The organism is Streptomyces sp. NPDC006711 (assembly GCF_042869775.1).
Lineage (GTDB): Bacteria > Actinomycetota > Actinomycetes > Streptomycetales > Streptomycetaceae > Streptomyces.
The window spans coordinates 1-111479 of the sequence record NZ_JBIAGO010000007.1 but is presented as its reverse complement, the minus strand read 5'-3'; the positions used below and the strand labels follow the sequence as shown (position 1 = coordinate 111479).

The 111479-nt window shown below is 72.4% G+C and carries 103 protein-coding genes and 1 riboswitch (1 of these 104 running past the window's edge); of the genes, 51 read left to right on the top strand and 52 right to left on the bottom strand.

The window, feature by feature from the left end:
* Positions 1-4122: the 5' portion of an SDR family NAD(P)-dependent oxidoreductase gene (locus tag ACFYM2_RS16820; RefSeq protein ID WP_388836885.1), read on the bottom strand. The gene continues 2103 nt to the left of window position 1, outside the view; only the first 4122 of its 6225 coding nucleotides appear in the window; the start codon lies at positions 4120-4122; its stop codon lies off the left edge, out of view.
* Between the two features lie 149 nt (positions 4123-4271).
* Positions 4272-4679 carry a hypothetical protein gene (locus ACFYM2_RS16815; RefSeq protein WP_388457358.1) on the bottom strand — a complete coding sequence of 136 codons (408 nt, stop codon included), beginning with the start codon at positions 4677-4679 and terminating at the stop codon, positions 4272-4274.
* A 652-nt stretch (positions 4680-5331) separates the two neighbouring features.
* Here ACFYM2_RS16815 and ACFYM2_RS16810 point away from each other — a divergent pair.
* Positions 5332-5655, top strand: a complete 324-nt coding sequence (locus ACFYM2_RS16810; RefSeq protein WP_388457360.1) for a DMT family transporter — start codon at positions 5332-5334, stop codon at positions 5653-5655.
* 166 nt (positions 5656-5821) lie between these two features.
* Positions 5822-6817, top strand: coding sequence for a 2,3,4,5-tetrahydropyridine-2,6-dicarboxylate N-succinyltransferase (gene dapD, locus ACFYM2_RS16805; RefSeq protein WP_388836882.1), 996 nt, complete (start codon positions 5822-5824; stop codon positions 6815-6817).
* 507 nt (positions 6818-7324) lie between these two features.
* On the opposite strand, the gene dapA is transcribed toward dapD, so the two are convergent.
* The 3 genes from dapA to ACFYM2_RS16790 form a co-directional block, all read right to left on the bottom strand.
* A complete protein-coding gene (gene dapA / locus ACFYM2_RS16800) occupies positions 7325-8281 on the bottom strand; it encodes a 4-hydroxy-tetrahydrodipicolinate synthase (protein WP_388836879.1) in 957 nt (318 codons plus the stop codon).
* 100 nt (positions 8282-8381) lie between these two features.
* Positions 8382-8795 (bottom strand): PPOX class F420-dependent oxidoreductase, encoded by a 414-nt coding sequence (locus ACFYM2_RS16795; protein ID WP_388836876.1) that lies wholly within the window; start codon positions 8793-8795, stop codon positions 8382-8384.
* Between the two features lie 94 nt (positions 8796-8889).
* Positions 8890-10725 (bottom strand): endonuclease/exonuclease/phosphatase family protein, encoded by a 1836-nt coding sequence (locus tag ACFYM2_RS16790; RefSeq protein WP_388836873.1) that lies wholly within the window; start codon positions 10723-10725, stop codon positions 8890-8892.
* A 352-nt stretch (positions 10726-11077) separates the two neighbouring features.
* On the opposite strand from ACFYM2_RS16790, the gene ACFYM2_RS16785 reads away from it, so the two are divergent.
* A complete protein-coding gene (locus ACFYM2_RS16785) occupies positions 11078-12544 on the top strand; it encodes a hypothetical protein (protein ID WP_359003191.1) in 1467 nt (488 codons plus the stop codon).
* Positions 12545-12973: 429 nt separating this feature from the next.
* Here the strand turns inward: ACFYM2_RS16785 and ACFYM2_RS16780 are convergent, their stop codons facing one another.
* The 3 genes from ACFYM2_RS16780 to ACFYM2_RS16770 all read right to left on the bottom strand — a co-directional run bounded on the left by ACFYM2_RS16780 (position 12974) and on the right by ACFYM2_RS16770 (position 16421).
* Complete coding sequence (locus tag ACFYM2_RS16780; RefSeq protein WP_388836870.1) at positions 12974-14197, bottom strand: beta-ketoacyl-[acyl-carrier-protein] synthase family protein; 1224 nt, start codon at positions 14195-14197, stop codon at positions 12974-12976.
* A gap of 105 nt (positions 14198-14302) precedes the next feature.
* Positions 14303-15523 (bottom strand): TerD family protein, encoded by a 1221-nt coding sequence (locus ACFYM2_RS16775; RefSeq protein ID WP_388836867.1) that lies wholly within the window; start codon positions 15521-15523, stop codon positions 14303-14305.
* A gap of 88 nt (positions 15524-15611) precedes the next feature.
* Positions 15612-16421 carry an NAD(P)-dependent oxidoreductase gene (locus tag ACFYM2_RS16770; protein WP_359003197.1) on the bottom strand — a complete coding sequence of 270 codons (810 nt, stop codon included), beginning with the start codon at positions 16419-16421 and terminating at the stop codon, positions 15612-15614.
* A 530-nt stretch (positions 16422-16951) separates the two neighbouring features.
* Here ACFYM2_RS16770 and ACFYM2_RS16765 point away from each other — a divergent pair.
* Complete coding sequence (locus ACFYM2_RS16765) at positions 16952-17740, top strand: HAD family acid phosphatase (RefSeq protein ID WP_359003199.1); 789 nt, start codon at positions 16952-16954, stop codon at positions 17738-17740.
* 58 nt (positions 17741-17798) lie between these two features.
* Here ACFYM2_RS16765 and ACFYM2_RS16760 read toward each other — a convergent pair whose 3' ends face one another.
* The 5 genes from ACFYM2_RS16760 to ACFYM2_RS16740 form a co-directional block, all read right to left on the bottom strand.
* On the bottom strand, positions 17799-19259 hold the full coding sequence (locus tag ACFYM2_RS16760; RefSeq protein ID WP_359003201.1) for a penicillin-binding protein 2: 1461 nt from the start codon (positions 19257-19259) through the stop codon (positions 17799-17801).
* Between the two features lie 64 nt (positions 19260-19323).
* Positions 19324-19980, bottom strand: a complete 657-nt coding sequence (locus tag ACFYM2_RS16755) for a response regulator (RefSeq protein ID WP_388457380.1) — start codon at positions 19978-19980, stop codon at positions 19324-19326.
* Complete coding sequence (locus tag ACFYM2_RS16750; RefSeq protein ID WP_388836862.1) at positions 19977-21200, bottom strand: sensor histidine kinase; 1224 nt, start codon at positions 21198-21200, stop codon at positions 19977-19979. Before ACFYM2_RS16750 ends, ACFYM2_RS16755 begins: the two co-directional genes overlap by 4 nt.
* Positions 21197-22237, bottom strand: coding sequence for a hypothetical protein (locus ACFYM2_RS16745; protein WP_388836859.1), 1041 nt, complete (start codon positions 22235-22237; stop codon positions 21197-21199). Before ACFYM2_RS16745 ends, ACFYM2_RS16750 begins: the two co-directional genes overlap by 4 nt.
* A 164-nt stretch (positions 22238-22401) precedes the next feature.
* Positions 22402-23172, bottom strand: coding sequence for an IclR family transcriptional regulator (locus ACFYM2_RS16740; RefSeq protein ID WP_388457386.1), 771 nt, complete (start codon positions 23170-23172; stop codon positions 22402-22404).
* Between the two features lie 163 nt (positions 23173-23335).
* Here ACFYM2_RS16740 and ACFYM2_RS16735 point away from each other — a divergent pair, with 163 nt between their 5' ends.
* A complete protein-coding gene (locus ACFYM2_RS16735) occupies positions 23336-24865 on the top strand; it encodes an aldehyde dehydrogenase (NADP(+)) (RefSeq protein ID WP_359003210.1) in 1530 nt (509 codons plus the stop codon).
* Positions 24866-25023: 158 nt separating this feature from the next.
* On the opposite strand, the gene ACFYM2_RS16730 is transcribed toward ACFYM2_RS16735, so the two are convergent.
* Positions 25024-26406: an MFS transporter gene (locus ACFYM2_RS16730; RefSeq protein WP_388836856.1), complete on the bottom strand. Its 1383-nt coding sequence runs from the start codon at positions 26404-26406 to the stop codon at positions 25024-25026.
* A 70-nt stretch (positions 26407-26476) separates the two neighbouring features.
* Between ACFYM2_RS16730 and ACFYM2_RS16725 the strand changes: the two genes are divergently transcribed.
* The 4 genes from ACFYM2_RS16725 to ACFYM2_RS16710 all read left to right on the top strand — a co-directional run bounded on the left by ACFYM2_RS16725 (position 26477) and on the right by ACFYM2_RS16710 (position 30178).
* Positions 26477-27439, top strand: coding sequence for a helix-turn-helix domain-containing protein (locus tag ACFYM2_RS16725; protein WP_359003214.1), 963 nt, complete (start codon positions 26477-26479; stop codon positions 27437-27439).
* Positions 27440-27519: 80 nt separating this feature from the next.
* A complete protein-coding gene (locus tag ACFYM2_RS16720; RefSeq protein ID WP_388457392.1) occupies positions 27520-28230 on the top strand; it encodes a DsbA family oxidoreductase in 711 nt (236 codons plus the stop codon).
* Between the two features lie 90 nt (positions 28231-28320).
* Positions 28321-29370, top strand: a complete 1050-nt coding sequence (locus ACFYM2_RS16715; RefSeq protein WP_388457394.1) for an aminotransferase class V-fold PLP-dependent enzyme — start codon at positions 28321-28323, stop codon at positions 29368-29370.
* A 106-nt stretch (positions 29371-29476) separates the two neighbouring features.
* Entirely contained in the window at positions 29477-30178 is a 702-nt protein-coding gene (locus tag ACFYM2_RS16710) for a hypothetical protein (protein WP_359003317.1), read from the top strand.
* Here the strand turns inward: ACFYM2_RS16710 and ACFYM2_RS16705 are convergent.
* The 6 genes from ACFYM2_RS16705 to ACFYM2_RS16680 form a co-directional block, all read right to left on the bottom strand.
* Positions 30153-30821, bottom strand: coding sequence for a hypothetical protein (locus tag ACFYM2_RS16705; protein ID WP_388457396.1), 669 nt, complete (start codon positions 30819-30821; stop codon positions 30153-30155). The two genes, ACFYM2_RS16710 and ACFYM2_RS16705, sit on opposite strands and share 26 nt — an antisense overlap.
* Positions 30822-30917: 96 nt before the next feature.
* Positions 30918-31778: an ectoine hydroxylase gene (thpD, locus tag ACFYM2_RS16700; protein ID WP_350229655.1), complete on the bottom strand. Its 861-nt coding sequence runs from the start codon at positions 31776-31778 to the stop codon at positions 30918-30920.
* A 2-nt stretch (positions 31779-31780) separates the two neighbouring features.
* Positions 31781-32185: an ectoine synthase gene (locus ACFYM2_RS16695; RefSeq protein ID WP_350229654.1), complete on the bottom strand. Its 405-nt coding sequence runs from the start codon at positions 32183-32185 to the stop codon at positions 31781-31783.
* A gap of 114 nt (positions 32186-32299) precedes the next feature.
* The gene (gene ectB, locus ACFYM2_RS16690) at positions 32300-33568 is read right to left on the bottom strand and encodes a diaminobutyrate--2-oxoglutarate transaminase (RefSeq protein WP_388836853.1); all 1269 of its coding nucleotides are present in this window, start codon (positions 33566-33568) and stop codon (positions 32300-32302) included.
* Positions 33565-34086 carry a diaminobutyrate acetyltransferase gene (gene ectA / locus ACFYM2_RS16685; protein ID WP_350229652.1) on the bottom strand — a complete coding sequence of 174 codons (522 nt, stop codon included), beginning with the start codon at positions 34084-34086 and terminating at the stop codon, positions 33565-33567. The genes ectB and ectA overlap by 4 nt, the downstream gene beginning before the upstream one ends.
* A gap of 342 nt (positions 34087-34428) precedes the next feature.
* Positions 34429-35526 (bottom strand): pyridoxal-phosphate-dependent aminotransferase family protein, encoded by a 1098-nt coding sequence (locus tag ACFYM2_RS16680; RefSeq protein ID WP_388836850.1) that lies wholly within the window; start codon positions 35524-35526, stop codon positions 34429-34431.
* Positions 35527-35603: 77 nt separating this feature from the next.
* Between ACFYM2_RS16680 and ACFYM2_RS16675 the strand changes: the two genes are divergently transcribed.
* A complete protein-coding gene (locus ACFYM2_RS16675) occupies positions 35604-36689 on the top strand; it encodes an amidohydrolase family protein (protein WP_388457401.1) in 1086 nt (361 codons plus the stop codon).
* Between the two features lie 388 nt (positions 36690-37077).
* On the top strand, positions 37078-38046 hold the full coding sequence (locus ACFYM2_RS16670) for an SCO1860 family LAETG-anchored protein (protein ID WP_388836847.1): 969 nt from the start codon (positions 37078-37080) through the stop codon (positions 38044-38046).
* A gap of 441 nt (positions 38047-38487) precedes the next feature.
* On the opposite strand, the gene cobC is transcribed toward ACFYM2_RS16670, so the two are convergent.
* A complete protein-coding gene (gene cobC, locus ACFYM2_RS16665; RefSeq protein WP_388837136.1) occupies positions 38488-40041 on the bottom strand; it encodes an Rv2231c family pyridoxal phosphate-dependent protein CobC in 1554 nt (517 codons plus the stop codon).
* An 88-nt stretch (positions 40042-40129) separates the two neighbouring features.
* On the opposite strand from cobC, the gene ACFYM2_RS16660 reads away from it, so the two are divergent.
* Positions 40130-40852 (top strand): ZIP family metal transporter, encoded by a 723-nt coding sequence (locus ACFYM2_RS16660; RefSeq protein WP_359003231.1) that lies wholly within the window; start codon positions 40130-40132, stop codon positions 40850-40852.
* Between the two features lie 5 nt (positions 40853-40857).
* Here the strand turns inward: ACFYM2_RS16660 and ACFYM2_RS16655 are convergent, their stop codons facing one another.
* The 8 genes from ACFYM2_RS16655 to ACFYM2_RS16620 all read right to left on the bottom strand — a co-directional run bounded on the left by ACFYM2_RS16655 (position 40858) and on the right by ACFYM2_RS16620 (position 50297).
* The gene (locus ACFYM2_RS16655; RefSeq protein ID WP_388457404.1) at positions 40858-42237 is read right to left on the bottom strand and encodes a cobyrinate a,c-diamide synthase; all 1380 of its coding nucleotides are present in this window, start codon (positions 42235-42237) and stop codon (positions 40858-40860) included.
* The gene (cobO, locus tag ACFYM2_RS16650) at positions 42231-42839 is read right to left on the bottom strand and encodes a cob(I)yrinic acid a,c-diamide adenosyltransferase (RefSeq protein WP_388836844.1); all 609 of its coding nucleotides are present in this window, start codon (positions 42837-42839) and stop codon (positions 42231-42233) included. The genes ACFYM2_RS16655 and cobO overlap by 7 nt, the downstream gene beginning before the upstream one ends.
* Positions 42839-44884, bottom strand: coding sequence for a putative cobaltochelatase (locus ACFYM2_RS16645; RefSeq protein ID WP_388457407.1), 2046 nt, complete (start codon positions 44882-44884; stop codon positions 42839-42841). The genes cobO and ACFYM2_RS16645 overlap by 1 nt, the downstream gene beginning before the upstream one ends.
* Positions 44885-44937: 53 nt before the next feature.
* The gene (locus tag ACFYM2_RS16640; RefSeq protein WP_359003239.1) at positions 44938-46479 is read right to left on the bottom strand and encodes a cobyric acid synthase; all 1542 of its coding nucleotides are present in this window, start codon (positions 46477-46479) and stop codon (positions 44938-44940) included.
* The gene (locus tag ACFYM2_RS16635; RefSeq protein ID WP_388836840.1) at positions 46461-47417 is read right to left on the bottom strand and encodes a cobalamin biosynthesis protein; all 957 of its coding nucleotides are present in this window, start codon (positions 47415-47417) and stop codon (positions 46461-46463) included. The genes ACFYM2_RS16640 and ACFYM2_RS16635 overlap by 19 nt, the downstream gene beginning before the upstream one ends.
* 94 nt (positions 47418-47511) lie before the next feature.
* Positions 47512-47653: riboswitch (cobalamin riboswitch) on the bottom strand.
* Positions 47654-47789: 136 nt separating this feature from the next.
* Positions 47790-48011 carry a hypothetical protein gene (locus ACFYM2_RS16630; protein ID WP_350229643.1) on the bottom strand — a complete coding sequence of 74 codons (222 nt, stop codon included), beginning with the start codon at positions 48009-48011 and terminating at the stop codon, positions 47790-47792.
* 33 nt (positions 48012-48044) lie between these two features.
* On the bottom strand, positions 48045-49337 hold the full coding sequence (locus tag ACFYM2_RS16625) for an anion permease (RefSeq protein ID WP_388836838.1): 1293 nt from the start codon (positions 49335-49337) through the stop codon (positions 48045-48047).
* A gap of 153 nt (positions 49338-49490) precedes the next feature.
* On the bottom strand, positions 49491-50297 hold the full coding sequence (locus ACFYM2_RS16620) for a lysozyme (protein WP_359003245.1): 807 nt from the start codon (positions 50295-50297) through the stop codon (positions 49491-49493).
* 105 nt (positions 50298-50402) lie between these two features.
* On the opposite strand from ACFYM2_RS16620, the gene ACFYM2_RS16615 reads away from it, so the two are divergent.
* From ACFYM2_RS16615 to ACFYM2_RS16605, 3 genes are all read left to right on the top strand, one after another.
* Positions 50403-51056 (top strand): class II aldolase/adducin family protein, encoded by a 654-nt coding sequence (locus ACFYM2_RS16615; RefSeq protein WP_359003247.1) that lies wholly within the window; start codon positions 50403-50405, stop codon positions 51054-51056.
* Positions 51057-51161: 105 nt separating this feature from the next.
* Positions 51162-52295 carry an alpha/beta hydrolase gene (locus ACFYM2_RS16610; RefSeq protein ID WP_388836835.1) on the top strand — a complete coding sequence of 378 codons (1134 nt, stop codon included), beginning with the start codon at positions 51162-51164 and terminating at the stop codon, positions 52293-52295.
* 261 nt (positions 52296-52556) lie between these two features.
* Complete coding sequence (locus tag ACFYM2_RS16605) at positions 52557-53930, top strand: hypothetical protein (RefSeq protein WP_359003321.1); 1374 nt, start codon at positions 52557-52559, stop codon at positions 53928-53930.
* A gap of 387 nt (positions 53931-54317) precedes the next feature.
* Here the strand turns inward: ACFYM2_RS16605 and ACFYM2_RS16600 are convergent, their stop codons facing one another.
* Both ACFYM2_RS16600 and ACFYM2_RS16595 read right to left on the bottom strand, forming a co-directional pair.
* Positions 54318-54707: a VOC family protein gene (locus ACFYM2_RS16600; RefSeq protein ID WP_350229638.1), complete on the bottom strand. Its 390-nt coding sequence runs from the start codon at positions 54705-54707 to the stop codon at positions 54318-54320.
* Between the two features lie 86 nt (positions 54708-54793).
* Complete coding sequence (locus ACFYM2_RS16595; RefSeq protein ID WP_388836832.1) at positions 54794-55687, bottom strand: neutral zinc metallopeptidase; 894 nt, start codon at positions 55685-55687, stop codon at positions 54794-54796.
* Between the two features lie 388 nt (positions 55688-56075).
* On the opposite strand from ACFYM2_RS16595, the gene ACFYM2_RS16590 reads away from it, so the two are divergent.
* The 3 genes from ACFYM2_RS16590 to ACFYM2_RS16580 all read left to right on the top strand — a co-directional run bounded on the left by ACFYM2_RS16590 (position 56076) and on the right by ACFYM2_RS16580 (position 59238).
* On the top strand, positions 56076-57674 hold the full coding sequence (locus tag ACFYM2_RS16590) for an ABC-F family ATP-binding cassette domain-containing protein (RefSeq protein ID WP_350229636.1): 1599 nt from the start codon (positions 56076-56078) through the stop codon (positions 57672-57674).
* A 395-nt stretch (positions 57675-58069) separates the two neighbouring features.
* Entirely contained in the window at positions 58070-58291 is a 222-nt protein-coding gene (locus tag ACFYM2_RS16585) for a helix-turn-helix domain-containing protein (RefSeq protein WP_005477683.1), read from the top strand.
* A gap of 146 nt (positions 58292-58437) precedes the next feature.
* Positions 58438-59238, top strand: coding sequence for an enoyl-CoA hydratase/isomerase family protein (locus ACFYM2_RS16580; protein WP_388836829.1), 801 nt, complete (start codon positions 58438-58440; stop codon positions 59236-59238).
* Positions 59239-59409: 171 nt separating this feature from the next.
* Here the strand turns inward: ACFYM2_RS16580 and ACFYM2_RS16575 are convergent, their stop codons facing one another.
* A complete protein-coding gene (locus tag ACFYM2_RS16575) occupies positions 59410-60078 on the bottom strand; it encodes a hypothetical protein (RefSeq protein WP_388836826.1) in 669 nt (222 codons plus the stop codon).
* An 88-nt stretch (positions 60079-60166) separates the two neighbouring features.
* Between ACFYM2_RS16575 and ACFYM2_RS16570 the strand changes: the two genes are divergently transcribed.
* The 5 genes from ACFYM2_RS16570 to amaP all read left to right on the top strand — a co-directional run bounded on the left by ACFYM2_RS16570 (position 60167) and on the right by amaP (position 62623).
* Positions 60167-60670, top strand: a complete 504-nt coding sequence (locus tag ACFYM2_RS16570; protein ID WP_350229633.1) for an Asp23/Gls24 family envelope stress response protein — start codon at positions 60167-60169, stop codon at positions 60668-60670.
* A gap of 115 nt (positions 60671-60785) precedes the next feature.
* The gene (locus tag ACFYM2_RS16565) at positions 60786-60977 is read left to right on the top strand and encodes a hypothetical protein (protein ID WP_350229632.1); all 192 of its coding nucleotides are present in this window, start codon (positions 60786-60788) and stop codon (positions 60975-60977) included.
* 3 nt (positions 60978-60980) lie between these two features.
* Entirely contained in the window at positions 60981-61322 is a 342-nt protein-coding gene (locus ACFYM2_RS16560) for a hypothetical protein (RefSeq protein WP_388836823.1), read from the top strand.
* Positions 61319-62041, top strand: coding sequence for a DUF6286 domain-containing protein (locus ACFYM2_RS16555; RefSeq protein ID WP_388836820.1), 723 nt, complete (start codon positions 61319-61321; stop codon positions 62039-62041). The genes ACFYM2_RS16560 and ACFYM2_RS16555 overlap by 4 nt, the downstream gene beginning before the upstream one ends.
* Before the next feature lie 3 nt (positions 62042-62044).
* Positions 62045-62623, top strand: coding sequence for an alkaline shock response membrane anchor protein AmaP (gene amaP, locus ACFYM2_RS16550; protein ID WP_388457427.1), 579 nt, complete (start codon positions 62045-62047; stop codon positions 62621-62623).
* A 23-nt stretch (positions 62624-62646) separates the two neighbouring features.
* Here the strand turns inward: amaP and ACFYM2_RS16545 are convergent, their stop codons facing one another.
* The 6 genes from ACFYM2_RS16545 to ACFYM2_RS16520 all read right to left on the bottom strand — a co-directional run bounded on the left by ACFYM2_RS16545 (position 62647) and on the right by ACFYM2_RS16520 (position 68284).
* Positions 62647-63402 carry an SDR family oxidoreductase gene (locus tag ACFYM2_RS16545; protein ID WP_388836817.1) on the bottom strand — a complete coding sequence of 252 codons (756 nt, stop codon included), beginning with the start codon at positions 63400-63402 and terminating at the stop codon, positions 62647-62649.
* 5 nt (positions 63403-63407) lie between these two features.
* On the bottom strand, positions 63408-65222 hold the full coding sequence (locus ACFYM2_RS16540; protein WP_388836814.1) for a glycoside hydrolase family 15 protein: 1815 nt from the start codon (positions 65220-65222) through the stop codon (positions 63408-63410).
* A 30-nt stretch (positions 65223-65252) separates the two neighbouring features.
* On the bottom strand, positions 65253-66041 hold the full coding sequence (locus ACFYM2_RS16535; protein ID WP_359003269.1) for an SURF1 family protein: 789 nt from the start codon (positions 66039-66041) through the stop codon (positions 65253-65255).
* 58 nt (positions 66042-66099) lie between these two features.
* On the bottom strand, positions 66100-66333 hold the full coding sequence (locus ACFYM2_RS16530; RefSeq protein WP_114036065.1) for a hypothetical protein: 234 nt from the start codon (positions 66331-66333) through the stop codon (positions 66100-66102).
* A gap of 53 nt (positions 66334-66386) precedes the next feature.
* Complete coding sequence (locus ACFYM2_RS16525; protein WP_359003271.1) at positions 66387-67367, bottom strand: DEDDh family exonuclease; 981 nt, start codon at positions 67365-67367, stop codon at positions 66387-66389.
* A gap of 236 nt (positions 67368-67603) precedes the next feature.
* The gene (locus ACFYM2_RS16520; protein WP_388836812.1) at positions 67604-68284 is read right to left on the bottom strand and encodes a TetR/AcrR family transcriptional regulator; all 681 of its coding nucleotides are present in this window, start codon (positions 68282-68284) and stop codon (positions 67604-67606) included.
* A gap of 110 nt (positions 68285-68394) precedes the next feature.
* Here ACFYM2_RS16520 and ACFYM2_RS16515 point away from each other — a divergent pair, with 110 nt between their 5' ends.
* The 5 genes from ACFYM2_RS16515 to ACFYM2_RS16495 are packed head-to-tail and all read left to right on the top strand — an operon-like array spanning position 68395 to position 73350.
* Positions 68395-69192, top strand: coding sequence for an acetoacetate decarboxylase family protein (locus ACFYM2_RS16515; protein WP_359003275.1), 798 nt, complete (start codon positions 68395-68397; stop codon positions 69190-69192).
* Between the two features lie 2 nt (positions 69193-69194).
* Positions 69195-70079 carry an SDR family NAD(P)-dependent oxidoreductase gene (locus ACFYM2_RS16510; protein ID WP_359003277.1) on the top strand — a complete coding sequence of 295 codons (885 nt, stop codon included), beginning with the start codon at positions 69195-69197 and terminating at the stop codon, positions 70077-70079.
* 13 nt (positions 70080-70092) lie between these two features.
* Positions 70093-71388: an amidohydrolase family protein gene (locus ACFYM2_RS16505; protein WP_388836808.1), complete on the top strand. Its 1296-nt coding sequence runs from the start codon at positions 70093-70095 to the stop codon at positions 71386-71388.
* Positions 71385-72608, top strand: coding sequence for an amidohydrolase family protein (locus tag ACFYM2_RS16500; RefSeq protein ID WP_388836805.1), 1224 nt, complete (start codon positions 71385-71387; stop codon positions 72606-72608). The genes ACFYM2_RS16505 and ACFYM2_RS16500 overlap by 4 nt, the downstream gene beginning before the upstream one ends.
* A gap of 25 nt (positions 72609-72633) precedes the next feature.
* Entirely contained in the window at positions 72634-73350 is a 717-nt protein-coding gene (locus ACFYM2_RS16495) for a VIT family protein (protein ID WP_388457437.1), read from the top strand.
* Here ACFYM2_RS16495 and ACFYM2_RS16490 read toward each other — a convergent pair.
* Positions 73307-76411, bottom strand: coding sequence for an NACHT domain-containing protein (locus ACFYM2_RS16490; RefSeq protein ID WP_388836802.1), 3105 nt, complete (start codon positions 76409-76411; stop codon positions 73307-73309). The two genes, ACFYM2_RS16495 and ACFYM2_RS16490, sit on opposite strands and share 44 nt — an antisense overlap.
* Before the next feature lie 168 nt (positions 76412-76579).
* Here ACFYM2_RS16490 and ACFYM2_RS16485 point away from each other — a divergent pair, with 168 nt between their 5' ends.
* The 3 genes from ACFYM2_RS16485 to ACFYM2_RS16475 all read left to right on the top strand — a co-directional run bounded on the left by ACFYM2_RS16485 (position 76580) and on the right by ACFYM2_RS16475 (position 79310).
* Positions 76580-77524: a sterol desaturase family protein gene (locus tag ACFYM2_RS16485; protein ID WP_359003287.1), complete on the top strand. Its 945-nt coding sequence runs from the start codon at positions 76580-76582 to the stop codon at positions 77522-77524.
* The gene (locus ACFYM2_RS16480; RefSeq protein WP_388836799.1) at positions 77521-78198 is read left to right on the top strand and encodes a lysoplasmalogenase; all 678 of its coding nucleotides are present in this window, start codon (positions 77521-77523) and stop codon (positions 78196-78198) included. The genes ACFYM2_RS16485 and ACFYM2_RS16480 overlap by 4 nt, the downstream gene beginning before the upstream one ends.
* 68 nt (positions 78199-78266) lie before the next feature.
* Positions 78267-79310 (top strand): zinc-dependent alcohol dehydrogenase family protein, encoded by a 1044-nt coding sequence (locus tag ACFYM2_RS16475; protein WP_350229615.1) that lies wholly within the window; start codon positions 78267-78269, stop codon positions 79308-79310.
* A 51-nt stretch (positions 79311-79361) separates the two neighbouring features.
* Here the strand turns inward: ACFYM2_RS16475 and ACFYM2_RS16470 are convergent, their stop codons facing one another.
* Complete coding sequence (locus ACFYM2_RS16470; RefSeq protein ID WP_388836796.1) at positions 79362-80903, bottom strand: S8 family serine peptidase; 1542 nt, start codon at positions 80901-80903, stop codon at positions 79362-79364.
* Between the two features lie 369 nt (positions 80904-81272).
* Between ACFYM2_RS16470 and ACFYM2_RS16465 the strand changes: the two genes are divergently transcribed.
* The 3 genes from ACFYM2_RS16465 to moaA all read left to right on the top strand — a co-directional run bounded on the left by ACFYM2_RS16465 (position 81273) and on the right by moaA (position 84417).
* The gene (locus tag ACFYM2_RS16465) at positions 81273-81638 is read left to right on the top strand and encodes a DUF485 domain-containing protein (RefSeq protein ID WP_359003295.1); all 366 of its coding nucleotides are present in this window, start codon (positions 81273-81275) and stop codon (positions 81636-81638) included.
* On the top strand, positions 81635-83263 hold the full coding sequence (locus tag ACFYM2_RS16460) for a cation acetate symporter (protein WP_359003296.1): 1629 nt from the start codon (positions 81635-81637) through the stop codon (positions 83261-83263). Before ACFYM2_RS16465 ends, ACFYM2_RS16460 begins: the two co-directional genes overlap by 4 nt.
* A 164-nt stretch (positions 83264-83427) precedes the next feature.
* A complete protein-coding gene (gene moaA, locus ACFYM2_RS16455; protein ID WP_359003298.1) occupies positions 83428-84417 on the top strand; it encodes a GTP 3',8-cyclase MoaA in 990 nt (329 codons plus the stop codon).
* Here the strand turns inward: moaA and ACFYM2_RS16450 are convergent.
* Positions 84400-84642, bottom strand: coding sequence for a hypothetical protein (locus ACFYM2_RS16450; protein WP_359003300.1), 243 nt, complete (start codon positions 84640-84642; stop codon positions 84400-84402). The genes moaA and ACFYM2_RS16450 overlap by 18 nt on opposite strands.
* 204 nt (positions 84643-84846) lie before the next feature.
* On the bottom strand, positions 84847-85233 hold the full coding sequence (locus ACFYM2_RS16445; protein WP_388837133.1) for a DUF3099 domain-containing protein: 387 nt from the start codon (positions 85231-85233) through the stop codon (positions 84847-84849).
* 205 nt (positions 85234-85438) lie between these two features.
* Here ACFYM2_RS16445 and ACFYM2_RS16440 point away from each other — a divergent pair, with 205 nt between their 5' ends.
* Positions 85439-85714, top strand: coding sequence for a GlsB/YeaQ/YmgE family stress response membrane protein (locus ACFYM2_RS16440; RefSeq protein ID WP_189961347.1), 276 nt, complete (start codon positions 85439-85441; stop codon positions 85712-85714).
* 94 nt (positions 85715-85808) lie between these two features.
* On the opposite strand, the gene tyrS is transcribed toward ACFYM2_RS16440, so the two are convergent.
* The 3 genes from tyrS to ACFYM2_RS16425 all read right to left on the bottom strand — a co-directional run bounded on the left by tyrS (position 85809) and on the right by ACFYM2_RS16425 (position 90131).
* A complete protein-coding gene (gene tyrS / locus ACFYM2_RS16435; protein WP_388836791.1) occupies positions 85809-87077 on the bottom strand; it encodes a tyrosine--tRNA ligase in 1269 nt (422 codons plus the stop codon).
* A 103-nt stretch (positions 87078-87180) separates the two neighbouring features.
* Positions 87181-88590 (bottom strand): metallopeptidase TldD-related protein, encoded by a 1410-nt coding sequence (locus ACFYM2_RS16430; RefSeq protein ID WP_388836788.1) that lies wholly within the window; start codon positions 88588-88590, stop codon positions 87181-87183.
* Positions 88587-90131: a TldD/PmbA family protein gene (locus tag ACFYM2_RS16425; protein WP_388457490.1), complete on the bottom strand. Its 1545-nt coding sequence runs from the start codon at positions 90129-90131 to the stop codon at positions 88587-88589. The genes ACFYM2_RS16430 and ACFYM2_RS16425 overlap by 4 nt, the downstream gene beginning before the upstream one ends.
* Before the next feature lie 223 nt (positions 90132-90354).
* On the opposite strand from ACFYM2_RS16425, the gene fabG reads away from it, so the two are divergent.
* From fabG to ACFYM2_RS16410, 3 genes are all read left to right on the top strand, one after another.
* The gene (gene fabG, locus ACFYM2_RS16420) at positions 90355-91074 is read left to right on the top strand and encodes a 3-oxoacyl-[acyl-carrier-protein] reductase (protein WP_350229606.1); all 720 of its coding nucleotides are present in this window, start codon (positions 90355-90357) and stop codon (positions 91072-91074) included.
* A 4-nt stretch (positions 91075-91078) separates the two neighbouring features.
* Entirely contained in the window at positions 91079-91840 is a 762-nt protein-coding gene (gene fabI / locus ACFYM2_RS16415) for an enoyl-ACP reductase FabI (RefSeq protein WP_359003307.1), read from the top strand.
* Positions 91841-91974: 134 nt separating this feature from the next.
* A complete protein-coding gene (locus ACFYM2_RS16410) occupies positions 91975-92346 on the top strand; it encodes a hypothetical protein (protein ID WP_388457458.1) in 372 nt (123 codons plus the stop codon).
* A gap of 69 nt (positions 92347-92415) precedes the next feature.
* Here ACFYM2_RS16410 and ACFYM2_RS16405 read toward each other — a convergent pair whose 3' ends face one another.
* Positions 92416-93099 carry a FadR/GntR family transcriptional regulator gene (locus tag ACFYM2_RS16405; RefSeq protein WP_388836785.1) on the bottom strand — a complete coding sequence of 228 codons (684 nt, stop codon included), beginning with the start codon at positions 93097-93099 and terminating at the stop codon, positions 92416-92418.
* Between the two features lie 162 nt (positions 93100-93261).
* On the opposite strand from ACFYM2_RS16405, the gene ACFYM2_RS16400 reads away from it, so the two are divergent.
* The 4 genes from ACFYM2_RS16400 to ACFYM2_RS16385 all read left to right on the top strand — a co-directional run bounded on the left by ACFYM2_RS16400 (position 93262) and on the right by ACFYM2_RS16385 (position 95722).
* Positions 93262-94539 carry a CynX/NimT family MFS transporter gene (locus ACFYM2_RS16400; RefSeq protein WP_388836782.1) on the top strand — a complete coding sequence of 426 codons (1278 nt, stop codon included), beginning with the start codon at positions 93262-93264 and terminating at the stop codon, positions 94537-94539.
* Positions 94540-94569: 30 nt separating this feature from the next.
* Positions 94570-94686: an SGM_5486 family transporter-associated protein gene (locus ACFYM2_RS16395; RefSeq protein WP_350229602.1), complete on the top strand. Its 117-nt coding sequence runs from the start codon at positions 94570-94572 to the stop codon at positions 94684-94686.
* Between the two features lie 216 nt (positions 94687-94902).
* Positions 94903-95109 carry a hypothetical protein gene (locus tag ACFYM2_RS16390; protein ID WP_359003313.1) on the top strand — a complete coding sequence of 69 codons (207 nt, stop codon included), beginning with the start codon at positions 94903-94905 and terminating at the stop codon, positions 95107-95109.
* Between the two features lie 94 nt (positions 95110-95203).
* A complete protein-coding gene (locus ACFYM2_RS16385) occupies positions 95204-95722 on the top strand; it encodes a SixA phosphatase family protein (protein ID WP_388836779.1) in 519 nt (172 codons plus the stop codon).
* Between the two features lie 87 nt (positions 95723-95809).
* On the opposite strand, the gene serB is transcribed toward ACFYM2_RS16385, so the two are convergent.
* Positions 95810-97063 carry a phosphoserine phosphatase SerB gene (gene serB, locus ACFYM2_RS16380; protein ID WP_388836777.1) on the bottom strand — a complete coding sequence of 418 codons (1254 nt, stop codon included), beginning with the start codon at positions 97061-97063 and terminating at the stop codon, positions 95810-95812.
* A gap of 406 nt (positions 97064-97469) precedes the next feature.
* Between serB and ACFYM2_RS16375 the strand changes: the two genes are divergently transcribed.
* Complete coding sequence (locus ACFYM2_RS16375; protein ID WP_388836774.1) at positions 97470-99986, top strand: FHA domain-containing protein; 2517 nt, start codon at positions 97470-97472, stop codon at positions 99984-99986.
* Between the two features lie 95 nt (positions 99987-100081).
* Here ACFYM2_RS16375 and ACFYM2_RS16370 read toward each other — a convergent pair whose 3' ends face one another.
* Positions 100082-100753 carry a transglycosylase SLT domain-containing protein gene (locus tag ACFYM2_RS16370; protein WP_359008790.1) on the bottom strand — a complete coding sequence of 224 codons (672 nt, stop codon included), beginning with the start codon at positions 100751-100753 and terminating at the stop codon, positions 100082-100084.
* 450 nt (positions 100754-101203) lie between these two features.
* Between ACFYM2_RS16370 and ACFYM2_RS16365 the strand changes: the two genes are divergently transcribed.
* The 3 genes from ACFYM2_RS16365 (at position 101204) to ACFYM2_RS16355 (ending at position 103475) form a co-directional block, all read left to right on the top strand.
* Positions 101204-102424 carry a GAF domain-containing sensor histidine kinase gene (locus ACFYM2_RS16365; RefSeq protein ID WP_388836771.1) on the top strand — a complete coding sequence of 407 codons (1221 nt, stop codon included), beginning with the start codon at positions 101204-101206 and terminating at the stop codon, positions 102422-102424.
* On the top strand, positions 102417-103061 hold the full coding sequence (locus ACFYM2_RS16360; RefSeq protein ID WP_350229595.1) for a response regulator transcription factor: 645 nt from the start codon (positions 102417-102419) through the stop codon (positions 103059-103061). Before ACFYM2_RS16365 ends, ACFYM2_RS16360 begins: the two co-directional genes overlap by 8 nt.
* A gap of 171 nt (positions 103062-103232) precedes the next feature.
* Positions 103233-103475 carry a chaplin gene (locus ACFYM2_RS16355; RefSeq protein ID WP_388457467.1) on the top strand — a complete coding sequence of 81 codons (243 nt, stop codon included), beginning with the start codon at positions 103233-103235 and terminating at the stop codon, positions 103473-103475.
* A 457-nt stretch (positions 103476-103932) separates the two neighbouring features.
* Here ACFYM2_RS16355 and ACFYM2_RS16350 read toward each other — a convergent pair whose 3' ends face one another.
* Entirely contained in the window at positions 103933-104718 is a 786-nt protein-coding gene (locus tag ACFYM2_RS16350; protein WP_388836768.1) for a hypothetical protein, read from the bottom strand.
* 149 nt (positions 104719-104867) lie between these two features.
* Here ACFYM2_RS16350 and ACFYM2_RS16345 point away from each other — a divergent pair, with 149 nt between their 5' ends.
* From ACFYM2_RS16345 to ACFYM2_RS16330, 4 genes are all read left to right on the top strand, one after another.
* Positions 104868-105659 (top strand): ABC transporter ATP-binding protein, encoded by a 792-nt coding sequence (locus ACFYM2_RS16345; protein WP_359008782.1) that lies wholly within the window; start codon positions 104868-104870, stop codon positions 105657-105659.
* A gap of 43 nt (positions 105660-105702) precedes the next feature.
* Entirely contained in the window at positions 105703-106134 is a 432-nt protein-coding gene (locus ACFYM2_RS16340) for an NfeD family protein (protein ID WP_359008796.1), read from the top strand.
* Positions 106135-106213: 79 nt separating this feature from the next.
* Positions 106214-107164, top strand: a complete 951-nt coding sequence (locus ACFYM2_RS16335; RefSeq protein ID WP_359008780.1) for an SPFH domain-containing protein — start codon at positions 106214-106216, stop codon at positions 107162-107164.
* A gap of 109 nt (positions 107165-107273) precedes the next feature.
* The gene (locus ACFYM2_RS16330; RefSeq protein WP_388836765.1) at positions 107274-108047 is read left to right on the top strand and encodes a sulfite exporter TauE/SafE family protein; all 774 of its coding nucleotides are present in this window, start codon (positions 107274-107276) and stop codon (positions 108045-108047) included.
* A gap of 43 nt (positions 108048-108090) precedes the next feature.
* Here the strand turns inward: ACFYM2_RS16330 and ACFYM2_RS16325 are convergent, their stop codons facing one another.
* From ACFYM2_RS16325 to ACFYM2_RS16315, 3 genes are all read right to left on the bottom strand, one after another.
* On the bottom strand, positions 108091-108606 hold the full coding sequence (locus ACFYM2_RS16325) for an HNH endonuclease (RefSeq protein WP_350229589.1): 516 nt from the start codon (positions 108604-108606) through the stop codon (positions 108091-108093).
* Between the two features lie 183 nt (positions 108607-108789).
* On the bottom strand, positions 108790-109326 hold the full coding sequence (locus ACFYM2_RS16320) for a YbhB/YbcL family Raf kinase inhibitor-like protein (protein WP_359008777.1): 537 nt from the start codon (positions 109324-109326) through the stop codon (positions 108790-108792).
* A 277-nt stretch (positions 109327-109603) separates the two neighbouring features.
* Positions 109604-110386, bottom strand: a complete 783-nt coding sequence (locus ACFYM2_RS16315; protein WP_388836762.1) for a sporulation protein — start codon at positions 110384-110386, stop codon at positions 109604-109606.
* 93 nt (positions 110387-110479) lie between these two features.
* Here ACFYM2_RS16315 and ACFYM2_RS16310 point away from each other — a divergent pair, with 93 nt between their 5' ends.
* Positions 110480-111121, top strand: a complete 642-nt coding sequence (locus ACFYM2_RS16310; protein ID WP_350229586.1) for a DNA-3-methyladenine glycosylase — start codon at positions 110480-110482, stop codon at positions 111119-111121.
* The last annotated feature ends 358 nt before the right edge of the window (positions 111122-111479 follow it).

The window sequence follows — 111479 nt, the reverse complement described above, 5'->3', positions numbered from 1 at the left end:
CGTGAGCTGCCCGGCCGGCGTCACGATGTCGGTGTCGATCAGGCGGGCGCGTAGTTCCGGGTGTTCGTAGGCGAGGCTGCGCAGCAGGCCGCGCAGGCCGGCGTTCTCCAATGCCACGTCTTCACCGTCCCGGACGGGCTGCCCGTGGTGGGTCAGCACGTGCAGGCGGGGTGGGGTCGCGTCCGTTTCGGCCAGGGCTCGGGCCAGGAGGGCCAGGCGGGTGGTGCGGGCACAGGCGGCGTGCGGTGCCCATGGCCCTGGTGCGTCGCCGGTGGGTGGTGGGGTGAGCAGCAGGACGTCGGTGAACGGCTGGGGGGTGGCGTCCAGGGTGCGCCGCAGATGCTGTGGGAGGCCCGCGATGTCGTCCGTGGCGGTGGCCAGTGGTGTCGTGGTCAGGGTGAGGGCGGCGCCGTGGGCGCGCAGCGCGTCGAGCAGGGCGCTTTCCCACGAGCCGGGTCGCTGCTCGATGAGGGCCAGCCACCGCCCTGCGCCGGGCCGGACGGTCGGGGCGCAGGCTTGCTCGAACCGGTGCTGGTAGAGGAGGCCTTCGTCCGGATCGCCGGCGTGTGCCTCGTGGGCGAAGCGGATGTCGCCGGCGGTCAGCAGCGGCAGTCCGTCCTCGTCGAGCAGTTCCAGCGATCCGGTGATCCGCGTTGCCGAGACCTCGTCGGCCCGTGCGCGGCAGTACACCGCGCTTCGGGTGTCGCCGAGGAGGTGCAGCCGTCCGATGCCCACGGGGTGAGCGCGTCCGGCAGGCAGGTCGGCGTGCACGGTCCACAAGGCCAGCAGCGTTTGCAGGGCGCCGTCCAGCAGTACCGGGTGGCAGGTGAAGCAGGCTCCGTGGGGCCGGGCTTCATCGGGGATGCGCAGCCGCGCCACGGCCTGGGTGCCCGCGGTGCGGTCGAGGCGCACCCACACCAGGGACCTGAAAGCCGGCCCGTATTCCAGGCGCATGGTGCGTCGCCAGCGGTCGTACAACTCGGCCGACGGCACCAGGCGCGGGTAGCGCTCTTCGAGTCCGCTCACCTCCCTGCGCGCCGGCCTGGGCCAGTCCTTGGACCGCAAGAGCGTGGCGGTGCTGTGCGTGATCGTCCGCGCGTCGCTCGTCGGGGAACTGGCCTGCCAGCGCGCTGATGAGCCATGGGGGCTGTGGGTGGCGGCGCACAGGGTGGTGACGGGGTCGGCATCGGAATCGGTGTCGAGCGGGAAGTAGGAGTCGAAGGTGACGTCGCGCAGGTGCACGTCCCCTTCGCCGGGCGCCAGGATGTGCTCGGCGGCCGCCAGCGCCATGTCGCAGAGCCCCGCTCCGGGCATGACCGCCACGCCGGAGACGCGGTGGTCGCGCAGCCAGGCGGTCAGCGAATCGGGGAGCCGGTGTTGCCATACGCGACGGTGGCCGTCGTCCGGGTCTGTGGCCGGTGTGCCCAGCAGGGGGTGCGGTTGTGAGGAGGCGGGGGTGGTCAGGGCGCTGGGTTCGGTCAGGTACTCGTCCGTCTCCCAGCTGGTGGCCGGTGGTTCGCTGAGAGCGCCTCGTGCGTACCACCGTCGCCACGGCACCGGTTCGCCGGCGCAGTGCAGGGCCGCCAGCGCCGTGGCGAAAGCGACGCGCTCGTCCTGCTCTCGGTGGAGGGTGGGCAGCACAGCCGTCTGTCCGGGCAGGTCCCGCTCCAGCGTGGCGCTGATCGGCCCTGCGACCAGAGGGTGCGGACTGATCTCGATGAAGTGGCGGTGGCCGTCGCGCGCCGCGGCCGCGACGGCGTCGGCGAAGCGGACCGGGTGGCGGAGGTTGTCGGCCCAGTAGCCCGCGTCCAGGACCACTTCGGCACGCGGGTCCTGCCGGACCGTGGTGTAGAAGACGCAGCGCGCCGCCGGCCCCGGCCGGATGTCCGCCAGTGCGGTGCGGATGAGCGGTGTCAGCGGGTCCAAGTACGAAGAATGGGAGGCGTAGTCGACGGGCACCTTGGAGGCCGCGACATCTCGGCCGGCCCAGTGGTCGACCATGCGGTCGATCGCGGCGGTGTCTCCGGCGACCACGGTGTGCCGGTGGCTGGCCAGGACGGCGATCTCCACGTTCTCTTCCCCGGCTTCGCGCAGGTCGCGCTCGACCCGGTCGGCTGATGCGTGGACGGCCGCCATCGTGCCCTGACCGATGACCCGGGTCAGCAGCCGGGCCCGGCGGCATACCACCCGTGCCCCGTCGGACGCCGACAGAGCGCCGCAGGTGACCGCGGCGGCGATCTCACCCATCGAGTGGCCGATGACCGCCGCCGGCTCGACGCCGTGGGAGCGCCACATCGCCGTCAACGCGACCTGGAGGGCGAAGAGCACAGGCTGGACCCGCTCCGAGCCGGTGACGACCTCCTCGGCGTCCAGCACCTGCCGTACGGAGAATCCGCCCTCGGCCAGGATCACCGTCTCCAACTCCTCCATGGCACGCGTGAACGCCCGGTGACGGCCCCACAGGCGCCGCCCCATCCGGGCCCACTGCGAGCCGTGACCGGAGTAGACGAACACCGGCCCCCGCCCGGCCGGAAGGACCCGACCCGTGACTGTGCCCTGCGTGGCCCGCCCGTCCGCGCACGCCTGGAGCCGGGCTGCCAGCTCCTGCCTGCCGTCGGCGACGACCGCGGCACGGTGGCCCGCATGGGAGCGGCGCACCGCCAGCGTGTGCGCGAGATCCGCCAGCGGCACCTCCTCGCCCTCCGTCTCCAGCCAGCGCCCCACCCGCGCCGCCGACTCGCGCAGCGCCGCCGGGGAGCCGGCGCTCAGCAGGAACGTCTTGGTTCGGGGCTGTTCGCGGCCCGGGCGGGGCCGGGCCGCGGGGGCCTGCTCGACGATGGCATGGGCATTGATGCCGCTCACACCGTAGGAGGACAGGGCCGCCACCCTCGGCCCGCGCTCCACCGGCCACGGCGCCGTCTCGGTGGGGACGAACAACCGACAGCCGTCGGCCTCGATCTGCGGGTTCCACCGGCGGAAGTGGAGCGTCGCCGGCACCGTGCCATGCCGCAGGCTGAGCAGTACTTTCAGCAGACCGACGAGGCCGGACGCCGGTTCGGTGTGTCCCACGTTCGTCTTCACCGACCCCAGCGCGCACTGACCGCCGCCACCGCCGTACACCTTCTTGAGCGCCGCGAACTCAAGAGGGTCACCAACAGGCGTCCCGGTCCCGTGCGCCTCGATCATCCCCACCCTGCCGGCATCCAGCCCAGCCCGCCGCAGCGCCTGGGCGAACACCGCCGCCTGCGCTTCGGAGGAAGGAGCCGTCAACCGCACCGACCGCCCGTCCTGGTTGACTGCCGACCCGCGCACCACCCCCAGAATCCGGTCACCGTCCCGCTGCGCGTCGGACAGCAACTTGAGCACGACAACGACGCAGCCCTCCGAGCGCACGAAGCCGTCCGCGTCCGCGTCGAAGGCCCGGATGTGCCCGGTGGGCGAGAACATCTCCCAACGGGCCTCGGCCACCGTGATCTCAGGTCCCAGCCCCGCCGACACACCTCCCACCAGCGCCAGCGGGCACTCACGCGCCCGCAGCGCCTGGCAGGCCAGATGGAGAGCGACCAGCGACGAGGAACAGGCCGTGTCCACCGCCAGGCACGGCCCGTGCAGGTCCAGGAAGAACGACAGCCGACCCACCCCGACACCGTGCATCCCCCCGGTCGTCCAATACGGGGACACTTCCTCCGCCCGGCGGTGACCGCGCAGAAAGTGGTCCATGGTGTACATGCCGCTGAACACGCCCGCCGCGCTGCCCCGCACGGTCTCGACGGGGATACCGGCGTGCTCGAACGCCTCCCACGCCACCATCATCAGCAACCGGTGCTGCGGGTCCAGCCACCGTGCTTCTTCGCCGCTGATCCCGAAGAACGCGGCATCGAAGCGAAGGAATCGTTCCGGCAAATAGCCACCATGGACGATCTGCCGGCCCACTCCACCAGCCAGGCCCGCCGCCACCGCGGAGGCGTCCCATCGGTCCACAGGTACGGGCCCGACCACCTCCTGGCGCCGCTCCAGCAGCCGCCACAAGGCCGCGGGGGAATCGATGTTCCCAGGCAACCGGCATGCCGCCCCCACCACCGCCACCGGCTCGTCCGGGGTCCGACTCGTCGATGCGCCCATGTGCGGTTCCCTTTCGGCCGACGTAGACGGAGGCGGCGGTCACCGGGCGGTCCCGGCGACCGATCGGCGCCGGCGCCGGCCGGCCGGGCGAGTGGAGCGGGAGACGACTTCCGGTCCGCCCGTGGTGCCGCCCCAGCCTCTGGACGTGCTCAGCTGAACAAGTGCCAGACGTGAGTGACCGTGCCGTCGGCCTCCATCTGGGCGGTGCTCACGATGGCTTTGCCGTTCAGGCCGACGAACCGGCCCCGCGTGGCCCGGGCCACCAACAAGCCCTCGTACAGCACGCTGCCGTCGTCCCGCACAGTGCCGGCGGCCATGCCCGTGAGGACCAGCTGGTCCGGGCATCCTTCCGCGTTCAGGACAATCCGGGCCGTCGCCGTCTCCGTGCCGTCGGGATAGCGCTTGGAGACATGCGTCGCCAAGCCTTGCACCGTGTGCCCCTCGACAGTGCCTCCGGCCTTGGCGGAGAACTCCAAGGTGATCACATCATTGTCGGTACTCACCACGCGGGTTGCATTGATGGTGTTGCGCAATTCTGCGATCCGGTCTCCGGACATTCCGCTCCCCTTCGATAAAGCCTTTCCCTGTCATTGATATACAGCGCGAGAACTGAGAGCGGGGGTGCACAATCCGCCAAACCCGAACGGCGGACAATTGCACGCCTCGGCCGTTGGGAGCCCGGTTCACCAGCACATCCAGCACCCCGCCACCCCTCTTGCCACCTCAGAGAATGGAACGAGCCTTCGAAGGCGATGCGGTTGATCCAGCCGGTACCAGCGTGGTGCACGTGCACGGCCGGTTCTCACACCGAGTGTGCATTGCCCATTCGGAGCGCGAAAGCAGAAAGGCTTCTGGCGCCGGAGCGTGAAAGGTAGTGATTACGTGGGAAGTCCGGCGACCTCCAGTGTTGTTCAGGCCCCGTCCACCGGAAAAGCTCGGGCGTCGTCGTGATCAAGGCGGGGAACGACCTCTCAGCACGTGCGGGACAGGGAAGGGAGCCTGGAGAACCTGGCCGGACTGGGCCCGATCGCTTTGTCAGGCCGTCATGCCGGCCGGTAGGGCGCTCGGGGTAGCCGACGGGGGAAGCATCGCGCCTCTCCCACGCCGAGTGGAAGCAGTCCCGGGGCACGTGGTTCACGGTGAACTCCGGCTGATCAGGGCCCCACAACCCATCAGAACCCGTCCCCCGCCGCGGGTACGCTCGCCCTCATGCCCTACGTCCTGCTCGCCTGCGCCATCGGCTCGGAGATCGTCGCCACGTCCGCGCTGAAGTACAGCGAGGGCTTCACCAGGCTCTGGCCCTCGCTGATCACCGCCGTCGGCTATCTGCTCGCCTTCTACATGCTGTCGCTGACGCTCAAGTCCCTCTCGGTGGGCACCGCGTACGCGATCTGGTCGGGCGTGGGCACGGCCGTCATCGCGGCGGTCGGCATGGTCTTCATGGGGGAGGCGGTGACCGCCGCGAAGCTCGCCGGGATCGCCCTCATCATCGGCGGGGTGGTCCTGCTCAACCTCGGGGGCGCGGCGCACTGAGCGGGTCGGGACACAGTACGCCGGGTTCTGTCACCCCGGTCCGCGCCCGCCTCACCAGTGCGGGTCCTGACCTGGGGGTGTCCGACGGGCCCGGGCGTGGGGAACGTGAGGCCGTTACGTGAGACCGGTTCGCCCCGGCGGGCCGCGGCCGGTTAGGTTTTGGGGCATGACCGACACGACTGCACCTGCTTCGACCGGCGCCGCGGCCGCCGGACTCGCCACCATCGCCGCCGACGGCACCGTCCTTGACACCTGGTTCCCCGCCCCCGAGCTGGTGGCCGTCGCCGAACCCGGCCCGGCGGGCACCGAGCGGCTTTCCGCCGAGCGCGCCGCCGAACTGCTCGGCGCGGGCGCGCTCAAGGCCGTCGGCGTGGACGAGCGCCGCGGGGTCGAGGTCGTCGCCGTCCGTACGGTCATCGCCTCGCTCGACGACAAGCCGCTGGACGCGCACGACGTGTACCTGCGTCTTCACCTGCTCTCGCACCGCCTGGTCAAGCCGCACGGCCAGAACCTGGACGGCATGTTCGGCTTCCTCGCCAACGTCGCCTGGACCTCGCTCGGCCCGGTCGCCGTCGACGACCTGGAGACCGTGCGGCTCAACGCGCGCGCCGAGGGGCTGCACCTCCAGGTGACGTCCGTCGACAAGTTCCCCCGCATGACGGACTACGTCGCGCCCAAGGGCGTACGCATCGCCGACGCCGACCGGGTGCGCCTGGGCGCGCACCTCGCCGAGGGCACCACCGTCATGCACGAGGGCTTCGTGAACTTCAACGCGGGCACGCTCGGCACGTCCATGGTCGAGGGGCGCATCTCGGCGGGCGTCATCATCGGTGACGGCTCCGACATCGGCGGCGGCGCGTCCACGATGGGCACGCTGTCCGGCGGCGGCAACGTCCGCATCGTGGTCGGCGAGCGGTGCCTGATCGGGGCGGAGGCCGGGGTGGGGATCGCGCTGGGCGACGAGTGCGTCGTCGAGGCGGGCCTGTACGTCACGGCCGGTACGCGGGTGACGATGCCGGACGGGCAGATCGTCAAGGCGCGTGAGCTGTCCGGGGCGTCCAACATTCTGTTCCGGCGGAACTCGGTGACGGGGGTGGTGGAGGCGCGGCCCAACAACGCGGTGTGGGGCGGCCTGAACGAAATCCTGCACGCCCACAACTGACCACCCCGCGCACGCCGCCCCGGCCCGGCGCCGGCCTCGCGAAACACCCATGCGGGCGGGCGCCGACCCCGCCGGGGGCGCGGGGAACTGCGCGCTCAGCCACGCACGGTCCGCAGCCGGGGCCCCTGGGGCTCCGCCCCAGACCCCGTTCGCGCCTGAAAGGCGCTCGCCCTCAATCGCCGGGCAGGCTGAGGTTGCCTGTGTGGGCCAGCATGAGCCCTACCCTCGGGGTTGGCGGGTGCGGTCCAGCACGAACCCCGCCGGGGGCGCGGGGAACTGCGCGAGAAGCGACCACGGCCCGCAGTCGGGGCCCCTGGGGCTCCGCCCCAGACCCCGTTCGCGCCTGAAGGGCGCTCGCCCTCAATCGCCGGGCAGGCTAAGGGTGCGGTGCGGGCCAGCACGGATCCCGCCAGGGGCGCGGGGAACTGCGCGAGGAGTGACCACGGTCCGCAGCCGGGGTCCCTGGGGCTCCGCCCCAGCCCCCCTTCGCGCTGAACGCGCTCGTCCTCAATCGCCGGACGGGCTGACACTGCCGGTGTGGGCCGGCGCCGAGTAGTCAGGGGCGCGGGGAACTGCGCAAACGGGGTCACATGCCGGGGGCAGCGCCGCGCGGAGGCGGGCCGTTTCGGTTGGGGTTGCCGGGCGTAGGGGCCCGCGTACGGGATGGCCAAGGAGCGCCTTGGCCGTCACCGCCCCCGGCAACCCCGCGGACATCATCAACTCCGTCAGCGGGAGGAGGAGTTGGTTGAGCCGCGCCGCCTCCACCGGCGCAGGCTCCTCGAACGCGTCCAGCACGGCCCGCACCGCCCGCGGCGCCACATTGGCCACCGTACTCACATACCCCGCCCCGCCCAGCGCGGACAGCGCGAGGTTCAGCTCGTCGCAGCCGGAGTAGTACGCGAGCGACGTACGGCCCATCACCTTCGTCGAGCCCAGCAGGTCGTACGCGCAGTCCTTGACCGCCACGATCCGCTCGTGCTCCGCGAGCGCCAGCATCGTGTCCACCTCGATCCGCGTGCCCGTGCGGCCCGGGATGTCGTACAGCATCACCGGCAGCCCGGTGGCGTTGGCGACCGTACGGAAGTGGGCTTCGACCGCGTCCTGCGGCGGGCGGCTGAAGTACGGGGTGACCACCAACAGCCCGTCCGCGCCCGCCCGTTCGGCCGCTCGGGCCAGCGCGACGGTGTCCGCGGTCGAGGCGCTGCCCACCCCCGCCACGACCGTCGCGCGGTCGCCGACCTCCTCGGCCACCGCCCGTACCAGCGCCGTCTTCTCCTCGTCCGACGTGGTCGGCGACTCACCCGTCGTGCCGTTCAGGACCAGGCCGTCGCACCCGTTGTCCACCAGGTGCGCCGCGAGCTCGCGTGCCGCCGCGAGGTCGAGTTCGTACGTCTTGGTGAAGGGCGTGACCATGGCGCACAGGGCACGTCCGAAGGGGCGCGGGGGATGCGGTGTCGTCGTCATGCGGCAGTGTCGCGCCCGCCGCCTGTTCACGTCCACTTAGTGTTCTGGGCGGGTCGAGGTAGCGCTGCTTAAGGAAGGTGAGCGCGGGAGCCGCCGGGGCTCACTGTTTGGTAGTGCGCTCCGGGCGCATCACCAGCACCACCCGGTGCTCGGCGTCGTCGAGCGGGCGCTCGTACTCCAGGCCGTACCGCTGGGCGAGGAGGTCGAAGAACGCGCCCGTCGGGTCGGGCTCGATCCGTTCCACGATGCCCCGGACCTCCAGATACCGGTAGGGCTGGTCGGGGTCGTTGACCGAGAGGGAGACCTTGGGGTCGGCGACGAGTTTCTTGTACTTGCGGCGCGTGGTGGTCGTGGTGAAGCGCAGGAACTCGCCGTCCCAGATCTGCCAGACGGGGTTGACGTGCGGGACGCCGCGAGGGCCCGTGGTGGCGAGGTGCACGAAGAGGGGGCGGGTCAGCAGGTCGGCGTAGTCGGCCGGGATCACGGGGGCGAGGTCCTTCGATGCGCTGGTCATGGCGCCGAACGCTACCAACCCGCCCCGGCGCGCCCCGGGTTGGGCCCGGCGGACCGGCCGGGAGACGACGCGTCTGCCCGGCCGGCCCCCGCGCTTACGGGTGGAAGCGGATGATCTGCGGGTCGTGGTCGCTGGTCTGGTTCGCGAACTCCGCGTTGATGTGCACGCTGTCGTACTCGAAACCACGGACGGCCGGGCTGGCCAGGATCTGGTCCAGGACCTGCGTGTTGCCCTGGTACACGTAGGAGTAGCGCTCCTTCTTCGGCAGCGTGCGGTAGGCCGAGCGCAGCGCGCCGCCGTCCTCCAGGGCCTTGGTGGTGCCCGAGAAGTCGAAGTCGTTGATGTCGCCGAGCGCGAGGACGTCCGCGTGCTTGTCGACCGCGAGCAGCTGCTTCACGAAGGCGTTGACGGCCTGCGCCTGCTGGAGCCGCTTGGTCTCCGACGAGCGCGGCACCGGCTGGTGCTGGGAGACCAGGCTCTCGTCACCGCCCTTGGACGCGAAGTGGTTGGCGATCACGAAGACCGTCCTGCCCTTGAACACGAACTCGCCGGCCAGCGGCTTGCGGCTGTCCGCCCACGCCGGGTTGGCCGGGTCCACGCGGCCGGGCGAGAGGGTCAGGGCCGGGTGGCCCTTGGCGCCGGTGACGCCGACGGCGGTCTTGTAGTCGCCGCCGGGACGGTCGGTGAAGGAGACCCGTGCGGGGTTGAACAGGAAGCCCTGGCGGATGTTGCCGCCGGGCTCGCCGCCGTCCTTGTCGTTCTCCGGGTCGATGGAACGCCACTGGTAGGCCGGGCCGCCCGCGCCCACGATCGCGTCCGTGAACTTCTTCACGGTCGCCGACGCGTCCACCGTGCCGTCGTTCTTGGCGCCGTTGTTGTCCTGGATCTCCTCAAGGGCCACGATGTCGGGCGAGGCGAGGTTGGTCACCACGCCCTGCGCCAGCGCGTCGAACTTCGACTGCGGGTCGCCCGGGTCCAGGTTCTCCACGTTGTACGTGGCCACCGCCAGCTCGCCGGTGCGCTGCTTGCGGGTCACCTCGCGCTTGAGGCCGTTGTCCTTGACCGTGCCGAGCGTGCGCGCGGCGAGGGTGTAGCCGCCGAACTGGTTGAAGTCCAGGGGGCCTTCGGTGGTGCCTATCAGGGTGTCGCCCACGTTCGCGGTGGGGAAGGGCCGCTGGGCGGTGGGGATCAGGCTCTGGATCTGGAGCCGGCCGGTGTTCTGGTCGCTGTACGAGGAGTACAGCGAGCCGCCGCGCGCGGTGCGGTTCTCCTGCGGCTTCACCGTGACCCACAGCTCGGAGTACGGGTCGGTGGCGCCGACCACGCGCGAGGTGTTGATCCGGACGTTCATGCCCTCAAGGGACTCGTAGTAGTCCGTGGCGTACTTCTTCGGCTTGAGGGTCAGGCCGTTGACGCTGTTGCCGGCCGCCGGGTCGCCGTTCGGCGTGTAGCGGTCGGGCACCGAGCGGGCGGTGATGACGACCGGCGCGGGCACGGCGTTGCCCGAGGACAGGACCTTCACGACCGGCCTGGACAGCTCGGTGACCGACTGGTTGCCCGAGGAGGCGCCGCCGGGCACGTACTCGGTGACGGTGGCCGCGACCTCCACCGCGTCGCCCACGGCGACCGTCGGGTTGGAGCCGGTGAAGACGAAGACGCCCTCGCTGGTGGCGGGGTTCTTGTCGGGCGCCGTGTCCTGGAACCAGAAGCCCTTGGAGGAACCATAGGCGCGCACACCGGTGACGACGCCGGTCACGCCCGTGACCTGCTGCCCCGCCAGCGGGGATATCCGGGTGGTGCCCTGGATGTCGTGGATCTTCGCCTGCACGGGCGTGGCGGGGGCCGCCTGCGAGGAGGCGGCGCTGACCAGGCCGGCGGCCAGCGCTGCGGCGACCACGGCGGACACGGCGGCGGTTCTGGGAACGGGCATTCACGACTCCGGGAGTGATGAGGGAAAAGGTGCGTGCGGCGGTGTTGTTCAGCGGTGTTGTTCTACGCGCGTCAATCTCTTGGCTGGGGTGGGGAGTTGTCAAGAGTCGCCGGGTGTCCGAAAACTGACGGGTAGATGAACGTGTGGGGCGCGCGGTCCCGTGGCACGCCCCGGCGCCCGCGGCGCGCGACGGGCGCGGCCGCGTGGAAATGGGGGCGGGCGGGGGCGGGGGCTGGTGCGCACGGGCGGCGCAACGAAACCCGGTGAAATACGTCTACGCTGGGTGCCGCTCATCCATCGCTGCCCCAGCGCGACCCGAGCCCCAGACCGTACGGCCGAGGAGTACCCCCAGATGTCCGGAGACCGCCCCACCCTGCCGCCGGTGCGGCTGAACTCCGAGGCGGAACTGGCGCGGGACGCGCTGTCCGCCCCGCTGCTCGCCCGCGCGGTGCGGCTCGCCCGCTGGGCCGGCCCCAAGACCCGCGTCGGCGCCGGCGGCGAGCTCGTCGAGGAGCAGCTGCCCGAGGCCGCCGCCGAACTCGGCCTCGGCGACGACGAGGACGGCCCTGCGTACGCGAGCGAGGCCTGGCGGGTCGCGGTCGACACCGGCCTCGTCGACATCGAGGACGCCGGGGATGCCGGGGACGCGGACGCCGAGGACGCGGAGGACGCCGAGGGCAGCGCGACGGCGGGCGACAACCTCGCGGTGCTCACCTCGGGTTCGCCCAGCGATGTCCTGGCGATCTGGGCCGACGCCTTCGACGTGGTCTTCGCCGACGCCACCGCCCCGATGATCGACGATTTCGCGGACCTGGTCGGCGAGGACGGCGAGATCGACTTCGAGCGGCTTGAGTGGGACCCGGAGGAGGAGGCGGAGTTCCTTGAGGGCGTGCTCGGCAACCTGTATCTGCTGACCGTCAGCGAGGGCGGCACCCCCGAGGGGCCCGTGCCGCTGCCCGCGCTGGCCGCCTCGATGATCGTCCCCGACGACATGGGGGAGCCCACCGACGACATCCTGGAGCAGGTCTCCGACGCGATGATGCGCCTGGACGACCAGTTCCGGCTCCTGGAGCCGATCGGTCTGGTCGAGTACGAGCCCGTCGACGAGGCTCTGATGGCCGAGGTGGGCGACGAGCCGGCCCCGCCGGTCGACGACGAGGACGTCTCGCGTTACGGAATGGTCCGCCTGACGCCGCTCGGTCTGTACGGTGTGCGCGCCCGGATGCTGGAGGCCGGCGTGGACGCGCCGGCCGTCGGTGACCTGGCGGGCAAGGGCGCCGACGCGCTCCTGGACGGCATCGCCTACTTCCCCGAGCTCTCCGCCCGCGCCGAGACCGAGCAGTGGCTGGCCCGGCGTGAACCGGCGGCCGCCGCACGGGAGTTGCTTGCGGCTGCCCGGGGCGCCGACGCGGGTGGTCCGCTGCGCCGACTGCACTGCCAGCAGGCGCTCGCGCTGACCGGTGCCGCCTCGGAGCCCGCCGTCCGCGAGGTGCTGCCCGACCCCGAACTGGGCGGGCTTGCCCGGGTCTGGCTCGTCGAGCGCGGCGCGGCCGACGTGCCGCCGCCCACCGAGGCGATGATCTTCTGGCTGGCCATCGACACCATCGCCGCGCAACTCGCGGTCGAGGGCGACCTGGAGGAGCTGCGGGAACTCGTCGAGGGCCTGGTCGGGCAGCACAGCGGCTTCTTCGACGCGGCCTGGCGGGTGGAGCACCCGGCGACCGCCGATGTCCTGGAGGCGATGGGCCGTCTCCACCCGGACAAGGCCACGGCAAAGGAAGCCCGCAAGGCGGCCTTCAAGGCCCGCTCCCGCCCCTGACCCGCCGCCGGCCCCTCCGGCCCCGGCGCCGCGTGCCCCCGCCTGGCCCCGGCCAGACAGCCACGCCGCGCCCGACGGGCCTGACGCCACGCCGCGCGCCTGCGCGACCCGCCGGGCCGGCCGCCTGGCCGGTCTGGGGGCACGTTCGAGCGTGCTGGGGCCAGAACGACTCCGGTTTCCCGGGGGCTTCACCGGGGGTCCGGGGTCCGCGGGCGGCTCCGGCGCCGAGGAAGCGGTCCGCAAGCGCTGCCCGGGGGCACGCCCAAGTGTGCCGGGGGCCGAACAACCCTGGGTTTCCTGGGCGCTTGGCCGGGGCCCGAGGGCCGGGTTCCCGAAGAGCCCCGTTCCGTTAGGTACTTAACCGGGGCCCGGGGCGCTGAACAACCCCGGTTTTCCAGGGCACTTGGCCGGGCCCCGGGTCCCCGGGGCTCAGGCCCGCTTGAGTACCAGGCTCACATTGTGGCCGCCGAAGCCGAAGGAATTGGCGAGCGCGGCCTCCCAGGAACCCGTGCGGTTGTGGCCCGCGACCACGTCGAGGGTGATCTCGGGGTCCAGGCGGTCGAGGTTGCGGGTGGCCGGGACCGTGCCGTCCCGCAGGGCGAGCAGCGCCGCGATCGCGCCGATCGCGCCGGACGCGCCCAGCATGTGGCCGGTCATCGACTTCGTGGCCGTGACCACGGGATGCGTGCCCAGGGCTTTGGCCACCGCTTGTGCCTCGGCGAGGTCGCCCGAGGGCGTGGAGGTGGCGTGGGCGTGCACCACGCCGATGTCGCGGGGGCTCAACCGCGCGTCCGCCAGCGCCGATTCGACCGCCCGGACCTGGCCGGCCACGTCCGACGCGGTGATGTGGTCCGCACTGGAGGTCACGGCCGCCCCGGCCACCGACCCGTACACCCGCGCACCCCTGGCCCGCGCGAACTCCGCCCGCTCCAGGACGAGCAGGCCCGCGCCCTCGCCCATCACGAAACCACTGCGGTCCGCGTCGAAGGGACGGGACACCGCCCGGGGGTCGCGCTCGCCGCCCTCGGTGGACAACGCCTTCATCTGCGCGAACGCGGCGATGGTGAACGGATGCAGACAGGCCTCGGTGCCGCCGGCCACCACCACGTCGGCCCGTCCCGCCCGGATCAGGTCCAGGCCCATCGCGATCGCCTCGGCGCCGGAGGCGCACGCGCTGACCGGAGTGCGCGCCCCGGCCTGCGCGCCGAGCTCCATGGAGACCCAGGCCGCCGGCCCGTTCGGCATGAGCATCGGCACGGCGAACGGCGAGAGCCTGCGCGCCCCGCTCTTTTCGAACGTGTCGTCCTGGCCCAGGGTGGTGAGCACGCCCCCGGTGCCGGTGCCGATCACCACGGCGAGCCGTTCGGGGGCGACCTCCGGGGCGCCCGCGTCCCGCCATGCCTCGCGCGATCCGATCATCGCGAGTTGTTCACACCGATCAAGCTTGCGGGCTTCGACCCGGTCGAGCAGTGAGGCCGGGTCGACGGGGAGACCGGCGGCCACCCGGACCGGAAGGCCGGCGGCCCACTCCTCTTCGATGAGACCGGCCCCGGACCGGCCCGCCAGCATGCCTTCCCAGGTGGTGGCCGTGTCCGCGCCGAGCGGGGTGATCGCTCCGAGGCCGGTGACGAGTACTTCTGCAAGATCGCTCATGCTTCGACCCTGCCAGGCGGCAGCCGCCGGGCGGGAGGGCGGGGACGCTGTGATTTGTCCGGGCGATGTTGTGGACTTCCCACAGAGCGCCCCGGCCGCAGCGTGCTACAGCGCCTCCGCCGACGGCTTGACCATGCCACGCGCGGTGCGGGACTTCACGAAGGTGCCGACCCCGGTCATCTCCCATTCGCCGGAGAACTGCTTGATCAACTTCGCCATGATCACCCCGGTCTGCGGCTCGGCCCCCGTCAGATCGAACCGCACCAGTTCCGCGCCGCTCGCCGCGTCGATCAGCCGGCAGTACGCCTTGGCCACCTCGGTGAACTTCTGGCCCGAGAAGGAGTTCACCGTGAAGACGAGACCGGTGGCCTCGGCGGGGATGCGGCCCAGGTCGACCACGATCACCTCGTCGTCGCCCGCGCCCTCGCCCGTCAGGTTGTCGCCGGAGTGCTTGATGGCGCCGTTGAGGATGGAGAGCTTGCCGAAGTAGCAGGTGTCCAGGTGGTTGCGCTGGGGGCCGTAGGCGATCACCGACGCGTCCAGGTCGATGTCCTTGCCGCGGAAGGCGGGCTCCCAGCCGAGGCCCATCTTGACCTGCGAGAGCAGCGGACGGCCGCCCTTGACCAGGGACACCGTCTGGTTCTTCTGGAGGCTGACGCGGCCCTTGTCCAGGTTGATCTTCCCGCTGCCCGTGGGGGCGGGGGCGGGCGGCACGGCCGGGGCCCCCGGGGCGGGGGCAGCGAGCCGCGGATCGGCCGGCGGGGTGGCGGCAGGCGCGGTAGCAGGGGCGGCCGGCATCGGGGGCGCGGCGGCCGGCGCCGCGGGCTCCTCGACCGTGACCCCGAAGTCCGTGGCGATCCCGGCGAGCCCGTTGGCGTACCCCTGGCCCACCGCGCGGGCCTTCCAGGCGCCGCCCCGCAGATAGATCTCCATGACCACCAGGGCCGTCTCGGTGCCGAGCCGGGGCGGCGTGAAGGAGGCGATCACGCTGCCGTCGGCGTCGTCGCGCAGGGTGGCGGTGGGCTCGATGCCCTGGAAGGTCTGGCCCGCCGCGTCCGGGCTCGCGGTCACCACGATCTTCTCGATGCCCGCCGGGACGGCGGACGTGTCCACGATGATCGCGTCGGGCCCCGTGCCGCCGCCGGAGCGGTGGGTGACACCGGGGCCCTGCGGCTGGTTGTAGAAGATGAAATCGTCGTCCGAGCGCACCTTGCCGTCTGCGGTGAGCAGCAGGCCCGAGACGTCGAGCCGCACGGGCGCGGCGACGTCCACTGTCACGCGGGTGGTCGGGAGCGGAAGGTTCGAGCCGGGGGTCATTGCGGTCATGCCCCGGAAACGAGCGACGCCGCTTTGCGGTTCCTTGAACCTCGGCCGAATGTCGTCGGCGTCGCGCCGCGCGGGGCTCGCGGCGGTCTCAGTGCGGCCAGATCGGCGGGTCGGTGACGAAGGGGCCGCCCAGCAGCGCGTGCTCGGGCCTGTCCGGGTCGAGTTCGCCCTGTTCGGCGACGAGCCGGGCGGCGTACTGCTCGGAGTCGTCCTCGGGCTCGTACCCGAGGGCCCGGGCGGAGGAGAGGTCCCACCACAGCCGGGTGTTGGCGGACGATCCGTACACCACGCTGTGCCCGACCCCTTCGGCGCCGAGCGCGGCGTGGAAGAGGCGGGCCGCGTCGCCGGGGCTGAGCCAGATCGACAGCATCCGTACGGAGGTCGGCTCGGCGAAGCAGGAACCGATGCGGACCGAGACGGTTTCCAGGCCGTGCTTGTCCCAGTAGAACTGCGCCAGATCCTCACCGAACGCCTTGGACAGGCCGTAGAAGGTGTCGGGGCGGTGCGCGGTGGTGACCGGGATCAGCGGCGCGCCCCGCACGGGGCGGGGCGTGAAGCCGACCGCGTGGTTGGAGGAGGCGAACACGATCCGCCGCACGCCCTCCTCGCGCGCCGCCTCGTAGAGGTTGTACGTGCCTTCGATGTTGGCCCGCAGGATCTTGTCGAAGGAGGATTCGAGGGAGATCCCGGCGAGATGGAGGACCGCGTCGACCCCTCGGACGGCCGCACGCAGCGTCTCCCTGTCGGCGAGGTCGGCGGTGATGGCGTCCGGCTCGCCGGGGACCGGCGCCATGTCCAGGAGCCGCAACGCGTAGCCGTGGGCCGGGAGCAGTTCCCGCATCAGGGTGCCGAGCCCGCCGGCGGCGCCGGTGAGCAGGACGGTGCGGGGTGCGGGCATCGGGTGCTCCTCGGGGGCGACAGGCGACGGGCGGCAGGGACGACGGGCGCCGAGGACGGCGGACGGCGGGGACGGCGGACGGCGACGGCCGGGAGGTCCGGACGCGGTCCAGGAGGACGTTCTGCTGCGCGTCTGCTGCATCCGTGGACATGATTCACATGCGTGGACACGCTAAGGAGCGCGGCCGAACGGCGTCAAGAGGCGCGCGGGAGTGCCCAATTCGCCCATCCCTCCGGGTTGTTCTGCCCGGCCGTCACAGAAGGGGCCGCCCGCCGCGGCCTGCCCCAGGCGGCCGATGCCCCGACGGCGCTGGTGCGAAAGGGAGTTGAGGCCGCGCCACCCCCGGCCCCCTGGGCGCCGGGAGACGCCTCCGGGCGCGACGAGGTGGGCGACCCGTCGCACCCGTTGCCCGCGCGAGCCGCCAGCCACTCTCGCCACGCCCGGCTTGAAACCCCGCCAAGGACACAGTGCGGCAACGTTTTCGGCATTTCCCCTGGCGGGGCGCATGTGATGCGCGTAGACAAGCGGTCATGCGCATTCTCACCAAAGCCGCAGCCGCCACCGCTGCCCTCTCCCTCACCGGCGCCGCCTTCTACGGCGTCGGCGCGGCCTCGGCCGACAACGCCACGCCGAAGTCGGACCGGGAGATACCGAACATCACCAAGGTCGAAGACAAGATCAACGCTTACTACGGCGGGGCGCCCGACGCCTCCGGGAACTACCAGGCCTCGCCCAGGAGCAACTACGCCCAGCAGGTCGCGGACATCGAGGCGCGCGCCAAGCGCCAGATCAAGCACGCCGCCGAGCACCCCGGCCGCGACGGCCGCAAGCCCGCCATCGTGCTCGACGTCGACGACACGACGCTGCTGACGTACGACTACGAGAAGAAGAACGGATTCGCCTACAACGCGGCCGCGTTCGACGCATATGTGAAGAGCGCCCACTCGATCGCCGTGTTCGGCATGCCGGACCTGGTCAACTACGCGGCCAAGAACGGCGTCACGGTCTTCTTCCTCACCGGCCGCGACGCCTCCCAGCGCGACGCCAGCGCCCTCAACCTGACCCGGGCGGGCTACCAGGTGCCGGTGGACGCCGCGCACTTCTTCCTCAAGGACAAGGCCAACCCGCCGGCGTACCTGAGCTGTGCCAAGACCACCTGGACCTGCTCGACGGTCGACTACAAGGCGGGCACCCGCAAGCACATCGAGTCGCTCGGCTACACCATCGTCGCCAACCTCGGCGACCAGTACACCGACCTGTCGGGCGGCTACGCGGACAAGACGTACAAGCTCCCCAACCCGATGTACTTCCTGCCGTAACCCCCGGGGCAGCGGCACGGCCCGGGGCGCGCGCGCCGTCCACGCGCGCCCCGGTGGATCACGGGGAGGCCAGCGCGGCCTTCATCATGGCCTGGGCGACCGGACCCGCGAGCCCGTTGCCGCTGACCTCGGAGCGCTCGGCGTCGGAGTCCTGGATGACCACGGCGACCGCGACCTCCTTGCCGGTCGTGGGGTCCTTGGCGAACGAGGTGAACCAGGCGTACGGCTTCTTGGAGTTGTTCACTCCGTGCTGGGCCGTGCCCGTCTTGGCGCCGACCTCAAGGCCGGGCATCTTGGCGTTGGACGCCGTGCCGTCGGTGACCACGGAGATCATCGCGCTGTACATCGCCCGCGCCGTCTTGGACGACAGGATCCTCCTGCCGTCGGAATCCGGGTACGACTGGAGCGTGCTCCCCTTGGAGTCGGTCACCTTGGAGACCAGGTGCGGCGAGGACAGCACGCCGTCGTTGGCGATCGCGGCCGAGACCATGGCCATCTGGAGCGGGGTCGCCGTCACGTCGAACTGGCCGATGCCCGAAAGCGCCGTGGACGACGGGTTCATGTTCTTCGGGTACACGCTCGCCGAGGCGCGTACCGGAATGTCGAGTCCGGTGTCGTTGAACCCGAACTTCTCCGCCATCGCCCGCACCTTGTCCTGGCCCAGGTCGACGGCCATCTTGCCGAAGACGTTGTTGCAGGAGTATTCGAGCGCCGTGCGGATCGAGGCGTTCTCGCAGGGCGCCGACGCCGACTCGTTGCGCAGGTCCGTCGTGGTGCCCGGCATCCGGTACGGGTTGGGGCTCGCGGTGTCCTCGTCGATCGAGGAGTAAAGACCGTTCTCCAGCGCGGCCGAGGCCACCACCAGCTTGAACGTGGAACCCGGCGCCAGCGGCTGGCGCAGCGCCCGGTTGAGCATCGGCTGGCTCTTGTCCTCGGACAGCTGCTTCCAGGCGTCGGCGGCCGCCGACGAGGAACCCGCGATCCTGGCGGGATCGTAGGAAGGCGTGGAGACCAGGCCAAGGACACGGCCGGTCTTCGGGTCCATCGCGACGGCGGCGCCCTCCGTGTTCCCGAGCGCCTGGTACCCGGCCTTCTGCACACCCGGGTCGATGGTGGTCAGCACGTCGCCGCCGGGCGCGCGCTGGTGGGTGAGCGCGTCGAAGGGGTTCCGCATGCGCGGGTCGCTGCCGTCGAGGACCTTGGAGTAGATCCCCTCCAGCTGTGTCGATCCGTACACCTGCGACGCGAAGCCGGTGACCGGCGCGTACATCGGTCCGTTCTTGTACGCGCGCTGGTAGGCGAGGTCGCCGCTGCTGGTCCTTTCCGAGCCGGTGACCGGGGATCCGGCCACGATGATGTCCCCGAGCGGCTGCGCGTACTGCGCGATGGTGTTCCGCCGGTTCAGTGTGTCGTCCGCTAGGGCCTGGCCTTGGTAGAACTGCACATAGGTGGCTCGTCCGAGGAGGGCGAGCACCATCAGCAGACAGAAGACCGAGGCGCGCCTGATTGTCTTGTTCATCCCATACGTGAGACGGACGGGCCCGGACGCGGAGTTCCGGCACCGGGGGTTTCTCAGAAAACCTTCATCGGGGCCGCACGAACCCCGACTCGTACGCCGCGATCACCGCCTGTGTGCGGTCGCGAACGCCCGTCTTGGCCAGGACGGAGGCGACATGCGTCTTCACCGTGGCCGGGCCGACCCCCATCCGCCGGGCGATCTCGGCGTTGGTCAGGCCGGTCGCCATCAGACGCAGCACCTCCGCCTCCCGCTCGGTGAGCCGGGCCGCCCAGGAAGCGGCGCGGGCGCCGGCGGGGGAGTGCCGGGCGGCCAGCTCGCGCAGCTTGGCGGGGAAGAGCAGCGACTCCCCGCGCGCGACCAGCCGGACCGCCTGGACCAGCTCGTCGGCGGCGGCCCGCTTGAGCAGGAACCCGGCGGCGCCCACGCGCAGCGCGTCATAGACGTAACTGTCGTTCTCGAAGGTCGTCACCACCAGGATCTTCGGCGGGGCCGTCATGGCCGCCAGGATCTGCTCGGTGGCGCGGATGCCGTCGATCTCCGGCATCCGTACGTCCATCAGGACCACGTCGGGGCGGCTCTCGCGCACGACGGGCAGGGCCTCGGCGCCGGTGGAGGCCTCACCCACCACCTCGATGCCCGGTTCGGCGTCGAGGATCACCCGCAGCGCCGTGCGCACCATCCGCTCGTCGTCGGCGAGCACCACCCGGATCGTGCCGCTCATCGTGCGCCGCCCAGCGGCAGCCGGGCGCTGAGCCGCCACACACCGGCCTCGGGGCCCGCGACGGCGCTCCCGCCGAGCAGCGCGGCCCGTTCGGCTATCCCACGCAGTCCGCGGCCGCCGCCCGGGCGCACCACCGGCGCCGCCGCGCCCAGGGGGTTCTCCATCACCACCTCCAACTCTCCGCCACGGATGGCGACTCGCAGGGTGACGGCAGGACCGGTTCCGTGCCGCGACGCGTTGCTCAGGCCCTCCTGGACGATCCGGTACGTCTCCCGCGAGACCAGCTCCGGCACCCGGGCCGGGTCGCCGTCGAGGGAGTACGTCACCTTCATGCCGGTGCGGGACAGCAGGTCCTCCAGGGCGCCGAGATCGGGGGTGGTGAGGTCGCCGTCGTCCTGGCGCAACAGGCCCAGGACGGCGTCGAGTTCGTCCACCGTGCGCCGGGCGGTCTCCTCGATCGCGCCCAGCGCCTCCCGGACGAACCCCGGGTCCGCGTCCAGGACGCGGCGGGCGGCGCCGGCCTGGAGGGTCACCGCGCTCAGGGCGTGGCCCACCGAGTCGTGCAGCTCGCGCGCGAGCCGGTTGCGTACGGCCAGCTCCGCCGCGCGCAGTTCGGCCGCGGCCAGCTTGTCGGCGGGCGTGGGGCCGAGCAGGACGGGCGCGAGCCTGGCGAGGAGCGCCCCCGCGGCCGCCGAGCACGCCGCGAGAGCGAGCAGCATCGCGACCGCGGCGAACGGCGCGAGCGCGATGCCCCACGGGGTCGCGAGGGGGCCGGAGGCGGAGTACACGGTGTGGCGCAGCCCCGGGAAGAAGGGCAGCACGATCAAGAACGCCGTGAACGGGGGCAGCGCGAGACTCATCCCGCTCAGGATCCCGCCGACGGCGACGTGCAGGGTGTACCAGGCGGCGGCGCGCAGCCGGGCGTCCCAGGTGCGGGCGGGCCGGTCGGTGAGCGCCGCCGGATCCACCCCGCACAGCGCCCGCACGCCGAACACCAGCAGCGGCCGGGCGATCGGCACCAGCGCCGAAATCGCCGAGAAGGGCAGCGAGACGGCCAGCGTGATCAGCGCGAGCGGGAGGGAGTCGACGGAGCCGCCGTTGGACCTGCACGCGCCGACGATGACCATGCCGACCAGGAAGTACGGCATCAACAGGGCCCCGCCGATGACCAGATGGACCCAACGGTGGCGGGCCCGGACACCGAACAGCGCGCGTATCACGGCGTGCCGCCGGCGTGCCGGGAGCGCGCCGCGAGGAAGCGGGCGCCGAGGGCGAGGACGGTCAGGCCGACGATCATCTGCACAGCGTAGGTGAGGATCATCAACGCGGTGGGCCGGTCCGCGGCCGCTCCGCCGAACACGCCGGACGAGAGCCACAGCCAGCCGCCCCAGCACGCGGTGGCGCCCGAGCCGAGCCACGCGAGGGCCAGCGGGAGACGCAGCGGCAGCGATCCGCCGAGCCCGAAGGCGATCATCAGGACGCCGGCCGCCGCAGGCACGGTGAACGCCGCGAACACGGCCTCAAGGACGTACTCGTCGGCGCCGCGCCCCTCAGCCATGGCCGGGGCGAGGCCCACCACCGAGCCCGTCGCCCACAGGGTGTGCGTCGCGGCCGCGAGCAGCGACAGCGCCGCCACCGCGACGGCGGCGGCCCGCGACCCGCGCGGTACGGCGCCGGCCGGCAGGTCGCCGAGACGGCCGCGCCACAGCGGCGCCCAGCGGTCGCGGGCGTACAGCACGAACAGCGCGCCCAGGGCGATGCCTTGGACGATGAAGCCGGTGTACACGACGGCGAAGACCCACTCGTGCAGGAAGACCGCCCGGTCACTGTGGGCGGGCGGCCGGACGCCGGTGCCGCGCGCCGCCCGGACCAGCAGCTGGAGCGGATATCCGGTCATCACCGGCGCGAGCAGGCCGGTGGCGAGCCACATCGGCACCGCGAGCAGCCACGCCTTGACGCGGAGCCCCCAGGGGCGGGTCAGGAGCAGCGCGAGGACGATCACGCAGGCGTCCATGAGGACGGACGCGCCGTTGGCCGCAGCCGTGCGCAGGCGGTGGTCGAGCAGGCCGCTGCCGTCGGGGATGCCCAGGTGGCTGCCTGCGACCCAGAGCACCTTGAGGGTGAGGTAGGGCAGGCAGGCGATCACCGCCACCGCGCGCAGGGCCCGGCGGGGCGTGGAGGTCGGCGTGGTCATCCCGGCGGGGCGGCGGGTGTCGCGGGCGGTGGCGGCGGTCCCGGCGGGGGGCGTGAGGGGCATGTCCTCACACTCCCTGGCGTCCCGGGGGCGGGGCGTCGTGCTGGATGGTGAGGCGGGTCCGCCGTGTGGGGGAGGGGGTGGGGGTAGGGGGCGGTTCGGTCGGGCCGGAGCCGCGCGGTCGGGAGGTGCCGACCGGGCGCGGATTCCTCCTGAGGGGCCCGGGGTCAGAGGCGGCGGGTGGCCAGGGTCAGCCGGTCCTGGGCGTCCAACAGGGCGTCCTTCACGGTCTGTTCGTGGCCCGGGGTCAGACGAGCCACCGGGACCGAGCAGCTGATCGCGTCGCGGGCCGGGGTGCGGTAGGGGATCGCGACGCCGAAACAGCGCAGTCCCAGCGTGTTCTCCTCGCGGTCCACCGCGTATCCCTGCTCCCGCACCAGGCGCAGCTCATCGATCAGCTTCTCGCGGTCGGTGATGGTGTGCTCCGTGAGCTGCCGCAACGTTTCCGGCAGCAGCTTGCGCACCTGTTCGTCGCTGTGGGTGGCCAGGAGCGCCTTGCCGAGCGCGGTCGAGTGGGCGGGCAGCCGGCGGCCGACGCGGGTGAAGGGCCGCAGGTAGTGCTGGGACTGCCGGGTGGCGAGGTAGACCACGTTCGTCCCGTCGAGCCGGGCGAGGTGGATGGTCTCGGTGGTGTCGTCCGAGAGCCGGTCGAGCGTGGGGCGGGCCGCCGCGACCACCTCGTCGCCGTCGATGTAGGAGGTGCCGACCAGCAGGGCCCGCACCCCGATCCCGTACCGGGTGCCGGTCGCGTCGGTCTCCACCCAGCCGAGCTCCACCAGGGTGCGAAGGAGCATGTACAGACTGGACTTGGGGTAGCCGACCGCCTCCTGCACGGCGGCGAGGGAGTGCATGCCGGGCCGTCCCGCGAAATACTCGAGCAACTCCACCGTCCGCACAGCGGACTTGACCTGTGCCCCACCCGAATCGCCAGCCGACATCCCAGCACCCCGCTTCTTCTCGCCGAGGCTTCTTGCCAAGGCGGAACGCCCGTTAATAGAGTCCCAGCATATTGGCGCTATTCAGCATCGGGAACTGTGTTCAGAATACCGAACGCACCCCGGTGGGTGGCGGTGGCGGACCGGGCAGTGGAAGGACAACGCGGTGAGCACAGCAGCACCAGTCTGGAGTGTCGACCCCCGTACGGGGAAGCCGCGTGAAGAGGTCGCGGCCGAAGCGACGGCCGAGGAGGTCGACCACGCGGTCAGGGCCGCTGCGGCCACGCGCGCGGCGCTGGCCGATCTGAGCGTACGCGCGGTGTTCCTGCGCACCGCGGCGGACCTCCTGGACGCCTCGGCGGAGCACGTGGTGGAGGCGGCCGACGCCGAGACGGCGCTCGGCCCCACCCGTCTCACCGGCGAACTGGCGCGCACCACCGCCCAGTTGAGGGCGTTCGCCGAGGTCGTCGAGGAGGGCTCCTTCCTCGACATACGGATCGACCACGCCGACCCGTCCCGGACCCCGCCGTGGCCGGACCTCAGGCGGATCAAGCTCCCGCTCGGGGTCGTCGCCGTCTACTCGGCCTCCAACTTCCCGCTCGCCTTCTCCGTGCCGGGCGGCGACACCGCGAGCGCGCTCGCGGCCGGCTGCCCGGTCGTCGTCAAGGCGCACCCCGACCACCCGGCCACCTCCGAACTCTGCGTCTCGCTGCTGCGGCGCGCGGCCGCGCGGGTGGGGCTGCCGCAGGACGTCGTCTCCCTGGTGCACGGCTTCACCGCGGGCGTCGAGCTCGTACGCCATCCGCTGGTCGCGGCCGCCGGGTTCACCGGCTCGGTGCGCGGCGGGCGGGCCCTGTTCGACGCGGCGGCCGCGCGCCCCGTGCCGATCCCCTTCCACGGTGAACTCGGCTCCCTCAACCCGGTCGTGGTGACGGCGGCCGCCGCCGAGGAGCGGGGCGAGGCGATCGGGACCGGGCTCGGGGCCTCGATGACCCTGGGGGTCGGCCAGTTCTGCACCAAGCCCGGGTTCGTGCTCGCGCCCCGGGGCGCGGCGGGCGACGCCCTGATCAAGGCGCTCACCGCCGCCGTCAGCGACACCGACGCGGGGGTCATGCTCGACCACCGCATGCGCGACGCCTTCGTCGCGGGGGTCGCCGAGCGGGCCGCGCTGCCGGGCGTCGAAGCGCCCCTCACGCCTGGCGCGGGCGGCGAACACACGGTCAGCGGCGGCTTCTTGACCGTCGAGGCCGCGCGGCTCACCGAGGAGGGCGAGCACGATCTGCTCCTGGAGGAGTGCTTCGGTCCGGTCACGGTGGTGGCCCGGTACGCGGACGAGTCGGAGATCTCGGCGGTGCTCTCGCGGCTGCCGGGCAACCTCACGGCGACCCTGCAACTCTCCGCGGCCGAGGCGGCCGGCGAGGGCGCCGGGGCCCAACTCCTGGCGGAATTGACCCAGTTGGCGGGGCGTGTCCTGGTCGACGGCTGGCCCACCGGGGTCGCGGTCGCGCCCGCGCAGCACCACGGGGGGCCGTATCCGGCCGCGACCTCCACCTCCACGTCGGTGGGTGCCACCGCTGTGGAGCGGTGGCTGCGGCCGGTCGCCTACCAGAGCACGCCCCAGGCCCTGCTGCCGGCGGCCCTGCGCGACGACAACCCGCTGTCCCTGCCCCGCCGCGTCACCGGCCCGGCGGCCTGAGCCGGGCGGCTCGTACGGGGTGCGGGCCGGGGGGTGGGTCGGGGGTGCGAGTCGCTGGGTGCGGGCCGTACGTGGCTGGTCGCGCACCCCGCGACCCGCGCCCTTGGCGGGGCTGGGCCCGGCCCGGATGGTAGACCCGGCACCTCATGCGGCCCCGGTCACCGCCGTCCGCGCAGCCACCCCGTACTGAACGCCGCCCCCGCGACCAGCCCCGCCGCCACCACCAGACCCATCCGCATCCCCGGCACGAACCCCGCCTCACCGTCCACCAGGGATCCGAACACCGCGATGCTGAGCGCCCCCGCCACCTGCCGGCCGGCGTTGAGCACCCCCGCCGCGAGCCCCGCCCGCTCCTGCGGCAGAGCCTCCATCATCGCGGCGGTCAGCGCGGGCACCGAGAGGCCGCAGCCCAGCGCGAGAGGGACCAGCAAGAACGCGACCAGTGGCGCAGGCGCCTGCGCGTCGGCGATCAGGAGCAGCAACAGGCCCACCAGGGCGAGGAGTTGACCGGCCAGCATCGGCACGCGCGGCCCGAACCGCATGGACAGCCTGCCGGAAAGCATGTTCATGACCGGGATCAGCGCGGTCATCGGCAGGAACATCAGTCCCGCTGTCAGCGCGGACTCCCCCCGCACCCGCTGGAAGTAGAGACTGAAGACGAAGATCACGCCGTAGAAGGCCGCACTGGCCGCCGCGCCCGCGCCCATGGCGACGGTCACGGTCCGGTCGCGGAAGAGACCGAGCGGCACCACCGGATGGGCGACGCGCCGCTCGATCAGCCAGAACGCGGCCCCGGCCACCACCGCGAGCGCCCCCGCCCCGATCCGTACCGCACCCTGCTCGATCACCGCGACGGCGAGCGCGGCCAGCGCGACGGCGGCCGTCAGCTGCCCCGGCAGGTCGAGCGGGGCGGGTCGGCGCCCGGCGCGCGGGGCGCGGGCGGTCAGGGCGAGGGCCGCGAGACCGAGCGGCAGATTGATGAAGAAGATCCCGCGCCAGTCCCACAGCGTGGTCAGCGCGCCGCCCGCGACCGGGCCGAGCGCCACCGCGACGGAGCCGCCCGCCGCCCAGAGCGCCACCGCACGGGCCCTGCGCGCCGGGTCCGGGTGGGCCTGGCGCACCAGGGCGAGTGAGGCGGGCAGCACCACCGCGGCCGCCACGCCCTGCACCACCCGGGCGCCGATCAGTACGCCGAGCCCCGGAGCCACCCCGCAGGCGGCCGAGGCGAGGGTGAAGACGACGGTGCCGAGCGCGTACGCCCGGGCCGAACCGACCCGGTCGGCGAACGCCCCGGTGGAGAGCATCAGCGCGGCGAAGGCCAGGGTGTAGGCGTCCACCACCCATTGCAGTGCGGACATGCCGCCGCCGAGGTCGCCGCCGATCGCGGGCAGGGCGACGTTCACCACGGAGGCGTCCAGGGTGATCAGGGCGAAACCGAGCAGAGCGGCGACGAGCGTGAGGGCGGGGGAGGACCCGCGCGGCGGCCCGCCCGCCAACTGGTGGTCGGCGCGGGCGGCTTGGAGCGTGTCGTTCGTTGGCATGCCCTCAGCTTGGCCAGGCCCGTCCGCGTACAGTAGTGGCCCGATTGCCATACATCCGGAGGTTCTGGCCATGCCACCGCACCGGGTCGCCGTCGTCGCGCCCTCGCCCGTCTCGATGTTCAACCTCGCCATTCCCGAGCTGCTGTTCGCCAAGGTGGAGATCGGTGGCGCACCCGGCTACGAGGTGGTCGTGTGCACGCCCGACCCGGGCCCGATCGCCACCACCGGCGGCCTCGACCTGCACGTGGGCCGAGGTCTGGACGCGGTCGAGGGCGCCGACACGGTGCTGGTCGCCGGGACCGGACAGCGCTACGAGCCGGACCCGCGCACGGTGGCCGCCGTCGTGACCGCGGCGGCCCGTGGCGTACGCGTCGCGTCCATTTGCAGCGGCGCCTTCGTCCTGGCCGAGGCGGGACTCCTGGACGGGCGCAGCGCCACCACGTACTGGGAGCTGGCCGAGGAGCTGCGCAGGCGCTACCCGGCGCTCGACCTCAAGGGCGACGTCCTGTACGTGCAGGACGGCAACGTCATGACCTCCTCCGGGTACGCCGCGGGGATCGACCTGTGCCTGCACATGATCCGCACCGACTACGGCGCGGCCGTCGCCAACACGGTGGCCCGCCAGGCGCTGGTGGCCCCGGTGCGCCCCGGCGGACAGACCCAGTTCACCCACACCCCGCTGCCCGCCGAACGAGGGGTGGCCTGCGCGGACACCCGGGGCTGGGCCATGCGCAACCTCGACAAGCCGCTGACCTTGACGGACCTGGCCCGGCACGCCGGGGTCAGCGTGCGCACCCTGACCCGCCGCTTCCACGCCGAGAGCGGCATGAGCCCGCTCCAGTGGCTCCTGCACCAGCGCGTCGAGCGGGCCAAGGAACTCCTGGAGACCACCACGCTCACGATGGACCAGATCGCCCAGTCCAGCGGCCTGGGCAGCGCGGACTCCTTGCGGGCCCACATGACCCGCCGTACCGGCCTGCCCCCCACCGCCTACCGCTCCAGCTTCAGCCGCCTCACACCCACACCGGCCTGACCGGCCGGGCCGGGGGAATGGGGCGGGTGCCCGGCGCGTTGGGGGGACCGTACGGTTTTCAATAATCTGAGAGAAGTGACATGCTCGTCGAGATCTGGAGCGACATCGCCTGCCCGTGGTGCTACATCGGCAAGGCCCGTTTCGAGAAGGGGCTCGCCGCGTTCGCCCACCGGAGCGACGTCGAGGTCGTCCACCGTTCCTTCGAGCTCGACCCCGGCCGGTCCAAGGGGGACGTCGGGCCGGTGATCCCGATGCTGGCCGAGAAGTACGGCCGGACCATCGAGGAGGCCCGTGCGATGGAGGCGAACGTCGCCGCCAACGCGCATGCCGAGGGGCTTGGCTATCTGGCCGACGGCCGGGACCACGGCAACACCTTCGACATCCACCGGCTGCTGCACCTGGCCAAGGCGCGCGGCCGGCAGAGCGCGCTGCTCGACCTCGCCTACCGGACCAACTTCGCCGAGGAGCGTTCCGTCTTCGACGCCGAGGTCCTGGTCGACATCGCGGTGCGGGCGGGTCTTGAGGAGGGCGAGGTCAGGGCGGTCCTCGCGGACGAGAGCGCGTACGCCGACGAGGTCCGCGACGACGAGCGCGAGGCGGCCGGGTTCGGCGCCAACGCCGTGCCGTTCTTCGTGCTGGACCGCGCGTACGCGATCTCCGGCGGCCAGCCCGCCGAGGTCTTCACCCGGGCCCTCGATCAGGCCTGGCAGGCGCGCACCCCGGCCCTGAAGACGCTCGGCGGTGACGACGGGGACGCCTGTGGGCCGGACGGGTGCGAGGTGCCGCGCTGAGGCGGCCGCCCGGCGCATAAGGGTTGCTTGGGGATACCCGTCAAATTTGTCCAATTGACGTGGGGTTGCCGGGGATTCAGGCTGGAACCCATGGAACTGGACTCCCTCGCGCCCGGCGCGTTCGCCCCGCTGACCACCTACCTCAACACCGCGAGCACCGGACTGCTGCCCGCCCGGGCCGTGGCCGCCATGGGGGAGGCCGTGGCGGCGTCGGCCGCCGGGCGTCCGACCGACATGTTCGGCGACGTGGAGGCCGCGCGCGCCGCCTACGCCCGGCTGGTCAAGGTGCCCGTGCGGCGCGTCGCGGCCGGCGCGTCGGTCGCCGTCTACGCGGGCCTGGTCGCCGCCTCCCTGCCCGAGGGGGCCGAAGTCCTGGTGGCGCGGGGCGACTTCAGCTCGGTGGTGAACCCGTTCCATGTGCGCGGCGACCTCAAGGTGCGCACCGCCGCGCTGGACGACCTCGCAGAGGAGGTGCGGCCGGGCACCGCGCTGGTGGCGGTCAGCGCCGTCCAGTCCGCCGACGGCCGCGTCGCCGACCTCGCGGCGATCCGTGCCGCCGCCCTCGCGCACGGCGCGCGGACCCTCGTCGACGTGTCGCAGGGCGCGGGCTGGTACCCGGTGGACGCCGGCGCGTACGACTACACGGTCACCGTCGGCTTCAAGTGGCTGGCCGGCCCGCGCGGGGTCGCCTTCCTCACCGTCCCCGACGACCTCGGCGGGCTGACCCCGGTGTTCGCCGGCTGGGTGGCCGGCGAGCACCCCTGGGACAGCTGCTACGGCCCGGTGCGCGAACTGGCCCGCTCCGCGCGGCGGTTCGACGAGAGCCCCGCGCTGTTCTCCTACACCGGGGCCCGCCACTCCCTGGCCCTCCTGGAGGAACTGGGCGCCGAACGCGTCCACGCGCACAACACCGCGCTCGCCGACCGCTTCCGCGCCGGGCTCGCCCCACTCGGCCACGAGCCGATCGCCGCGCCCGGCTCGGCGATCGTCGCGGTGCCCGAACTGGGCCACCTCCAGGCCGAGTTGAGCGGCCGCGACATCGAACTCTCCAACCGCGCGGGCAACCTGCGCGCGGCCTTCCACTTCTACAACTCCGCGAAGGACGTGGACCGCCTCCTGGACCTCCTGCCCACCCGCTGACCCACCCCGAAGCGCCCGGCTCACTCGGTCTCCCGCCCCCGGCCCGCCCGGCACGGGAAAATCGCTGGTCACGGCCCCGCCTGACCGTCAGGATCGGGCCGTGACCATGGACCCCGAGCACAGTGAGCCCACGCGCCAAGCCGTCCGTGACAACGCCGCGTGGTGCGCCGCGCTCTGCCGCGCGCACGGCATCACGGGGCAAACCGGGCCCCGGGCCTGGACCAGCCCACGCCGTACGCCGCTCTACTATCCCGACGCGGTGACGCTCACCCCCGACGCCTCGCCCCGGGACATCGTGGGGCGCATCGACCTCACGGCGCCCGGCGCCACCGTCAAGGACAGCTTCGCGGCGCTCGACCTGACGGGCGAGGGGTTCGACGTCCTCTTCGAGGCCCGATGGATCCACCGGGCGGCGCCCGAGGCCGCCGGTGGGGGCTGGCAACTCGTCGCGGACGAAGGCGAGTTGGCGGCATGGGAACGAGCCTGGTCGGCGGGGCGGAGCGCGGGTCTCTTCCCGCCGGGACTGCTCGGCGTGCCCGGCCACGCCTTCCTGGTGGACCGTGACGAGCACGGGCGGGTGCGGGCGGGAGCCGTGGCCAGCACCGGCACGGGCGTCGTGGGCATCTCCAACCTCTATGCCGTCGACGGCGACCAGGACGCGGCCTGGGCCGGCTGCCTGGCCACGGTCGCCCGCCGCTGGCCGGGCCGAGCGGTCGTCGGCTACGAGAGCGGCGAGGACCTGGCCTCGGCGCGGCGCGTCGGCTTCGCGGGGGTGGGGGCGCTCAGGGTGTGGCTGTGCCGGGGGTGAGGGGTTCGGCGTACCAGCGCCAGGTGGTGGGGCGGGGGCGTTCGGGCAGGTCCGCGCGGCCTGTCGCCCACAGCAGCACCCGCCAGCGGTCCGGGTCGGCGGGCACGTCGCGGAAGAGGCGGGCCAGTGCCCGGTCGCACAGGCCGGCCGGTGGCGTCCAGGCGAGGCCGAGTCCCTGCGCCACGTCATGCGTGTGCAGCAGCGTCTCCACGATGCCCATCGCGCCGAAGCCCTCGGGGTCCGAGACGCCGAAGCAGTGGTGGGCGCGTACGTCGGGCGATGCGGTGCGCACCATGGCGGTGAGCAGCGCGCCGCACGCCTCCAGGGTCTGAAGGAGCCCGGCCGGGCCCGCCGCGTGGTCCGCGTGCACGGCGTTGCGGGGCCCGCCGGGGCGCCTGGCCTCCCACAGGAACGGCACGTCGCCGTCGAGTGGGGGCTGGGCGGGGCCCAGTTGCGCGGCGTAGGCGAAGAGGTCGTCCGACAGGTGCTCGACGGTCTCCCAGCAGTCCCACTCCAGCGTGCCCGCCTTCGCGCTCCAGTCCGCCTGGAGCCCGGCGCGCAGCGCGGTGACCGACAAACGTACCGCGTGCTCCACGTCGGCGGCGGTCACGGGCGTTCGGGAAGGTTCATCGACCATGGACATGGGGCGACCGTACCAACGATCTTCGCTGAGGGCAGCGGAACGGCCCCCAGGCCCGGGGTCCGGGGACAGCCCCCGGACCCCCGGCCTTGAGGTCGTTCACTTCACCGGTGTGAAGTCCCGCGCTCCGATGAACTCCGGACGCCGGATCGGCGCCGCGAACGGCTCCACCGCCGCGTTCTCCACGCTGTTGAAGACGATGAAGACGTTGCTGCGCGGATACGGGGTGATGTTGTCCCCCGAGCCGTGCATCGCGTTGCAGTCGAACCAGGTCGCCGAGCCCGCCCGGCCGGTGAACAGCTTGATGCCGTGGCGGTCGGCCATCTTGGTGAGCGCTTCGTCGGACGGCGTCCCCGCGTCCTGCATCTGAAGGGACTTCTTGTAGTTGTCCTTCGGGGTGGCGCCCGCGCAGCCGAGGAAGTCCCGGTGCGAGCCGGGCATGATCATCAGGCCGCCGTTGGTGTCGTGGTTCTCGGTCAGCGCGATCGAGACCGAGACCGTGCGCATGTTCGGCAGACCGTCCTCGGCGTGCCAGGTCTCGAAGTCGGAGTGCCAGTAGAAGCCCGACGCGCCGAAGCCCGGCTTGACGTTGATCCGCGACTGGTGGACGTACACGTCCGAGCCGAGGATGCGACGGGCCGTGCCCACCACGCGCTCGTCGGCGACCAGGCGGGCGAACAGCTCACTGAGCCGGTGCACCTCGAAGACCGAACGCACGGACTGCGACTGCGGTTCGATGATCGATCGCTCATCGGCGCGGATGGCCGGATCGGCGATCAATCGATCGAGTTCGGCGCGGTAGACCGCCACCTCGTCGTCGGTGAGCAGATCCTGGATCGACAGGAAGCCGTCCCGCTCGAAGGATTCGAGCCCGGCGGACGGTCCCCAGACCACCGGGTCCTGGCGGGGTGTGACCACCTCGGCGGCGCCACGCGTGGGGTAGAGATCCTGGGCGGTCATGGTCAGCCCTCCTCGGGTTCGGTCAGCAGCGGGTAGACGCCGTTCTCGTCGTGGTCCTCCCGTCCGGTGACGGGCGGGTTGAAGACGCAGACGCAGCGGAAGTCGGTCTTGGGGCGCAGGGTGTGGCGCTCGTGGCCGTCCAGGAGATACATCGTGCCCGGCGCGATCCAGTGGGTCTCGCCGGTCTCCTCGTTGGTGAGCTCGGCCTCGCCCTCGGTGCACAGGACCGCCTCGATGTGGTTGGCGTACCACATGGAGGTCTCGGTTCCGGCGTAGAGCACGGTCTCGTGCAGGGAGAAGCCGACCTTCTCCTTGGCGAGGACGATCCGCTTGCTCTCCCAGGTCCCTGAGGCGGCCTTGACGTGGCGGTCGGTGTTCTCGATGTCCTTGAACGAGCGGACAATCACAGTGAGTTGCTGCCTTTCTCTGTACGTCTTCGTGCGATTTCGTACGTATCTGTACGGCTGTGTGCGTGTCTGTACTGCTGGACGTGCGGCCACGGCGCGCCGGGCCGGGCCGGGTCAGACGGTCGCGGCCACCGCGCGGGCCAGCGTGCGCAGGCCCTCGTCCAGTTCGTCGGGCGTGATGGTCAGCGGCGGAAGCAGCTTGACCACCTCGCTCTTGGGGCCGGAGGTCTCCAGGAGCAGCCCCAGCTCGAAGGCGCGGGCGCAGACCTCGGAGGCACGGGCCGGGTCGGCGAACTCCAGGCCCCAGACCAGACCGCGGCCCCGGTAGGTCACGCCGAGGCGGCTGTGCTCGGTGCACAGCGCGAGCAGCGCCTGCTCGACCTGCTCGCCGCGCGCCAGGGTGTGCTTCTCCATCTGGCCGTCGGCCCAGTACGCCTCAAGGGTGGCGGTCGCTGTGACGAACGCCGGGTTGTTGCCGCGGAAGGTGCCGTTGTGCTCGCCGGGCTCCCACACGTCCAGCTCGCCCTTGAACAGGCAGAGCGAGAGCGGGAGTCCGTAGCCGCTGATCGACTTGGAGACGGTGACGATGTCCGGCACGATGCCCGCCTCCTCGAAGGAGAAGAAGGCGCCGGTGCGGCCGCAGCCCATCTGGATGTCGTCGACGATGAGCAGCATGTCGCGGCGCCGGCACAGATCGGCCAGCGCGCGCAGCCACTCGGGCCGGGCCACGTTGATGCCGCCCTCGCCCTGCACGGTCTCCACGATCACGGCGGCGGGCTTGTTGAGGCCCGAGCCCTGGTCCTCCAGCAGGCGCTCGAACCACAGGAAGTCCGGGACCTGACCGTCGAGGTAGTTGTCGAACGGCATCGGGGTGCCGTGCACCAGCGGGATGCCGGCGCCGGCCCGCTTGAAGGCGTTGCCGGTGACGGCGAGCGAGCCGAGCGACATGCCGTGGAAGGCGTTGGTGAAGGACACGATCGACTCGCGCCCCTTGACCTTGCGGGCCAGCTTCAGGGCCGCCTCGACGGCGTTGGTGCCGGTCGGGCCGGGGAACATCACCTTGTAGGGCAGGTCGCGCGGTCGCAGGATGACGTTCTGGAAGGTCTCGAGGAACGCCCGTTTCGCGGTCGTCGCCATGTCGAGGCCGTGCGTGATGCCGTCACGTTCGATGTAGTCGAGCAACGCGCGTTTCATCACGGGGTTGTTGTGCCCGTAGTTGAGTGAGCCGGCGCCGGCGAAGAAGTCCAGGTAGCTGTGGCCGTCCTCGTCGGTGAGGCGGGCGCCCTGCGCGCGGTCGAACACGGCGGGCCAGCCGCGGCAGTAGCTGCGTACCTCCGATTCGAGCGATTCGAAGACACTGAGGGCGGGCGGGGTGATGGTCACAGCGTTTCTCCCTGGGGGTGGAGGGGGCCGATGCGGTAGAGGATTTCGGGCTGGTGCCCGTCGTCGGGGAACAGCCCGGCGTCGAAAAGGACTTCACGGCTCAGCAGGGCGCCGCGGCGCGTGGCGTACGAAGTGAACAGCCGGTCGGAGGGGGTGTTGTCCGGCGACACCGTGGTCTCCACGCGGGTGATCCCGTGCGAGCCGGTGACCTTCGCGGTGAGCGCTTCGAGCAGCAGCCCGGCGAGTCCCTGGCCCCGGTGGGCGTGGTCGACGGCGACCTGCCAGACCACCAGGGTGTCCGGCCGCTCGGGCCGTACGTAGCCGGTGATGAACGCGATCGGCTCACCGGCCTCGCCACGGGCGACCACGGAGGTCCGGGCGAAGTCGCGGCACCAGAGCAGATAGCTGTACGAGGAGTTGAGGTCAAGCACCTCGGAGTCACGGGCAATACGCCAGATCGCGGCTCCGTCCTCCACTCGTGGGCTTTCGATTCGGACTGCTGTTTGCGCGGCGGTCATGCCGAGGGAATTTACCGACCGGAAATTGAAATCGCATTCCCGTGAGGGGGTGTGCATCGGCGGCATCCGTGTTATCACGCGAGCATGCGCGCGAACCGGTTTGTCCGGGTATTACCGGACAAAAGGGCGCGGTTGTGGAGTCGATCACACCCGCCGAACGAGCCGGAAACCTTGTTGAAATCCGTGCGTTTGAGGCGGAGAGGCCGGGGCAGAAGAAAACGGGAAGCTGCGGTGAATAAGCAGCTTCCCGTTCTGTGGAACGTATTGTGGAATTCAGTTGTGCTTTATGCGTCTGAGCTTTATGTGCCGGAGGGCCGCAGCGCGAGTGTCACCAGGCAAGTGTCACCAGGTTTCGAGGACGGCCTCGTCGGCGGCTTCCTGATCGACCGTGATCCCGTACGCGCCGAGCGCCGTGCCGAGCGCGGCGAGCGAGGAGCGCACCACCTCACGGGTGGCGGCCACGCCGTAGTGGTTGACCCGGATCATCGTCGAGGCCAGCGCCCCTCCGCCGGCGATCAGGGGCAGCGACGGGTCGGCGTCCAGCGCCCTTGTGACCAGCTCGGACGCGTCGACCCCCTCGGGCGCCCGCAGGGTGGTGGCCACCGGAGCCGCGTCCGGGGCCTCGTGGACGTACGGAGTGAGGCCCCCGCCCAGCGCCAGGGCGCCGGCCCGGGTCGCGGCGGCCGCCGAGGCGTGCCGGGCCATCACCGTTGCCAGGCCCTCGGTCTCGATGCGGTCGAGGCACGCGTCGAGCGCCAGCATCTCCAGCTGCGCCGGAGCGTGCGGCAGCGCCGTGCGGCCGGCGTCGATCCAGCGCTGCTTCCAGTCGAGGAGCGAGAGGTAGGAGCGGCGCGGCGCGCTGGGGTTGGCGGCCAGGCGCTCCCAGGCGCGGGGGCTGACCGAGACGGCCGAGACGCCGGCCGGGCCGCCCATCGCCTTCTGCGCGCCGATCACGCACAGGTCCACGCCCCAGGCGTCCACGAGCAGCGGCTCGGCGGCCACCGACGCCACCGCGTCCAGCATGAACAGGGCGCCGTGCCGCCGCACGACCTCACCGATCCCCGCGACCGGGTTCGTATTGCCGGTCGCCGCCTCCGCGTGCACGAGCGAAACGAAATCGATCTCCGGATGATCGATGAGCGCTCGATCGATCTCCGCCGCGGTCACCGCCGTGTGGAAGGGCACCTCCAGGTCGACGACCTCGGCCCCGCAGTCGCGCAGCCAGTCGCCGAAGGTCTGCCCGTAGGGACCCGTCACCACGTTGAGCGCGGTGGAGCCCGGGCGGGCGGCGCCCCGGATGCAGCCCTCAAGAGGGAGCAGCGCCTCGCCCTGCGTGATCACCACATCGTGCTCGGTGGCGAGCAGCGCGGCCACCCGGCGTTCGATCGCCGCGAAGCGTCCTGCGGTCAGCGGGGCGAGGTCCAGGAGGGGGTGTGTCACGGCGGTGCCTTCTTCGGTCAGCTCGGGTGTTCGATCCTCTGGGGGGAGACTACCCAGCGCCTCGTACAGTGCTGGGCATGAGTGATCGCACGGTGGTGCATGTGAAGGGACGCGTCCTGGTGGGGCCCGAGGACGTACGGGAGGAACTGTGGGCGGTCGACGGGCGGATCACCTATGAGCGGCCACCGGGCGAGGCCGTCACCGTGACCGGCTGGGCGCTGCCCGGCCTGGTCGACGCGCACTGTCACGTCGGCCTCGACCAGCACGGCCCGGTCCCCGACGACGTGAGCGAGCAGCAGGCCCTGACCGACCGCGCCGCCGGGACCCTGCTCATCCGGGACGCGGGCTCGCCCTCCGACACCCGCTGGATCGACGACCGCGAGGACCTGCCGAAGATCATCCGCGCCGGCCGGCACATCGCCCGCACCCGCCGCTACATCCGCAACTACGCGCACGAGATCGAGCCGGGCGACCTCGTGGCGTACGTGGCGCGCGAGGCGCGGCGCGGGGACGGCTGGGTCAAGCTGGTCGGCGACTGGATCGACCGGGCCGTCGGCGACCTCGCCCCCTGCTGGCCGCGCGGCGAGGTGGAGGCCGCGATCAAGGAGGCCCACCGGCTCGGCGCCCGCGTCACCGCGCACTGCTTCGCCGAGGACTCGCTGCGGGACCTGGTCGAGGCGGGGATCGACTGCGTCGAGCACGCCACGGGTCTCACCGAGGACACCATCCCGCTCTTCGCCGAGCGGGGCGTGGCGATCGTGCCGACGCTGGTCAACATCGCCACGTTCCCGCACATGGCCGACGGCGGCGAGGCCAAGTTCCCCGACTGGGCCGCCCACATGCGGCGGTTGCACGAGCGCCGCTACGACACCGTGCGCGCGGCGTACGACGCCGGGGTGCCCGTCTTCGTCGGCACGGACGCGGGCGGCTCGCTCGCCCACGGACTGGTCGCCGCCGAGGTCGCCGAGCTGGTCAAGGCGGGTATCCCGGCGCTTGACGCGCTCTCCGCGACGGCCTGGGGGGCCAGGTCCTGGCTGGGGCGCCCGGGCCTTGAGGAGGGTGCGCCGGCCGACCTCGTGGTCTACGACCAGGACCCGCGCGCGGACGTCCGGGTCCTGTCGGCGCCGAGCCGGATCGTGCTCAACGGACGCGTGGTGGGCTGAGAGCCCGGCCCGGCTCGGCCTGGTCTGGTCTGGTCCGGCCCGGTCCGTCATCCGGTTGACCGGACGTTACGCGGGGCGGGGGCGCGTCGTTGAAGGTCTTCATGGGCCCGCCGGGGTGAACGCCGGGGCGGCAGGGGGCGTACGGGGCTCCGGGCGGGGGCGGGGGTGACGCGTGGGGGCACTGGTGCCGGAGAAATCGAATATGAGGGCGGAAACCACCCTTTGGGGTGAACTGGCGCCGTGTGAGCGCCAGTTCACTCTCCGTGCGTAAAGATTCCGGTGTCCCAAGTCGCCGGCGCGCCCCTCGATTCGCGGCAGTCCCACGAATCCCACGAGTCCCCGTGGCGGGTGTCCGGCCAGCCATGTCTCCTGTGGGGGTTCCACCACTTTGAACAGCGACAACTTCCGCCTGCCCGCGAACGGTTCGGCCACCGGGCCCGCCGTGCGCCGATCCCTCGCGATCGCGTCCTGCGTGGCACTGGCCGCCGGTCCGCTGCTGCTCGCCGCGCCGGCGCACGCCACCGGCGTCCAGGGCGACGGCGGCGGCCGGGCGAGCGCCGTCGTGCTGCGCACGGGGCTCGACGTCTCCCTGCTCGACAAGTCCCTCGACGTGCCGCTGAAGGCCACGCTCAACGAGGTGCGGGCGCCGGCCAGCGCCGAGAAGACCGCGCTGAGCGTGAAGCTGGACGGAGTCGACGGCGGGCACCCCGTCGACGTCCTGAAGGCGGACGTCGCCTCGTCCAGGGCGAGCGCGGACGCGAGTAGGGCGGAGGGTTCCGCCCGGCTGGTCAACGCCCGGCTCCATCTGCCGGGGCTGCCGCTGCTCTCGCTCGTGGAGGTGGGCGAGGTGACGTCCAGCGCGGTCTGCGAGGCGGGGCGTGCGCCGGTCGCCAAGTCGAACGTGCTGGGCGCGGTGACGGTGCTGGGCCAGAAGGTCACGCTGGCGGCGGGCGGTACGACGCGGGTGCGGGTGCCGGGGGTCGGCGAGATCGGCCTCGATCTGTCCCGGGCCACGACCACCTCGCGGACGGCGGCGGCCGTCGCCCTTCAGCTCAAGGTCTCGGTCAATCCGCTCCATCTGAACGTCGCCGACGTCGAGGGCGAGGTCACGCTGGCGGAGGCGACCTGTCAGACGCCTTCGGGGGCGCCGGCGCCCGCCAAGCCCCGGCCGGGCGCTGTCGCGGCCGACCCGGACAAGGTGCCCGTGGCGGGGGCGGGGGTGAAGACGCAGAACGTCGCCGACGCCGAGTTGGCGGAGACCGGGGGGAGTTCGGCCACGTCGTACGTGGTCGGGGGTGTGGCCACGTTGCTCGTGGGGGGCGTGCTTGTCGCTGCGCGGCGGCGGGTGCGGGGCTGACGGGGCGGGCCCGTCGCGCAGCCCCGGCCGGGGGCGCGGGGGCGGGCCTTTCCGGCCCCGCCGTCCCCGGGCCCCGAGGGTTGTCGTTCAGCTGCGGGTCGTGGTCGCTTCTTGCGCAGTTCCCCGCGCCCCTGAGGGGTCGGTGCTGACCCGGGCGGGTCTTTCCGGGGCTGCTGCCCCGGGGTCCGAGGGTTGTCGTTCAGCTGCGAGTTGTGGTCGCTTCTTGCGCAGTTCCCCGCGCCCCTGAGGGGTCGGTGCTGACCCGGGTGGGCCTTTCTGGCCCCGCCGTCCCCGGGGGCCCGGAGGGTGTCGTTCGGGTGCGGGTTGTGGTCGGTGCTCGCGCAGTTCCCCGCGCCCCTGAGCATCCGGTGTCGGGCCGGGCGGGTCTCGGTGCGAGGGGGCTCGGGGTGGGCCCCTGGCATCCGTGTCGGCCCTGCGGGGTCATGGGTGGGTCAGGGTCAGAGCCTGGTCCAGGGATTGGAGGAAGTGGTTTGTCGTGGTGCGGTCGCGGACCGCGAGGCGGAGCCACTGCGGGCCCAGGCCCGGGAACGTGTCGCCGCGCCGCGCCGCGAAGCCCAGCCCCCGCAGCCGCTCCCTGACCTCGGCCGCGCCCTCGATCCGTACGAGCACGAACGGGCCGGCGGCCGGCTCGACCACCCGGACCTCGTCGAACTCCGCGAGCCCGGCCAGGAGATGGGCCCGGTCCTCGGCGACGCGTACGGCGGCCGCCTCCGCCTCCGCCAGCGCGCGCGGCTCCACGCAGGCGGCGGCCGCCACCAGCGCCGGGGTCGACACCGGCCACAGCGGCTGGGCGCGCTGGAGCGCCGCGATCGTCTCCGGCTCGCCCAGTGCGTAGCCGATCCGCAGCCCGGCGAGGCCCCACGTCTTGGTCAGGCTGCGCAGCACGAGGAGTCCGGGCAGGTCGGTGCGGCCGGCCAGCGCCTCGCGCTCACCCGGCACGGCGTCCATGAACGCCTCGTCCACCACCAACGTCCGGCCGGGGCGCGCGAGTTGGGCCAGCGTCGCGGCCGGGTGCAGGACGGACGTGGGGTTGGTCGGGTTGCCGATCACCACCAGGTCCGCCTCGTCGGGCACCGCGCCGGGGTCGAGCCGGAAGCCGTCCTCGGCCCGGAGCAGGACCCGCCGCACCTCGTGGCCCGCGTCGCGCAGCGCCGCCTCCGGCTCGGTGAACTGCGGGTGCACCACCACTGGGTGATGGAACGTCAGAGCGCGGGCGATGAGCACGAACGCCTCCGCCGCGCCCGCCGTCAGAAGCACCCGTTCCGCAGCGACGCCGTGCCGCGCCGCCACCGCCGCGCGCGCGGCCCGCCCGTCGGGGTAGGCGGCGAGCCCGGTCAGCGACTGGGCGATCCGCTCGCGCAGCCACGCCGGGGGAGTGCCGGTGCGTACGTTCACCGCGAGATCGGTCAGCGTGCCGCCGTCGTCGCGTACCTCGGCGTCGCCGTGGTGGCGCAGATCGAGGGGGACCTCGGTGGTGGGGATGGGCATGGCTTCCTCGCTCCTGGTGGGGGGTGCGTCGCGCCCGTCGGCGGACGGCCGGAGGTGGGGTCGACGTACGATCGCACACGTCGCCCCGGCGGGACCCCCCGCGCCGCTCGACTTCTGCTTGGGCACGAGCAGTTGGCCGCCGCCGGCGAGCGCGGCCGCCTCGGCCACGGACGGTGTGCCGACCGCCGCGAGCGCCGCCGCCGAGCCGTTCGGCACCGCGACCGCCGCCAGCTCGGCGGCGCTGTAGGTGAGGACGGGCACCCCGAGCCGCGCGGCGGCCGCGACGATCCCGGGCTCGCGCGCCTTGGTGTCCAGGGTCGCGAGGGACGCGACGGCACGGGGATCGAGCCCCGCCCGCGACAGGGCGGCCCCGATCAGCGCGAGCACTTCGCCGGCGGACACGCCCGTGGAGGCGCCGACACCCACGACGAGTGGCCCCCCGCCACCGCCTGCGCCCGGGCCGGGGGAGGGGTCCGACGCCGTCATGCCGGGCACCCGCTCAGAGCGCCGGCGCGGGGCGGCGCGGGAGGGAGTGGACATGCGGAGTACGGGCACCCTCGGCTAGCAAGGGCCCATGGCGGTATTCGTCGCGCTCGGCGCGTTCCTGATGACCTTGGTGGGCGGCTGGACCGCCCAGCGGGTCACCGACCGGCGCCATCTGGTGCTCGGCCTCGCGGGCGGCCTCATGCTCGGCGTGGTCGGTCTCGACCTGCTGCCGGAAGCCCTCGACGCGACGGGCGAGGACCTTTTCGGGGTGCCGCGCGCGCTGCTCCTGTTCGTGGCCGGCTTCCTCTTCGCGCACGTCGTGGAGCGGGTGCTCGCGGTGCGCCAGGCCGCGCACGGGGCGGGCGAGCACCGGGCGCCGCAGGTGGGCGTCACGGTGGCCTCCGCGATGGTCGGCCACAGCCTGATGGACGGCGTCGCGATCGGCGCCGCCTTCCAGGTGGGCGCGGGGATGGGCGTGGCGGTGGCCCTCGCCGTCATCACCCACGACTTCGCCGACGGCTTCAACACGTACACGATCACGAGCCTGTACGGGAACGAGAAGCGCAAGGCGCTCGCGATGCTGTTCGCCGACGCGCTGGCCCCGATGGCGGGGGCCGCCTCGACCCTCCTGTTCACCCTTCCGGAGCAGCTGCTCGGCGGGTATCTGGGCTTCTTCGGCGGCGTCCTGCTCTACCTGGCCGCCGCCGAGATCCTTCCCGAGGCCCACCACGAGCACCCCGCCCTGTCGACGCTGCTGTGCACCGTCGCGGGCGTGGGGTTCATCTGGCTGGTGGTGGGCGCCGCAGGATGAGTACGTCATCGCGCGCAGGCCCCCGCGAACCGGTGGGCCACCTCCGGGCGGGCCGCCCAGTGCGTGTGCAGATAGCTGGCGTGCACACCTCGGCGCACGAAGCCCTCGACGCGGCGCTCGGGGTGCACCACGCCCCACGCGGGGTCCTCGCCCGCGCCCGGCTCGATGACGGTGCGGTGGAACTCGTGGCCGCGCAGCCGCGTCCCGGCGACGGCCAGGCTGTTGTCGGCCACCGCGACCGCCTCCCGGTAGCCGAGGGTGAGGCGGCCCGACATCCGCGCGTCGGCGTCGAGCACCCCGCACATGGGCAGCCCGTCCAGGGAGCGGGCCAGGTAGAGCAGGCCCGCGCACTCGGCGGCCACCGGCGCCCCCGAGCGGGCGAGCTCGGTCACGGCCTCGCGGAGTCGTTCGTTGGCGGACAGCTCGGCCGCGTACACCTCGGGAAAGCCGCCGCCTATCACCAACCCGCTTGTCCCGTCGGGGAGTTGTTCGTCCTTGAGCGGGTCGAAGGTGACGACGTCCGCGCCGGCGGCGGCGAGCAGTTCGGGGTGCTCGGCGTAGGAGAACGTGAAGGCGGAGCCGCCGGCGACGGCGATGACGGGCCGCCGCGTCCCGGTCCCGGAGTCGGTTCCGGTTCCGGTTCCGGTTCCGGAGCTGGGGCCCGGGGCCGGTTCCCACGGCTGCGCGTCCAGCGGCGGAGCCGACCGCGCCAGCGCGAGCAGGGCCTCCAGGTCGCAGCCCGCCCGCACCTGTTCCCCCATCGCCGCCACCGCGTCCACCGCGTCCGTACGCCGCTCCGCGACCGGGACCAGGCCCAGGTGGCGGGAGGGGGTGTCGACCTGGGGGGCGCGGCGCAGGGCGCCGAGGACCGGCACGCCCACGTCCTCCATCGCCTCGCGCAGCAGCGCCTCGTGCCGGTCGGAGCCCACCTTGTTGAGGATCACGCCGCCGATGCGCACCTGGGGGTCCCAGGACGCGAAGCCGTGCACGAGCGCGGCCACCGAACGCGACTGCGAGGAGGCGTCCACCACGAGGACCACCGGGGCGCGCAGGAGCTTGGCGACCTGGGCGGTGGAGGCGAGTTCGCCCAGCCCGCTCGCCCCGTCGTACAGGCCCATCACGCCCTCGACGACGGCCAGGTCGCAGCCGCGCGAACCGTGCGCGAACAGCGGGGCCATCAGCTCGGGCCCGCACATGTACGCGTCCAGGTTGCGGCCGGGGCGTCCGGTCGCGAGCGCGTGGTAGCCGGGGTCGATGTAGTCGGGGCCCACCTTGTGCGGGGACACGGCGAGCCCGGAGCGCGCGAACGCGGCCATCAGGCCCGTCGCCACGGTGGTCTTGCCGCTGCCCGACGCGGGGGCCGCGATGACGAGACGTGCTACCACTCGATGCCCCGCTGGCCCTTCTGGCCGGCGTCCATCGGGTGCTTGACCTTGGACATGTCGGTGACCAGATCCGCGAACTCCACCAGCTGCCCGGGGGCGTTGCGGCCGGTGATGACCACGTGCTGGGTGCCGGGGCGCTCGCGCAGGACCGCGACGACCTCCTCGACGTCGACCCAGCCCCAGTGCAGCAGATAGGTGAACTCGTCGAGCACGTAGAACTTGTACGTCTCTGCGGCCAGGTCGCGCTTGACCTGCTCCCAGCCCTCGCGGGCCTTCTCCTCGTGGGTCGGCTCGCCCTCGGCGGTCTCGCGCTGGATCCACGACCAGCCCTCGCCCATCTTGTGCCAGTCCACCACGCCGCCCTCGCCGGAGGCGCCGAGGACCTTGAGCGCGTTCTCCTCGCCGACCTTCCACTTGGCCGACTTCACGAACTGGAACACCCCGACGGGCCAGCCCTGGTTCCAGGCGCGCAGCGCCATCCCGAACGCCGCCGTCGACTTCCCCTTGCCGACGCCCGTGTGCACCATGACCAGATGCCTGTTGCGGCGCTGACGGGTCGTCAGACCGTCCTCGGGTACGACACTGACCTGTCCCTGCGGCATTACGCGGCCTTCCTCGAAGTTCCCTGGACATCCTTGACGAGCCCGGCGATGGAGTCCGCCCGCAGCTCGTCCAACGTGACGGCGCTGCCGCCCAGTTCACGCGCGAGCTCGCCCGCGAGCCCGAGCCGCACCATCCCCGACTCGCAGTCCACCACCACCGACGCGGTGCCCTCGGCGGCGTGCAGCCGCGCGGCCCGTCCGGCCAGCGCCACCGGCTCGGGGCCGCCCGTCGCGCGGCCGTCGGTGACGACGACCAGCAGCGGGCGGCGCGAGGGGTCGCGAAGCCGCTCCACCCGCAGCACGTCATGAGCGCGCAGCAGCCCCGCCGCGAGCGGGGTGCGCCCGCCCGTGGGCAGCGTTTCGAGCCGGGCGGCCGCCGCGTCCACCGACGAGGTGGGCGGCAGCGCGAGCTCGGCGTCCTTGCCGCGGAAGGTGATCAGGCCGACCTTGTCACGGCGCTGGTAGGCGTCGAGGAGCAGCGAGAGCACCGCGCCCTTGACCGCGCTCATCCGCTGCCGCGCCGCCATCGAACCGGACGCGTCCACCACGAAGAGCACGAGGTTGCCCTCGCGGCCCTCGCGGGTGGCCTGGCGCAGATCGTCGCGGCGCACCACGAGGCCCCGGCCCGAGCGCCCCCTGGCCCGCTGGTGCGGGGCGGCCGCCTGCACGGTCGCCGTCAAGTGCAGCTTGGTCAGCGCCCCTTGGGGCCGGCGCGAACCGGTGGTGCGGCCGTGGTCGGTGCGCGCTCGCGAGCGCCGGCCCGCCGCGCCCTCGCCGAGCCCGGGCACGCTCAGCATCTTCGTACGGAACGGCTCGGCGGCCTTCACCGCCGCGCGCTCGCCGGGCCCTTGGGCCGGGGCGGGAGCGGCGGGCTGCCGCGCGTCGTCGGGGGAGTCCGGCGATCCGTCCCGTTCGGGGGAGTCGGCGGGGCTCTCGGGGGAGTCGCCCTGCGGCGGCACCCCGCCGCCCCCGCCCCCGCCGCCGGGGCCCTCGGGGCCCGGGTCGGGATCGTCGTCGCTCTCGGCGCCCTCGTCGCCCTGGAACTGCTCCAGGGTCTCGTCGAGTTTGTCCTCGTCCAGGCCCGGCGCGTCGAAGGGGTTGCGCCTGCGCCGGTGCGGCAGCGCGAGCAGCGCCGCTTGCCGGACGTCCTCGCTCGTCACCTCGGTGCGCCCGGCCCACGCGGCGAGCGCGGTCGCGGTGCGGGCCATCACGATGTCGGCGCGCATGCCGTCCACCTCGAACGCGGCGCAGGTCGCCGCGATCTGGAGAAGGACCGCGTCGCCGAGCACGACCGAGGGCAGCAGCTCCCGCGCCGCCACGATCCGCCCCCGCAGCGCGCCCTCCTCGTCGGCCCAGCGCGCGGCGAACGCGGCCGGGTCGTCGTCGTACGCCAGGCGGCGGCGCACCACCTCCACGCGCTGCTCGGGCTCGCGCGAGGCCGCGACCTCGACGGTCAGGCCGAACCGGTCGAGCAACTGCGGCCGCAGCTCGCCCTCTTCGGGGTTCATCGTGCCCACGAGCAGGAACCGCGCGGCGTGCCGCACCGAGACGCCCTCGCGCTCGACGTAGGAGGAGCCCATGGCGGCGGCGTCGAGCAGCAGGTCGATGAGGTGGTCGTGGAGCAGGTTGACCTCGTCGACGTACAGGATGCCGCGGTGGGCGTCCGCGAGCAGGCCCGGCTCGAAGGCCTTCACGCCCTCGCCGAGTGCCCGCTCGATGTCGAGCGCGCCCACCAGCCGGTCCTCGGAGGCGCCCACGGGCAGCTCGACCATGCGGGCCGCGCGGGCGGCGCCGGGACCGTTCTCGTGCGGCCCGTCCGGGCAGTCCGGGTCGGGCGCGGCGGGGTCGCAGCTGAAGCGGCAGCCCGGCACGACCGCGACCTCGGGCAGCAGATCCGCGAGCGCGCGCACGGCGGTGCTCTTCGCGGTGCCCTTCTCGCCCCGCACGAGGACACCGCCCACGGCGGGGCTGACGGCGTTCAGGAGCAGCGCGAGGCGCAGGTCGTCCATGCCGACGACGGCGGTGAACGGATACCGAGTGCTCATGTGCCGATCTCTCCTTGGAGTAGTGCTGTACGCGGCGGGCGCAGGGGGGGTGGTCATGGCGCTCCGGGCGGGATGAAGGGAAGGCCCTTGGGCGGGCCCTGCTCGATCAGCCGCAGCAGGGCATCGGTGTCGGCGTGTTCCTCGATCAGGTCGCCGAGCCGGTCGAGCTGTTCCTCGCGCAGCGTCCCGAAGGAAGTGTCGGGCGCGGGCACGAAGCGGCGGCCCGCGTCCCGCGCGACCCGCGCGAGGAAGCGGCGCCGGAAGCCGTCGCTCTCCAGGGAGCCGTGCCAGTGCGTGCCCCACACCGCGCCGGACCGGCAGCCGTCCAAGAAGGGCTCCCCGCCCAGGACTTGGGCGACGCCGTGGTGGATCTCGTACCCCTCGACGCGCTCGCCCAGCGCCGTGCCGACGGGCCGCGCCAGGGTCTTCTCGGCGGCGAACCGCACCCGCACCGGCAGCAGGCCGAGCCCGGGCACCGAGCCCGCCCGTGACTCGACGTCGTCCTCGATGTGCTCACCGAGCAACTGGAACCCGCCGCAGATCCCGAGCACAGGGCGGCCCTCGGCGGCCCGGCGGGCGATCTCGGCGGCCAGACCGCGCTCGCGCAGCCACTCCAGGGCGCGCACGGTGCCGCGCGTGCCCGGCACCACCACGAGGTCGGCGTCGGCCAGTTCCTCGGGCCGGTCCACGAACCGCACGACGACGCCGGGCTCGGCGGCAAGGGCGTCCACGTCGGTGAAGTTGCTCATCAGCGGCACCGCGCACACCGCGATCCGCAGCACGTCCTCGCCGACGGGCGGCGCCACCACCGACTCGCGCACGGCGCCGCGCATCGACACCCTGAGCCCGTCCTCCTCGTCGATGCCGAGGCCGTGGGCGTAGGGCAGGATCCCGTAGGTGTGGCGTCCGGTGAGGCCGCGCAGCATTTCGATGCCGGGCTCAAGCAGCGTCACATCGCCCCGGAACTTGTTGACGACGTAGCCGGCGACCAGCGCCTGGTCCTCGGGGCTCAGGAGCGCCGTCGTGCCGAAGAACGAGGCGAAGACGCCGCCCCGGTCGATGTCGCCGACCACCACGACCGGCAGCCGGGCGGCCCGCGCGATGCCCATGTTGACGATGTCGGTGCGCCGCAGGTTGATCTCGGCCGGACTGCCCGCGCCTTCGCAGATCACGGCGTCATACGTGGCCCGCAGCTCGGCCAGGCAGTCCAGTACGGTGCCGAGCAGCGCCTCGCGGCCGCCCCGGTGCGGCGCGGTGGCGGACGCGGGGCCCGGGGACCCGAAGAACCCGCGGGCGCTCAGCTCGCCGACGGGCCTGCCCATCAGGACGACCTGGCTCGAGCGGTCGCTGCCGGGCTTGAGCAGCACCGGATTCATCAGCGCGCTCGGCTCCACCCGGGCGGCCTGTGCCTGCATCGCCTGGGCCCGGCCGATCTCCGCGCCCTCACGCGTGACGAACGAGTTCAGCGACATGTTCTGGCCCTTGAACGGCGCGACCTTGACGCCCCGGCGCACCAGCCACCGGCAGATCCCGGCCGTCACGACGCTCTTGCCCGCGTCCGATGTCGTGCCCGCGATCAGCAGCCCGCCACCCATGTACGTCCCTTCCTCACAGCGGCCCTCGTCGCCACGGCGGCGGCCAGCGTCAGCCAGCTGACCCGGCGCGAGAGCCGTACGGCCCGTTCGATGTCCGCGACGGTGACGGCCCGGCCCGGCGCGTTCAGGACCGGCCGATGCTCCATGCGCCCCGCGTAGGAGAGCGTGCCGCCGAGCCGCACGCCGAGCGCGCCGGCGAACGCGGCCTCGACCGGGCCCGCGTTGGGGCTGGGGTGGCGGCCCGCGTCGGCGCGCCAGGCCCGTACCGCGCCCCGGGGGTCGGGGCCCGCGAGCGCCGCGAGGACGGCGGTGAGCCGGGCACCCGGCCAGCCCGCCACGTCGTCGAGGCGTGCCGAAGCCCAGCCATATTTGCGGTACTTATCCGACTTGTGCCCGACCATCGCGTCCAGCGTGTTGACCGCCCGGAAACCCACGAGACCGGGCACGCCCGCGAGCGCGCCCCACACCAGGGCCCCGACGACGGCGTCGGAGGTGTTCTCGGCGACCGACTCGACCACCGCCCGCGCGACGCCGTCGGCGTCCAGGGACCGCGGGTCGCGGCCGCACAGATGCGGCAGGCGCTCGCGGGCCGCCGCCAGGTCGCCGGCGGCGAGCGCACCCCCGATGGCCCGGGCCTCGCGGCCGAGCGAGGTGCCGCCGACCACGGTCCAGGTGGCGGCGGCGGTCAGGGCCAGGCTCGCGCGGGGGCGGCCGCGCAGGGCACGGGAGAGGAGGGCCGCGCCAGCGGTGGCGCCGCCCGCGCAGATCAGGGTGTGCAGCGCGCCCCGGCCCCGGTGGTCGCGCCACAGCGCGCGCTCCACGGCGGCCGAGGCCCGGCCGAACGCGGCGACCGGATGGCCCCGGCGCGGGTCGCCGAGCAGGAGGTCGGCGACGAGACCGGCGGTGACGCCGTGGGCGAAGGTGCGATCGGCCCGCATGCTCAGCGCGCCGGGGCGTCGCGGAAGGGGCCGGAAAGTCTCGGTGGGCAGGCGCGCATGGCGGTGTGTCCTCACTCAGGGTGTCCGCGCCCTGGTTCGACGTGACCGGCGGTGAGAGTTCCTGGCTCGCGGGGATCGCTCCCCGGTGACAGTGGCGGGACCGCGCCGGATTCGCACCGGCTTCCTCTCCTGCCGCCGTAGCTGGCCGGTGCAGTCCACCACGGTCCGAGAACAGCCGTCAACTTGCCGTTGACCTGCGGCGCGAGAGCGTGTCCCGGCGCACACGCGAGCGCCCTCCGGCCGGGGGCCGAAGGGCGGTTCGCGGGGTGCGCGCGGCGCCGGGAAGTGCCCCGTGGGGCCCCGGGCGCCGGGTCAGGCGACGATCAGATGGATCCCGTACGCCACGGCCGCAGCGCAGAGCGCGAAGCAGGCGTACGCGGTGGTGCGGGCCACCAGCACGTTGCCGGATCCCGAGGTCGCGGCCTCCCGCTTGGCGAGGCCGACGACGCCGAGGGTGAACAGGCCCACCAGGCCGACGGTCACCGCGAGGCTGACGCCGAAGACGGAGCCGAGGGCCGCCCAGTCGATGTGCATGAGGATTCCTTACCTGTACCTGGTCGGTGCCGGTCAGACCGCGGCCGGGGTGGGCGGGTCGGCGGGGGCCACCGGGGCCGGGGCCTGGATCGTGGCCCTGAGGTCGCCGACCGCGAGGTCGGCGGCGGAGAGCAGGACGCCGGTGGGCGGCGGGGAGACGGCGGCGATCGCGGTGGTGATGACACCGGCGGGCTCTGCGTCGGCCGGAGCGGTCTTGTCGGCGGTGACGTCGGCGGTGACGTCGTCGTGGCCGACCGGCCGGCGGCGCGAGAGCTTCCAGATGATGCCCGAGCCGGCGATCAGGAGGACGGCGACGGCGGCGATGCCCCAGGGGCCCTGCTGGGTCAGGAACTCCGCGCCCGCTCCGACGACGGCGGCGGCCGGGAGCGTCAGGATCCAGGCGACGGCCATCCGGGTCGCGGTGGACCAGCGGACCACACCGCCCTTGCGGCCGAGGCCCGCGCCCATGACCGAGCCGGAGCAGACCTGGGTGGTGGAGAGCGAGAAGCCGATGTGCGAGGAGGCCAGGATAACGGTGGCGGCGCCGGTCTGGGCGGCGAAGCCCTGCGGCGGGCGCAGCTCGGTCAGGCCCTTGCCCAGGGTGCGGATGATGCGCCAGCCGCCGAGGTAGGTGCCAAGGGCGATGGCCAGGCCCGCCGAGACGATGACCCACAGCGGGGGGTTGGCGCCCGGGTGCAGCACGCCGCCGGTGACCAGGGCGAGGGTGATGATGCCCATCGTCTTCTGGGCGTCGTTGGTGCCGTGGGCGAGCGAGACGAGACCGGCCGAGGCGATCTGGCCCACGCGGTAACCCTTGGCGGTGGCCTTCTCGTCGGTGTTCCGGTTGAGCCGGTAGGTGAGCCTGGTGGCCAGCATCGCGGCGATGCCGGCGACGACCGGGGCGGCGACGGCGGGCAGCAGCACCTTGGTGACGACGGTGGAGCCGTGGACCGAGGACCAGCCGGCCGACATGACCGCGGCGCCGATGAGGCCGCCGAACAGGGCGTGCGACGAGCTGGAGGGCAGCCCGAGCAGCCAGGTCAGCAGGTTCCACAGGATGGCGCCGACCAGGGCCGCGAAGATGACCTCGGTGCGGATTCCCTTTTCGTCGATGATCCCGCCGGAGATCGTCTTGGCGACCTCCACCGACAGGAACGCGCCGACCAGGTTGAGCGCGGCGGACATGGCGACCGCCGTCTTGGGCTTCAGGGCGCCGGTCGAGATGGTGGTGGCCATCGCGTTGGCGGTGTCGTGGAAACCGTTCGTGAAATCGAACACTAGAGCTGTCACGATCACAATCGCGAGCAGCAGCGTGATGTGTTCCATTTACCCAGGCAATCGTTCGACGTCAGTGGCGGGACGAACGTAAGTAACCTGAATGAACGGAAGGTGAACTGGGACGGGCGCAGTGGTGTCCATGGCCGGTTCCGGTGCCCGCCGGGGCCGCCGGGGCCGGTTCGTCGCCGGGCGCGAACCGCTTCAGCGCCCGGCCGCGAACCGTTTCAGCTGCTCGGGAGTCCCGTTGAAGAGATCCTGGTCACCCGGCAGGATTCCGCTCCCGTTCGCGTGCTGCCAGAACGTCCAGTACGACCAGCCCGCCGGCAGCGCGCCCGGGGTGGCGGCGTACCGGGCGAGCCACAGCGGGTGGTCCCCGGCGAAGGCCCGGCTGTGGCCGGTGCAGGCGTTCCACCACGCGGTGCTCGTGTAGATCACGGGCCGGCGGCCGGTGCGCAGCCGCACCTCGTCGCTGAACGCGGCGATCCAGGTGCTCATGGCGGCCGGGGTCAGTCCGTAACAGGCGTCGCCGCCGGAACCCTTGGCGTCGTCGCCGGCTCTGGCGTCCTTGGCGTCCTTGCCGTACGGGTTGTGCTCCAGGTCGACGGCCGGCGGCAGGGTCCGGCCGTCGTCCCGCCAGGCGCCGCCGTTGGTCACGAAGAAGGCGGCCTGCGCGCGGCCGGAGGACTGGTCGGGCACCGCGAAGTGGTAGGCCCCCCGGAGCAGCCCAGCCCGCAGCGCGCCGCCGTACTGCTGCCCGAAGGAGGGATTGCGGTACGACGTCGACTCGGTCGCCTTCACGTACACGAAAGAAGCACCCCGGCTCCGCGCGGACGCCCAGTCGACGTCCCCCTGGTGCGAGGAGACGTCGTGGCCGGCCGGTCTGCCGGCGGCCCGCGCGCCGGGCAGCGCCGTGAGCGCCGTACAGCCGAGCACCAGGGCCGCGAGCCACCCGCGCGGGGCGCCCAGCGCCCGGGCCCTGCGGGCCAGCGGACCACGCTCGCGCGCCATGAATCCCCCCGAATCGCGAGGTAGGGAACAAAACACCGCGAGGCTAGTGGAAGATCACCCACCGGCCCGTACCCCGGCCGCCCGCGCCCTGGCAGGATCAGCCGCATGAGCGACGACGAGGCGGCCATCGCCGGGGCCTGGGCCGAACTGATCGACACCGCGCGCAGGACCGCGGCCGAAGGCCTGGTCGTCGGCACCTCGGGCAATGTGTCGGTACGCGTCGGCGAACTGGTCCTCATCACCCCGACCGGCGTCCCCTACGACCGCCTCGGGCCCGCCGACACCGTCGCCGTGGACCTCGACGGCCGTCAGGTCAGGGGCACGCTCAAGCCCACCAGCGAACTCCCGATGCACCTGGCCGTCTACTGCGGCACCGACGCCCGTGCCGTCGTCCACACCCACGCCGTGCACGCCACCGCCGTCTCCACGCTGGTGCCCGAACTGCCGCTGATCCACTACATGGCGGCGGCCCTCGGCGGCCCCGTCCGGGTCGCCCCGTACGCGCTGTACGGAAGTGAGGAACTGGCCGGCCACACGCTGAAGGCACTGGAGGGCCGTACCGGGTGCCTCCTGCGCAACCACGGAACCCTCACGTACGGAGACAGCCTCGCGCAGGCCTACGACCGCACCGCCCAACTGGAGTGGATGTGCCGGGTCTGGCTCACCGCCGCGGCGGTGCCCGGGCACGCTCCGTCCCTGCTCAGCCCCGCCCAGCTCGACGAGGCCGGCCGGCGGCTCGGCGGCTACGGACAGCCCTGAGGCGGGCCCGGCGCGGGCGGGCCGGGTTGCGCTGAGCCGGTGACGGGCGGCTGCGGCGGGCCCCGCCCACTGGCACCGGGGCGCTCGGACCCGGAGACTGGTCGGGTGCGCCCCGCTACGAAGACGGCAGCGGCCGTCACCACAGCCATCGGCGTCGGCGCGGCAGCGGTCGTCGCCGGACGCTTCGCAAGCGACGCCGCCCTCAAGGCGCCGCCCGGCCGCCCGCTGCCCTCCGGCCGCCGCCTCACCGTGCACGCCACCGAACCCGGCCGCGTCACCCTGACCAGAGCGCTCGCCTCGCTGCGCCCGGGGATCTACGGCCTCGCGGGCGACGGCGACCAGGTCCATGCCGTCGTCGGCGACGTCATCGAGGGGGCCTCGGACACCGCCGACACGGTCGTGCGCCGCCTCGAACGGGTCACGCGCGGCCCCCTCGTGGCGGGGGACCGGGTCAGGTTCACCCCCCAGCTCCACCGGGGCACCCCGGGCGCGGCCCTCGGCATCGAGTACCGCGACGTCGAGATCCCCTCCGAACTCGGGCCGCTGCCCGCCTGGTTCGTGCCCGCCGCCCGCGCCACCTGGGTGATCGCCGTGCACGGCCTCGGCACCACCCGCGAACACCCCCTGAACGTCCTGGAGTTCCTGCACGGCCAGCAGCTCCCGGTGCTCTGCCTCGCCTACCGGGGCGACGAGGGCGCCCCCCGCTCCCCGGACGGCCTCGGCCACCTCGGCGACTCCGAATGGCGCGACCTGGACGCCGCGATCCGCTACGCGCTGCGCTCGGGGGCCCAGAACGTCATCCTGTACGGCTGGTCCACCGGCGCCACGATGGCCCTGCACGCCGCCGCCCGCTGCGCCCAGCGCGAACGCGTCAGCGGCGTCGTCCTCGACTCGCCCGTGCTCGACTGGGAGTTCACCCTGCGCGCCCTCGCCGCGGCCCGCCGCACCCCGGGCCCGCTGCTGCCGCTCGCCGTGCGGGCCGCCCAGGGCCGCACCGGACTGGGCGGCGACCGCCTGCGCGAGGCCGTCGACCCCCGCGCCCTGCGCGTGCCCACGCTGCTCTTCCACGGCCCCGGAGACACGCTGGCCCCCTGGGGGCCCTCCCGGCAACTGGCCGAGCGGTGCCCGGAACTGGTCACCCTGCACACCGTCGCCGACGCCCCGCACGCCTCGATGTGGAACGCCGACCCGTCCGGCTACGAGGAGATCCTGCGCCGCTTCCTCACCCCCCTCATGTGACGCCCCCTCATGGCGGCCCCGGGGGCCGGAGCGGTGCGGCCGGTTCCGTTTGAGCGTTTCGGCCGGCGCGTGATCCGTGGTGTTCGCCGCGCCGGTCCCCGGGCCCCCGGCCGCCCCTGACGCCTCCGGCGTGACGGGCACGGCCGATTCCGTTTGGGCTTTCGGGCAGTGAGCGGGAAGACTGCATGCGTGACGTCCCGGAAGCCTGAAGAGAAGTTGCCGCGCGACTCCAGACTGCGGCTTGTCCGCGCTCCGCACCCGATGCAGGCCCGGCCCCTCGCCGCCGCCCGCCGAGCCGTGTCCGACCGGCGCACCCGGCCCGCGCCGAGGCCGCCCGCGGGCACCCCCGCCGCCGGCGAACTGGCCCGCCAGGCCAGGGCGGTGCTCGCCGACGCCGTACGCGTCGCCCGCTGGACCGAGGCCCAGCGCCTGAGCGGCGCCACCTCCGGCCCCGGCCGTCCCGGGCCGCTGCCCGAGGGGGTCACCGAACGGGCCGCCGCGGCGCTCGGCCTCGCACCGGGCCGGGTGCGGGCCGCCTGGGACCGGGCCCGGCTCGCGGGCCTCGTCGAGCTGCACGGCGCCACGGTGCGCCCCGGCTGGCGGCTGCGCGCCTGGGACCGCGACGACGCGGCCGTCCTGCGCGGCTGGGTCGCCCTGTTCGACGCCTGGTCCCTGGTGCGTCCCGCCCCGGACGACATCGCCCCCACGGCGGTCGCCGAGGTCGTCGAGGCCATCCCACAAGTGCTCTCCCTCCTTCAGCTCTCCAACGGGCCCGTGCTCATGCCGGCGCTGCTCGATCTGCTCGAACAGCGCGTGGCCGAACTGCGCGAGGAACGCTGCGAGGTGCCCTACGGGTCCAAGCCGGGCCCCGTGCCGGGCCCGGTCCCCCCGCCCGATCCCGCCGCCACACCGCCGGACCTCGCCGACCTGCTCGGCTGGGCGCTGGCCGGCCTGGCCGCCGTCGGCGCGCTCGTCCTCGGCGAGGACCAGGCCACGTTGACGCCGCTCGGCAACTGGGCGGTCTGGGTCAAGCTGGAACAGATCTGCGTCGCCGCGCAGAGCCCGGCCGGCAACATCGAGCAGTCCGCCGAGGACATGCTGCGCGGCTGCGCGGGCCTGACCCCCGGCCCGGCCCGCGCCGAGTACCGCGCCTGGACCGCCGCCCGCACCGTCGCGGGCGCGGTCACCGAACTGCTCGACGTCGCCCGGGGCGACGACGCCCTGCTGCGCGGGCTCGCCTTCGAGGCGCTGCGGGTCGTGGGCGCGCCCGCGGAGGCCGCGGTGCGCGCCGCCGTGACCGAGACGTGCCTGCGGCCCTACGCCCTGCTGTGGCTCGCCGAGCACGAGGGCGGCGACCCGGAGGACGTCCTCGCCGTCCTGTCCCGGGAGGACTCCACCTGGCTCTGGGTCGACACGGCCGCCGCCGTGGCCGACCACGGCGAGAGCGAACTCCTGGTACGCCACCTCGACTCGGCGGTCCAGGGCACCGTCCCCGCGCTCCTGGAGGAGGTACGGGCCGTCGGGCATCCCCGGACCGTGCAGGTCCTGGTCGCCCTCGCGGCGGCCCACCCCGACCCGGCCCTCGCCAAGGCGGTGCGCCGCGCGGCCTTCCAGGTGCACACGGGATCCGTCTAGCGACGCGCGAGCGCCGCCCCGGCCACCGGCCGGGGCGCCCCGCTCCCTCAACTCGCGCCCGGCGCCGCCCCGTTCAGCACCCGACGCCCGTCGCACGCACCGGGCCCACCCGAGCCCGCCACCCCACCGCGCCGGCCCGCGTGAGCACCGGGCCCGCCCGCGACGGCCGCGTGAGCACCGCGCCGGCCCGAGTGAGTACCGGGCCCGCCCGCGACGGCCCCGCGCGAGCACCGGGCTCGCCCACCCGAGGCCGGGCTCGCCCACCCGAGGCCGGGCCCGCCCACCCGAGGCCGGGCTCGCCCACCCGAGGCCGGGCCCGCCCGCCCGACGCTGGGCACACCCGCCCGCGCCGCCCCGCACCCCGCCCCCCTCAGCGGCGCCCCCGCCTCACTCCCCACCTCCCGGCGCATACGTACCGAAGCTCCACACGTTGCCCTCCGCGTCCCTCGCCATGTAGTCCCGCGAGCCGTAGTCCTGATCTGTCGGTTCCATCAAGATCTCCACGCCCCGCTCGGCGGCGCGTTTGTGGTGCGCGTCCACATCGCTCACCACCACGTACACCCCCGCCGGGCCCGCGTCCGCCATCGTCCGGGCGAAGAGGCCGCCCCGGCCCTTGGAGCCGAGCATCACCACGCCCGTCCCGTAGGACAGCTCGGCATGCATCACGCTGCCGTCCTCCGCCTCGTACGCGCACACCTCCGTGAAGCCGAAGGCGTCCTTGAGCTGGCGGATCGCTGCCTTCGCGTCGTCGTACAGGATCGTCGGACACACGGTCATCCCGATCACTCCTTCCGGTCCAAGTAGCTGACTGTGACCTGGATCTCAGTCTTGCACCCGGCACTGACAACGCCCCGGCACCCGGTTCAGCGCGCGAAGGTGTCGCAGCGGGCCATGTCGCCCGCGCGGTAGCCGGTGTAGAACCACTGCTGACGCTGGCGCGCCGAGCCGTGCGTCCACGTCTCCGGGGTGACCCGGCCCTGGAACTTCTGCTGGATGCGGTCGTCGCCCACGGCGGCCGCCGCGTCGAGGCCGTCCTTGATGTCCTGGTCGGTGAGGCGCGAGAGCAGCGGGCGGCCACTCGTCTTGTCCGGGGGCGTCGTCGCCCGGCGCGCCCACACCCCGGCGTAGCAGTCGGCCTGGAGCTCCACCTTCACCGCGTTGCTGTCGGCCCCTTGGCGCCCGTCCTGCGACCGGCTCAGGGTGCCGGTCAGGTTCTGGACGTGGTGGCCGTACTCGTGCGCCACCACATACGCCTGCGCGAAGGGGCCGCCGCTCGAACCGAACTTCGTCCGCAGCTCGTCGAAGAAGCCCAGGTCGAGATAGACCTGCCGGTCGCCAGGACAGTAGAAGGGGCCGACCGCCGAAGTGGCCGCCCCGCACGCGGTGTTGACCCGGCCGGTGAAGAACACCGTCCGCGCCGAGGAGTACCGGGAGCCGTGGCGCGGAAGCTCCTGGCTCCAGTAGTCCTGCACGCTGTTGACCACCGCCACGATGCGGCAGTCGTCCTTGGTGTTGGCGTCCGAGCCCGTACGGCAGCTCTGGTTCACCTGCGCCTGCGAGGACGAGTGCGTGCCCGGGGTGGTGGTGTCGGAGGAGAGGCCCAGCTGCTCGGGGCCCACACCGAAGAACAGGCCCAGCAGCAGCGCGACGACCCCGACGATTCCGCCGCCGACGGTGGCCCGCCCGCCCGGGATCCGACTGCCCCGGGCATCGTTGACCTCGGAGGTGTCGAGATCGGCGTCGTCGTCGAACTGCATGGGCGAACCCTCCGCGTCCTGGGGCCACCGGACGGCGCGAGGGCGGTCCGCCCGGGATGACCCCGCGTGTCAAAAAGGTCACCCCGAGTATGGGGCAGTCCCGCGCGCCACGCCCGTAGTGCCACGTCGGCCACCACGCTCCGCGTGTCAGGGACCGCGCCCGGAGGCGCGCTCCGCCGGGCGACGGCCTGCCGGGCGAGGCCCCGGGGACGGTGGCGGAAACCGGGTTGCACAGCCCCGTTAGAATTGACCCCATGGCAATTCTCCTTGTGCATTAGGCGGCGTCGACCTCCACGCCCGCCGTCGCCCCCACGCCCTGTCAAGGACGCGCTTCGCGCGGCGCCTCTTGCCGTCCCCTCCGCCGTCCATACCGCCCTGGAGTCTTTCCGTGATCACCGCCACCGGCATCGAGCTGCGCGCCGGCGCCCGAGTCCTCATCGAGTCCGCGTCCTTCCGCGTCGCCAAGGGCGACCGCATCGGCCTCGTCGGCCGCAACGGAGCGGGCAAGACCACGCTCACCAAGTGCCTGGCCGGCGAGGGCATCCCGGCCGCCGGCACCATCACGCGCTCGGGCGAGGTCGGCTACCTGCCGCAGGACCCGCGCACCGGCGACCTCGACGTGCTCGCCCGTGACCGTGTCCTGTCCGCCCGGGGCCTCGACGAAGTCCTGCGCAAGATGCGCGAGAACGAGGACCGCATGGCGAACGGCAAGGGCGCCACCCGCGAGAAGGCGATGAAGAAGTACGAGCGCCTGGAGACGGAGTTCCTGACCAAGGGCGGGTACGCGGCCGAGGCGGAGGCCGCCACCATCGCCGCCGCCCTCGGCCTGCCCGACCGGGTCCTCGGCCAGCCGCTGCACACCCTCTCCGGTGGTCAGCGCCGCCGTATCGAACTCGCCAGGATCCTCTTCTCCGACGCCGACACCCTGCTCCTGGACGAGCCGACCAACCACCTCGACGCCGACTCCATCGTCTGGCTGCGGGACTACCTGAAGTCCTACCGGGGCGGCTTCATCGTGATCTCCCACGATGTCGACCTGGTCGAGACGGTCGTGAACAAGGTCTTCTACCTGGACGCCAACCGCGCCCAGATCGACGTCTACAACATGGGCTGGAAGCTCTACCAGCAGCAGCGCGAGGCCGACGAGAAGCGCCGCAAGCGCGAGCGCCAGAACGCCGAGAAGAAGGCCGCGGCCCTCAACTCGCAGGCCGACAAGATGCGCGCCAAGGCCACCAAGACCGTCGCCGCGCAGAACATGGCCAAGCGCGCCGAGCGCCTGCTCTCGGGCCTCGAGGCCGTCCGCGTCTCCGACAAGGTCGCCAAGCTGCGCTTCCCCGAGCCCGCCCCGTGCGGCAAGACGCCGCTCACGGCCGAGGGCCTGTCGAAGTCGTACGGCTCGCTGGAGATCTTCACCGACGTCGACCTGGCCATCGACAAGGGCTCGCGCGTGGTCATCCTCGGCCTCAACGGCGCCGGCAAGACGACGCTGCTGCGGCTGCTGGCGGGCGCCGAGAAGCCGGACACCGGCGAGGTCACCCCGGGCCACGGCCTCAAGATGGGCTACTACGCGCAGGAGCACGAAACGCTCGACCCCAACCGCACGGTCCTGGAGAACATGCGCTCCTCCGCGCCGGACCTGGACCTCGTCGAGGTGCGCAAGACGCTCGGCTCCTTCCTCTTCTCCGGCGACGACGTCGACAAGCCGGCCGGGGTCCTCTCCGGCGGTGAGAAGACCCGTCTGGCGCTCGCCACCCTCGTCGTCTCCTCGGCCAACGTCCTGCTGCTCGACGAGCCCACCAACAACCTCGACCCCGCGAGCCGCGAGGAGATCCTGGGCGCGCTACGCACCTACAAGGGCGCGGTCGTCCTGGTCACCCATGACGAGGGCGCCGTCGAGGCGTTGCAGCCGGAGCGGATCATCCTGCTGCCGGACGGCGTCGAGGACCTGTGGGGCCCGGACTACGCGGACCTGGTCGCCCTCGCCTGAGCGCGCGTGGCGCACGCCGACGGGCCCGTCCGGCGGGGCCCCGGGCAAGATCCATCCACTGATCCACTTCCGCTGGATCATTCGGCTTACGCGTGATCCTCAATCTGAGTGAGTGCGTCTCGTACCCCGGTGTGTCAGGCACGGGATCAAGGTCCGCCCCCCAAGGGGCGGGCCTTTTTCCGTATGTGACCCGGAACACAGCTCTGACCTGGCGCTTCATCTCGACTTTCGGGACGTGATATGTCCAAGCCCAGCCGGAATGAGGCATTCCGCGCCGCCGGATCGCCGCTCGGAAGCGGAAGCTTGTTGCGCGGACCTTGCCGAATGGGTGGCCAGGAAGCGCGGGAGGGGTGATCATGAGAAGTCCAGAGCGCACTTCCCATGAGGAGGCACGGGTGGCCGAGACTCTGAAGAAGGGCAGCCGGGTTACCGGCGCCGCGCGCGACAAGCTCGCGGCAGACCTGAAGAAGAAGTACGACTCCGGTGCGAGCATCCGGGCGCTGGCCGAGGAAACCGGCCGGTCCTACGGGTTCGTCCACCGGATGCTCAGCGAGTCCGGGGTCACTCTCCGTGGACGCGGCGGAGCGACACGGGGCAAGAAGACGGCCTCAGCCTGACCGAGGCCGTGCGGACGGTTCCCGTGGCCCCCGGGTCCGGTGGTGGCCACCCGGTCGGTCCTGCGGCCGACCGGGTGGTTACTGTGCAGTCACTTGACGACCGCGGTGCGGTTGTTCACTGACGGCCACTGACCCGGAGGCGCCCCATGGCTACGCCCGCATCCGCATCTGAAGTTTTCGACAAGGACGGTGTCCGGCTCTCCGTCGATGACGCGATCGCCACGGTGACCCTGACCAATCCGGCCAAGCGCAACGCTCAGTCTCCCGCTCTGTGGCGGGCGTTGGCCACGGCCGGACGGTCGCTTCCCGGCAGCGTGCGCGTCGTCGTGCTGCGCGGCGAGGGCAAGTCCTTCTCCGCCGGCCTCGACCGCCAGGCCTTCACTCCCGAGGGCTTCGACGGCGAGCCCTCCTTCCTCGACCTCGCGCGCGGCTCCGACGCGGAGCTCGACGCGGTCATCGCCGAGTACCAGGAGGCGTTCACCTGGTGGCGCCGCAACGACCTCGTGTCGATCGCGGCCGTCCAGGGGCACGCCATCGGTGCCGGCTTCCAGCTCGCCCTCGCCTGCGACCTGCGGGTCGTCGCGCAGGACGTGCAGTTCGCCATGCGCGAGACCAGCCTCGGCCTGGTCCCCGACCTCACCGGCACGCACCCGCTCGTCGGGCTCGTCGGCTACGCCCGCGCGCTGGAGATCTGCGCCACGGGCCGCTTCGTCGGCGCCGAGGAGGCCGAGCGCACGGGCCTGGCCAACCTCGCCGTGCCCGGCGACGAACTCGACTCGGCGGTGAAGGACTTGGCGGGCGCCCTCCTGGCCGCTCCCCGCGACGCCGTCGTCGAGACGAAGGCGCTGCTGCGGGGCGCCACCGACCGGAGCTACGAGGAGCAGCGCCTCGCCGAACGCGCCGCCCAGGCCCGCCGCCTGCGCGACCTGGCGGGACTCGCGGACTGAGCGACCTGACACGGGCATGCGGATCGAGCGACCCGGCCGGGCCCCGGATACGCCGGACTGGCCGCGGGTGCCGGCGTGGGCCGGTGCCGGTGCTGCCAGGGGCGCGGGAAACCGCGCGACCCGCCACCCATGGCGTGCAGCCGGGGTCAGGGCGCCGCCCACCGGGGCCGCTCAGCCCGCCCAGGTGACCAGGACCGCCACCGAGTCCGCGTCCGGGACCGCCCGGCCGACCGCCGTGCGCACCGCACGCCCCACCTCCAGGGGGTTGTGGGGCGGGGCGCTCGCCAGCTCCACGCGGATGTGGCCGTCGGCCCTGTGCACCGGCGGGCCCAGCTCGGCGGTCAGCCGGGCCACACCCGGCGTGGTGAGCGCGGCGGTCGCCGCCGCCGACGCCGGCTGATCGGCTGGGCCGGGCGGGGGAGGGCCGTCCGGGGGATCCGGCAGGACATCGACCAGGGCCGTCACGTCCACGTCGATGTCCGAGACAAGCAGCCCGAGCCGGTCCCGCGCCGCCGTGAGCAGGGCGTCGCGCAGCCCCGCCACCAGCTCCGGCAGCGGCCGCCCGCCCAGCGCCACGAGCTCCACCGAGACGCGGTGCGGGCCCGGCGCGAGCGCCGTCGGCGGCGCCGGGACCGCCGCTCCCGCCCCCGCCCCGGGGTCGGCCGGGGCGATCCGCAGCGAGGTCACCCCACACCCCGCAAGCGCCGCCACGGCGGCCCCGAGCACCGCCGCCGCCGCTCGCTCACTGATCCAGACACCGTCCTCGAAACCGCCCAGCGCGACCAGCCTGCCCAGGCCCAGTCGACGCCGTACCGCGGCACTCCATCCGTCAGCCGTCATTCCCCCAGCCTGCCGCATCGCGGGGGCGAGTCGGGGCAACCGCACTTAATGTGGGCATTGGAGTCCAAGGGCGAAGGGACGAACGGTCATGAGCGACAGCGAACAGCGCAACCGGCCCGGTGCACCCGCGAACGAACCGACGGGCGCACTGTCCGAGCAGGCCAGAAAGGTGTCCGCCACCAAGCGTGGTGGCGGGGACCCGGGCGGACGCGGCCGCACCACGATCGCCGACGGTGTGGTCGAGAAGATCGCCGGCCTCGCGGCCCGGGACGTCGAGGGCGTCCACGCCATGGGCAGCGGTCTGTCCCGTACGTTCGGGGCGGTCAGGGACCGGGTGCCCGGCGGCGGCAAGTCGTCCGTCACCCGGGGCGTGAAGGCCGAGGTGGGCGAGGTGCAGACCGCGCTCGACCTCGAAATCGTCGTGGAGTACGGCGTGCCGATCGCCGAGTTGGCGCGGGACGTCCGCGAGAACGTGATCTCCGCCGTCGAGCGGATGACCGGTCTGGAAGTCGTCGAGGTCAACATCGCGGTCAGTGACGTGAAGCTGCCGGACGACGACGAGGACGAGGAACCGGAGGGCCGGCTCCAGTAGCCCGCCACGATCACGGCCCGCCGCGACCGCGCGGGCCCACAGGGTCGTCATCTCGCGCGGCACGCGCGTCACTTCACACGGATGGGTCACGGCTCATGGAACCGAGGAGTTCAGCATGAGTATGGCGATGGTTGGCCTGTTGGCCGGCATGGCGCTCGGCTTCGCCGGATACTTCGGCGGGTTCGGAGCTTTCCTGCTGGTCGCGGCGCTGGGCGCGATCGGATTCGTGGCGGGCCGCTTCCTGGACGGCGACCTGGAACCGGGCGACTTCTTCCGCTCGCGCGACCGCGGCGACCGGCGGCGCTGACCCATGGCGGTGGCCGAACGGATCGAGCCCGCCGAGCGCGGCTCCACCAGGATCGCCGACCGGGTCGTCGCGAAGATCGCCGCGCAGGCCGCGCGGGAGGCACTTGAGCAGCCCCCTCAAGGGGGCGCCCCGCCGCACGCCGCGGTCACCGTGCACCAGGATTGCGCCCGGGTACGGGTCAGCGTCGAACTGGGCTACCCCAGCGATCTCGGCGGCCAGTGCCGCGCGGTGCGGCGCCAAGTCGCCGAGCGCGTACGGTCGTTGGCAGGGATGGACGTGCCCGAAGTAGCGGTGCAGATCGAGCGTCTGCACACGGACACGACGGCCCGGGGGAGTATTCGATGAGCCACCCCAGCGACGACGAGGGCGCCACCCGGCGCCTGCCGGTGATCGAGCGGGGCGCCCAGCACGGACCCGGATCCGACCGGGCCGCATCGGCCTCCGACCACGACCACGATCACGGCCAAGGCCACGACCACGGCCCCGACCACGACCCCGTGCCCGTGCTCGCCGAGGGCGGCCGGGCAACCCGCTTCTGGTCGGCGCGCCGGATCCCCGCCGGACTGCTGGCCCTGGTGATCCTGGCCGTGTCCGGGCTCTTCCTCTACGACGTCGCCGCCGTGCGCGCCCACCACTCGGCGATGCGCTGGCGGGTACGGTTCGCCGACTGGCTCGCCGCGCACCCGCTCGACGACGTCGCGGTCCTCGCCATCGCGGGCGCAGCCGCGCTGATCGGCCTCTGGCTGATCGCCCTCGCGATCACCCCGGGCCTGCGCGGCGTCCTGACGATGCGCAGCCCGTCGCCCGCCGTGCGGGCCGGGCTCGACCGGGCCGCCGCCGCGCTCGTGCTGCGCGACCGGGCCATGGAAGTGGCCGGTGTCCAGTCCGCGCGGATCCGCGTGGGTCGGCGCCGGGTGACCGTACGCGCCCTGTCGCATTTTCGTGAACTCGACGACGTACGGGCCGACTTGGACGCGGCGCTCGGCGCGGGACTGCGGGAGCTCGGCCTCGCGGGGCCGCCCGCGCTCACCGTGCGGGTCGCCCCTTCGGTACGGAAGGGCTGAGCCATGCTGCGGACGGTCAACCGGGTGGTGCTCGGGCTCGTGGGGCTCGTGCTGTTTCTCGTCGGCGGCGCGGTCCTGGCCGCCGGCTTCGGCCTCGATGTGCCCTCGTGGTGGCCCTGGGGCGGCAAGCACGACGTCCTGGTGAGCAGGTCGCGCCGCGCCCACTGGCACGACCAGGGCTGGTGGTGGCCCGTCGTGATCGCCGTCCTCGCCCTGCTCGTCCTGCTCGCCCTGTGGTGGCTGCTGGCGCAGCTGCGCCGGGCCCGCCTCGCCGAGGTCCTGGTGGACTGCGGCGACGGGCAGGGAGCGCTGCTGCGCGGCCGGGCCCTGGAGGCGGCGCTCGCGGGTGAGGCGGAGACCGTGGAGGGGGTGGCGCGGGCCCAGGCGGTCCTGATGGGCAGGCGGACCACGCCGCGTGCGCGCGTGGCGCTGCTCCTTGAGCCGCACGCCCAGCCGGCCGCCGCGCTCGTCCGCCTGGACGGCCGGGCGCTGGCCCACGCCCGGGACTCGGCGGGGCTCGCGGAGCTGCCCGCCGAGGTCCGGCTGCGGTCGGTCAAACACCGTGCCCGGCGCGTGAGTTGAGGCCAGACACCCCCTGAGCCCGCTCAGAAGCCGTGCCGTGCCCCGCCGTCCACCGGGAGCATGAGGCCCGTCAGATACGACGCGGCGGGCGAGAGCAGGAAGGCGGCCGTACGGCCGAACTCCTCGGGGGCGCCGTAGCGGCGCAGCGGAATTTTCGCCTCGTTGGCCGCGCGGGCCGCCTCCGCGTCCCCCGACAGCTCATCGAGCCGGCGCACCCGGTCGGTGTCGATGCGGGCCGGAAGCAGCCCCACGACGCGGATGCCGCGCGGTCCCAGCTCGTCGGCCAGCGACTTGGCGAACCCGGCGAGACCGGGACGCAGCCCGTTGGAGAGGGTGAGGCCCGGGATCGGCTCGTGCACGGAACCGGACAGCACGAAGCCGATCACCCCGCCCTCGTCCAGCTCGGCGGCGGCCGCGCGCGCGATGCGGACCGCGCCGAGGAACACCGAGTCGAACGCCGACTGCCACTGCTCGTCGGTGTTGTCCGCGACGAAGCCCGGCGGCGGGCCGCCCACGCTGACCAGGACGCCGTCGAAGCGCCCGAAGTGGTCGCGGGCGGCGGCGATGAGCCGGGCGGCCGACGCCGGGTCGGCGTTGTCGCAGACCACCGGGTGCGCGCCGGGGCCCAGTTCGGCGGCGCTCTCCTTCAGCGTCTTCTCGTCGCGGCCGCTGATGACGGCCTTCGCGCCGTCCGCGACGAGCGCGCGGGCGGCGGCGAGGCCGAGACCGCGCGAGGCGCCGGTGACTACGTAGACACGGTCCTTCAGTCCAAGATCCATGCCGCCTATCCTGCCTCGTCGGCGCAGTCCGGCTCCAGCGCGCAGGCGGTGGCGACCAGACCGATGTGGCTGAAGGCCTGCGGGAAGTTGCCGAGCTGGCGGCCGGCGGCCGGGTCGTACTCCTCGGCGAGCAGCCCCACGTCGTTGCGGAGGGTGAGCAGCCGCTCGAACATCTCCCGCGCCTCCTTCTCGCGGCCGATCAGCCGCAGCGCGTCCGCCATCCAGAACGAGCACACCAGGAAGGTGCCCTCGTCGCCCGGCAGTCCGTCCACGTCCGCGGCCGCCTTGTCGGTGCTGTAGCGGCGTACGAAACCGCCCTGGCCGAGCTCGGCCTGGATCGCCTCGACCGTGCCGACCACCCGGGGGTCGTCGGCCGGCAGGAAGCCGACGCGGGGGATGAGCAGGGTCGCCGCGTCCAGCTCGGCGGAGCCGTACGCCTGCGTGAACGTGTTGCGGTCCGGGTCGAAGCCCTTCTCGCAGACCTCCTTGTGCACCGCGTCCCGCATCCGCCGCCAGCGGTCGGCGTCGCCGCGCAGGCTCGGCTCCTCCTCCAGGGTGCGCACCGCGCGGTCCGCCGCCACCCAGGCCATCACCTTGGAGTGGACGAAGTGCCGGCGCGGCCCGCGCACCTCCCACAGGCCCTCGTCCGGCTCGCGCCACCGCTCCTCCAGGAAGCCGAGCAGAGCCAGCTGGATGCTCCAGGCGTGCTCCTCGCTCTTGAGGCCGGCCCGGCGCGCCAGGTACAGGGAGTCGACGACCTCGCCGTACACGTCGAGCTGCAACTGGTTGACGGCCGCGTTGCCGATGCGGACCGGCGCGGACCCGAAGTGCCCTTTGAGCCAAGGCAGTTCACTCTCCGGAAGCCTGCGCTCACCGGCGATCCCGTACATGATCTGAAGGTCGGCCGGGTCGCCCGCGACGGCGCGCAGCAGCCAGTTGCGCCAGTGCGCGGCCTCCTCCAGGTAGCCGGCCGAGAGGAGGGCTTCGAGGGTGAGGGTGGAGTCGCGCAGCCAGCAGTAGCGGTAGTCCCAGTTGCGGACACCGCCGATCTCCTCGGGCAGGGAGGTGGTGGGCGCCGCCACGATGCCGCCGGTGGGGGCGTAGGTGAGCGCCTTCAGGGTGATCAGGGAGCGCACCACGGCGTCCCGGTAGGGCCCCTCGTAGCGGCAGCGCCCGACCCACTGGTGCCAGTCGGCGAGGGACTGCTCCAGGGACTCATAGGGGTCGATGAGGTCGGGGCGCGGCTCGTGCGAGGCGTGCCAGGTCAGGACGAAAGCGACCTTTTCCCCCTCGCCGACCGTGAACGACGAGCGGGTGCTCATGTCCTGGCCCCAGGTCTTGACCTCGGGCTCGCTGCGCAGCCACGCCGAGTCGGGGCCCGCGATCGCGACCCGGTGCCCGTCGGAGCGGCGCATCCAGGGCACCACATGGCCGTGGTCGAAACGCAGCCGCAGCACGGAGCCCATCTCGACGGTGCCGCTGACGCCCTCCACGATGCGTACGACATCGGGGGCCACGTCGCGCTGCGGCATGAAGTCGATGACCTTGACCGTGCCCGTGCCGGTCTCCCAGTAGGTCTCAAGGACGAGTGAGTCGTCCGCGTAGGAGCGCCGGGAACACTGCCCGGTGGGGCCCGCCTCCACGGGGGCGATCCGCCAGTGGCCGTTGTCCTCGTCGCCGAGCAGGGCCGCGAAGCAGGCGGCGGAGTCGAAGCGGGGCAGGCAGAGCCAGTCGACGGATCCGTCGCGGCCGACGAGGGCGGCGGTCTGAAGGTCGCCGATGAGGGCGTAGTCCTCGATGCGCTGTGTACGTTGGGTCACGCCAAGGCGTGTTCCCGGCCAGGCAAATCGCTAAGCAGCCGCGTGCTCGGGCACCTCGGCGGGCGCGGCCTTCGCGGCCTCGCGGTCCTGCTTCTCACGGCGTACGAGGATGAACCAGCCGACCGGGACCGCCGCCGAGAAGAGCCACCACTGGACGGCGTACGCCATGTGGGGGCCGATCGAGCTGTCGTCGGGGGCGGGAATCAGTTCGGGGGAGTCGTTCGGCGGCTCGGGCGCGGTCTGCTCGATGTATCCGCCTAGCACCGGACGGCCCAGCGCCCTGGACTGCTGGGCGCTGCTGATCAGCATGACCTGGCGCGGCGGCAGGCCCTTGACGTCCTTGATGCCGCTGGCCGCCGTCGTCTGGTCGGCCATCAGGCGCCCGGTGATGGTGACCTTGCCGCCGGGCGGCGCGGGGATCCTGGGGAAGTCCATCTGGTTGCCGTTGTCGGCGATCCAGCCCCGGTTGACCAGGACGGTGGGGCCGTCGGTCAGGACGAAGGGGGTGAGCACGTGGTAGCCGACCCGGCCGTCGGCCGCGGTCCTGCGCCGCACGACGACCTCGTGCGCGGTGTCCCAGGTGCCGGTGGCGCTGACCTTGCGCCAGTAGTCCGAGCGCGGGACGGTGTGGCCCGGCGAGGTGAGCTCGCTCACCGGCACGGGCCTGGCCTTCAGGTTGTCGGCGATCAGCGTGTTCTGGGCGACCTTGTGCTCGTGGCGGTGGAGCTGCCAGAAGCCGAGCTCGATCATCGTGGGGATGAGAGCCAGGGCCAGGAGGGTGACGAGCACCCACTGCCGGGACAACAGGAAGCGGTACACCCCATGACCGTACAACTCGGACCATGGGGTGCGCCGGGTGGGGTCGGACGTGGGCGGGTCAGACCTTGTCGACGATGCCCGCCTTTCCCTCCGCGCGGGCGCAGTGGGCCCCGCAGTACCACGCGCCCTCGACCTCGACCCCCTGGCCGATGATCTGGACCCGGCAGTGCTCACAGATGGGCGCCATGCGGTGGATGGCGCAGGAGAAGCAGTCGAAGACGTGCACCGCGCCCTGCGCGTGCACCTCGAAGGACATCCCGTAGTCGTTTCCGCAGACCTCGCAACGTGCCATGCGCCACAGGGTGGAGGGTGACCGGCGCGCGCGGTGGGCGCCGCGCCCGGCACTCACCCGTCTGCCGGTGCCACGTCCCGGAGCAGTTGGGTGAAGGCGGCCTCGTCGATGACCGGCGTGCCGAACGACTTCGCCTTGACCGTCTTGGAGGTGGCCGACTCCGGGTCGTTGGTGACCAGCAGGCTGGTCAGGCGCGAGACGCTGCTCGCCACATGCAGCCCGGCCTCGGTCGCCCGGTCCTCCAGGAGCTCGCGGTCCACCGAGGTGTCCCCGGAGAACGCGACGCGCATGCCCTGCTTCAGCGGCCGGTCCGGCTCGTAACGCCCCGGGTTGGGGTAGGGGCAGGCGGGGCGCTTGCGGGAGGCTCGCCAGGTGCCCGATCCGCCCCGGTATGAGGCCTGGTAGCCGATGCGCGGGGTGGCCGGCGCGTCCGTCCATTCGGTCAGCGGCCGGCATTCGAGCAGCGGCAGGCGCACCCCGCCGGCCGCCGCCGCGTGCAGGCTCGGCCGGAACGCCTCGGCGAGCACCCGCGCGTCGTCCAGCGCGTGGTGGGCGCGCTGCTGCACGACGCCGTAGTGCGCGGCAAGCGACTCCAGCTTGTGGTTGGGCAGCGGGAGCGCGAGCTCCTTGGACAGGGCGATGGTGCACAGCCGCTGCTTGACCGGCGCGGTGCGCTCGGCCCGGGCGTACTCCCGCGCGATCATCTGCCAGTCGAAGATCGCGTTGTGCGCGACCAGGACCCGCCCGTCCAGGCGCGCCGCGAACTCCTCGGCGACGTCGGGGAAGAGCGGGGCGCTGTCGAGCACGTCACGGGTGAGCCCGTGGATCCACACCGGGCCCGGGTCGCGCTCGGGGTTGACCAGCGTGTACCAGTGGTCCTCGACGTTGCCGTGCGCGTCGAGCCGGTAGACGGCAGCCGAGATTATCCGGTCGTCGCGGGCGAGGCCGGTGGTCTCCACGTCGACGACCGCGTACCCCGGTGGGTAGGCGGCCGGCCACGTCGCTGCTGTCGTCAGGTCGTCGAGCATGGTCACAGAGAATACGGGTCCGCACTGACAGCGCGGGCCGGGGACGGGGGCGGACCGGGCCGTAAGGGGCCGCCTTTTTCGACTCGTGCGCCTCAACTCGGCCCACGAGCAGGAGATATGCGCCCTCGCGGATCGAGTCTGCGGATCGAGTGCGTGGCCCGAGTCTGTGGCCCGAGTTCGCGGCCGGAGTTCGCGGCCGAGTCCGTGGATCGCGCCCGCGGACCGAGTTCGGTGACCGGAGTTCAGCCGCCGTCCTTCCGGCCGGCCGCGAGCAGGCCGTCCACCAGGGCCCGTACGGAGGTGAGGAACAGCCGCTCCTCGTCCAGTGGACCCGCGAGGGCACGGGCCAGGGCTGGGTCCTGACCGTCCTGAACGGCCTGACCGTTCTTTCCGGCCCGCCCGCCCTTCGTGGCCGTCGCCGCGTGCCACAGGTCCTCCTGGGCCGGACGCTGGACCGGGGCGCGCTCGCGGTTGCGCTCGACCAGGACGTACCCCACCACCAGGAACTGCACCGCCCGCACCGCCCGGGCCGCCCGGGCCCCGCGCAGCCCCGCCGCGTGCAGCTCGCGGGCCAGGGCCTGCTGCGCGGGCAGGAACATCCGGTCGGTCAGGCCGCGTTCGTGGACCAGCGCGATCAGGTGCGGGCGCGCGCGCAGCTCACGGCGCAGAGCGCGCGCCACCGACACCACGCGCGCGGCCGGCGTGCGCCCGCGCGGGGTGATCTCGCCCAGCTCCTCGACGGTCCGCTCCACCAGCGCGTCGAGCAGCGACTCGCGGTTGCCGACGTGCCAGTAGATGGAGGTGACCGCCGTGCCGAGTTCCGCGGCGAGCCCGCGCATGGTGAGCGCGGCCGGCCCGTGCCGCCTGACCAGGGACCCCGCCGCCACCAGGATCTCCTCCCGGGTGAGCGAAGTGCGCGCCATATCTGATGCTCCCTCAATTCCCTTACCGCCAAGGCCCTTTACCCTTCATCGGCATCGGTGTAACTGTGTTACAGACCCGGCGGAGAACAGCCCGAGAAGGGTGGTACGACATGGCACGCGTACGGTACGGGGCACGCACCGAGGCCGAGATCAAGGCCGCGCGCACCGCGAGTTCCCAGCTCCCCGACATCTGGTCGACCGGCGTGGTGGCGCTCTGGGAGAGCGACCCCGACGCGGTCGCGGCGGTGCTCCCGCCGCCGCTGAAGCCCGCCGCGCGCCCGCTGGTGCGGGCCGCCATCAGCAAGGTCGACCTCCCCGGCTATCCGCTCGGCGCGGGCTCGGTGGCCGTCGCCGCCGTGCACGACGGGCTGGAGGGCTGGTATCCGCTGGTCATGCCGATGACCCACGAACGGGCCCTGACCGGCGGACGCGAGGTGTTCGGCGAGCCGAAGAAGCTCGGCGAGGTGAGCGTCGAGCGCGAGGGCCTGGTCGTACGGGCCGCGCTCGCCCGGCACGGCATCGCGTTCGTGGAGGTGCGCGGCGCGGTGGACGGCCGGCTTCCCCTGCCGGAGCCGGCCCGCAGGACCGACTTCTACTTCAAGTTCCTGCCGGCCGTCAACGGCGAGGGCTTCGACGCGGGCCCCGTCCTCGTCCACTGCGTACGCGAGGAGAAGGTGCGCGAGCTGGAGAGGATCACCGGCGATGTGGTGCTGCGCGAATCGATGTACGACCCCGTCGCCGATCTGCCGGTGCGGCGCGTCGTGGAGATCACCATCGGCGAGAAGACCACCGACCAGCGGGGCACGGTCGTCGAACAGGTAGACGCCGAGGCCCTGTTGCCTTACATCCACCAGCGCTATGACGACTCCCGGCAGATCCTGGACGGGCCGCCCGAAGGGAGCGTCTGAGCATGGAGCTGAGGCAGGGGCAGGTCGCCGTCGTCACCGGCGCCGCGAGCGGGATCGGGCTCGCGATGGCCCGGCGGTTCGCCGCCGAAGGTCTGAAGGTCGTCCTCGCCGACGTCGAGGAGGGCGCCCTGGAGAAGGCGGCGGGACAGCTGCGCGAGGAGGGGGCGCGGGTGCTCGCCCACCGCGTCGACGTCAGCGAGCGGGACGCCGTCGTGGCGCTCGCCGACGCCGCCTACGAGGCATTCGGCGCCGTGCACGTGCTGTGCAACAACGCCGGGGTCGGCTCCGGCGCCGAGGGCCGCATGTGGGAGCACGAGGTCAACGACTGGAAGTGGGCCTTCGCGGTCAACGTGTGGGGCGTCTTCCACGGCATCCAGGCCTTCGTGCCCCGCATGATCGCCGGCGGCGAGCCGGGCCGGATCGTCAACACCTCCTCCAGCGACGGCGGCATCGCCCCGCTGCCGACCGCCTCGGTGTACGCCATCACCAAGTCGGCGGTGGTCACGATGACGGAGTCCCTGTACGCCCATCTCAAGGCGGAGGGCGTCCCGATCGGCGCCTCGGTCCTCTTCCCCGGCCCGCACATGCTGCGCACCGGCCTGTGGGAGTCGCACCGCAACCGGCCCGAGCGGTACGCCAAGCAGCGCCCGCGCAAGACGCCCTACCGCAGCCTCGGCCAGTGGGAGGCCGCCATGAAGGCGGCCGGCCAGGAGATCGAGTTCACCCCGGTGGAGGCCGTGGCCGACGAGGTCGTCGAGGGGATCCGCGCCGACCGGTTCTGGATGCTCCCGGCGAGCGAGCACAGCGACCGGCAGATCAGGGCCCGTTCGCAGGCGATGCTCGACCGGGCGGACCCGGCGTACCTGGAAAGCTTCATTCTGGACTGACGAGGGACGTGCGATGACAGCACAGCACGAACAGCACGAGCCGTACCTGATCATTTCCTCCGACTGCCACGCCGGGCTCCCCACCGAGGAGTACCGGCCCTATCTGGACGCCCGCCTCCACCGGGAGTTCGACGAGTTCCTGGCCGGGCAGGCAAGGCGCCGCGAGGAGATGACCCGGCTCGGCGTCCGCAACGAGGCCTTCGCGGACCGCTGGTTCAGGGACAATGAGGAGGGCCTGCGCGGGGGCTGGGACCCGGGACGCCGGATCAAGGAACTCGACGGGGACGGCGTGGCCGCCGAAGTGGTCTTCCCCGACGCGGACGCCGTCGACAGCCGCACCGCCGCGCCCTTCGGCGTGGGCCTCGGCCTCTCCGGCGACCAGGACCCCGACCTCGGCATGGGCGGCGCCCAGGCGCACAACCGCTGGCTCGCCGAGTTCGTCGCCCACCACCCCGAACGGCACCGCGGGGTCGCCCTGCTGCCCGTCACCGGCGAGGTCGACCGGGTCGTCGCCGAGATCCACCGGGCCAAGGAGTCCGGGCTCGGCGCGCTGATGATCCCCGCCATGTGGGTGGACAAGGCGCCCTACCACGACCGGCGTTACGACCCGGTGTGGGCGGCGGCCGCCGAGACCGGCATGCCGCTGGTGACCCACTCGGGCGCGGCCCCGCGCCACGAGTACGGCGACCACCTCGGGATCTACGTCTCCGAGGTGACCTGGTGGCCCGCGCGGCCGCTGTGGTTCCTGCTCTGGTCCGGTGTCTTCGAGCGCCACCCCGGGCTCCGGTTCGGGGTGGCGGAGTCGGGCTGCTGGTGGCTGCCCAACCTGCTGTGGTTCATGGACCGCCTCTACCTCGGCGCGCACGGCGGCAAGAAGCTGTCGCCGTTCGCCGAGCTGAAGCGCCCGCCGAGCGAATACCTCGACCGGCAGATCTTCATCTGCGCCACCAACACCAAACGCCGCGAGCTGGCCCAGCGCTACGAGATCGGCGTGGACAACATCCTGTGGGGCTCCGACTTCCCGCACCCCGAGGGCACCTGGCCCCGCACCCGGGAGTGGCTGCGCACGACCTTCCACGACATCCCCGTGGCGGAGACCCGCCGGATGCTCGGGCTCGCCGCGGCGGAGGTCTTCGGCTTCGACACCGCGAAGCTGGCGCCGATCGCCCGCCGGATCGGGCCGACCCCGGCCGAACTGGGCCAGAGCGAGGACCAAGTGGCCGTCGAGGCGTCCTGGGCGCGCTCGCGCGAGGCGGGCCGCCACTGGCTGACCGGACAGGACTTTCCCGCCCTGGGGGTGGACCGATGAGCGAGCGCTACACCGTCATCTCGGCGGACTGCCACGCCGGAGCCGACCTCCTGGACTACCGGCCCTACCTGGAGACGAAGTACCACGACGCCTTCGACGCGTGGGCGGCCACCTATGTCAATCCGTACGAGGACCTGCTGGCCGACACGGCCGACCGCAACTGGAACTCGGCGCGCCGTCTGGCCGAGCTCGAAGCGGACGGCATCGTCGCGGAGGTCGTCTTCCCCAACACGATCCCGCCGTTCTTCCCCTCCGCCTCCCTCATGGCGCCCGCGCCCACCCGCGAGGAGTACGAACAGCGCTGGGCCGGGCTGCGCGCCCACAACCGCTGGCTCGCGGACTTCTGCGCCGAGGCGCCGGGGCGCAGGGCGGGCGTCGCGCAAATCCTGCTCAACGACGTGGACGAGGCGGTGCGCGAGATCAGGCGGACCAAGGAGGCGGGCCTGACCGGCGGCGTCCTGCTGCCGGGCGCCCCGCCCGGTTCGGGGGTGCCCGAGCTCTACTCGGACGCCTACGACCCGATCTGGGCCGTCTGCGCGGACCTCGGCGTGCCGGTCAACCACCACGGCGGGTCCGCGTCGCCGCCGCTGGGCCAGGAGCCGGCGGCGCGGGCCGTGTTCATGGTGGAGACCACCTGGTTCTCGCACCGGGCGCTGTGGCACCTGGTCTTCGGCGGCGCCTTCCACCGCCACCCCGGCCTCAACCTCGTGCTCACCGAGCAGGGTTCGGGCTGGATCCCCGGCGTGCTCGACATGCTGGACTACTACCACGACCGGCTCGTCGCGGTGACGAAGGCCGCCACGGCGGAGTCCAAGTTCGGGGCCGGGCTCGCCGGTTCCCTGGGCAAGGGCCCCTCCCAGGTGTGGCGCGACAACTGCTTCGTGGGCGCGAGCTTCATGCGGCCGCACGAGGTGCCGCTGCGGGACCGGATCGGCCTCGACAAGATCATGTGGGGCAGCGACTATCCGCACGACGAGGGCACCACGCCTTTCTCCCGCGAGGGCCTGCGGATCGCCTACGCGGGTCTGCCGCAGGCGGATGTCGCGGCGATGACCGGGGGCAACGTGGCCCGCGTCTACGGCTTCGACCTCCCCTTCCTCGACGAGATCGCGGCCCGGGTCGGCCCCACGGTGGCGGAGATCGCCGAGCCCCTGAAGGAGATACCGGCCGAGGCGACGAGCCCCGCGTTCGCGCTCGGTGGGTCGGTGCGCGTGTGGTGAGGGGGCGGGTGAGACCCTGCCCCGCATGAGCAGTTCACCCGCCCCGCACGACGAGGCGCACAACGGGGCGCTCGGCTCCCGGCTCAACTGGCTGCGCGCCGCGGTCCTCGGCGCCAACGACGGCATCGTCTCCACCGCCGGTCTCGTCGTCGGCGTGGCCGGCGCCACGGACGACCGCTCGGCCCTGCTGACGGCGGGCCTGGCGGGACTGCTCGCCGGTTCCATGTCCATGGCGGCCGGCGAGTACGTCTCCGTCTCCACCCAGCGCGACTCCGAGAAGGCCGCGCTGGCGATGGAGCGGCGCGAGCTGAAGGAGTCGCCCGAGGCCGAACTCGCCGAGCTGACCGGCCTGTTGGCGGAGCGGGGCCTGAGCGAGGAGGTGGCCCGCGAGGCGGCGCTCCAGCTCACCGAACGCGACGCGCTGCGCGCCCACGCCAGGGTCGAACTCGGCATCGACCCCGATGAACTCACCAACCCCTGGCACGCGGCCTTGGCCAGCTTCCTCGCCTTCACGGCGGGCGCGCTGCTCCCCCTCCTCGCGATCGTGCTGCCCCCCTCATCGGTCCGCCTGTACGTGACGGTCACCTCCGTCCTGGCCGCGCTCGCCCTCACCGGCTGGTGGAGCGCCCGCCTGGGCGCGGCCCCGGCGAACCGCGCGGTCCTGCGGAACGTGAGCGGGGGTGCGGTGGCGATGGGGGTCACCTACGCGGCGGGGGTGTTGTTGGGGGCGGTGGGGGTGTAGGAGGTCCGTCCAGGCGTCGGCGGGGAATGAATTCGGCGCCCCGCGTCTTCGTGCGCCGGCAGTGGATGGTGAGCTGGTGCAGCTGGGCGAGTGCGCTGAGATCGATCTCGCCGGTGCACTCGTAGAACGTGACGTGGCGCAGGGCCGGGAGTTCCCGCAGGGCGCCGAGGCCTGACATCAGGTGGCACGTGCTGAGGTGGAGGCTTTCCAGACCGGCGTGCCGTGCCAGGGTCCTCAGGTCGAGCGCGGGGTGGTCGACGATCTGTAGGTGGCGCAGCTCGCGGGGGACGGACACGCGTGTCAGATCCTTAGCCTGGGCCGCCCCGGTGATGGTCAGTGTGCGCAGGCCGGGCCAGCGGTCCAGGCCGTCCAGAGCGATGTCCTGGGTGGGCCAGTGCAGATGGAGATGGACCACCCCGTCCGGGACCGGCAGGTCGGCGAGGCTGCGCGCGGATTGGGGCGTGCCCAGCGTCAGGGTTTCCAGTCGACCGAGGCCGCAGAGCGGCCGCAACGAGAGTCCGGGACGCAGGCGGAAGAGCGACAGGGCCTGGAGGCCGGGCAGTTCCGCGATCGCTTCCAGGTCCCGGAGCGCTGAACAGCCTTGGAGTTCGAGCCGTTTCAGGCCGGGCAGGCGGCCCAGCGGAGCCAGGTCCTCCACGACGTCGTTCGAAACGAGACACAAGGCGGTCAGATGCGGATGGGTGAGAAGGGGTTCCGTCAGAAGGTGCCCGCCCTCAAGGAGGATGAGCTTCCTATGGTGCAGCCGCCGGAGCTGGACCAGCTGCTCCGGGGTCCGCACCGTGAGGTAGGTGGCATTCCACTCCGAAGCCGGTTGAAGTACCTCCGTCACGTACTCCGACGCGTCGAAGTTCGCCCAGGCCGTGGACAGCCGAGCCCGCACCGTCACGCGCTCATCGGCCCGGAACCGCCTGATCACCCCCAGCGCCGCATCCCCGCCCACCAGTCCGGCCGTCCGCACGACAGCGGCCGCCTCGCTCTCGGTGAGTCCGTCCGGCCCGGGCAGCAGCTCAAGGACCAGCGGCCCCACCTTGGCCAGGGCCTCCGCCTCGTCCCACGTACGCGGGGGCATCAGTTCGCGGGCCCGGGCCTCCACGTCCGCCCGCACCGCCGGGTCCAGCTCGGGCGCGTGCTCCAGAGCGGCGGCAGCAAGGAGCACGAGCCGGTGCCGCAGGCGCGGCGCGTGGTCGGCGCGGCGGAGCAACTGCCGTAGCAGACGGGCCCGTTCGTCGACCCGCGCGTGGCCCACCGCCATCCGCACCACGTCGTCCCACGTGTCGTCGTGCGCGTTGCGCACGAGCACGCCGAAGTCCCGGTCCTCCACGGCCGCCTTGGCACCCAGGTAGTCCTGGAAGGTGCGGTGCACGAACCCGACCGAGCCCGGCACCGGCTCGCGCAGCAGCCCGTTGCGGATGAGGAGGTGGGCGAAGACCTGCTCGGGATCGCCATTGACCTGCGGCATCGCGCCGAGCCAGTCCGCGAGCATCCCGGCCGCCTCGTCCCGGTCCGCCTCCGCGAGCCCGTTGCGGATCAGCCAGTACGCGAGCCGCTGGAGCAGGGCCGTCTGCTCATCGCGGGTGAGGGTGACGCCCTCGACGCCGGTGATCTCCCGCTCCGTGTCGCGGCGTACGAGCAGCATGTCGAGTGCCGCGTCGTACAACTCCTTTCGCGCGCGCGGGAGTTGCATCCGGCGGTCCCGGTTCAGGGCGCACAGGAGCGCGCACATCAACGGGTTGGTGGCGAGCCGCCCCAGGTCGCGGCGTGAGGCCACCGCCGTGAGCAGCGACGCCTCGTACGCGTCCAGGCACTCCCGCTCCTCGGGCGCCGCGCAGGCGAGCCGCGCCGAGTCGTGCCAGTGCGCCACGAACGCGCGCACGTCCTGCCGTTCCATCGGCAGCAGCGAGTGCGCCACGAAGCCCCGGCCGGCGAGCCAGTCCTCCGGAACCGCCGACGGCCGGGTCGTCACCACGTACCGGGCCCTCGGGAACCCGGTGACCAGGGACTTCAGCCAGGCCTCCGTACGGGCCCGCAGTCGCAGCGGCACCTCGTCCACGCCGTCCACGAGGACCAGCGCCCGGCCTTCGGACAGGAGGGATTCGGTCCAGCCGGGCGGGAGAGCGAACGGCACCCCGGCCGACCGCAGGAAGTCCTCCGGCATCGGCAGCGACTCGGCCGTGGTGAACGCCCGCAGGCGGAGCAGGAAGGGAACGCACCTGTTCCAGTCGGCCAGTTCGGGGCCGAAGGTCCGGCGGGCGGAGTTCAGCGCCAGCCACTGGATCAGCGTGGATTTGCCCGAGCCCGCCGCGCCGCGCAGGAGCAGCCGGTCGGTGCCGGCCAGCGCCCGCTCCACGCTCACCGTGGCGGCCCCGGTGTCGGGCAGCCCCATGGCTTGGCGGGGCTCACCGGTCACCGCGAGGCTGATGTACGCCGTGTCGAGCGGCCATTCGCTCGCGGAGCGCCCGAGGGTGAGGCCGAACAGTTCGAGTCGGCCGTGTGCCTGGGCCACGTACCGCGCGTACTTCTCCTCGAAGGACAGGGCGGCCGCCTCGGGGCGCGGGCCCACCCGGTCGCGTACGTCCTCGATCAGCTTTCGTGCCGAGTCCGCCGCCCTCGTCTGCTCGACCGCCGCCCGCGCCGGGAACGAGGGGTGCGCGGTGAGCTGTTCCATGACGTGCGCGCAGCACAGGGCAAGAAGCTCCTCGTACAAGGCCTCGCCCGGGCCGGGGTGCGGGCGGCGCAGCTCGTTGGCGAGGCGGTCAGGGGCGAGGTCCAGGGCGAAGAGGCGGTCCGGTACGAGGGGGCCCGCCGCCGCGAAGGAGTCCCGTACCGCGTCCACGGCCGCCGTCCGCTCGTGCTCGGGCAGCGAGGCATGCGCCTCCTTCAGGCGCCGCCCCAATACCCCGGCCAGGCGGTCCGGCGAGGCGGGCCTCGGCAGCGGACGCAGCGGCCGCGTCACCAGGCCCGCGCCCGGCCGGGGGGCCAGGAACGACTTCGCGACCGTCGAGACCACCGTGCTCGCGAGACGTGTGATGACAACTTCCATACCTGGCACGGCAGTTGCCTCCCCCTGAGCGCACCGGTGCCGGCGATCGTACGCCCGGACGCGGGCCGGGGTTGGTGGAAGTCGCCAAAGGCTGCTGACAACGCGTCTCGCATACTTGTGGGTAACAACATCTAGCCGGAGCCGCCGCCCGGCCCCTACGGTGCAGACATGTCGCCGAATCTGCCCGATGTCGTGCTGTGGTCGATACCCGCCTTCGTGCTGCTCACCGTCGTCGAGATGGTGAGCTACCGCCTCCATCCGGACGAGGACGCCGCCGGGTACGAGGCGAAGGACGCCGCCACCAGCGTCGGCATGGGGCTGGGCAGTCTGGTCTTCGACGCGCTGTGGAAGATTCCCATCGTCGCGATCTACACGGCGGTCTACGCGCTGACCCCGCTCAGCATCCCCGTGCTGTGGTGGACCCTGCCGCTGATGCTGCTCGGGCAGGACTTCTTCTACTACTGGTCGCACCGGGGCCACCACGTCATCCGGATCCTGTGGGCCTGCCACGTGGTGCACCACTCAAGCCGCAAGTTCAACCTGACCACCGCGCTGCGCCAGCCCTGGACCACATGGACGGTGTGGCCCTTCTACGTGCCGCTCATCGCGCTCGGCGTGCACCCGGCCGTCCTCGCGTTCTGCTCGTCGGCGAACCTGGTCTACCAGTTCTGGGTGCACACCGAGCGGGTCGGGAAGCTGCCCCGGCCCGTGGAGTTCGTCTTCAACACGCCCTCCCACCACCGGGTGCACCACGCCTCCCAGGGCGGCTACCTGGACCGCAACTTCGGCGGCATCCTGATCATCTGGGACCGGATGTTCGGCTCGTTCACCGCCGAGACCGAGCGGCCCGTGTTCGGGCTCACCAAGAACATCTTCACCTTCAACCCGCTGCGCGTCGCCACCCATGAGTACGCCGCCATCGCCCGCGACGTGCGCGCCGCACGCACCTGGCGCGAGCGGGCCGGGCGGGTCTTCGGCGGGCCCGGCTGGCAGCCACGGACCCCGGCGGAGACGGCGGGCACGGGCGCCGAACCCAGCGCGGGGCCCGCCGCCGAACCCGCCGCCACCGGGCCCGCCGCAGCGCCCGCCCCCGTGGCGGAGCGCGCCGTATGACCCCACCCGGCGCGAACGCCGTCCCGCTCGGGCCGCCCGCGTGCGCAAAACCCCGACGCGCAGCCGCGGCCGGCCCGCTCCTCGTCGCCTTCGCGCTGGCCTGCGCCCTCGACCTGACCGCACTGCTCGCCGGCTGGCACACCGGACACCTCATCGCCAAGCCGCTGCTCATGCCGCTGCTCGCCGGGCACGTGTACGCGCGCGGCGGGCGGCGGCTGCTCATCGCCGCGCTCCTGTGCGGCTGGGGCGGCGACGTGTTCCTGCTCTCGAACGCCGACGCCGCCTTCCTGCTCGGCATGGGCTGCTTCGCCGCCGGGCACGTCTGCTACCTCGTGCTGTTCGGGCGGGGCAGGACACATCCCGCGCTCGCGGTCGCGTACGCCGTCGCCCTGGCCGCCACCGTCGCCGCGCTCTGGGGGGACCTGCCCGCCGGGCTGCGCGTCCCGGTCGCCGGATACAGCCTGCTGCTCACCGCGATGGCCTGCCGCTCCGCGCGGCTCGGCCCACTGGTCGGCGTCGGCGGCGCCCTGTTCCTGCTCTCCGACTCCTTGATCGCCACCGGCGTCGCCCACTGGCCGCAGCTTCCCGACCCCGACTTCTGGATCATGCTGACGTACGCCGGAGCGCAGACCCTTCTCGCACAGGCGTACCGTGGAAAGTCCCCCGCCCCCTGAACCAGTCACACCCACCGCACCACAGCGAATTACCTCGAACCACCCTCTGACCGGCAAGGACCTGCACCATGCGCGCCACCGTCATCCACGCCCCCCACGACATCCGGGTGGAGGAGGTGGCGGACCCGAAGGTCCAGATGCCCACCGACGCGGTCGTCCGCGTCCTGCGCGCCTGCATCTGCGGCAGCGACCTGTGGGCCTACCGCGGCGAGTCCGCCCGTAAGCCCGGCCAGAGGATCGGGCACGAATTCCTCGGCGTCGTCGAGGAGGCCGGCTCCGAGGTGCGCGGCCTGCGCACGGGCGACCTGGTCGTCGCCCCGTTCGTCTGGTCCGACGGCACCTGCGACTTCTGCGCCGAGGGCCTGACCACGTCCTGCCCGCAGGGCGGCTTCTGGGGCTCGGTGGGCTCCGACGGCGGCCAGGGCGAGGCCGTCCGCGTGCCGTTCGCCGACGGCACCCTCGTCAAGCTCCCCGCCGATGCCGCGTCCGACGACCACCTGCTGACCGCGCTGCTGGCCCTGTCCGACGTCATGGGCACCGGACACCACGCGGCGCTCGGGGCGGGTGTCAGGCGCGGCTCGACGGTGGCCGTCGTCGGCGACGGCGCCGTCGGCCTGTGCGGGGTGCTCGCCGCCAAGCGCCTGGGCGCCGAGCGGATCATCGCGCTGGGCCGCCACAAGGCCCGTACCGACATCGCCGAGCTCTTCGGCGCCACCCACGTCGTGGCCGAGCGCGGCGAGGCCGCCGTGGACGCGGTGCGCGAGCTCACCCGGGGCCAGGGCGCGCACGCGGTCATCGAGGCCGTCGGCACCGAGCAGTCCATGCGCACCGCCGTCGACATCACCCGCGACGGCGGCGCCATCGGCTACGTCGGCGTGCCGCACGGCAGCGGCACAGGCCTCGACCTCGGCGTCATGTTCGACCGCAACATCGCGCTGCGCGGCGGGGTCGCGCCCGTGCGCACCTACATCCCCGAACTGCTCGCCGACGTGCTCGACGGCACCATCGACCCCTCCCCGGTCTTCGACCTCACCGTCGGCATCGAGGGCGTGCCCGACGGCTACCGCGCGATGGACGAGCGCACCGCCCTGAAGGTCCTCGTCAAGCCGTAGTACGCGCCGAAGGGGGCCGCCCGCCGGCGCGGACGGCCCCCAACTCGGTTGCTAGCGCACGGCGTTGAGGGCGTCGGTGATACCCGCCCCGTAGAAGCCGTTGTAGAACGTGCCGCCCCGGCAGACCGCGTCCGCCGTCCCGTCACCGTCGATGTCGTACGGCTTCGGGCACGGCGTCCGGTCCGCCTGGAGCGTGAGCAGCGCCTTGATCGCGGCCGCCGACGCGTGCGGGTGCGTCGACTTCAACAGGGCCGCCACCCCCACCACGTGCGGTGTCGCCATGGACGTACCGGCCATGTAGGCCCAGCTGCCGCCGGGGACGGGGCCGAGGATCAGGCCGGAGGTCGCCGGGGCCTTCGGCGGCTGGTAGGCGGTCGAGTCGCCGCCCGGGGCCGCGATGTCGATCACGCCGAGCCCGTAGTTGGAGAACGACGACTTCAGGCCCTTGGCGCCGGTGGCCGCGACGGTGACCACGCCCGGCAGCTGGGTCGGGATGTCCAGGCACTCACGCGGGTCGATCACCCGGCTGCCCGGGGTGGCGTCGTCCGGGCTCGACGGGTCGGTGATCGTGCCGGACGTGAAGTCGTAGTTCTCGTTGCCGGCCGCCGCCACGTTCACCGTGCCCCGGGACTCGGCGTACCTCGACGCCCGGGTGATCGCCTCGACCAGCGCCTTCTGGTCGGGGTCGTTCTTGCAGTTGAAGTACCAGGGGTCGGTGTAATAGCTGTTGTTGGTGACGTCGATGTGGTGCTCGGCGGCCCACATGAAGCCGCAGACCACGGACTCCGTGTAGAAGAAGCTGCCGCCCTGCGTCGACACCTTGATCGCGGCGATCCGCACGCCGGGCGCCACCCCGGTGATGCCCACGCCGTTCTTGGCGCCCGCGATCTCGCCCGCGACATGGGTGCCGTGCGGTGAGCCGCCGGTGGTGAAGGGGCGCCAGGCGCCGTCGGTGGTGTCCGGCTTGCCGCTGATGCAGCTGACCGACTTGGACCGGTCGAAGTTCGGCGCGATGTCGGGGTGCGTGTCGTCGACGCCTGTGTCGATCACACCGACGGTGACCTTGGAGCTGCCCAGGGTCTTCTCGTGCGCCCTGTCCGCCTTGATCGCCTTCAGGTCCCACTGCAACGGCTCCAGCGGGTCCTCGCCGGGCGCCGCCTTGGCGGACACCGCCTTCAGCTCGTCGGCGGTCAGCTTCTTCGGCGTGCCCACATCGGTGGTGGACTGCGCGGGCAGCGGCGCGGTCCGGCTCGCCCCGGCCGAGTCGACGCCTCTGACCTCGCGGATGGTCTTGGCGAAGTCCGCGTTGGCGGAGCGCACGACGAGGACGCCTATCCGGTCGTACGCCTCAAGGACCCGGCCGCCGGCCTCGGTGACGGCCCTTTGCACCCGGGCCGAAGTGCCCTGCCCCGGGCGGACGTTGACGATGTAGCTCAGCTCGGGCCCCGCGCTGTCGCCGGCCTTCGCGCTCGACGCGGCGGGGGCCGAGGACGCGGCGGACGCCGTGCCGGGGAGCAGCGCGAGCGCGGCGGCGGTGGCCAGACCCGCCGTCAGGGCGATGGCGCGGCGCGTACGGGAGATGTGCAACGTCATGGGGTCTCCATGGGGTTGGCGGAACTCTCGGTACGTACGGATGTGAGGGACGGCGGCCGGGGCCGCGGGCCGCCACGGGCCGATCGAGCAGTGAAGCTATCGCCGATCATCTCGAAGGATCAACGATTTGCGCCGAGTCCGCGCGGAAAGTCGCTCGCTCGCCCCGATACCCCACGCGATCGCGCCACGCGCAGGCCGGGGACCGGCCACACCCGGGCGGGCGTGCGCGGCGGAGCAAATGAGGGCCGGGGTGAACCGGGGCGGCCCGTGCCCCGTGCCCTTGTCGGGGGGACCACATCCCCGTCCCGCCGCGAGGACCCCATGCCAGACCTGCCCCTGCCCGCCGCATCCGCACCGCGAGGAGATTCTGTGGCCACCGACGCGTCACCCCCCGACACCGGGACCGTCCCCGGCCCGGCCGGGCCGAGCACCGAGGCGTTCCTCCTGGAGCAGCGGAGCGCCGAGTTCGGTGAACTCCGGCGCGCCCACCGTTCGTTCGCCTTTCCGCTGACCATCGCCTTCATCAGCTGGTACCTGCTGTACGTGCTCCTTTCCAACTACGCGGGCGGCCTGATGGCCACCAAGGTCGTCGGCCACATCAACGTGGCCTTCGTCTTCGGCCTCGCCCAGTTCCTGACCACCTTCCTCATCGCCTGGTTCTACTCGCGCCACGCCTCGGCCCAGCTCGACCCCCGGGCCGAGGCCATCAAGTCCCGCATGGAGGACGACGTATGAGCACCGCCCTCATCCCCCTCGCCGCCTCCTCGACCACCGAGCACCGGCCGCTGATCATCACGCTGTTCGCGGTGTTCGTCGCCGCCACCCTCGCCATCACCGTGTGGGCCGGCCGCCAGACCAAGAACGCCTCCGACTTCTACGCGGGCGGGCGCCGCTTCACCGCCTTCCAGAACGGCCTCGCGGTCTCCGGCGACTACATGTCCGCCGCGTCCTTCCTCGGCATCGCGGGGGCCATCGCGCTGTTCGGCTACGACGGCTTCCTCTACTCCATCGGCTTCCTGGTCGCCTGGCTGGTGGCGCTCCTGCTGGTCGCCGAGCCGCTGCGCAACTCCGGCCGCTACACGATGGGCGACGTGCTCGCCTACCGGATGCGCCAGCGCCCGGTCCGCACCGCCGCCGGCGTCTCCACCATCGTCGTCTCGATCTTCTATCTGCTCGCCCAGATGGCCGGCGCGGGCGTGCTCGTCTCGCTCCTGCTCGGCATCACCACCGACGCGGGCAAGATCCTCATCGTCGCCCTCGTCGGCGTCCTGATGATCGTGTACGTCACCATCGGCGGCATGAAGGGCACCACGTGGGTGCAGATGGTCAAGGCGGTGCTGCTGATCGCGGGCGCCATCCTTATGACCTTCCTGGTGCTGCTCAAGTTCCACTTCAACATCTCCGACCTGCTCGGCTCGGCGGCCGAGAAGAGCGGCAAGGGCTCGGCGTTCCTCGAACCCGGCCTCAAGTACGGCGCGAACGGCACCTCCAAGCTGGACTTCCTCTCGCTCGGCATCGCGCTGGTGCTGGGCACCGCCGGCCTCCCGCACATCCTGATCCGCTTCTACACCGTGCCTTCGGCCAAAGCCGCCCGTAAGTCGGTGAACTGGGCGATCGGCATCATCGGCGCCTTCTACCTGATGACGATCGCGCTCGGTTTCGGCGCGGCCGCTCTGGTGGGACCGGCCGCCATCAAGGCGCAGAACCCGGCCGGCAACACGGCCGCGCCCCAGCTCGCCGAGTACCTGGGCGGCGGCGTCGGCACCACGGGAGGCGCGACGCTGCTCGCGGTGATCTCGGCGGTCGCCTTCGCGACCATTCTCGCCGTCGTGGCGGGCCTGACCCTCGCCTCGTCGTCGTCCTTCGCGCACGACATCTACGCCAACGTCATCCGCAGGGGAAAGGCGACGGAGAAGGAGGAGATGCGGGCCGCCCGCTGGGCCACCGTCCTGATCGGCGCGGTCGCGATCCTGCTCGGCGCGTTCGCCCGCGACATGAACGTGGCAGGCCTGGTCGCGCTCGCCTTCGCCGTGGCCGCGTCGGCGAACCTGCCGACCCTCCTGTACAGCCTGTTCTGGAAGCGCTTCACCACCCAGGGCGCCCTCTGGTCGATCTACGGCGGCCTGTTCAGCTCGGTGTTCCTCGTCCTGTTCTCGCCGGTCGTCTCCGGGAACCCCAAGACGTCGATGTTCAAGGACGTCGACTTCCACTGGTTCCCGTTGGAGAACCCGGGCCTCATCTCCATCCCGCTGGGCTTCCTGCTCGGCTGGATCGGATCGCTCCTGTCCAAGGAGGAGCCCGACCCGGGCAAGTACGCCGAGCTGGAGGTGAAGTCCCTCACCGGCATCGGCGCGCACTGACGTACCTCCGCACGGAACGTGGCCGAGAGCGTGTCGTAGGGTCCTACGACACGCTCTCGCCGCACCTCGTCACAATCGGCCCCCGTCGTTGTCGTACGTCTCGCGTAGGCTCGAATGTGTACGCAAGATCCGATGGACGTCCGAGACAGGGGAGGGGGCCCACAGTGCTCATCGACACCTACGGCCGTGTGGCCACTGACCTGCGCGTTTCGCTGACAGACCGCTGCAATCTGCGCTGTACGTACTGCATGCCGGAAGAAGGCCTGCAATGGCTGGCCAAGCCCGACCTGCTGACCGACGACGAGATCGTCCGCCTCATCCGCATCGCCGTGACCGATCTCGGGGTGACCGAAGTCCGCTTCACCGGCGGTGAGCCGCTGCTGCGGCCGGGGCTGACCGGGATCGTGGAGCGCTGCGCGGCCCTGGAGCCGCGCCCCCAGATGTCGATCACCACCAATGGCATCGGGCTCAAGCGCACCGCGGCCGCCCTGAAGGCGGCGGGTCTCGACCGCGTCAACGTCTCCCTCGACACCCTGCGCCCCGAGGTGTTCAAGACGCTGACCCGCCGCGACCGGCACAGGGACGTCATCGAGGGCATGGAGGCCGCCCGGGCCGCCGGCCTGGCCCCGGTCAAGGTCAACACCGTCCTGATGCCGGGTCTCAATGACGACGAGGCGCCCGACCTGCTGGCCTGGGCCATCGAGCACGACTACCAGCTGCGTTTCATCGAGCAGATGCCGCTCGACGCCCAGCACGGCTGGAAGCGCGACGGCATGATCACCGCCGGCGACATCCTGGCCTCGTTGCGTACGCGCTTCACGCTCACCCCCGAGGGCGACGACGAGCGGGGATCGGCGCCCGCCGAGCGCTGGGTGGTCGACGGCGGCCCGCACACCGTGGGCGTCATCGCCTCGGTGACCCGGCCCTTCTGCCGCGCCTGCGACCGCACCCGCCTCACCGCCGACGGCCAGGTCCGCACCTGTCTGTTCGCCCGCGAGGAGTCCGACCTGCGCGCCGCTTTGCGCTCGGACGCGGGGGACGAGGAGATCGCCCGGCTGTGGAAGGTGGCCATGTGGGGGAAGAAGGCCGGGTCCGGTCTCGATGACCCGACCTTCCTCCAGCCCGACCGGCCGATGTCAGCGATCGGCGGCTGAGCCAGGCGTCCGCTGCCACGCGGCGAGCGTCACGACGTCCTTCAACAGGCCCCGTACGCCCAGGAATTGGGACAGGTGCTCGCGGTGCTCCTCGCACGCGAGCCACGTCTTGCGCCGCTCCGGCGTGTGGATCTTGGGGTTGTTCCAGGCCAGGACCCAGACGGCGGCGGCACGGCAGCCCTTGGCGGAACAGATGGGGGTCTCGTCGCTCGTCTCGTCACTCACAGAGACATTGTGCGGCATGGGGCCCGTACGCCCCCGTACACATGGCGACGCCGAGCAGCCACGGGGGGAGCTGCCCGGCGTCGGTCCGTCGCTCCGACGGGGGATGCGGAGCGCCTACGAAGTATGTCATGGGGGACCCGGTGTGGTGCACCGGAACTTCATGATTGATCTGAGGTTTTCTTGAGCTTGGCTGAGGGTGACCGATCAGCCCTGCTCACGGGAGGGCTGATCGTGATCACCGGCCGCCGGTGACGAGGGCGACTGCGCGCCGCCGGCCGCCGGAGCCATGCCGAGCGCCGGACGCGAGGGCGCGGGGATGAAGGTGGAGGGCAGCGAAGTCACGTTCTCCCGGCCCGCGTTGGCGAACAGGACCGCCACATACGGCAGCAGCGCGCCCAGGGCCAGCGTCACGATGGCGACGGGACGCTCGACGTTCCACAGCACCGCCGTGAGGATCACCGACACCGTGCGGACGGACATCGAGATCACGTAGCGGCGCTGGCGTCCCCGGACGTCCTCGGCGAGCCCCTGACGGGCCCCGGTGATCCGGAAGACCTGACCGCTGCTCTGCTTCCGCACCACGTTGTCCACCACCCGGCTTCCACGGCGGGCTCTCCCCGGCCCTGACTGCTCACCACCGTACGCCGGGGCTCCGGCGCGTTCGAGACCGGGGCCGTACCAAAGCGCGCGGATACCCCGGTACCCGCCCCGTACGGACGAGTCCGACATGCGCCGTACGGGGTACGGGCGGACACTGGCTGGACCCGCTCACGTCGAGCCGCACTAGGAGGCACCCATGGGCTGGTTGTGGGCCATCATCGTCGGATTCGTGCTCGGCCTCATCGCCAAGGCGATCATTCCCGGCAAGCAGCACAGTCCGCTCTGGCTGACCACCATCTTCGGCATCATCGGCGGCATCGTCGGCAACTCGATCGCCCGGGCCATCGGGATCGCCGAGACCAAGGGCATCGACTGGGGCCGGCACGGACTGCAAATCGCGGCCGCCGTCGTCATCGTCTTCCTCGGCGACATGCTGTACATGGCGCTGCGGGGCAACAAACAGCGAGCCTGAGGGCACGCCGAAGGGGGCGGTTCCGCCGGGAACCGCCCCCTTCTCGCGCGCCCGGATCCGGGCGCGTGGGCCGCTCAGGCCCGACGGCCTCGACTCAGGCCCCGACGACCTCGATGGCCGCCAGGTTCTTCTTGCCCCGGCGCAGCACCAGCCAGCGTCCGTGCAGCAGTTCCCCGGCCGTGGCCACCGCGTCCTCGGCGGTCACCTTCACGTTGTTCACGTAGGCCCCGCCCTCCTTCACGGTGCGCCGGGCCGCCGACTTGCTGGCCACCAGGCCGACCTCGGCGAACAGGTCGGTGACCGGGCCGAGCTCGGACACCTTCGCGTTCGGCAGCTCGGACAGGGCCGCGGCCAGCGTCGCCTCGTCGAGCTCCGCCAGGTCGCCCTGGCCGAACAGCGCCTTGGACGCGGCGATCACGGCCGCGCACTGGTCGGCGCCGTGCACCAGCGTCGTCAGCTCCTCGGCCAGCGCCCGCTGCGCGGTGCGCGCCTGCGGCCGCTCCCCGGTCAGCTTCTCGATCTCCTCAAGCTCCTCGCGGGACTTGAAGGAGAGGATGCGCATGTAGGTCGAGATGTCCCGGTCGTCCACGTTCAGCCAGAACTGGTAGAACGCGTACGGCGTGGTCATCTCCGGGTCGAGCCACACGGCCCCGCCCTCGGTCTTGCCGAACTTGGTGCCGTCCGCCTTGACCATCAGCGGCGTCGCCAGGCAGTGCACCTCGGCGTCCGGCTCCAGGCGGTGGATCAGGTCGAGCCCGGCGGTGAGGTTGCCCCACTGGTCGCTGCCGCCCTGCTGGAGGGTGCAGCCGTAGCGCCGGTACAGCTCAAGGAAGTCCATGCCCTGGAGCAGCTGGTAGCTGAACTCCGTGTAGCTGATGCCCTGTTCGGACTCCAGGCGGCGGGCGACCGAGTCCTTGGTGAGCATCTTGTTGACCCGGAAGTGCTTGCCGATGTCCCGCAGGAACTCGATCGCGGAAAGACCCGCGGTCCAGTCCAGGTTGTTGACCATCACGGCCGCGTTCTCGCCCTCGAAGGACAGGTACGGCTCGATCTGGCCGCGCAGCCGGTTCACCCAGTTCGCGACCGTCTCCGGGTCGTTCAGGGTGCGCTCGGCGGTGGGCCGGGGGTCACCGATCTGGCCGGTGGCGCCCCCGACCAGGGCCAGCGGCCGGTGGCCCGCCTGCTGGAGCCTGCGCACGGTCAGCACCTGCACCAGGTGGCCGACGTGCAGGCTGGCCGCGGTCGGGTCGAAGCCGCAATAGAACGTGACGGGACCGTCCGCGAGAGCCTTGCGCAAGGCCTCCTCGTCGGTGGACAGCGAGAAAAGCCCGCGCCACTTCAGCTCGTCGACGATGTCCGTCACGGTTGTGGGTCTCCTTGGGATAGTGCTGGGTCGGACTGTTTCCGGTGGCCGGGGTCCGGTGGCCGGGTCCGATGGCATGGGTCCGATGGTCAGTCTAGGCGGGTCACACTCCCTGGCTGACCGAGCTCATGTTGAAGTCGGGCACGCGCAGCGCGGGCATCGCGGCCAGGGTGAAGTAGTCGCTCCACTCCCGGGGCAGGGTCTGCTCGGTGCGCCCGGCCTCGGTGGCCCGCGACAGGAGGTCCACCGGCGACTCGTTGAAGCGGAAGTTGTTGACCTCGCCGACCACCTCGCCGTCCTCGACGAGGTAGACGCCGTCGCGGGTCAGGCCGGTCAGGAGCAGCGTGGCCGGGTCCACCTCGCGGATGTACCACAGGCAGGTGAGCAGCAGCCCCCGCTCGGTGGCGGCGGCCATCTCCTCCAGGGAGCGCTCGCCCCCGCCGTCCAGGATCAGGTTCCCGGCGGCCGGCGCCACGGGCAGACCGGTGAGGCCGGCGCTGTGCCGGGTGGTGACCAGGTGCTCAAGGCGGCCCTCGCGCATCCACTGCGTCGCGCCGACGGGCAGGCCGTTGTCGAACACCGACTGCGTGTCGCCCGAGGCGTGCGCCACCAGGAACGGCGCGTACTCAAGGCCCGGCTCGCGCGGGTCGCTGCGCAGCGAGAGCGGCAGGCGGGCCAGGGTGTCGCCGACGCGGGTGCCGCCGCCCTGGCGGGAGAAGACGGTCCTGCCCTCGGCCGCGTCCCGGGCCGCCGCCGACCAGATCTGGTAGATCAGCAGGTCGGCCACGGCGGTCGGCGGCAGCAGCGTCTCGTAGCGGCCGGCGGGCAGCTCCACGCGCCGCTCGGCCCAGCCGAGCCTGCGGGCGAGCTCGTCGTCGAGGGCGGCGGGGTCGACGTCGGCGAAGTCGGCCGTGGCCCGCCCGGCCCACGCCGAACGCTCGTGGCCGCCCGAGGCCGCCGGAGACTTGGCGTTCATCTCCAGGGTTCCGCCGGGCTGGTCGTGGCGCAGCCGCAGGCCCGTGGAGGTGCCGAGGTAGGTGGAGGTCAGCTCGTGGTGGGCGAAGCCGTACAGCTCGCGCCCGCCGGAGCGGGCCCGGGCGAAGGCCTCGCCGAGGGCGGGCGCGAAACCGGCGAACACCTCGGAGGAGGTCTCGGCCGGCGCTTCGGTGAAGTGCGCCGACACCGGGACCCCGGTGACCAGCGGCTGGGCGTCCTCGGCGGGCCCCGCGCCGCGCGCCGCCGCCTCGGCGGCCCGTACCAGCGGCTCCAGCTCGTCCGCGGTGACCGCCGAGCGCGAGACGACCCCGGAGGCGGTCCCCTCGGCGCCGTCCACCGTCGCGATCACCGTAAGGGTGCGCCCGCGGGTCACGCCGTTGGTGGTCAGCGCGTTGCGGGCCCAGCGCAGGTTGGCCGAGGAGTGCTCATCGGCGATGACGACACAGCCGTCGGCGGTGGACAGCTCAAGGGCCCGCTCGACGATCTCGTGGGGCTTGAGGGGGGAACGGGGGCTCATCGGCCGGCCTCCTGCGTGGTGTTCAAGATGGTGACGCCGCGGAACAGGGCGGATGGGCAGCCGTGGGAGACCGCCGCCACCTGGCCCGGCTGGGCCTTGCCGCAGTTGAACGCGCCGCCCAGGACATATGTCGAGGGGCCGCCGACCCGCTCAAGGGAGCCCCAGAAGTCGGTGGTCGTGGCCTGGTAGGCGACATCGCGCAGCTGGCCCGCAAGGCGCCCGTTCTCGATGCGGAAGAAGCGCTGGCCGGTGAACTGGAAGTTGTAGCGCTGCATGTCGATCGACCAGGAACGGTCCCCGACGACGTAGATCCCGCGCTCGACGCCGCCGATCAGCTCCTCGGTGGTGGGCCCCTGCGGGTCGGGCGCGAGCGAGACGTTGGCCATCCGCTGCACCGGTACGTGCGCGGGGGAGTCCGCGAAGGCGCAGCCGTTGGAGCGGCCAAGACCCGTCAACTGGGCGATGCGGCGGTCGAGTTGATAGCCGACGAGGGTGCCGTCCTTCACCAGGTCCCAGGACTGCGCCTCGACGCCCTCGTCGTCGTACCCGATGGTGGCGAGCCCGTGCTCGGCGGTGCGGTCGCCGGTCACGTTCATCGCCCGCGAGCCGTACGCCAGCTTGCCCAGCTGGTCGAAGGTGGCGAAGGAGGTGCCCGCGTACGCCGCCTCGTAGCCGAGCGCGCGGTCCAGCTCGGTGGCGTGGCCGACCGACTCGTGGATGGTCAGCCACAGATTGGAGGGGTCCACGACGAGGTCGTAACGGCCGCTCTCGACGGCGGGCGCCCGCATCTTCTCGGCCAGCAGCGAGGGGATCTCGGCGAGTTCGGCGTCCCAGTCCCAGCCGGTTCCGGTCAGATACTCCCAGCCGCGCCCGGCCGGCGGGGCGAGCGTACGCATCGAGTCGAACTCGCCGCTCGCGCGGTCGACGGCGGTCGCGGTCAGCTCCGGGTGCACCCGCACCCGCTGCTGGGTGGTCACGGTGCCCGCCGTGTCCGCGTAGAACTTGTTCTCCCGCACGCTGTACAGGGAGGCGTCCACGTGCTCCACGCCATCGGCGCGCAGCAGCCGCGCGCTCCAGTCGGCGAGCAGCGCGCTCTGCTCCTCGTCGGACACCGTGAACGGGTCGATCTCGTAGGAGGAGATCCAGGTCCGGTCCGCGTGCACGGGCTCGGGGGCGAGCTCGACCCTCCCCCACGGCCCGAAAGGCGTGGGAGGTGCCCCCACGTCGGAGCCCGCCGCCGCGATGACCCGCGCGGAGAGTTTGGCCATGGCGACCGCGCGCGAGGCCACCTTGGCCGCCGCGTCCATCGTCAGATCGACGCCCGAGGCGAACCCCCAGGCCCCGCCGTGCACCACGCGGACCGCGTAGCCGAAATCGGTGGTGTCCGACGAGCCTGCGGGCCGGGCGTCGCGCAGTCGCCGGGCCGCGCCGCGCACCCGCTCGCAGCGGAAGTCGGCGTGCTCGGCGCCGAGGGCGCGGGCCCGGGCCAGCGCCGCGTCGGCGAGCGCCCGCAGGGGCAGCGCCGTGAAGGCTTCGTCGATGGAATGGGTCCCAGAGGGCACAGCACGTCTCCTGTCGTATGAGACCGGTCGCCCCCGATCATGTCGCGCCCGGACGCGATGTGACTACGCCCTTTCGCGGCGGCCTTCTGTAGGGACCCCACAGCGCTCGTAGCGTGCCGCTGTCAGGGCTCGATTCCTCGTAACCGGGGCGGTACCGATAGTTTTGCGTGCGTACGAATCCGCCTATCGAAAGGGTGATCCGTTGAGCCGCTCGGTTCTCGTCACCGGAGGTAACCGGGGCATCGGCCTCGCCATCGCCCGCGCTTTTGCCGAGAGCGGCGACAAGGTCGCGATCACGTACCGCTCCGGAGAGCCGCCGGCCGCGCTGGCCGAGCTGGGCTGTCTGGCCGTCAAGTGCGACATCACCGACACCGAGCAGGTGGAGCAGGCCTACAAGGAGATCGAGGACAAGCACGGTCCCGTCGAGGTCCTGGTCGCCAACGCGGGCATCACCAAGGACCAGCTCCTGATGCGGATGTCCGAGGACGACTTCACCTCGGTGCTCGACACCAACCTCACCGGCACCTTCCGCGTGGTCAAGCGCGCCAACCGTGCCATGCTGCGCGCCAAGAAGGGCCGCGTGGTGCTGATCTCCTCGGTCGTGGGTCTGTACGGCTCGCCGGGCCAGGCCAACTACGCCGCCTCCAAGGCGGGTCTGGTGGGCTTCGCCCGGTCGCTCGCGCGCGAGCTCGGCTCCCGGAACATCACGTTCAACGTCGTCGCGCCCGGTTTCGTCGACACCGACATGACCAAGGTGCTCACCGACGAGCAGCGCTCCGGCATCGTCTCCCAGGTGCCGCTGGGCCGTTACGCGCAGCCCGAGGAGATCGCCGCCGCGGTGAGGTTCCTCGCCTCCGACGACGCCTCGTACATCACTGGAGCCGTCATCCCCGTTGACGGCGGATTGGGCATGGGTCACTGATCACATGAGCGGAATTCTCGACGGCAAGCGCATCCTCATCACGGGTGTGCTGATGGAGTCCTCCATCGCCTTCCACGCGGCCAAGGTCGCGCAGGAGCAGGGCGCGGAGATCATCCTCACCGCGTTCCCCAGGCCCACCCTGACCGAGCGCATCGCCAAGAAGCTCCCCAAGCCGGCCAAGGTCATCGAGCTGGACGTGACCAACCAGGAGCACCTGGACCGGCTCGCGGGTCTGGTCAAGGACGAGCTGGGCGGTCTGGACGGCATCGTCCACTCGATCGGCTTCGCCCCGCAGGGCGCCTTCAACTTCCTGGAGGCCAGCTTCGAGGACGTCTCGACCGCGATGCACGTCTCGGCGTACTCCCTGAAGTCGCTCACCATGGCCTGCCGCCCGCTGATGCCGAACGGCGGCTCCGTCGTCGGCCTCACCTTCGACGCCCAGTTCGCCTGGCCGAAGTACGACTGGATGGGCCCGGCCAAGGCCGCGCTCGAGGCGACCTCGCGTTACCTCGCCCGCGACCTCGGCAAGGAGAACTTCCGCTGCAACCTGATCTCGGCCGGGCCGATCGGCTCGATGGCCGCCAAGTCCATCCCGGGCTTCGGGGACCTGGCGGAGGTCTGGAACAGCCGCTCCCCGCTGGAGTGGGACGTGGCCGACCCGGAGCCGGCCGGCCGCGGCATCGTCGCGCTGCTCTCGGACTTCTTCCCGAAGACCACCGGCGAGATCATCCACGTCGACGGCGGCGTGCACATGATGGGCGCCTAGCACCCACCCGAACGCACCACGGCGGCCGCCCCCCGGACCCTTCCGGCGGGCGGCCGCCGTGCGTGCGCCGCCACTTCCCCGCAGACTGGGCGAAACGGACCCGCCGGATCGCCGGCCGGGGAGGAGGTGGGGACGTGCACCCGCTGCGTGTCGGACAGCGCCGGGCCCTGGCCGTGCTCTTCCTGCTGCTCGCCGCGGCGGCAGGTCTGGCCGCGCCGTCCGTGGTGCGCGCGGCCACCGCCCCCGAGGCCGCGCCGGTGGCGCCGCCCGAGCCGTTCGGCGCGGCGTGCCGGACCACCGTGCGGGGCTCGCACGCCGTGGTGTACTGCCACAACCCCTATCCGGACGCCGACCGGGTGCGTCTGCACACGGACTGCGCGCTGTGGTGGGACCTGGACGCGGACGCGGCGCCGGTGGAGGTCGGACCGGGCGGGACCGTGCGGCTCACCGACCGGTGCTGGAAGTCCGTGCGCGCGGTGTGGGTGACGCACGAGAAGGTGACCTGAGCGGGGACCGTACGGCCCGGCGCGACGGCGCGCGGGTCGCGGCCCCCTCCCTGGCGTTCAGGGCGCAGCTCAGCGGCCCGCGAGCCGTTCCGGCAGGCAGATGAAGGCGTGGGCCGCCGCCTCGGACGCGGCGGTGTCCGCGTCGCCGCGCCGGATCGCGTCGACCATGCGCCCGTGGTCCATGTGGTGATCCGGCGTCATGTCGAGCGCCACGTCGTCGCGCAGCCAGTCGCGCAGCAGATGGCCGAGATCCGCGTACAGCTCGGTCAGGACGTCGTTGTGCGAGGCGGCCACGACCGCGAGGTGGAGCGTGGCGTCCGCCGTGATGAAGGCCTCGCGGTCGCCGGCGGCCCAGGCCTGCTCGCGCCGTTCGAGCAGCGTGTCCAGCTGTCCCAGCTCGCGCTCGGTACGCCGGTCGGCGGCGAGGGCGGCCGCCGACGACTCCAGCGTGGAGCGCAGCTCGGCCACATGGCGCGGATCGGCGTCGGCGAAGCGGCGCTGCATCACCCCGGCCAGCTCGCTCGTGGCCACCACATAGGTGCCCGAGCCCTGCCGGATGTCGAGCAGGCCGTTGTGCGCCAGCGCCCGGACGCCCTCGCGGACGGTGTTGCGCGCCACCCCCAGCTGCTCGACCAGCTCCGGCTCGGTCGGGATCCGCGACCCGACCGCCCACTCGCCCGAGGTGATCTGGTTGCGCAGCTGGGCGATCACCTGGTCGACGAGGGCGGACCGCCGGGGCGAGCTGAGCGTCATGGTGCTCCTGTCCGAGTGAAGGGGTGGGTCGGTCCCGGGGCCGGGCCGGGGTGGTCCCCGGGCCGGGCCGGGGTGGAGGGACGGCGGACGGTGTGCGGCTGGGGCGAAACGGTACCGCGCGGGATTGGACAACCAATCATCCCATGATTCTATGATGGCACCATGTCCGACGAAGAGACCGCCACCCTGAGCCCCGCGCCCGCCGCCCCATCGGAGCACCCGGCCGCCCCGGGCCGGGCGCCGTCGTGGACGCGCTGGCTCGTGCCGCTCGCGCTCGTACTCGCCGCCGTCAACCTGCGCCCCGCCATCACGAGCCTGGGCTCGCTGATGAAGGAGGTCACCGGCGGCCTGCACATGAGCGGCGGCATCGCGGGCGTCCTGACGTCCGTGCCCGCGTTCTGTTTCGCCGTCTTCGGCATCATGGCGCCGCGCCTGGCCCGCCGCTTCGGACCCGGCGCCGTGGTCTTCGCCGGCATGACCGCCATCACGGCGGGGCTGCTCCTTCGCCCCTTCGCCGGCGGCACCGTCACCTTCCTGGCGGCCAGCGCGCTCGCCCTGATGGGCATAGCCGTCAGCAACGTCCTGATGCCGGTGATCGTCAAGCGGTACTTCCCCGACCGCGTCGGCTCCATGACCGGCCTCTACTCGATGGCGCTGGCCGCCGGCACCTCGCTGGCCGCCGTCACCACCGTCCCCGTGACCGACGCCCTGGGCGGCAGCTGGCGTCAGGGGCTCGGCGTCTGGGCGCTGCTGGCCGTCGTGGCCGTCGCCGCCTGGATCCCGCTGACGCGTGACCGCTCGGGACACATGGACCCGGCGCCCGGCGTCCAGGACGAGGCGGCGCCCGCGCCGCGCATCACCCGCAGCGGCACCGCCTGGGCACTGGCCTGCTTCTTCGGCCTCCAGGCCACCGGCGCGTACATCACGATGGGCTGGATGCCGACGATCTTCCGTGACGCGGGCGTCTCGGCCGGCACGGCGGGGCTGCTGCTCTCCCTCACGATGGTCATGGGCGTGCCGCTCGGCTTCGTCATCCCCTGGCTCGTCAACCGGCTGCGCAGCCAGGGCCCCATCGTCATCGCGCTCGGTACGTGCGGTCTGGCCGGCTACGCGGGCCTCTACTTCGCGCCGGCCTCGGGCGCCTGGGCGTGGGCGCTGCTCCTCGGCATCTCCAACTGCGCCTTCCCGCTGGCCCTCACGATGATCAGCAAGCGCTCGCGCAGCCACGCGGGCGTGGTGCGCCTGTCCGCCTTCGCCCAGTGCGTGGGCTATCTGCTCTCCATCCCGGGCCCGCTCCTGGTCGGCGTCCTGCACGACCGCACCGGCGGCTGGGACCTGCCCATCGCCCTGATGGCCGGGCTCATGGTGCCGCAGCTCGTCGTGGGCGTCCTCGCCGGACGCGACCGTACGATCGAGGACGAGGCCGGGGCCCGGCGATAGCGGGCCAAACCGGGATGCGACACTGACCGCATGCCAGTGCTCGAACCCAATCCGCAGGACAGCCACAAGAAGCTGCTGCTCGTGCTCGGCGCGATGCTCGCCGTCACGGTCGTCGTCGCCATCATCGCCACCATCGCCTCGCCCTGACCGTCCGACCCGCCTGCCCCCTGGCCCGCCGCCCCGGGCCGCGCCGCCCCGCGCGGCCGCGGTGGGGATAGCCCCCGCATCCCCTAGGGGGCCAGGGTCAGGGTGAAGTGGGTGGGTCACCGGATGGGCCGGCCCTCCGTGGATCCGTACCTTCTGAAGTGCGGCGAACGGCCCGTTCGCCCGCGGCACTCGAAGACGGAACACACGGAGGCGGTCATGTCGGCGCACACCCACCCCAGGTCCCCCCAACCGGGCGCCGGTGGCGTCGACTTCAAGCTGCCGTGGTGGGGCATGGTGCTGCCCGCGATCGCGTTCTTCGCGCTGCTCGCCCTCGTCTTCGGATCGGGCGACGCCCACGCGGTCACCGGCGACGCGACCCTCACCCACCTCGTCGACCGCCTCCAGCAGACCCTCGCGCGCTGACCCGCACACCCCGCGCCGCCCCCCCGCTCGGACGCCCCCGCGCGGCCCTCGCACCCCTGCGCCCACCGACTGGATCCATGCGAAGCTGGAGAGCATGAGCGCCGACACACCGCACAGGATCGTCCTCCTCCGGCACGCCAAGGCCGACTGGCCCGACGTGCCCGACCACGAACGGCCGCTCGCCGAGCGGGGCCGGGCGGACGGACCCGTCGTCGGCCGGCGCCTCGCCGAGACGGGCATCGATTTCGATCTCGCCCTCTGCTCCACCGCGCTCAGGACCCGCGAGACCTGGAAGCTCGTCGTGCCCGAGCTCGCCAAGCGCCCCCGGACGGTGTACGAGGGCCGGATGTACGAAGCCTCGCTCGGCGAGTTGATCGCGCTGGTCAACGAGGTCTCCGACGAGGTCGGGGACCTGGTGCTCATCGGGCACAACCCCGGGACGCACGCGATGGCCGACGCCCTCGCCGGCTCGGCCGACGGCGACACCCTGGCGCGGATGAACCGCAGCGGCTTCCCGACCGCCGCCTTCGCCGTGCTGGCCTTCGAGGGCCCCTGGAAGTCCGTCGAGCACGGGACGGCCAGGCTCACCGACTTCTGGGCGCCGCACGCCTGAACCCCGGCCCGACCGCTCCACACCGAAGGCCCCGGCGCGCGCCGGGGCCTTCGGTGTGGAGCGGTCGTGTTCCGGCGCGGCGGTCCGTCAGTCCAGGACGCCGTCGGCGGCCTCGACCTCTTCGCGGGTGATGCCGAGCAGATACAGGACGGTGTCGAGGAAGGGCACGTTGACCGCGGTGTGCGCGGCCTCCCGCACCACCGGTTTGGCGTTGAAGGCGACACCGAGACCCGCCGCGTTCAGCATGTCCAGGTCGTTGGCGCCGTCGCCGATCGCCACGGTCTGGGCCAGCGGCACCCCGGCCTCGGCGGCGAACTCCCGCAGCAGCCGCGCCTTGCCCGCCCGGTCCACGATCTCGCCGGTGACCCGCCCGGTGAGCGTGCCGTTCTCGATCTCCAGGGTGTTGGCCGAGGCGAAGTCCAGCCCCAGCTCGTCCTTGAGCGCGTCGGTGACCTGGGTGAACCCGCCCGAAACCACGCCCACTTGATACCCGAGCGCCTTGAGCGTACGGACCAGGGTGCGCGCGCCCGGGGTGAGCCGGACCTCCGCGCGCACCTTGTCCACCACCGAGACGTCAAGGCCCCGCAGCAGCGCGACCCGGGCGTGCAGGGACTGCTCGAAGTCCAGCTCGCCGCGCATCGCGGCGGCCGTCACCTCGGCGACCTCGTCCTCGCAGCCGGCGTGCGCCGCGAAGAGCTCGATCACCTCGTCCTGGATCAGCGTGGAGTCCACGTCCATGACCACGAGGCGCTGGGCCCGCCGGTGCAGCCCCGCCGAGACGACCGCCACGTCCACGCCGCGGGCCTTGGCCTCGGTCGCAAGGGCGGTGCGCAGCGTCGCGGTCGCCACGCCCGACACGGCGAACTCCACGGCAGTGACGGGGTACTTGGCGAGCCGGAAGATGCGGTCGATGTTGCCGCCGGTGCCGGCGATGCGGGCCGCTATGGCCGCCGTGGACTCGGCGGTCAGCGGGTGGCCGAGCACCGTGACGTGTGAACGGCCGCTGCCGCGCGGCCTGTTGTCACCGATGCCGGAGATGATCTCGGCTTCCAGCTTCAGCGACTCGGCCCAGCTGTGCACGGTCGCGCGCAGCTCACCGGAGGAGGCCACGGTCGGCTCGGTGACGAGCGCGCACAGGACGAGGCGGCCACGGGAGACGACCTGCTCGATGTCCACGACATCGACGGCGTAGGCGGCGAGGGTGTCGAAGAGCCCGGCGGTGATGCCCGGGCGGTCCTTGCCGAAGATCTTGACGAGGAGGGTCGGTACGTCAGAGCTCTGACCGGCGGACGACTGGCCGGCGGGAGGCAGGCCGGCGGGGGGCAGGGGCGATGGCGTCATGGTGCCACCACCGTAACCGGCCGCGCCGCGCGTCCCGCACGCCGTCCCGCCCTGCGGACGGCGCCCCCTCCAACGGCCCCCCACCGGAGAGGGCGTGGCCTGAAACCGACGGCCCCACCGCCCGGTCGTGGCGCGCGCGGCGGCGCGACCGGGGTGCCGGGCCCGCCCGGGCCGCCGGGGCGACTTGCGCCGCTTGATGCGAAGAGCCCTTTTTGGCAGGGCCCTGTTGCAGGACCGCGACGGGACTGTGCCCGGTCTGTGCACGTCATTCACACGGCCCGGGTTTCGGATACGAGCCCGGGCCTGAAATAGTTCCCCACGATGTTCACCATCCCTAGACTCCCGGCGTCGGGAGTAACGGGCCTCCGGCGCGGAGGTCTTTCGGGGGACGACAAGTGGGGCTGGAGTGCCGGAACTCGTACTGGAATTGAATGGCAGCACCTGGACGCTCGATCCGTCCAGGTCCTACACCCTGGGACGTGATCCGCAGGGTGACCTCGTCGTGGACGACGCCAGAGTCTCGTGGCGGCACGCCACGATCAGCTGGAGCGGCAGCGGTTGGGTCATCGAGGACCACGGATCCACCAATGGCACCTATGTGCGCGGCCAGCGCATCCACCAGATGGACATCGGCCCCGGGTCCCTGGTCCACCTCGGCAACGCGACCGACGGACCCAGGCTGAATCTGTCCGCCGCCGCTGCCGCCTACGCGCAGCCCGCCCCCGCCCAGCAGGCGCAGGCGGCCCCCGCCCACCAGGGGCCCCAGCAGGCCCCGCCCCAGCAGGGCGGCTGGGCACAGCAGCCCCAGCAGGCGCAGGTTCCCCAGCAGGGCTGGCCGCAGCAGCACCAGCCGCCCCAGCAGCAGTTCCCGCAGCAGGGCGGCGGCCCGGCCGGCGCCCCGCCGGTCTACGGGGACCGCAGCCCGACCACCTTCCACCAGGTCGCGCTCGGCCGCGTCATGCGCATCGGCCGTGCGCTCGAGAACGAGCTGGTCGTCTCCGACCTCCAGGTCTCGCGCCACCACGCCGAGTTCCACGCGACGCCCGACGGCCGGATGGAGATACGCGACCTCGGCTCGCACAACGGCACCTACGTCAACGGTCAGCCGATCGACAAGGGCGGCAGCGTCCTGCTCGGCCCGCAGGACGTCGTCGGCGTCGGCCACTCGACCTTCCGCATCGTCGGCGACCGGCTCGAGGAGTTCGTCGACACCGGTGACGTCTCCTTCTCCGCGCGCGGCCTGACCGTCACGGTCGACGGCGGCAAGGACATCCTGAAGGACGTCTCCTTCGGCGTCCCCGAGAAGTCCCTCATCGCGGTCATCGGCCCCTCGGGCTCGGGAAAGTCGACCCTGCTCAAGGCGCTCACCGGCTACCGGCCCGCCAACAAGGGCGACGTCCTCTACGACAACCGCAACCTCTACAAGCAGTTCGCCGAGCTGCGCCAGCGCATCGGTCTGGTCCCGCAGGACGACATCCTGCACAAGGAGCTGACCGTCAAGAAGGCGCTGAAGTACGCGGCCAAGCTGCGCTTCCCCGCCGACACCACCGAGAACGAGCGCCAGCAGCGCATCGACGAGGTGCTGCGCGAGCTGAAGCTGGACATCCACAAGGAGAAGAAGGTCACCTCGCTCTCCGGCGGCCAGCGCAAGCGCGTCTCGGTGGCCCTGGAACTGCTGACCAAGCCGTCGCTGATCTTCCTGGACGAGCCCACATCGGGCCTCGACCCGGGCATGGACCGCGACGTCATGCAGCTGCTCCGCGGCCTCGCCGACGACGGCCGCACCGTCCTGGTGGTGACCCACTCCGTGGCCGAGCTCGCCATCTGCGACAAGCTGCTCGTGATGGCCCCGGGCGGCTCGGTGGCGTACTTCGGCCCGCCCGAGGAGGCGCTGAACTTCTTCGGCTACAGCACCTGGGCCGATGTCTTCTCCGCCTTCGAGAGCTACCGCGACTACGACTGGGCGGGCCGCTGGAAGGGCTCGCAGCACTACCAGATGTACGCAGCGGACATCGACGCCGTCGCCCCGCAGTCGGCGCAGATGCCGCCGGCCCAGTCGATGAAGCCGCCCAAGCCCCAGGGCTGGGTCTCCCAGCTGTGGACGCTGATGCGCCGCTATGTCTCGGTCATCGCCTCCGACAAGGGCTTCCTCGCCCTTTCGGTGGCCCTGCCCGCGGTGATCGGCTCGGTCAGCGTCGTCATCCCGGCGAAGTTCGGGCTCGCGCCGCCGACGCCGCCGTCCCGGTTCAACGGGGACGCCGGCACGATCATGCTGATCCTCACGGTCGGCATGTGCTTCTCGGGCGCGGCCAACTCCGTACGAGAACTGATCAAGGAACGGGTCATCTACGAACGGGAGCGGGCCACGGGCCTCTCCCGCTCGGCGTACCTGATGTCCAAGATCCTGGTGCTCGGCGTGATCACCGCCTTCCAGGGCGTGATCCTCTGCGTCATCGGCTTCTCCACGCGCAAGCTGCCCGCCGAGGGCCTGGTGATGCCGCCCGCGGTCGAGATGTGCCTGGTCGTGATCGCGCTCGGCTTCACCTCGATGATGTTCGGCCTGATCATCTCCGCGCTGGTGAAGACCTCCGAGAAGACGATGCCGCTCCTGGTCATGTTCGCCATCGTGCAGGTCGTCTTCACCGGCATCCTCTTCAAGGTGTACGACTCGGTCGGCCTTGAGCAGTTCGCCTGGCTGATGCCGTCCCGCTGGGCCATCGCGGGCGTCGGTACCACCCTCGACCTCTCCCACCTGATGGGGCCGATGGACCAGAGCGACCCGACCAACCTGGACCCGCTGTGGAAGCACAGCGTCGCCCAGTGGTGCGTCGACATCTCGGTGCTGCTCGCCATCGGCATCGCCCTCGGCTTCGTGGTCGCGCGTCTGCTGCGCCGCCACGAGCCGGAGGTCATGCGCAAGTAACGGCATCGCCCTGGGCACGATCAGCCCGCACGCCGAAGGGCGGCACCCCGTACGGGGTGCCGCCCTTCGGCGTCGCGTGTGCCGTCCTACGTCACTCAGTAGGCGCTGTTCACGTTGTCCATCGAGCCGTACTTGTCGGCCGCGTAGTTGGCGGCCGCGGTGATGTTGGCGACCGGGTCGTAGATGTTCCACGACGTGCCGGGCACGTGGTAGGCGTTGAAGGTCGGCTGGATGACCTGGAGCAGACCCTTGGACGGGACGCCGTTGATGGCGTTGATGTCCCAGCCGTTGATGGCCATCGGGTTACCGGTCGACTCGCGCATGATGTTGCGGTGCAGACCCTCGTAGGTGCCGGGTATGCCCTTGCTCTTCATGATGTCGAGGGACTGGCGGATCCAGCCGTCGAGGTTGTTGGCGTAGACCGGCTTGCGGGCGGCGGAGCGGCTGGCCGCGGCGGCCTCGTCACGCTTCTTCGCCTCGGCGTCGGCCTTGGCCTTGGCATCCGCGTCGGCCTTGGCCTTCGCGGCGGCCTTGGCCTGCTTGTCCGCGGTCACCTGCTGCTTGGAGATGCTCTCCGAGACCGTCTTGGTGCTGGCGACGGTCGCCATGAAGGCGGCGGGCTCGGCAGCTGCGGCGTCGCTCGACTGGCTCGTCCCGGGGAAGACCGAGAGGGCGAGAGCGGCGGCGCCGAGGGCGGCTACACCGGCAATCGAGATCTTGTGCGTCTGGTTGAGACGACTATGACCAAGGTTGCTGGACTCGGGCATGGTGGTGGGACCTCTTCCGAATGGCGGGGACGGCGCGATGAAGCGCCGCGGCGGTTGGGCCGCAGCGCTGTGCGACGGGAGCCATTGTTAGCGGCCGCAAAAACTGGAGGCAAAGGTGCCACTTACGATGCCGGGTAGTGGATCAGGGCAGCGCGAAAGCCGCCCCATACCCACGCGTACGCGGCTCACACCACCTTTATTTGTCCACTAAACGGCTTCGTAAGTGATGTGCGTCCTATGTGCGGGCTCACATCGGAGGGCAAACGGAATCACGAAAAGTTGCTGGCGCAATGCATAGCGTGAGGGTTGTCATCCGCGAGGACGAGAGGGACGCCGCCGAACTCGTACCCCGGGCACCCGGGCGGGGCCCTTCGGCCTAGGTCGCGCGGCCCAGGGGCGGCCGTCCAGGGACCGAGGTGCGCTGTCATACCCCGCCGGTACGGTGACCACATGAGCAGTCCCCGCCCCGCGCACCCCGCCGGACCAGGGCAGACCCCGTCGCCGAGCGCGGGGCTCGCCGCCGTGAGCACCGCCCTGCTCGCCATGAGCCGGCACCTGGAAGTCAGGGACGTCCTCAAGACGATCACCGCGTCCGCCCGTGAACTGCTCGACGCGCAGTACGCGGCGCTCGGCGTCCCCGACGACCACGGCGGCTTCGCGCAGTTCGTGGTGGACGGCGTCAGCGACGAGCAGTGGCGCGCGATCGGGCCGCTGCCGCGCCAGCACGGCATCCTGGCGGCGATGCTCCACGAAGAGAGGGCCGAGCGCCTGGCGGATGTCCGCGAGGACCCGCGCTTCGAGGGCTGGCCCGCCGCCCACCCCGACATGTCCGACTTCCTCGGCATGCCGATCCGCGACGGCGAGGAGACGCTGGGCGCCCTCTTCCTCGCCAACAAGCGGGGCCGCGACCCCGAGGGCGGCCGCGACCCCGAGGGCGGCCGCGCCCCCGAGGGCGGCTGCGGCTTCACCGAACGGGACGAGGAACTGCTGCGCCTGCTCGCCCAGCACGCCGCGATCGCCCTCACCAACGCACGCCTGTACGAGCGCAGCCGCGAGCTGACCATCGCCGAGGAGCGCTCCCGGCTCGCCCACGAGCTGCACGACGCGGTCAGCCAGAAACTCTTCTCGCTGCGCCTCACCGCCCAGGCGGCCGCCGCGCTCGTCGACCGCGACCCGGCGCGCGCCAAGGGCGAGCTCCAGCAGGTCACCGCGCTCGCTGCCGAGGCCGCCGACGAACTGCGCGCCGCCGTCGTGGAGTTGAGGCCGGCCGCCCTGGAGGAGGACGGCCTGGTGCACACCCTGCGCACCCAGATCCAGGTCCTCGACCGCGCGCACGCGGCCCGCGTCACCTTCGACAACCTCGGGGTGCGCGCCCTGCCGCCCTCCCAGGAGGAGGCGCTGCTGCGGGTCGCCCAGGAGGCTCTGCACAACGCGCTGCGCCACTCGGGCGCGGGCCGGGTCGATGTCGTCCTGGAGCGCAGGGGGGCGGGCGCCGTCCTGCGGGTCACCGACAACGGCCGGGGCTTCGAGCCCGGCCGGGTCCGCCGCGCCGGGCGCCACCTCGGGCTCGTCTCCATGCGGCACCGGGCCGGCGGCGTCGGCGGCCGGCTCACCGTGCGTTCGGCTCCCGGCGCGGGCGCCACGATCGAGATGGAGGTCCCCGGTGGCTGACAAGGTGATCAGGGTCCTGATCGTGGACGACCACCAGGTGGTCCGCCGGGGCCTGCGGACGTTCCTCGAAGTGCAGGACGACATAGAAGTGGTGGGCGAGGCGTCCGACGGCGCCGAGGGCGTGGCCCGCGCCGAGCAGCTGAGGCCGGACGTCGTCCTGATGGACGTGAAGATGCCGGGCATGGACGGCATCGAGGCGCTGCGCAAGCTGCGCGAGCTCGCCAACCCCGCCCGGGTCCTCATCGTCACCAGCTTCACCGAGCAGCGCACCGTGGTTCCCGCCCTGCGCGCGGGTGCGTGTGGGTACGTATACAAGGACGTCGATCCGGACGCGCTGGCCGGAGCGATCCGCTCGGTGCACGCCGGGCACGTGCTGCTCCAGCCCGAGGTCGCGGGCGCGCTGCTCAGCCAGGACGACGCGAGCGGCGGCACCGGGCGCGGCACGACGCTGACCGAGCGGGAGAAGGAGGTCCTGGCGCTGATCGCCGACGGCCGCTCCAACCGCGAGATCGCGCGCCATCTCGTGCTGTCCGAGAAGACCGTCAAGACGCACGTCTCGAACATCCTGATGAAGCTGGACCTCGCGGACCGCACTCAGGCCGCGCTGTGGGCGGTACGGCACGGGGCGGCCGGCTGACGGGGCCTGTACGGGATGTTCACGGGGGAGGAAGCGGAACGTCAGGATCCGGTGCGAGATTCATACCGTCGTGTAAATGTCACCCACATGGCGCATCCCTTGCGGGCGGTGGGCGTTCTCCATGGCATGCCGCGGCGGTTGGTCGCGGCGACGACCAGGAGGATCCACACCATGAAGCTCAACAAGGCTCTCGCCGTCACCGTGCTCGCCGGCGGCGCCCTCGCCGCGGCGACCGGCGCCGCCTCCGCCCACGGCGGGGCCCAGGCCGAGGGCAAGACCGAGCGCTCCCCGGGCGTCGTCTCCGGCAACCTGGTCCAGGTGCCGGTGCATGTGCCGGTGAACGCCACGGGTAACACGGTCAACGTGGTCGGGCTCCTGAACCCGGTCTTCGGCAACCAGAGCGCCAACTTCTAACCCCCGCCGCCCCGCCCCGGCCCCCGGCCTCACCCCGGGGGCCTCAGGTGCGGGCCGTGGGTGGCCGGTCGCGCAGTTCCCCGCGCCCCTGGCGGGGTGCATGCTGGCCAGCCCAGGCATACCCAGCCCGTCCGGCGTTTGAGGACGAGGCCGTTCAGGCCGAACGGGGTCTGGGGCGGAGCCTCAGGGAGCTCGGCTGCGGGTGGTGGGTGGCTGGTCGCGCAGTTCCCCGCGCCCCTGGCGGGGTGCGTGCTGGCCAGCCCAGGCATACCCAGCCCGTCCGGCGTTTGAGGACGAGGCCGTTCAGGCCGAACGGGGTCTGGGGCGGAGCCTCAGGGACCCGGGCTGCGGGTGGTGGGTGGCTGGTCGCGCAGTTCCCCGCGCCCCTGGGCGGGGCTGGCGCTGGCCCGCACCGGCAAACTCAGCCCGTCCGGCGATTGAGGACGGGCGTTGGGGGTCAGCCCCGCTGTCGTTCCTCGACGTACGCGTTGTACGCCGCGACCCGCGCCCGCCGAGCCACCCGCTCCACCGGCCGCAGCGCCTCCCCCCGCGCGGCGATCTCCGACGCGCTCACCGCACCCCCGTGCCCGTTCTCGTACGCGAGCGCGACCAGCAGACCGACCCGCCGGGCCAGCTCAAGGACCCGCACCGCGCGCGGCGGATACCCGGGCGCGAGAACGTCCTCGTCGGGCCCCTCGGCCCGCGCCCGGTACGCGTCGATCGCCGCCGAGGCCGCCGCCCCCGACCCCGCGACGTCGAGCCGCGTCAGCGTGGACGTCGCCTCCCGCAGCGCCTCCGCCAGCTCCCGCTCCGCCTCCCCGAGCGAGGGCACGTCCGCGGGCGGCGCCGCACGCACCGCGAGGCAGTGCCAGACGACCTCCGTGTGCACGTCCCCGGCGGGCCCGGCCTCGTACACCTCGGGGACCAGACCATAGGGAGCCCCGAACCCCACCACCGCCTCCTCGGCCGCGAGCGCCCGGGCATTGAACTCCGGGGGACCGCTCAGCCCCAGCGGATGCCCCGCCACCGGCAGCGCGACCCGCCAGCCGCTGACCCCGAGCGCACGCAGCCGCCCGAGCGCCAGCGTGAGCCCCACGGGAGCGGACTCGCCGGGCAGCCCCTCGACGCGGTGCACCGCGTCGTCCCCGACGATGGCGAGCGCCGCGTCGTCCGGCGAGACATTTCCGGCCAACAGGGCATTTCCCCAAGCGGCCAGCCGACCTGAACGTGGTTCCGAGAACATGACCACAAGCCTAGAGAAACCGCACGACCGGACCTAGAGGCAGGATCACTTCCCCAGTGGCGTAGGTTTTCCCTGGGGACCGCGCCCACCGGCGCGCCCCGCACCGCACTCGCGAACACAAGACGATGGCATGGGGAGACAACGCGCTCATGAGCGATGTACTGGAGCTGGTGGACGTATCCGTGGTCCGCGACGGACGCGCTCTGGTGGACGACGTCTCCTGGTCGGTCAAGGAGGGCGAGCGCTGGGTGATCCTCGGTCCCAACGGCGCCGGCAAGACCACCCTCCTCAACATCGCCTCCAGCTACCTCTTCCCTAGCACCGGCACCGCCAGGATCCTCGGCGAACGGCTCGGCAAGGTCGACGTCTTCGAGCTGCGCCCGCGCATCGGCATGGCCGGAGTGGCCATGGCCGACAAGCTCCCCAAGCGCCAGACCGTGCTCCAGACCGTGCTCACCGCCGCGTACGGCATGACCGCCACCTGGCAGGAGCAGTACGACGCCGTCGACGAGGACCGCGCCCGCGCCTTCCTCGACCGGCTCGGCATGACCGACTTCCTGGACCGCAAGTTCGGCACGCTCTCCGAGGGCGAGCGCAAGCGCACCCTGATCGCCCGCGCCATGATGACCGACCCCGAGCTCCTGCTCCTGGACGAGCCCGCCGCAGGACTCGACCTCGGCGGCCGCGAGGACCTGGTCCGCCGCCTCGGCCGGCTAGCCCGCGACCCGTACGCACCCTCGATGATCATGGTCACGCACCACGTCGAGGAGATCGCCCCCGGCTTCACCCACGTCCTGATGATCCGCCAGGGCAAGGTGCTCGCCGCCGGCCCCATGGAGACCGAGCTCACCTCCCGCAACCTCTCCCTCTGCTTCGGCCTCCCGCTGCTCGTCGAGCACCGCGGCGACCGCTACACCGCCACGGGCCTCCCGCTCGGCTGACCGGGCGCACTGTCGGTGAGGGGACGCGCCCACCTACCATGACCTGGTGGACATCGAGGCATGGATCTGGTGGCTGGTGGCCGCGGCGGGTCTGGGCATCCCCCTGGTCCTGACCGCCATGCCCGAATTCGGCATGATGGCGGCCGGGGCGATCGCCGCCGCCATCGGCGCGGCCCTCGGTCTCGGCGGCGTCGCGCAGGTGCTGCTCTTCGTGGCCGTCTCGGTCGCGCTCATCGCCGTCGTACGCCCCATCGCCGCCCGCCACCGCGACGAACGGCCCCAACTGGCCACCGGCACCGACGCGTTGAAGGGCCGGCAGGCCCTCGTCCTGGAACGGGTGGACGCCGAGGGGGGCCGGATCAAACTCGCGGGGGAGGTCTGGTCGGCCCGCGCACTGGGCCCCGACGAGGTGTTCGAGGCCGGCCGGCAGGTCGACGTGGTCGAGATCGACGGAGCCACTGCCATCGTCATGTGAACCATGCCAGGATCATCGGGCCCGGCAACTCCCAATGTTTCCAGGGCCATCCGAGAGCAAGAAGGGCACGGGGTACGCGATGCAACCGATCATCATCGTCCTGATCATCCTGGTGGTGCTGGTCTTCATCGCCCTGATCAAGACCATCCAGGTCATCCCACAGGCCAGCGCCGCCATCGTGGAGCGCTTCGGCCGCTACACCCGGACGCTGAACGCGGGCCTGAACATCGTCGTCCCGTTCATCGACTCGATCCGCAACCGCATCGACCTGCGCGAACAGGTCGTGCCTTTCCCGCCCCAGCCGGTGATCACCCAGGACAACCTGGTGGTCAACATCGACACCGTCATCTATTACCAGGTGACCGACGCCCGGGCCGCCACCTACGAAGTCGCCAGCTACATCCAGGCGATCGAGCAGCTCACCGTCACCACGCTCCGCAACATCATCGGCGGCATGGACCTGGAGCGGACCCTGACCTCCCGCGAGGAGATCAACGCGGCCCTGCGCGGCGTCCTCGACGAAGCGACCGGCAAGTGGGGCATCCGCGTCAACCGCGTCGAGCTCAAGGCGATCGAGCCGCCCACCTCCATCCAGGACTCGATGGAGAAGCAGATGCGCGCCGACCGCGACAAGCGCGCCGCGATCCTCCAGGCCGAAGGCGTACGGCAGTCGGAGATCCTGCGCGCCGAGGGTGAGAAGCAGTCCGCGATCCTGCGCGCCGAAGGTGAGGCCAAGGCTGCGGCCCTGCGCGCCGAGGGCGAGGCCCAGGCCATCCGTACGGTCTTCGAGTCGATCCACGCGGGCGACCCCGACCAGAAGCTGCTCTCCTACCAGTACCTCCAGATGCTCCCGAAGATCGCCGAGGGCGACGCCAACAAGCTCTGGATCGTGCCCAGCGAGATCGGCGACGCCCTCAAGGGCCTCTCCGGCGCCTTCGGCAACCTCGGCGGCGGCATGCCGGGCTTCAACACCGGCAACGGCGGGAACGGCGCCAACGCCGAGCGCCGCGAAACTCCCAGCGTCGAGTGAACCGGTCCCGGGGCAAGGGCTGTTGACGGCCCCGGGCACCCTTCATGCATGATCAGTGCGGCCCCTCGACCTCCACGGCGGGGAGGCGACTCACTGAATGCCTAAGGAGATGGCCTTGTCCATCTGGGAAGCACTCGCGGTCTTCGCGGCCGGTATCGGCGCGGGCACCATCAACACGATCGTCGGATCCGGCACGCTGATCACCTTCCCCGTGCTCCTGGCGACCGGCCTGCCACCGATCACCGCCAACGTCTCCAACTCCCTCGGCCTGGTGCCCGGCTCCATCAGCGGCGCCATCGGCTACCGCCACGAACTGCGCGGCCAGACCCGGCGCGTACTGCGCCTGGCCGGCGCCGCCCTCCTCGGCGGCCTGGCCGGCGCGATCCTGCTGCTCGCCCTGCCGTCCTCGTCGTTCGACGCGATCGTCCCCGTCCTGGTCGGCATCGCCCTCGTGCTCGTGCTGCTCCAGCCGCGCCTGGCCGCCGTCATCGCGCGGCGCCGCGAGGCCAGCGGCACCGAGGCCCACCCCGAAGGCGGCGTCGCCCTCCTCGTCGGCCTCTTCCTCGCCAGCATGTACGGCGGCTACTTCGGCGCCGCCCAGGGCGTTCTGTACCTCTCCTTGATGGGCTTGCTCCTGCACGACAGCCTGCAACGCGTCAACGCCGTCAAGAACGTCCTCGGCGCCGTGGTCAACGGCATCGCGGCCGTCTTCTTCCTCTTCGTCGCCGAGTTCAACTGGACCGCCGTGCTGCTCATCGCCGGCGGCGCGACCATAGGAGGGCAGATCGGCGCCAGGGTCGGCCGCCGCCTCAAGCCCGCCGTGCTGCGTGGGGTGATCATCGCCGTCGGTATCGTCGCGATCCTCCAACTGACCCTGAAATAAAGGACGTTGGCCGGGGGAGAGCGGCGGTCATCGACCCCGCGGCTCAGGCCGCGGGCGCGGCGCCCGTCGCCAGCCACTCGGGCAGCTCCGAGCGGTCACCGGCCGCCATCGCGAGCAGCATCGCGTCGGCCGGCGACGGCACGAACGGCTGGCGCAGCAGCGGCATCCCCGCCTCCTCCGGCGTCCGGTCCGCCTTGCGGTGATTGTCCTCGGCGCAGGACGCCACCGTGTTCAGCCACACGTCCCGGCCGCCCTGCGCCCGTGGCACCACGTGGTCCACGGTCGTCGCGCGCCGCCCGCAGTACGCACACCGGTGCTGGTCCCTGATCAGGACCCCCCGTCTCGACCACGGCGCGTGTCTTCGGAAGGGCACCCGTACGTATCTGCACAGCCGGATCACCCGGGGCACCGGAAGATCGACGGCCGCCGCCCGCACCCGCAGACCGGGGTGGGACTGTTCGACGACGGCCTTGTCCTGGAGGACCAGCACTACGGCACGGTTGAGCGTCACCGTCGACAGTGGCTCGAAGCTCGCGTTCAGTACCAGCGTGTCCCTCATCGTGCCCACCTCCGTAGTGCCGGCCCACTCCCTGGCGGGCTTGGATCAACTCTGGCCGGGCTCGCCACGATGGACAACGCAATATTCCGTGCCCGGCCGAGCGACCGCCCGGCCCCGGCAACAGAAAAAATGCCCTGCCCTGATCTCTCCAGGACCAGGGCAGGGCAAACGGAAAACGAACGATCAGCTCTCGGCGGGCGCGGTGTACTGACCGATGAGCTGCGCGCGCCCCAGCGTGTGGAAGCGCAGATTGAAGCCGACCGCGGCGGGCGACGCCTCCGCGCCTGGGCCCAGCTTCTCGGTGTCGACCGCGTACACCGTGAACACATACCGGTGCGTCTCACCGGCCGGCGGCGCCGCGCCGCCGAAGTCCTTCGTCCCGTAGTCGTTTCGCACCTGGACGGCGCCGGCCGGCAGTCCCTCGAACGTCCCGCTGCCCGCCCCGGCCGGCAGCTCCGTCACCGACGCCGGGATGTCGAACACCGACCAGTGCCAGAACCCGCTGCCCGTAGGCGCGTCCGGATCGAAGCACGTGACGGCGAAGCTCTTCGTCCCCGAGGGGAACCCCTCCCACCGCAGCTGCGGCGAGGTGTTGCCGGCCGCGTACACCTGGGCGTCCTTGAGCGGGGCACCCGGCTCGACGTCCTCGCTCACCACCGTGAACGACGGCACCTCGGGATGGAAGTCATGGGGAAGCGGCGGCCTCTTGAGCTCGCTCACGTCAACACCTCCTGAATCGCGTCACTTGCGTCAACTGGCACGGCCGAGCCTAGGGGGTCCGCCCCTAGGTCGTGTCTTCAAAGTCCCGTCTGGCCGGCGGGGTCTGGCACGCACGCTCGCGGCGTTGTCGTCGGTCGCCGACTCCCCCAAGGTCTCGGCTCCGCTCGAACAGGGGGGACCCCCACCGCGTCGACTCCCTCCTCCGCCTTGCGATCGCACGCACCAGACCCCGCCGGCCCCGCCCTACGGGCGGACGACGCCACTTTGAAGACACTCCCTAGAACCAGTCGCGCCGCCCGCCGACCTCGGCCAGCCACTGGTTGAGGTACGCCGCCCAGTCCGTCCCCTGGAAGTCGCGCAGCCCCACCTGGAAGGAGCGGTAGGAGTCGCTGCCCTCGGTGAACAGGCCCGGCTTCTTGTCCATCTCCAGGATCACGTCCATCTCGCGGTCGTCCGCGACGAACGTCAGCTCCACCTGGTTCAGACCCCGGTACTGCGCCGGCGCGTAGAACTCCATCTCCTGGTAGAACGGCAGCCGTTGCCGGGTCCCGCGGATGTGCCCCTTCTCCATGTCCGCGCTCTTGAAGCGGAACCCGAGCTGGATGAACGCGTCGAGGATCGCCTGCTGGGCGGGGAGCGGATGCACCTGGACCGGATCGAGATCACCGGAGTCGAGCGCGCGAGCGATCGCCAGCTCCGTCGTCACACCGATGTGCATGCCCCGCAGCTGCTGTCCTTCGATCGCCGTCACGGGCGTCTCCCACGGGATCTCGAGCCCGAACGGCACCACGTGCACGGCCCCGGCCCGCACCTCGAAGGCCCCGCCGAGGCGGGCCCTGGTGAACTCGATGTCCTGCTTGTGCTCGTGCTCACCGCCCTCGACCTCGACCCGGGCCTGCAAACCCACGGAAAGGCCCTCGATGTGCTGGTCGACCGACCCGCCCTGGATCCGGACCTCACCCTGGACGACGCCGCCCGGCACCACATGGGTCTCGGTGAGCTCGGTCTCCACCGACGCCCCGCCCGCCCCCAGGCTCGCCAGCAGCCGCTTGAACCCCATGCCAGTCCTTCCCACGCATCCCTACGATCTGGACCTACGAACGCGTGACGACGACCTCCGGTTCCCTCCGGCCGTCAAGTACGCTCGTACGGCATGATCACGGCCACCGAACGTACGCCGCTTCCCCGGGACTTCTTCGACCGCCCTGTCCTCGAAGTCGCCCCGGACCTCCTGGGCCGCACGCTGGTACGCCTCACTCCGCACGGTCCCCTGGAGGTCCGGCTCACGGAGGTGGAGGCGTACGACGGCCCCAACGACCCGGGCTCACACGCCTTCCGCGGCCGCACGGCCCGCAACGACGTGATGTTCGGCCCGCCCGGACACGCGTACGTCTACTTCACCTACGGCATGTGGCACTGCCTCAACCTGGTGTGCGGCCCCGAAGGACAGGCAAGCGGTGTGCTGCTCAGGGCGGGCGAGGTCCTGGTGGGCTCCGACCTGGCCCGGCCTCGTCGACTCTCGGCCCGCCATGACAGGGAACTGGCCAAAGGCCCGGCACGCCTGGCCACGGCACTCGACGTCGGCCGCGCCCTGAACGGCGAGGACGTCTGCGCGGGCCCCGAGTCCCCCCTGTCCATCCTCACGGGTACGCCTCCCGCGCCCGACCAGGTACGCAGTGGCCCGCGCACCGGAGTGGGCGGCGACGGAGCCCCGCACCCGTGGCGGTTCTGGATCTCCGACGACCCGACGGTGAGCCCCTACCGGGCCCACCAGCCCCGCAAGCGCCGAACTTGACTCGGCCTCAAGGGGCGCCTAACGTAGCCCGAGCCGCTTGACACGGGCCCTGCTGTTCAGCATCCCCGAGCGGCCATCCACTACCTTCGATCGAACCCCAACGGGTGTGCATTTCGGCGTGCCGAAATTCGTACGCGAATGACTCGATTATGAAGGGCCGGGGAAACCCGCTAAAGTAGTGGACACGCCGAGAGGGAAACGCGAGAGCGAAGAACTCGAAGCGAACCCCAATTCGACGGGGAATCGGACACGAAAGAGTCTGATAGAGTCGGAAACACGAAATACCGAAGGGAAGCGCCCGGAGGAAAGCCCGAGAGGGTGAGTACAAAGGAAGCGTCCGTTCCTTGAGAACTCAACA

Excerpts from the sequence above, each read along its gene's own strand:
- ACFYM2_RS16315 (WP_388836762.1), bottom strand. The coding sequence starts at position 110,386 with ATGGGGTTCAAGCGGCTGCTGGCGAGCCTGGGGGCGGGCGGGGCGTCG.
- ACFYM2_RS16715 (WP_388457394.1), top strand. The coding sequence starts at position 28,321 with ATGGAACTGGACTCCCTCGCGCCCGGCGCGTTCGCCCCGCTGACCACC.
- ACFYM2_RS16760 (WP_359003201.1), bottom strand. The coding sequence starts at position 19,259 with ATGAACAAGACAATCAGGCGCGCCTCGGTCTTCTGTCTGCTGATGGTG.
- ACFYM2_RS16645 (WP_388457407.1), bottom strand. The coding sequence starts at position 44,884 with ATGAGCACTCGGTATCCGTTCACCGCCGTCGTCGGCATGGACGACCTG.
- ACFYM2_RS16615 (WP_359003247.1), top strand. The coding sequence starts at position 50,403 with ATGAGCGACGACGAGGCGGCCATCGCCGGGGCCTGGGCCGAACTGATC.
- ACFYM2_RS16515 (WP_359003275.1), top strand. The coding sequence starts at position 68,395 with ATGGCACGCGTACGGTACGGGGCACGCACCGAGGCCGAGATCAAGGCC.
- ACFYM2_RS16745 (WP_388836859.1), bottom strand. The coding sequence starts at position 22,237 with ATGCCCCTCACGCCCCCCGCCGGGACCGCCGCCACCGCCCGCGACACC.
- cobO (WP_388836844.1), bottom strand. The coding sequence starts at position 42,839 with ATGCCGCAGGGACAGGTCAGTGTCGTACCCGAGGACGGTCTGACGACC.
- ACFYM2_RS16720 (WP_388457392.1), top strand. The coding sequence starts at position 27,520 with ATGCTCGTCGAGATCTGGAGCGACATCGCCTGCCCGTGGTGCTACATC.
- ACFYM2_RS16390 (WP_359003313.1), top strand. The coding sequence starts at position 94,903 with ATGTCGGCGCACACCCACCCCAGGTCCCCCCAACCGGGCGCCGGTGGC.
- ACFYM2_RS16345 (WP_359008782.1), top strand. The coding sequence starts at position 104,868 with ATGAGCGATGTACTGGAGCTGGTGGACGTATCCGTGGTCCGCGACGGA.
- dapD (WP_388836882.1), top strand. The coding sequence starts at position 5,822 with ATGACCGACACGACTGCACCTGCTTCGACCGGCGCCGCGGCCGCCGGA.
- serB (WP_388836777.1), bottom strand. The coding sequence starts at position 97,063 with ATGACGCCATCGCCCCTGCCCCCCGCCGGCCTGCCTCCCGCCGGCCAG.
- ACFYM2_RS16405 (WP_388836785.1), bottom strand. The coding sequence starts at position 93,099 with ATGACGCTCAGCTCGCCCCGGCGGTCCGCCCTCGTCGACCAGGTGATC.
- ACFYM2_RS16775 (WP_388836867.1), bottom strand. The coding sequence starts at position 15,523 with ATGACCGCAATGACCCCCGGCTCGAACCTTCCGCTCCCGACCACCCGC.
- ACFYM2_RS16470 (WP_388836796.1), bottom strand. The coding sequence starts at position 80,903 with ATGACGTTGCACATCTCCCGTACGCGCCGCGCCATCGCCCTGACGGCG.
- ACFYM2_RS16625 (WP_388836838.1), bottom strand. The coding sequence starts at position 49,337 with ATGGAACACATCACGCTGCTGCTCGCGATTGTGATCGTGACAGCTCTA.
- fabI (WP_359003307.1), top strand. The coding sequence starts at position 91,079 with ATGAGCGGAATTCTCGACGGCAAGCGCATCCTCATCACGGGTGTGCTG.
- ectA (WP_350229652.1), bottom strand. The coding sequence starts at position 34,086 with ATGACCGCCGCGCAAACAGCAGTCCGAATCGAAAGCCCACGAGTGGAG.
- ACFYM2_RS16770 (WP_359003197.1), bottom strand. The coding sequence starts at position 16,421 with ATGCCCGCACCCCGCACCGTCCTGCTCACCGGCGCCGCCGGCGGGCTC.
- ACFYM2_RS16365 (WP_388836771.1), top strand. The coding sequence starts at position 101,204 with ATGAGCAGTCCCCGCCCCGCGCACCCCGCCGGACCAGGGCAGACCCCG.
- ACFYM2_RS16440 (WP_189961347.1), top strand. The coding sequence starts at position 85,439 with ATGGGCTGGTTGTGGGCCATCATCGTCGGATTCGTGCTCGGCCTCATC.
- ACFYM2_RS16790 (WP_388836873.1), bottom strand. The coding sequence starts at position 10,725 with ATGCCCGTTCCCAGAACCGCCGCCGTGTCCGCCGTGGTCGCCGCAGCG.
- ACFYM2_RS16400 (WP_388836782.1), top strand. The coding sequence starts at position 93,262 with ATGTCCGACGAAGAGACCGCCACCCTGAGCCCCGCGCCCGCCGCCCCA.
- ACFYM2_RS16620 (WP_359003245.1), bottom strand. The coding sequence starts at position 50,297 with ATGGCGCGCGAGCGTGGTCCGCTGGCCCGCAGGGCCCGGGCGCTGGGC.
- ACFYM2_RS16325 (WP_350229589.1), bottom strand. The coding sequence starts at position 108,606 with ATGAGGGACACGCTGGTACTGAACGCGAGCTTCGAGCCACTGTCGACG.
- ACFYM2_RS16330 (WP_388836765.1), top strand. The coding sequence starts at position 107,274 with ATGGCCTTGTCCATCTGGGAAGCACTCGCGGTCTTCGCGGCCGGTATC.
- ACFYM2_RS16490 (WP_388836802.1), bottom strand. The coding sequence starts at position 76,411 with ATGGAAGTTGTCATCACACGTCTCGCGAGCACGGTGGTCTCGACGGTC.
- ACFYM2_RS16785 (WP_359003191.1), top strand. The coding sequence starts at position 11,078 with ATGTCCGGAGACCGCCCCACCCTGCCGCCGGTGCGGCTGAACTCCGAG.
- ACFYM2_RS16335 (WP_359008780.1), top strand. The coding sequence starts at position 106,214 with ATGCAACCGATCATCATCGTCCTGATCATCCTGGTGGTGCTGGTCTTC.
- ACFYM2_RS16475 (WP_350229615.1), top strand. The coding sequence starts at position 78,267 with ATGCGCGCCACCGTCATCCACGCCCCCCACGACATCCGGGTGGAGGAG.
- ACFYM2_RS16815 (WP_388457358.1), bottom strand. The coding sequence starts at position 4,679 with ATGTCCGGAGACCGGATCGCAGAATTGCGCAACACCATCAATGCAACC.
- ACFYM2_RS16530 (WP_114036065.1), bottom strand. The coding sequence starts at position 66,333 with ATGGCACGTTGCGAGGTCTGCGGAAACGACTACGGGATGTCCTTCGAG.
- ACFYM2_RS16560 (WP_388836823.1), top strand. The coding sequence starts at position 60,981 with ATGGCGGTGGCCGAACGGATCGAGCCCGCCGAGCGCGGCTCCACCAGG.
- ACFYM2_RS16385 (WP_388836779.1), top strand. The coding sequence starts at position 95,204 with ATGAGCGCCGACACACCGCACAGGATCGTCCTCCTCCGGCACGCCAAG.
- amaP (WP_388457427.1), top strand. The coding sequence starts at position 62,045 with ATGCTGCGGACGGTCAACCGGGTGGTGCTCGGGCTCGTGGGGCTCGTG.
- ACFYM2_RS16350 (WP_388836768.1), bottom strand. The coding sequence starts at position 104,718 with ATGTTCTCGGAACCACGTTCAGGTCGGCTGGCCGCTTGGGGAAATGCC.
- ACFYM2_RS16755 (WP_388457380.1), bottom strand. The coding sequence starts at position 19,980 with ATGAGCGGCACGATCCGGGTGGTGCTCGCCGACGACGAGCGGATGGTG.
- ACFYM2_RS16605 (WP_359003321.1), top strand. The coding sequence starts at position 52,557 with ATGCAGGCCCGGCCCCTCGCCGCCGCCCGCCGAGCCGTGTCCGACCGG.
- dapA (WP_388836879.1), bottom strand. The coding sequence starts at position 8,281 with ATGACGACGACACCGCATCCCCCGCGCCCCTTCGGACGTGCCCTGTGC.
- ACFYM2_RS16595 (WP_388836832.1), bottom strand. The coding sequence starts at position 55,687 with ATGCAGTTCGACGACGACGCCGATCTCGACACCTCCGAGGTCAACGAT.
- ACFYM2_RS16310 (WP_350229586.1), top strand. The coding sequence starts at position 110,480 with ATGATCACGGCCACCGAACGTACGCCGCTTCCCCGGGACTTCTTCGAC.
- ACFYM2_RS16600 (WP_350229638.1), bottom strand. The coding sequence starts at position 54,707 with ATGACCGTGTGTCCGACGATCCTGTACGACGACGCGAAGGCAGCGATC.
- ACFYM2_RS16740 (WP_388457386.1), bottom strand. The coding sequence starts at position 23,172 with ATGTCGGCTGGCGATTCGGGTGGGGCACAGGTCAAGTCCGCTGTGCGG.
- ACFYM2_RS16510 (WP_359003277.1), top strand. The coding sequence starts at position 69,195 with ATGGAGCTGAGGCAGGGGCAGGTCGCCGTCGTCACCGGCGCCGCGAGC.
- ACFYM2_RS16640 (WP_359003239.1), bottom strand. The coding sequence starts at position 46,479 with ATGGGTGGCGGGCTGCTGATCGCGGGCACGACATCGGACGCGGGCAAG.
- ACFYM2_RS16495 (WP_388457437.1), top strand. The coding sequence starts at position 72,634 with ATGAGCAGTTCACCCGCCCCGCACGACGAGGCGCACAACGGGGCGCTC.
- ACFYM2_RS16675 (WP_388457401.1), top strand. The coding sequence starts at position 35,604 with ATGAGTGATCGCACGGTGGTGCATGTGAAGGGACGCGTCCTGGTGGGG.
- ACFYM2_RS16575 (WP_388836826.1), bottom strand. The coding sequence starts at position 60,078 with ATGACGGCTGACGGATGGAGTGCCGCGGTACGGCGTCGACTGGGCCTG.
- ACFYM2_RS16485 (WP_359003287.1), top strand. The coding sequence starts at position 76,580 with ATGTCGCCGAATCTGCCCGATGTCGTGCTGTGGTCGATACCCGCCTTC.
- ACFYM2_RS16570 (WP_350229633.1), top strand. The coding sequence starts at position 60,167 with ATGAGCGACAGCGAACAGCGCAACCGGCCCGGTGCACCCGCGAACGAA.
- ACFYM2_RS16810 (WP_388457360.1), top strand. The coding sequence starts at position 5,332 with ATGCCCTACGTCCTGCTCGCCTGCGCCATCGGCTCGGAGATCGTCGCC.
- ACFYM2_RS16505 (WP_388836808.1), top strand. The coding sequence starts at position 70,093 with ATGACAGCACAGCACGAACAGCACGAGCCGTACCTGATCATTTCCTCC.
- ACFYM2_RS16565 (WP_350229632.1), top strand. The coding sequence starts at position 60,786 with ATGAGTATGGCGATGGTTGGCCTGTTGGCCGGCATGGCGCTCGGCTTC.
- ACFYM2_RS16630 (WP_350229643.1), bottom strand. The coding sequence starts at position 48,011 with ATGCACATCGACTGGGCGGCCCTCGGCTCCGTCTTCGGCGTCAGCCTC.
- ACFYM2_RS16580 (WP_388836829.1), top strand. The coding sequence starts at position 58,438 with ATGGCTACGCCCGCATCCGCATCTGAAGTTTTCGACAAGGACGGTGTC.
- ACFYM2_RS16725 (WP_359003214.1), top strand. The coding sequence starts at position 26,477 with ATGCCACCGCACCGGGTCGCCGTCGTCGCGCCCTCGCCCGTCTCGATG.
- ACFYM2_RS16545 (WP_388836817.1), bottom strand. The coding sequence starts at position 63,402 with ATGGATCTTGGACTGAAGGACCGTGTCTACGTAGTCACCGGCGCCTCG.
- ACFYM2_RS16730 (WP_388836856.1), bottom strand. The coding sequence starts at position 26,406 with ATGCCAACGAACGACACGCTCCAAGCCGCCCGCGCCGACCACCAGTTG.
- ACFYM2_RS16500 (WP_388836805.1), top strand. The coding sequence starts at position 71,385 with ATGAGCGAGCGCTACACCGTCATCTCGGCGGACTGCCACGCCGGAGCC.
- ACFYM2_RS16780 (WP_388836870.1), bottom strand. The coding sequence starts at position 14,197 with ATGAGCGATCTTGCAGAAGTACTCGTCACCGGCCTCGGAGCGATCACC.
- ACFYM2_RS16765 (WP_359003199.1), top strand. The coding sequence starts at position 16,952 with ATGCGCATTCTCACCAAAGCCGCAGCCGCCACCGCTGCCCTCTCCCTC.
- ACFYM2_RS16710 (WP_359003317.1), top strand. The coding sequence starts at position 29,477 with ATGGACCCCGAGCACAGTGAGCCCACGCGCCAAGCCGTCCGTGACAAC.
- ACFYM2_RS16370 (WP_359008790.1), bottom strand. The coding sequence starts at position 100,753 with ATGCCCGAGTCCAGCAACCTTGGTCATAGTCGTCTCAACCAGACGCAC.
- ACFYM2_RS16705 (WP_388457396.1), bottom strand. The coding sequence starts at position 30,821 with ATGTCCATGGTCGATGAACCTTCCCGAACGCCCGTGACCGCCGCCGAC.
- ACFYM2_RS16635 (WP_388836840.1), bottom strand. The coding sequence starts at position 47,417 with ATGCGGGCCGATCGCACCTTCGCCCACGGCGTCACCGCCGGTCTCGTC.
- ACFYM2_RS16480 (WP_388836799.1), top strand. The coding sequence starts at position 77,521 with ATGACCCCACCCGGCGCGAACGCCGTCCCGCTCGGGCCGCCCGCGTGC.
- ACFYM2_RS16395 (WP_350229602.1), top strand. The coding sequence starts at position 94,570 with ATGCCAGTGCTCGAACCCAATCCGCAGGACAGCCACAAGAAGCTGCTG.
- cobC (WP_388837136.1), bottom strand. The coding sequence starts at position 40,041 with ATGACGGCGTCGGACCCCTCCCCCGGCCCGGGCGCAGGCGGTGGCGGG.
- ACFYM2_RS16520 (WP_388836812.1), bottom strand. The coding sequence starts at position 68,284 with ATGGCGCGCACTTCGCTCACCCGGGAGGAGATCCTGGTGGCGGCGGGG.
- ACFYM2_RS16795 (WP_388836876.1), bottom strand. The coding sequence starts at position 8,795 with ATGACCAGCGCATCGAAGGACCTCGCCCCCGTGATCCCGGCCGACTAC.
- ACFYM2_RS16555 (WP_388836820.1), top strand. The coding sequence starts at position 61,319 with ATGAGCCACCCCAGCGACGACGAGGGCGCCACCCGGCGCCTGCCGGTG.
- thpD (WP_350229655.1), bottom strand. The coding sequence starts at position 31,778 with ATGACCGCCCAGGATCTCTACCCCACGCGTGGCGCCGCCGAGGTGGTC.
- ACFYM2_RS16460 (WP_359003296.1), top strand. The coding sequence starts at position 81,635 with ATGAGCACCGCCCTCATCCCCCTCGCCGCCTCCTCGACCACCGAGCAC.
- ACFYM2_RS16430 (WP_388836788.1), bottom strand. The coding sequence starts at position 88,590 with ATGAGCCCCCGTTCCCCCCTCAAGCCCCACGAGATCGTCGAGCGGGCC.
- ACFYM2_RS16660 (WP_359003231.1), top strand. The coding sequence starts at position 40,130 with ATGGCGGTATTCGTCGCGCTCGGCGCGTTCCTGATGACCTTGGTGGGC.
- ACFYM2_RS16355 (WP_388457467.1), top strand. The coding sequence starts at position 103,233 with ATGAAGCTCAACAAGGCTCTCGCCGTCACCGTGCTCGCCGGCGGCGCC.